The sequence below is a fragment of the Microbispora sp. H10670 genome (assembly GCF_014161385.1).
Classification (GTDB): domain Bacteria; phylum Actinomycetota; class Actinomycetes; order Streptosporangiales; family Streptosporangiaceae; genus Microbispora; species Microbispora triticiradicis.
This window is the reverse complement of sequence record NZ_JABBWW010000008.1, coordinates 230,686-328,786: the sequence shown is the minus strand read 5'-3', so window position 1 is coordinate 328,786 and position 98,101 is coordinate 230,686. Positions and strand designations below refer to the sequence as shown.

General features: G+C 72.1%; 97 protein-coding genes, 1 tRNA gene and 2 pseudogenes (1 of these 100 cut by a window edge). 56 read left to right on the top strand and 44 right to left on the bottom strand.

The window, feature by feature from the left end:
- Together HHX33_RS15120 and HHX33_RS15115 are read left to right on the top strand one after the other, a co-directional pair.
- On the top strand, window positions 1-2,036 hold a 2,036-nt coding region (locus HHX33_RS15120), incomplete at its 5' end, for an ATP-dependent Clp protease ATP-binding subunit (RefSeq protein WP_182875133.1).
- Window positions 2,037-2,450: 414 nt separating this feature from the next.
- Window positions 2,451-3,386 carry a TIM barrel protein gene (locus HHX33_RS15115; protein WP_111701156.1) on the top strand — a complete coding sequence of 312 codons (936 nt, stop codon included), beginning with the start codon at window positions 2,451-2,453 and terminating at the stop codon, window positions 3,384-3,386.
- Window positions 3,387-3,414: 28 nt separating this feature from the next.
- Here the strand turns inward: HHX33_RS15115 and HHX33_RS15110 are convergent, their stop codons facing one another.
- Entirely contained in the window at window positions 3,415-4,281 is an 867-nt protein-coding gene (locus HHX33_RS15110) for an A/G-specific adenine glycosylase (RefSeq protein WP_310741380.1), read from the bottom strand.
- A gap of 175 nt (window positions 4,282-4,456) precedes the next feature.
- On the opposite strand from HHX33_RS15110, the gene HHX33_RS15105 reads away from it, so the two are divergent.
- On the top strand, window positions 4,457-5,152 hold the full coding sequence (locus HHX33_RS15105) for a hypothetical protein (RefSeq protein WP_182875131.1): 696 nt from the start codon (window positions 4,457-4,459) through the stop codon (window positions 5,150-5,152).
- A gap of 17 nt (window positions 5,153-5,169) precedes the next feature.
- On the opposite strand, the gene disA is transcribed toward HHX33_RS15105, so the two are convergent.
- From disA to HHX33_RS15070, 7 genes are all read right to left on the bottom strand, one after another.
- The gene (disA, locus tag HHX33_RS15100) at window positions 5,170-6,258 is read right to left on the bottom strand and encodes a DNA integrity scanning diadenylate cyclase DisA (protein ID WP_182875130.1); all 1,089 of its coding nucleotides are present in this window, start codon (window positions 6,256-6,258) and stop codon (window positions 5,170-5,172) included.
- Between the two features lie 192 nt (window positions 6,259-6,450).
- Window positions 6,451-7,878, bottom strand: a complete 1,428-nt coding sequence (radA, locus tag HHX33_RS15095; protein ID WP_182875129.1) for a DNA repair protein RadA — start codon at window positions 7,876-7,878, stop codon at window positions 6,451-6,453.
- 95 nt (window positions 7,879-7,973) lie between these two features.
- Window positions 7,974-8,612 (bottom strand): SRPBCC family protein, encoded by a 639-nt coding sequence (locus tag HHX33_RS15090; RefSeq protein WP_182875128.1) that lies wholly within the window; start codon window positions 8,610-8,612, stop codon window positions 7,974-7,976.
- Complete coding sequence (locus HHX33_RS15085; protein ID WP_111701162.1) at window positions 8,609-9,013, bottom strand: ArsR/SmtB family transcription factor; 405 nt, start codon at window positions 9,011-9,013, stop codon at window positions 8,609-8,611. The genes HHX33_RS15090 and HHX33_RS15085 overlap by 4 nt, the downstream gene beginning before the upstream one ends.
- 60 nt (window positions 9,014-9,073) lie before the next feature.
- A complete protein-coding gene (gene trxA / locus HHX33_RS15080) occupies window positions 9,074-9,388 on the bottom strand; it encodes a thioredoxin (protein ID WP_182875127.1) in 315 nt (104 codons plus the stop codon).
- Window positions 9,385-9,765, bottom strand: a complete 381-nt coding sequence (locus HHX33_RS15075) for a MerR family transcriptional regulator (RefSeq protein WP_111701164.1) — start codon at window positions 9,763-9,765, stop codon at window positions 9,385-9,387. The genes trxA and HHX33_RS15075 overlap by 4 nt, the downstream gene beginning before the upstream one ends.
- Window positions 9,766-9,841: 76 nt before the next feature.
- Entirely contained in the window at window positions 9,842-10,540 is a 699-nt protein-coding gene (locus HHX33_RS15070) for a class I SAM-dependent methyltransferase (RefSeq protein ID WP_182875126.1), read from the bottom strand.
- Between the two features lie 163 nt (window positions 10,541-10,703).
- On the opposite strand from HHX33_RS15070, the gene HHX33_RS15065 reads away from it, so the two are divergent.
- From HHX33_RS15065 to HHX33_RS15040, 6 genes are all read left to right on the top strand, one after another.
- Window positions 10,704-11,519: a sugar phosphate isomerase/epimerase family protein gene (locus tag HHX33_RS15065; RefSeq protein ID WP_111701166.1), complete on the top strand. Its 816-nt coding sequence runs from the start codon at window positions 10,704-10,706 to the stop codon at window positions 11,517-11,519.
- Between the two features lie 11 nt (window positions 11,520-11,530).
- On the top strand, window positions 11,531-12,334 hold the full coding sequence (locus HHX33_RS15060; protein ID WP_182875125.1) for a class I SAM-dependent methyltransferase: 804 nt from the start codon (window positions 11,531-11,533) through the stop codon (window positions 12,332-12,334).
- A 2-nt stretch (window positions 12,335-12,336) separates the two neighbouring features.
- Complete coding sequence (locus HHX33_RS15055; protein ID WP_310738246.1) at window positions 12,337-12,951, top strand: TetR family transcriptional regulator; 615 nt, start codon at window positions 12,337-12,339, stop codon at window positions 12,949-12,951.
- A gap of 245 nt (window positions 12,952-13,196) precedes the next feature.
- Entirely contained in the window at window positions 13,197-15,305 is a 2,109-nt protein-coding gene (locus tag HHX33_RS15050) for a (Fe-S)-binding protein (protein WP_182875124.1), read from the top strand.
- Window positions 15,306-15,465: 160 nt separating this feature from the next.
- Window positions 15,466-16,260, top strand: a complete 795-nt coding sequence (locus tag HHX33_RS15045; RefSeq protein ID WP_182875123.1) for a hypothetical protein — start codon at window positions 15,466-15,468, stop codon at window positions 16,258-16,260.
- Window positions 16,257-17,333, top strand: coding sequence for a glycosyltransferase (locus tag HHX33_RS15040; protein WP_182875122.1), 1,077 nt, complete (start codon window positions 16,257-16,259; stop codon window positions 17,331-17,333). The genes HHX33_RS15045 and HHX33_RS15040 overlap by 4 nt, the downstream gene beginning before the upstream one ends.
- Before the next feature lie 17 nt (window positions 17,334-17,350).
- Here HHX33_RS15040 and HHX33_RS15035 read toward each other — a convergent pair whose 3' ends face one another.
- On the bottom strand, window positions 17,351-17,734 hold the full coding sequence (locus HHX33_RS15035) for an anti-sigma factor antagonist (protein ID WP_182875121.1): 384 nt from the start codon (window positions 17,732-17,734) through the stop codon (window positions 17,351-17,353).
- Between the two features lie 175 nt (window positions 17,735-17,909).
- Here HHX33_RS15035 and HHX33_RS15030 point away from each other — a divergent pair, with 175 nt between their 5' ends.
- Window positions 17,910-18,191 (top strand): metal-sensitive transcriptional regulator, encoded by a 282-nt coding sequence (locus tag HHX33_RS15030; protein ID WP_111701172.1) that lies wholly within the window; start codon window positions 17,910-17,912, stop codon window positions 18,189-18,191.
- 106 nt (window positions 18,192-18,297) lie between these two features.
- Here HHX33_RS15030 and HHX33_RS15025 read toward each other — a convergent pair whose 3' ends face one another.
- Both HHX33_RS15025 and HHX33_RS15020 read right to left on the bottom strand, forming a co-directional pair.
- A complete protein-coding gene (locus HHX33_RS15025) occupies window positions 18,298-18,459 on the bottom strand; it encodes a hypothetical protein (protein WP_165900712.1) in 162 nt (53 codons plus the stop codon).
- A 175-nt stretch (window positions 18,460-18,634) separates the two neighbouring features.
- Window positions 18,635-20,077 carry a hypothetical protein gene (locus HHX33_RS15020; protein WP_182875120.1) on the bottom strand — a complete coding sequence of 481 codons (1,443 nt, stop codon included), beginning with the start codon at window positions 20,075-20,077 and terminating at the stop codon, window positions 18,635-18,637.
- A gap of 184 nt (window positions 20,078-20,261) precedes the next feature.
- On the opposite strand from HHX33_RS15020, the gene HHX33_RS15015 reads away from it, so the two are divergent.
- Window positions 20,262-21,506, top strand: a complete 1,245-nt coding sequence (locus tag HHX33_RS15015; protein WP_182875119.1) for a mannosyltransferase family protein — start codon at window positions 20,262-20,264, stop codon at window positions 21,504-21,506.
- Window positions 21,507-21,531: 25 nt separating this feature from the next.
- Entirely contained in the window at window positions 21,532-22,509 is a 978-nt protein-coding gene (locus HHX33_RS15010) for an endonuclease/exonuclease/phosphatase family protein (RefSeq protein WP_182875118.1), read from the top strand.
- Here the strand turns inward: HHX33_RS15010 and HHX33_RS15005 are convergent.
- On the bottom strand, window positions 22,415-22,945 hold the full coding sequence (locus HHX33_RS15005; RefSeq protein ID WP_111701177.1) for a gamma carbonic anhydrase family protein: 531 nt from the start codon (window positions 22,943-22,945) through the stop codon (window positions 22,415-22,417). The two genes, HHX33_RS15010 and HHX33_RS15005, sit on opposite strands and share 95 nt — an antisense overlap.
- A gap of 157 nt (window positions 22,946-23,102) precedes the next feature.
- Between HHX33_RS15005 and HHX33_RS15000 the strand changes: the two genes are divergently transcribed.
- Window positions 23,103-24,218 carry a hypothetical protein gene (locus HHX33_RS15000; protein WP_182875117.1) on the top strand — a complete coding sequence of 372 codons (1,116 nt, stop codon included), beginning with the start codon at window positions 23,103-23,105 and terminating at the stop codon, window positions 24,216-24,218.
- Window positions 24,219-24,287: 69 nt separating this feature from the next.
- Here the strand turns inward: HHX33_RS15000 and HHX33_RS14995 are convergent, their stop codons facing one another.
- Both HHX33_RS14995 and HHX33_RS14990 read right to left on the bottom strand, forming a co-directional pair.
- The gene (locus tag HHX33_RS14995; RefSeq protein WP_111701178.1) at window positions 24,288-24,506 is read right to left on the bottom strand and encodes a hypothetical protein; all 219 of its coding nucleotides are present in this window, start codon (window positions 24,504-24,506) and stop codon (window positions 24,288-24,290) included.
- Window positions 24,507-24,633: 127 nt separating this feature from the next.
- Window positions 24,634-25,371 carry a GntR family transcriptional regulator gene (locus HHX33_RS14990; protein ID WP_310738245.1) on the bottom strand — a complete coding sequence of 246 codons (738 nt, stop codon included), beginning with the start codon at window positions 25,369-25,371 and terminating at the stop codon, window positions 24,634-24,636.
- 271 nt (window positions 25,372-25,642) lie between these two features.
- Between HHX33_RS14990 and kynU the strand changes: the two genes are divergently transcribed.
- Window positions 25,643-26,887, top strand: coding sequence for a kynureninase (kynU, locus tag HHX33_RS14985; RefSeq protein WP_111701180.1), 1,245 nt, complete (start codon window positions 25,643-25,645; stop codon window positions 26,885-26,887).
- A 92-nt stretch (window positions 26,888-26,979) separates the two neighbouring features.
- On the opposite strand, the gene HHX33_RS14980 is transcribed toward kynU, so the two are convergent.
- Window positions 26,980-27,384, bottom strand: a complete 405-nt coding sequence (locus tag HHX33_RS14980) for a ClpX C4-type zinc finger protein (protein ID WP_165900714.1) — start codon at window positions 27,382-27,384, stop codon at window positions 26,980-26,982.
- A 76-nt stretch (window positions 27,385-27,460) separates the two neighbouring features.
- On the opposite strand from HHX33_RS14980, the gene HHX33_RS14975 reads away from it, so the two are divergent.
- Entirely contained in the window at window positions 27,461-27,910 is a 450-nt protein-coding gene (locus HHX33_RS14975; protein ID WP_182875154.1) for a TIGR03668 family PPOX class F420-dependent oxidoreductase, read from the top strand.
- A gap of 28 nt (window positions 27,911-27,938) precedes the next feature.
- Here HHX33_RS14975 and HHX33_RS14970 read toward each other — a convergent pair whose 3' ends face one another.
- A complete protein-coding gene (locus HHX33_RS14970; RefSeq protein WP_182875116.1) occupies window positions 27,939-28,727 on the bottom strand; it encodes an isocitrate lyase/PEP mutase family protein in 789 nt (262 codons plus the stop codon).
- Between the two features lie 227 nt (window positions 28,728-28,954).
- Between HHX33_RS14970 and HHX33_RS14965 the strand changes: the two genes are divergently transcribed.
- From HHX33_RS14965 to HHX33_RS14955, 3 genes are all read left to right on the top strand, one after another.
- Entirely contained in the window at window positions 28,955-29,590 is a 636-nt protein-coding gene (locus tag HHX33_RS14965; protein ID WP_111701184.1) for a disulfide bond formation protein DsbA, read from the top strand.
- Window positions 29,591-29,807: 217 nt separating this feature from the next.
- Window positions 29,808-30,992 carry an ROK family protein gene (locus HHX33_RS14960; protein WP_138461521.1) on the top strand — a complete coding sequence of 395 codons (1,185 nt, stop codon included), beginning with the start codon at window positions 29,808-29,810 and terminating at the stop codon, window positions 30,990-30,992.
- A gap of 152 nt (window positions 30,993-31,144) precedes the next feature.
- Window positions 31,145-33,343 carry a discoidin domain-containing protein gene (locus tag HHX33_RS14955; RefSeq protein WP_182875115.1) on the top strand — a complete coding sequence of 733 codons (2,199 nt, stop codon included), beginning with the start codon at window positions 31,145-31,147 and terminating at the stop codon, window positions 33,341-33,343.
- 30 nt (window positions 33,344-33,373) lie between these two features.
- Here HHX33_RS14955 and HHX33_RS37705 read toward each other — a convergent pair.
- From HHX33_RS37705 to HHX33_RS14940, 4 genes and pseudogenes are all read right to left on the bottom strand, one after another.
- Window positions 33,374-34,267: pseudogene (locus tag HHX33_RS37705) on the bottom strand (tyrosine-type recombinase/integrase); the annotation flags it as partial.
- A gap of 147 nt (window positions 34,268-34,414) precedes the next feature.
- Window positions 34,415-35,677: pseudogene (locus HHX33_RS37700) on the bottom strand (RNA polymerase sigma factor); the annotation flags it as partial.
- 71 nt (window positions 35,678-35,748) lie between these two features.
- Entirely contained in the window at window positions 35,749-36,087 is a 339-nt protein-coding gene (locus HHX33_RS14945; RefSeq protein WP_111701188.1) for a YciI family protein, read from the bottom strand.
- Window positions 36,088-36,257: 170 nt separating this feature from the next.
- Complete coding sequence (locus HHX33_RS14940) at window positions 36,258-36,791, bottom strand: helix-turn-helix domain-containing protein (protein WP_182875114.1); 534 nt, start codon at window positions 36,789-36,791, stop codon at window positions 36,258-36,260.
- 85 nt (window positions 36,792-36,876) lie between these two features.
- Between HHX33_RS14940 and HHX33_RS14935 the strand changes: the two genes are divergently transcribed.
- On the top strand, window positions 36,877-37,233 hold the full coding sequence (locus HHX33_RS14935) for a hypothetical protein (RefSeq protein WP_182875113.1): 357 nt from the start codon (window positions 36,877-36,879) through the stop codon (window positions 37,231-37,233).
- 47 nt (window positions 37,234-37,280) lie between these two features.
- Window positions 37,281-38,285 carry an alpha/beta hydrolase family protein gene (locus tag HHX33_RS14930; protein ID WP_182875112.1) on the top strand — a complete coding sequence of 335 codons (1,005 nt, stop codon included), beginning with the start codon at window positions 37,281-37,283 and terminating at the stop codon, window positions 38,283-38,285.
- Between the two features lie 69 nt (window positions 38,286-38,354).
- On the opposite strand, the gene HHX33_RS14925 is transcribed toward HHX33_RS14930, so the two are convergent.
- Complete coding sequence (locus HHX33_RS14925) at window positions 38,355-38,657, bottom strand: hypothetical protein (RefSeq protein ID WP_182875111.1); 303 nt, start codon at window positions 38,655-38,657, stop codon at window positions 38,355-38,357.
- A gap of 175 nt (window positions 38,658-38,832) precedes the next feature.
- On the opposite strand from HHX33_RS14925, the gene fdh reads away from it, so the two are divergent.
- The 3 genes from fdh to nrfD are packed head-to-tail and all read left to right on the top strand — an operon-like array spanning window position 38,833 to window position 43,706.
- Window positions 38,833-42,006 carry a formate dehydrogenase gene (gene fdh / locus HHX33_RS14920; RefSeq protein ID WP_182875110.1) on the top strand — a complete coding sequence of 1,058 codons (3,174 nt, stop codon included), beginning with the start codon at window positions 38,833-38,835 and terminating at the stop codon, window positions 42,004-42,006.
- Window positions 41,999-42,748: a 4Fe-4S dicluster domain-containing protein gene (locus HHX33_RS14915; RefSeq protein WP_182875109.1), complete on the top strand. Its 750-nt coding sequence runs from the start codon at window positions 41,999-42,001 to the stop codon at window positions 42,746-42,748. Before fdh ends, HHX33_RS14915 begins: the two co-directional genes overlap by 8 nt.
- Window positions 42,749-42,770: 22 nt before the next feature.
- Window positions 42,771-43,706 (top strand): NrfD/PsrC family molybdoenzyme membrane anchor subunit, encoded by a 936-nt coding sequence (gene nrfD, locus HHX33_RS14910; RefSeq protein ID WP_182875108.1) that lies wholly within the window; start codon window positions 42,771-42,773, stop codon window positions 43,704-43,706.
- A gap of 164 nt (window positions 43,707-43,870) precedes the next feature.
- On the opposite strand, the gene HHX33_RS14905 is transcribed toward nrfD, so the two are convergent.
- On the bottom strand, window positions 43,871-44,482 hold the full coding sequence (locus HHX33_RS14905; protein WP_182875107.1) for a hypothetical protein: 612 nt from the start codon (window positions 44,480-44,482) through the stop codon (window positions 43,871-43,873).
- A gap of 109 nt (window positions 44,483-44,591) precedes the next feature.
- Between HHX33_RS14905 and HHX33_RS14900 the strand changes: the two genes are divergently transcribed.
- The 3 genes from HHX33_RS14900 to HHX33_RS14890 all read left to right on the top strand — a co-directional run bounded on the left by HHX33_RS14900 (window position 44,592) and on the right by HHX33_RS14890 (window position 47,232).
- On the top strand, window positions 44,592-45,305 hold the full coding sequence (locus tag HHX33_RS14900; protein WP_259402459.1) for a response regulator transcription factor: 714 nt from the start codon (window positions 44,592-44,594) through the stop codon (window positions 45,303-45,305).
- A gap of 1 nt (window position 45,306) precedes the next feature.
- Window positions 45,307-46,644 (top strand): sensor histidine kinase, encoded by a 1,338-nt coding sequence (locus HHX33_RS14895; RefSeq protein ID WP_182875106.1) that lies wholly within the window; start codon window positions 45,307-45,309, stop codon window positions 46,642-46,644.
- A gap of 387 nt (window positions 46,645-47,031) precedes the next feature.
- Window positions 47,032-47,232, top strand: a complete 201-nt coding sequence (locus HHX33_RS14890) for a hypothetical protein (protein WP_182875105.1) — start codon at window positions 47,032-47,034, stop codon at window positions 47,230-47,232.
- A gap of 486 nt (window positions 47,233-47,718) precedes the next feature.
- On the opposite strand, the gene HHX33_RS14885 is transcribed toward HHX33_RS14890, so the two are convergent.
- Window positions 47,719-48,312, bottom strand: coding sequence for a DUF6886 family protein (locus tag HHX33_RS14885; protein ID WP_182875104.1), 594 nt, complete (start codon window positions 48,310-48,312; stop codon window positions 47,719-47,721).
- A gap of 82 nt (window positions 48,313-48,394) precedes the next feature.
- Window positions 48,395-49,408 (bottom strand): selenide, water dikinase SelD, encoded by a 1,014-nt coding sequence (gene selD, locus HHX33_RS14880; protein WP_182875103.1) that lies wholly within the window; start codon window positions 49,406-49,408, stop codon window positions 48,395-48,397.
- 93 nt (window positions 49,409-49,501) lie between these two features.
- On the opposite strand from selD, the gene HHX33_RS14875 reads away from it, so the two are divergent.
- Window positions 49,502-49,594, top strand: a tRNA-Sec gene (locus tag HHX33_RS14875).
- Window positions 49,595-49,653: 59 nt separating this feature from the next.
- Window positions 49,654-50,532, top strand: a complete 879-nt coding sequence (locus tag HHX33_RS14870) for a hypothetical protein (protein ID WP_259402458.1) — start codon at window positions 49,654-49,656, stop codon at window positions 50,530-50,532.
- Between the two features lie 51 nt (window positions 50,533-50,583).
- On the opposite strand, the gene HHX33_RS14865 is transcribed toward HHX33_RS14870, so the two are convergent.
- Both HHX33_RS14865 and HHX33_RS14860 read right to left on the bottom strand, forming a co-directional pair.
- Window positions 50,584-53,265 carry a caspase family protein gene (locus HHX33_RS14865; protein WP_182875102.1) on the bottom strand — a complete coding sequence of 894 codons (2,682 nt, stop codon included), beginning with the start codon at window positions 53,263-53,265 and terminating at the stop codon, window positions 50,584-50,586.
- A 166-nt stretch (window positions 53,266-53,431) separates the two neighbouring features.
- Window positions 53,432-54,211: an IclR family transcriptional regulator gene (locus HHX33_RS14860; RefSeq protein WP_182875101.1), complete on the bottom strand. Its 780-nt coding sequence runs from the start codon at window positions 54,209-54,211 to the stop codon at window positions 53,432-53,434.
- Between the two features lie 128 nt (window positions 54,212-54,339).
- Here HHX33_RS14860 and selA point away from each other — a divergent pair, with 128 nt between their 5' ends.
- Together selA and HHX33_RS14850 are read left to right on the top strand one after the other, a co-directional pair.
- Window positions 54,340-55,641 carry an L-seryl-tRNA(Sec) selenium transferase gene (gene selA / locus HHX33_RS14855; RefSeq protein WP_182875100.1) on the top strand — a complete coding sequence of 434 codons (1,302 nt, stop codon included), beginning with the start codon at window positions 54,340-54,342 and terminating at the stop codon, window positions 55,639-55,641.
- 38 nt (window positions 55,642-55,679) lie between these two features.
- Window positions 55,680-57,461: a selenocysteine-specific translation elongation factor gene (locus HHX33_RS14850; RefSeq protein ID WP_182875099.1), complete on the top strand. Its 1,782-nt coding sequence runs from the start codon at window positions 55,680-55,682 to the stop codon at window positions 57,459-57,461.
- On the opposite strand, the gene HHX33_RS14845 is transcribed toward HHX33_RS14850, so the two are convergent.
- Window positions 57,453-57,860 carry a PPOX class F420-dependent oxidoreductase gene (locus HHX33_RS14845; protein WP_182875098.1) on the bottom strand — a complete coding sequence of 136 codons (408 nt, stop codon included), beginning with the start codon at window positions 57,858-57,860 and terminating at the stop codon, window positions 57,453-57,455. The two genes, HHX33_RS14850 and HHX33_RS14845, sit on opposite strands and share 9 nt — an antisense overlap.
- A gap of 68 nt (window positions 57,861-57,928) precedes the next feature.
- Between HHX33_RS14845 and HHX33_RS14840 the strand changes: the two genes are divergently transcribed.
- A complete protein-coding gene (locus tag HHX33_RS14840) occupies window positions 57,929-58,564 on the top strand; it encodes a TetR/AcrR family transcriptional regulator (RefSeq protein ID WP_259402457.1) in 636 nt (211 codons plus the stop codon).
- A complete protein-coding gene (locus tag HHX33_RS14835; protein WP_182875096.1) occupies window positions 58,561-59,475 on the top strand; it encodes an NADP-dependent oxidoreductase in 915 nt (304 codons plus the stop codon). Before HHX33_RS14840 ends, HHX33_RS14835 begins: the two co-directional genes overlap by 4 nt.
- Before the next feature lie 11 nt (window positions 59,476-59,486).
- On the opposite strand, the gene HHX33_RS14830 is transcribed toward HHX33_RS14835, so the two are convergent.
- Together HHX33_RS14830 and HHX33_RS14825 are read right to left on the bottom strand one after the other, a co-directional pair.
- The gene (locus HHX33_RS14830) at window positions 59,487-60,782 is read right to left on the bottom strand and encodes a cryptochrome/photolyase family protein (protein WP_182875095.1); all 1,296 of its coding nucleotides are present in this window, start codon (window positions 60,780-60,782) and stop codon (window positions 59,487-59,489) included.
- A 94-nt stretch (window positions 60,783-60,876) separates the two neighbouring features.
- Window positions 60,877-61,488 carry a DUF998 domain-containing protein gene (locus HHX33_RS14825; RefSeq protein ID WP_182875094.1) on the bottom strand — a complete coding sequence of 204 codons (612 nt, stop codon included), beginning with the start codon at window positions 61,486-61,488 and terminating at the stop codon, window positions 60,877-60,879.
- Between the two features lie 622 nt (window positions 61,489-62,110).
- Between HHX33_RS14825 and HHX33_RS14820 the strand changes: the two genes are divergently transcribed.
- From HHX33_RS14820 to HHX33_RS14800, 5 genes are all read left to right on the top strand, one after another.
- Window positions 62,111-64,450: a hypothetical protein gene (locus HHX33_RS14820; protein WP_182875093.1), complete on the top strand. Its 2,340-nt coding sequence runs from the start codon at window positions 62,111-62,113 to the stop codon at window positions 64,448-64,450.
- Window positions 64,451-64,517: 67 nt separating this feature from the next.
- Window positions 64,518-65,498 (top strand): MinD/ParA family ATP-binding protein, encoded by a 981-nt coding sequence (locus tag HHX33_RS14815; RefSeq protein ID WP_117409899.1) that lies wholly within the window; start codon window positions 64,518-64,520, stop codon window positions 65,496-65,498.
- Window positions 65,498-66,250, top strand: coding sequence for a hypothetical protein (locus HHX33_RS14810; RefSeq protein ID WP_117409900.1), 753 nt, complete (start codon window positions 65,498-65,500; stop codon window positions 66,248-66,250). Before HHX33_RS14815 ends, HHX33_RS14810 begins: the two co-directional genes overlap by 1 nt.
- A 1,027-nt stretch (window positions 66,251-67,277) precedes the next feature.
- A complete protein-coding gene (locus tag HHX33_RS14805; protein ID WP_182875092.1) occupies window positions 67,278-68,105 on the top strand; it encodes a hypothetical protein in 828 nt (275 codons plus the stop codon).
- A 55-nt stretch (window positions 68,106-68,160) separates the two neighbouring features.
- Window positions 68,161-68,403, top strand: a complete 243-nt coding sequence (locus tag HHX33_RS14800) for a CDGSH iron-sulfur domain-containing protein (RefSeq protein ID WP_182875091.1) — start codon at window positions 68,161-68,163, stop codon at window positions 68,401-68,403.
- Between the two features lie 93 nt (window positions 68,404-68,496).
- Here HHX33_RS14800 and HHX33_RS36025 read toward each other — a convergent pair whose 3' ends face one another.
- The 13 genes from HHX33_RS36025 to HHX33_RS14730 form a co-directional block, all read right to left on the bottom strand.
- The gene (locus HHX33_RS36025) at window positions 68,497-70,635 is read right to left on the bottom strand and encodes an iron-containing redox enzyme family protein (protein WP_259402456.1); all 2,139 of its coding nucleotides are present in this window, start codon (window positions 70,633-70,635) and stop codon (window positions 68,497-68,499) included.
- Window positions 70,636-71,376, bottom strand: a complete 741-nt coding sequence (locus HHX33_RS14785) for a class I SAM-dependent DNA methyltransferase (protein WP_182875090.1) — start codon at window positions 71,374-71,376, stop codon at window positions 70,636-70,638.
- Between the two features lie 79 nt (window positions 71,377-71,455).
- A complete protein-coding gene (locus HHX33_RS14780; protein ID WP_182875089.1) occupies window positions 71,456-71,692 on the bottom strand; it encodes a hypothetical protein in 237 nt (78 codons plus the stop codon).
- 67 nt (window positions 71,693-71,759) lie between these two features.
- Window positions 71,760-72,317: a gas vesicle protein K gene (locus HHX33_RS36020; RefSeq protein ID WP_259402455.1), complete on the bottom strand. Its 558-nt coding sequence runs from the start codon at window positions 72,315-72,317 to the stop codon at window positions 71,760-71,762.
- Window positions 72,298-72,618 (bottom strand): gas vesicle protein, encoded by a 321-nt coding sequence (locus tag HHX33_RS14770; protein WP_310741378.1) that lies wholly within the window; start codon window positions 72,616-72,618, stop codon window positions 72,298-72,300. The genes HHX33_RS36020 and HHX33_RS14770 overlap by 20 nt, the downstream gene beginning before the upstream one ends.
- Window positions 72,615-73,583 carry a GvpL/GvpF family gas vesicle protein gene (locus HHX33_RS14765; RefSeq protein WP_310741377.1) on the bottom strand — a complete coding sequence of 323 codons (969 nt, stop codon included), beginning with the start codon at window positions 73,581-73,583 and terminating at the stop codon, window positions 72,615-72,617. The genes HHX33_RS14770 and HHX33_RS14765 overlap by 4 nt, the downstream gene beginning before the upstream one ends.
- Window positions 73,576-74,085, bottom strand: coding sequence for a gas vesicle protein (locus HHX33_RS36015; protein WP_259402454.1), 510 nt, complete (start codon window positions 74,083-74,085; stop codon window positions 73,576-73,578). The genes HHX33_RS14765 and HHX33_RS36015 overlap by 8 nt, the downstream gene beginning before the upstream one ends.
- A complete protein-coding gene (gene gvpO / locus HHX33_RS14755; protein WP_117409906.1) occupies window positions 74,082-74,414 on the bottom strand; it encodes a gas vesicle protein GvpO in 333 nt (110 codons plus the stop codon). The genes HHX33_RS36015 and gvpO overlap by 4 nt, the downstream gene beginning before the upstream one ends.
- 6 nt (window positions 74,415-74,420) lie before the next feature.
- Window positions 74,421-74,654, bottom strand: coding sequence for a gas vesicle protein GvpG (locus tag HHX33_RS14750; protein WP_182875088.1), 234 nt, complete (start codon window positions 74,652-74,654; stop codon window positions 74,421-74,423).
- Window positions 74,655-74,681: 27 nt separating this feature from the next.
- Window positions 74,682-75,470 carry a GvpL/GvpF family gas vesicle protein gene (locus tag HHX33_RS14745; protein ID WP_182875087.1) on the bottom strand — a complete coding sequence of 263 codons (789 nt, stop codon included), beginning with the start codon at window positions 75,468-75,470 and terminating at the stop codon, window positions 74,682-74,684.
- Window position 75,471: 1 nt separating this feature from the next.
- Window positions 75,472-75,885 carry a gas vesicle protein GvpJ gene (gene gvpJ / locus HHX33_RS14740; RefSeq protein ID WP_117409909.1) on the bottom strand — a complete coding sequence of 138 codons (414 nt, stop codon included), beginning with the start codon at window positions 75,883-75,885 and terminating at the stop codon, window positions 75,472-75,474.
- Window positions 75,886-75,966: 81 nt separating this feature from the next.
- Window positions 75,967-77,472: an SRPBCC family protein gene (locus HHX33_RS14735; protein WP_182875086.1), complete on the bottom strand. Its 1,506-nt coding sequence runs from the start codon at window positions 77,470-77,472 to the stop codon at window positions 75,967-75,969.
- 4 nt (window positions 77,473-77,476) lie between these two features.
- A complete protein-coding gene (locus HHX33_RS14730; protein ID WP_182875085.1) occupies window positions 77,477-78,040 on the bottom strand; it encodes a hypothetical protein in 564 nt (187 codons plus the stop codon).
- 348 nt (window positions 78,041-78,388) lie between these two features.
- On the opposite strand from HHX33_RS14730, the gene HHX33_RS14725 reads away from it, so the two are divergent.
- The 12 genes from HHX33_RS14725 (at window position 78,389) to HHX33_RS14670 (ending at window position 87,312) form a co-directional block, all read left to right on the top strand.
- Entirely contained in the window at window positions 78,389-78,862 is a 474-nt protein-coding gene (locus HHX33_RS14725; RefSeq protein ID WP_182875084.1) for an Asp23/Gls24 family envelope stress response protein, read from the top strand.
- Window positions 78,859-79,191: an Asp23/Gls24 family envelope stress response protein gene (locus tag HHX33_RS14720; protein ID WP_182875083.1), complete on the top strand. Its 333-nt coding sequence runs from the start codon at window positions 78,859-78,861 to the stop codon at window positions 79,189-79,191. Before HHX33_RS14725 ends, HHX33_RS14720 begins: the two co-directional genes overlap by 4 nt.
- A 5-nt stretch (window positions 79,192-79,196) precedes the next feature.
- On the top strand, window positions 79,197-79,382 hold the full coding sequence (locus HHX33_RS14715; protein ID WP_117410211.1) for a hypothetical protein: 186 nt from the start codon (window positions 79,197-79,199) through the stop codon (window positions 79,380-79,382).
- Window positions 79,379-79,705, top strand: coding sequence for an Asp23/Gls24 family envelope stress response protein (locus tag HHX33_RS14710; protein WP_182875082.1), 327 nt, complete (start codon window positions 79,379-79,381; stop codon window positions 79,703-79,705). Before HHX33_RS14715 ends, HHX33_RS14710 begins: the two co-directional genes overlap by 4 nt.
- Complete coding sequence (locus tag HHX33_RS14705) at window positions 79,680-80,288, top strand: DUF6286 domain-containing protein (RefSeq protein WP_182875081.1); 609 nt, start codon at window positions 79,680-79,682, stop codon at window positions 80,286-80,288. Before HHX33_RS14710 ends, HHX33_RS14705 begins: the two co-directional genes overlap by 26 nt.
- A gap of 36 nt (window positions 80,289-80,324) precedes the next feature.
- Window positions 80,325-80,900 carry an alkaline shock response membrane anchor protein AmaP gene (locus tag HHX33_RS14700; RefSeq protein ID WP_117410198.1) on the top strand — a complete coding sequence of 192 codons (576 nt, stop codon included), beginning with the start codon at window positions 80,325-80,327 and terminating at the stop codon, window positions 80,898-80,900.
- Between the two features lie 134 nt (window positions 80,901-81,034).
- Window positions 81,035-82,153: a GH12 family glycosyl hydrolase domain-containing protein gene (locus HHX33_RS14695; RefSeq protein WP_208759068.1), complete on the top strand. Its 1,119-nt coding sequence runs from the start codon at window positions 81,035-81,037 to the stop codon at window positions 82,151-82,153.
- 263 nt (window positions 82,154-82,416) lie between these two features.
- Complete coding sequence (locus HHX33_RS14690) at window positions 82,417-83,367, top strand: GerMN domain-containing protein (RefSeq protein ID WP_182875080.1); 951 nt, start codon at window positions 82,417-82,419, stop codon at window positions 83,365-83,367.
- 285 nt (window positions 83,368-83,652) lie between these two features.
- Window positions 83,653-84,708: an endo-1,4-beta-xylanase gene (locus tag HHX33_RS14685; protein WP_182875079.1), complete on the top strand. Its 1,056-nt coding sequence runs from the start codon at window positions 83,653-83,655 to the stop codon at window positions 84,706-84,708.
- A gap of 235 nt (window positions 84,709-84,943) precedes the next feature.
- Window positions 84,944-85,312 (top strand): group I truncated hemoglobin, encoded by a 369-nt coding sequence (locus HHX33_RS14680; RefSeq protein ID WP_138461568.1) that lies wholly within the window; start codon window positions 84,944-84,946, stop codon window positions 85,310-85,312.
- A 57-nt stretch (window positions 85,313-85,369) separates the two neighbouring features.
- Window positions 85,370-85,885, top strand: a complete 516-nt coding sequence (locus tag HHX33_RS14675; RefSeq protein WP_138461570.1) for a PadR family transcriptional regulator — start codon at window positions 85,370-85,372, stop codon at window positions 85,883-85,885.
- Window positions 85,882-87,312, top strand: a complete 1,431-nt coding sequence (locus tag HHX33_RS14670; protein WP_182875078.1) for a DHA2 family efflux MFS transporter permease subunit — start codon at window positions 85,882-85,884, stop codon at window positions 87,310-87,312. The genes HHX33_RS14675 and HHX33_RS14670 overlap by 4 nt, the downstream gene beginning before the upstream one ends.
- Here HHX33_RS14670 and HHX33_RS14665 read toward each other — a convergent pair.
- Together HHX33_RS14665 and HHX33_RS14660 are read right to left on the bottom strand one after the other, a co-directional pair.
- Window positions 87,266-88,477 carry a helix-turn-helix domain-containing protein gene (locus HHX33_RS14665; protein ID WP_182875077.1) on the bottom strand — a complete coding sequence of 404 codons (1,212 nt, stop codon included), beginning with the start codon at window positions 88,475-88,477 and terminating at the stop codon, window positions 87,266-87,268. The two genes, HHX33_RS14670 and HHX33_RS14665, sit on opposite strands and share 47 nt — an antisense overlap.
- Before the next feature lie 46 nt (window positions 88,478-88,523).
- Window positions 88,524-89,327, bottom strand: a complete 804-nt coding sequence (locus tag HHX33_RS14660; protein WP_182875076.1) for a hypothetical protein — start codon at window positions 89,325-89,327, stop codon at window positions 88,524-88,526.
- Window positions 89,328-89,454: 127 nt separating this feature from the next.
- Here HHX33_RS14660 and HHX33_RS14655 point away from each other — a divergent pair, with 127 nt between their 5' ends.
- The 7 genes from HHX33_RS14655 to HHX33_RS14625 form a co-directional block, all read left to right on the top strand.
- A complete protein-coding gene (locus tag HHX33_RS14655; protein WP_182875075.1) occupies window positions 89,455-90,363 on the top strand; it encodes a DUF72 domain-containing protein in 909 nt (302 codons plus the stop codon).
- A gap of 186 nt (window positions 90,364-90,549) precedes the next feature.
- The gene (locus HHX33_RS14650) at window positions 90,550-92,256 is read left to right on the top strand and encodes a serine/threonine-protein kinase (RefSeq protein ID WP_182875074.1); all 1,707 of its coding nucleotides are present in this window, start codon (window positions 90,550-90,552) and stop codon (window positions 92,254-92,256) included.
- 10 nt (window positions 92,257-92,266) lie between these two features.
- Complete coding sequence (locus HHX33_RS14645; protein ID WP_182875073.1) at window positions 92,267-93,430, top strand: acyltransferase family protein; 1,164 nt, start codon at window positions 92,267-92,269, stop codon at window positions 93,428-93,430.
- On the top strand, window positions 93,415-94,332 hold the full coding sequence (locus HHX33_RS14640; RefSeq protein WP_182875072.1) for a DUF72 domain-containing protein: 918 nt from the start codon (window positions 93,415-93,417) through the stop codon (window positions 94,330-94,332). Before HHX33_RS14645 ends, HHX33_RS14640 begins: the two co-directional genes overlap by 16 nt.
- A 108-nt stretch (window positions 94,333-94,440) precedes the next feature.
- Entirely contained in the window at window positions 94,441-95,289 is an 849-nt protein-coding gene (locus HHX33_RS14635; protein ID WP_182875071.1) for an alpha/beta fold hydrolase, read from the top strand.
- A 478-nt stretch (window positions 95,290-95,767) separates the two neighbouring features.
- Entirely contained in the window at window positions 95,768-97,246 is a 1,479-nt protein-coding gene (locus HHX33_RS14630) for an arabinofuranosidase catalytic domain-containing protein (RefSeq protein WP_182875070.1), read from the top strand.
- 478 nt (window positions 97,247-97,724) lie between these two features.
- On the top strand, window positions 97,725-98,101 hold the 5' portion of the coding sequence (locus HHX33_RS14625) for an ABC transporter ATP-binding protein (RefSeq protein WP_259402453.1). 1,390 nt of this gene lie beyond the right edge of the window; 377 of the gene's 1,767 nt are visible here — the first part of the coding sequence; it begins with the start codon at window positions 97,725-97,727; its stop codon lies off the right edge, out of view.

Genomic DNA, 98,101 nt, shown 5'->3' with positions numbered 1-98,101 from the left:
AGGAGTCGGCGCCGTCGACGTCGCTGGTGCTGGACCAGTTCGGGCGGAACCTGACCCAGGCCGCGCGGGAGGGCAAGCTCGACCCGGTGATCGGCCGGGACAAGGAGATCGAGCGCGTCATGCAGGTCCTCTCCAGGAGGACCAAGAACAACCCGGTGCTGGTCGGCGAGCCCGGTGTGGGCAAGACCGCGGTGGTGGAGGGCCTGTCCCAGAAGATCGTCAAGGGTGAGGTGCCCGAGACGCTGAAGGACAAGCAGCTCTACACCCTCGACCTCGGCGCTCTGGTGGCCGGGTCGCGCTACCGCGGCGACTTCGAGGAACGCCTGAAGAAGGTCCTCAAGGAGATCCGCACCCGCGGCGACATCATCCTGTTCATCGACGAGCTGCACACGCTCGTCGGCGCGGGCGCCGCCGAGGGCGCCATCGACGCCGCCAGCATCCTCAAGCCGATGCTGGCCCGCGGTGAGCTGCAGACCATCGGCGCCACGACGCTGGACGAGTACCGCAAGCACCTGGAGAAGGACGCCGCGCTGGAGCGGCGGTTCCAGCCGATCCAGGTGGCCGAGCCGAGCCTGTCGCACACGATCGAGATCCTCAAGGGCCTGCGGGACCGTTACGAGGCGCACCACCGTGTGTCGATCACCGACAGCGCGCTGGTGGCCGCCGCGACGCTGGCCGACCGCTACATCAGCGACCGGTTCCTGCCGGACAAGGCGATCGACCTGATCGACGAGGCGGGCTCGCGGATGCGGATCCGCCGGATGACCGCGCCGCCGGACCTGCGCGAGTACGACGAGAAGATCGCGAACGTCCGGCGTGAGAAGGAGTCCGCGATCGACGCGCAGGACTTCGAGAAGGCCGCCGCGCTGCGCGACCAGGAGAAGCAGCTCCAGCTCAAGCGCGAGCGCCGGGAGAAGGAGTGGAAGGCCGGCGACATGGACGTCGTGGCCGAGGTCACCGAGGAGCTCATCGCCGAGGTCCTGGCCACCGCCACCGGCATCCCGGTCTTCAAGCTCACCGAGGAGGAGTCGCAGCGGCTGCTCCGCATGGAGGACGAGCTGCACAAGCGGATCATCGGCCAGGACGACGCCATCAAGGGCCTGTCGCGGTCGATCCGCCGCACCCGCGCCGGTCTGAAGGACCCGCGCCGTCCCGGTGGCTCGTTCATCTTCGCCGGCCCCTCCGGAGTCGGTAAGACCGAGCTGTCCAAGGCGCTGGCGGAGTTCCTGTTCGGGGACGAAGACGCGCTGATCATGCTGGACATGTCGGAGTTCATGGAGAAGCACACCGTCTCGCGGCTGTTCGGCTCCCCGCCCGGCTACGTCGGGTACGAGGAGGGCGGCCAGCTGACCGAGAAGGTGCGGCGCAAGCCGTTCTCGGTCGTCCTGTTCGACGAGATCGAGAAGGCCCACCCGGACATCTTCAACTCGCTGCTGCAGATCCTGGAGGACGGTCGCCTGACCGACGCCCAGGGCCGGGTGGTGGACTTCAAGAACACCGTCATCATCATGACGACCAACCTCGGCACCCGGGACATCTCCAAGGGCATCGGGGTCGGGTTCGCCCGGTCCGACGACACCGAGTCGAACTACGACCGGATGAAGGCGAAGGTGCAGGAGGAGCTCAAGCAGCACTTCCGGCCGGAGTTCCTCAACCGCGTCGACGACATCGTGGTCTTCCACCAGCTGACGCCCAAGGAGATCATCCAGATCGTGGACCTGATGCTCGCCCAGGTGGCCGAGCGTCTCAAGGACCGCGACATGGGCCTGGAGCTGACGTCGGCCGCCAAGCAGCTGCTGGCCGACCGGGGATACGACCCGGTGATGGGCGCCCGTCCGCTGCGCCGGACGATCCAGCGCGAGCTGGAGGACACCCTGTCGGAGAAGATCCTCTACGGCGAGCTGCGGCCGGGCCAGGTCGTGAAGATCGACATCGAGGGCGAGGGCGACAACGCCAAGTTCACCTTCACGGGCGAGGCCAAGAGCCCGTCCGTGCCGGACTCGGCGGCCTCGATCGCGGAGACGGTCCAGCGCTGACCGTCCTGCGACAGCCGGCACAGCCCGAACAACCTGTTCCACCTGAAGGGGCGCTCCGCGAGGGGCGCCCCTTCGGCGTTCCGGAGCACCACGGCCGCCGGGGCTCCGGCGATCCAGGTAACACGCGCGCAACATAGTGGACGAGAACCGGTATCACACCACCGAACGTAGTACTACACTTTGTAGAGTCAGACTGCGCCACCGGCATGCCGGAGGCGCATGACGGGCCACTCGTGTCATTCCCGCGACGTACCTGAGATCCGCTGCGGGAGGGACGCGGTGGGCCGGGCGTACGGGGGAGGCTCGGTCCGGCCGGGTGGATCCCGGTGATAGGAGGACCGGCGTCCCATGCGGTCGGGACACCCCTCGTGGGTGAAATGGCGGTCCGGAAGTGCACAAGCCTTGGAGGCACTGATGCGCCTGTTGCACGACGACGGGACGCTGGTTCACCTGGCCTACAACGCGGGCGTACATCCCGCGGAGGACCTGGAGAACCTGATCGCCCACCTCACGCGATACGCCGTGCCCGTGCGCAGGAGACTGGGCGTCGAGCGGCTGGGCATCGGCCTGTGGCTCGCCCCCGCCGTGGCCGACCACCTGGTCGCCGACCGCATCGAACTCGTGCGGCTGCGCCGCTCGCTGGAGGAGCGCGGCCTGGAGTGCGTCAGTCTGAACGGCACCGGCGGGCGCAACCAGGACGTGCCGGGGCCCGACTGGGCCAAGCCGGAGCGCTACCGCTACACGATGTCGCTGGCGAAGATCCTCGCGTTCCTGCTGCCCGACGACGTGCAGTCGGGTGGGATCTCGACGATTCCCATCGGCTGGCGCCGCGACTGGCCCGCCGACCTGCACTCCATCGCCTCCCGCCGCCTCGAACGGCTGTCGCGGGAGCTTCGCGGCCTCTACAGCGTCACCGGCAAGACGATCCGGGTGGGATTCGAGCCCTGGCCCGGTTGCGTGCTGGAGACCACGGAGCAGGCGCTGGCGCGCGTGTGCGACATCGACTCCGAGCACCTCGGCGTCTGCCTGGACGCCTGCCACCTGTCGTGCGGCGCGGAGGAGCCGGACGCGGCGCTGCGCGGGCTCGCCCTCGCGGGTGCGCCCGTGGTCAAGCTGAGCCACGTGCACGACCACGGCCAGGAGATTCCGAGCACGCAGCCGGTGATCGCCGACACGCTCACCGCGATCCTGTCGGGCGCGGTGAACGGCACCGCGCACGTGGAGGTGGAGGCCCACCACGGGACCACCCCCAAGGCGAAGGGCCCCGCCGCCCTCGTCGCGAAGCTCGCCGACGAGCTCGACTGGACCCGCCGCAACCTCACCGCCCTCGGCCTGAAGCTCGCCGCCTGAGGACCTGGTCAGGAGGGCGACCGGCCGGTCAGGAGGGCAACTGGTAGGTGCCGTCGGGCAGCGTCTCCGCCAGGCCGTCGTCGAGAAGGCCGTCCAGGGCGCGCTCCCGCTGCACGTGGTCGGCCCAGACGGCGTCCAGCGCCTGCTTCGGCACCGGGCCGTGCGCCTCCCTGAGCACGGCGAGCAGGCGTCCCCGGCACTGCCGGTCGGTGCCCGCGTACGTCTGGCCCTGACGCGCCGGGCCGTCGTGGGCGGGGCGGCCGGCCAGCCGCCAGGCGCACCGGGAGGTGACCGGGCAGCGCTCGCACCGCGGCGCCCGCGCCGTGCAGACCAGCGCGCCCAGTTCCATCACGGCGACGGCCCAGCGCGGTGCGCCGACCGGGGGCACCAAGGACTCCGCCAGGCGCCGCTCGGCCGCCGTGGGGGCCTTCGGCGGGTACTCCTCGCCCCGGACGGCCCGGGCCAGCACCCGCCGCACGTTGGTGTCCAGCACGGCGTGGCTGCCGCCGTACGCGAAACTGGCCACGGCGGCGGCCGTGTAGTCGCCGATCCCGGGGAGGGCCAGAAGCTCGTCGTACGTGGACGGCACCCGTCCTCCGTGGTCCGTCGTGATGGCGCGCGCGCAGGCGTGGAGCTTGAGCGCCCTGCGCGGGTAGCCGAGCCGTCCCCAGTGCCGCACGGCCTCGCCGGGGGACTCCTTCGCGAGCGCCTCCGGAGTGGGCCAGCGCTCCATCCACTCGGTCCACACGGGCAGCACCCGGGCGACGGGCGTCTGCTGGAGCATGATCTCGCTCACCAGGATGCCCCACGGCGTCGCCTCGGGGCGCCGCCAGGGCAGGTCGCGGTTGTGCTCGGCGTACCAGTCGAGGATGGGTTCACGCAGGGAGGCTGACACAGCCCCGACCCTACCGACCGGCCCCGCCGCGCGTGGCCGGGCAGCGTTCTCCGCCGGGCCAATGCCGCGCATCGCCGTCCAAGTCCGGAAAGGACCGGCAGGCCGATGACCTGGGAAAGCGCATGACACGGCGCGTTGTTTCCCCTGCCGCGCCACGTCTCCCCATACTGTCCGTATGGATCCGGACACTTTCCGTGGTGACGTGGGCGTCGAGGGGGCGGACGTCTACTGGCGCCGCCGGGTGTCGGTGCTCACGGGGATGCTCGTCGTGGTGGCGGTCGTGGCATGGGCGTGCAGCAGCGCCTCGGGACGATCGGACGACACCGCCGCCGTCGTCAGGACGACGCCCTCAGACCGGCTGGTGGTCTCGCTCCCCGCGGGCCTGCCCGCGAAGACGGCCGGCTCGGCCGCGATCCCGGGGCAACCGTCCCCGTCCGCATCGGGCTCGGCCTCGCCCACGCCCGGCAGGCCGCGCCGTCCCGGCGACCCCTGCGACGAGAAGGACCTCGTGCTCGCCCTGCAGAGCGGGCAGGACGTGTACGGCAAGGACACCGCGCCGACCTTCCTGCTGACGGTCGTGAGCACGGGCAGGGTCGAGTGCACGGTGGACGTGGGGCCGCGCACCCTGGAGATGCGGGTGCTGTCGGGCGGCGAGCGGGTGTGGTCGACCGCCGACTGCGTGGCGGGCGACGGCGTGGACCGGCAGGCGCTGGAGCGGGGGATCCCCTTCGTCCGCACGGTCCGGTGGGACCGCCACCGCTCGGGCACCACCTGCGCCGGCAAGCGGTCGTCCGCCGATCCCGGGACGTACGTCGCGACCGCGCACGCGGGCCGGCTCAAGAGCCCGAAGGTCGTCTTCCACCTGCGTTGACTCCGCCGTAACGCGGGTCAGAGATAGCGCTCCAGGATGGACGACTCGGCGAGGCGGGACAGGCCCTCGCGGACGCTGCGGGCCCGGGTCTCGCCCACGCCGCCGACGGCCTGGAGGTCGTCGGTGGTGGCCGCCAGCAGCTTCTGCAGGCCGCCGAAGTGGTCGACGAGCCGGTCGACGATCGCGCCGGGCAGCCGGGGGACCCGGGTCAGCAGGCGGAAGCCGCGGGGGCTGACCGGCGTGTCGAGGGCCTCGGTGCCGTGGTGGCCCAGGATCTGGGCGACCTTCGCCAGGTCGAGCAGGTCGCCGGAGGACAGCTCGTCGAGCTCGCGTATCGCGTCGCCGTCGCCGTACGGGCGCGCGCCGAGCGAGCCGGGGACGTAGTCGCGGATGATCTGCCGGTGGTCGGTCTCCACTCCGGCGAACAGTTCGTCGAGCTGGAGGGACAGCAGCCGCCCGTCGGTGCCGAGCTCGACGACGTACCCCTCGATCTCCCGGGCGATGCGGCGGACCATCTCCAGGCGCTGCACCACGACCGCCACGTCGCGGACCGTGACCAGATCCTCGATCTCCAGGGCCGACAACGCGCCGGAGACCTCGTCGAGCCGCATCTTGTAGCGTTCGAGCGTGGCGAGGGCCTGGTTGGCCTTGGACAGGATCGCGGCCGACTCCTCCAGCACGTAGCGGATGCCGTCGAGGTAGAGCGCGATGATCCGCATGGACTTGCTGATCGCGATGACCGGGAGCGACGTCTGCCTGGCCACCCGCTGGGCCGTACGGTGCCGGGTGCCGGATTCGTTGGTGGGGATCGCGGGGTCCGGCACGAGATGCACGGCCGCCCGCACGATCCTGAGCTGGGCCACGTCGAGCACGATCGCGCCGTCCATCTTGGCCAGCTCGCGGAGGCGGGTCGCGGAGAACTCGACGTCGAGGGTGAACCCGCCCGTGCAGATGTCCTCGACGGTGCGGTCGTAGCCGAGCACGATCAGGCCGCCGGTGTGACCGCGCAGGATGCGCTCCAGGCCGTCGCGCAGCGCCGTCCCCGGGGCGAGCGTGGCGAGCACGGCCCGTCTGCGCTCGTCGGCCGCCTTGTCGTTGTCCAGCACATGCACCTCGGTGGGCTCGCCCGATCGTCTCCGTGGGATCGTCTGTCTACCGGTCCTCGCCGCGCGAGGTCCGCGATACGCTCCGCGGCCGGCCGGTTGAAGCCCCTTTGGGGCTCGATGAAGGCCTCAGTTTACCCGCGTGACGTCATGCTCACCTGTGGCACAGCGCACCCCACCGCACCCTGTCCCGGCTCAGCTCATGTGGTTGATGGCGTCCCAGACGTTCTCGACCTCCGTCACCTCGAAGCCCGGCGCGAAGGAGGTGGTGCGGCCGACCGGCGAGCGCAGCGCCACGAGACGGCCGCGGCTCGCCGCGTTGTCCAGCCGGGGGGATTCCTCCTCCAGCGAGCCGGACGGCACCAGGGCCCGGGTGAAACCCAGCCGCGCCGCCTCGGCCAGCCGCCGCCGCACGTCCCGTACGGGCCGCAGCTCACCGGCGAGGCCGACCTCGCCGAGCACGACGAGCCCCGAGGGCAGCGCCTGGTCGCCGGCCGCGCTCACGACCGACAGCATCAGCGCGAGATCGACGGCCGGGTCGGTCAGCCGGATCCCGCCCACGGTCGCCGTGAAGACGTCACACTTGCCGATCTTCGCGCGCAGCCGCCGCTCGATTACGGCGAGCACCATCGCCACGCGGTAGGAGTCGAGGCCCGAGGAGGTGCGGCGGGGCTGCGGGGCCTCGGTGGGGCCGACCAGGGCCTGAAGCTCCGCCGGAAGCGGCCGGGTGCCCTCGATGGTGACGGTGACGCAGGTGCCCGGCACCGGCTCGGGATGGCGCGAGACGAACAGCCCGCTCGGGTCGGAGATCCCGGTGATCCCGCGCTCGTTCAGGTCGAAGCAGCCGACCTCGTCGATCGGGCCGAAGCGGTTCTTCACCGCGCGCACCAGCCGCAGCCGCGAGTTGCGGTCGCCCTCGAAGTGGAGGACGACGTCCACCAGGTGTTCCAGCACGCGGGGGCCGGCGATCGTGCCGTCCTTGGTGACGTGGCCGACGAGCACGGTCGTCATGGCCCGCTCCTTGGCGAGGCGGACCAGGTTGCCCGCGACCTCCCTGACCTGGGTCACGCCGCCGGGCACGCCCGAGACGTCGGCCGAGCCGATCGTCTGCACCGAGTCGACGATCAGCAGGCCGGGCCGCACCTTGTCCACGTGGGCCGCCAGCGCGGACAGGTCGGTCTCGGCCGCGAGATAGAGCCGGTCCTCGATCGCGCCGATGCGGTCGGCGCGCATGCGCACCTGGGCCGCGGACTCCTCGCCGGTCACGTAGAGGACGGTCTCGCCCTGCGCGGTGCGGGCGGCGGCCTCCAGGAGCAGCGTCGACTTGCCGATGCCGGGCTCCCCGGCGAGAAGCACGACCGCACCGGGGACCATGCCGCCGCCGAGCACGCGGTCGAGTTCGGGCACGCCCGTCGTCCGCGCGCTCACCACCTCGGCCTTGACCTGGCCGATGGGCACCGCCGGCGCGGTGACCGCACCCGGCTTGACCACGTGGACGCCCTGCCGGGCCCCGGCCTCCTCGACCGTGCCCCACGCCTGGCACTCCCCGCATCTGCCGACCCACTTGACCGTGGTCCAGCCGCACTCGCCGCACCGGTACGCCGGTTTCGCTGCCCTGCTCACGTGCGGGAGGCTACCGGTCGCCGCCGACAGTCCGCCCCCGAAGCCGCCCGAAGCCGATCCGAGGACGCCCCCGAAGCCGGCCCGGAGGACACGACTCAGCCCTCCGGCTTCTCCGGTACGTAGAAGGCGGTGGTGCCGGCGACCGCGGCGTTCACCACGTCCTCCGGCGCGCCGGAGGCCAGGTACGCCTCGCCCCACGCCGTGCTGCTGTGCGTCATGAGCGCGCGAGCCTCGTCCGACTGCTCCCACGCCGAGGGGTCGTCGATCATGTTGCCCCGCAGGTGCAGCCCGAGCCCGAGCAGCGCCAGGTCCCAGCCCACTCCGGTGGCCCCCGGGCCGAAACGGTCCCAGAACTCCGCCGGCACCACGGCGACGTGCTCCAGCTCGAACACGGTGCGCTCGCCGCCCTCCGGGGTGAGCCGCACCTCGACCTCGCTGAAGCCGGGGTTCTCGCCGAACAGCCAGCTCACCCGCAGCAGCCTCGGCGGCTCGCACCGCAGGATCTCCCCGCCCGCGTTGCCCTGGAGCTGGTAGTGCCCGCCGAGCTTCAGCTCGCCGGTCACCGGAAGGAACCAGCGGCCGATCCGCTCGGGGTCGGTGCAGGCGTCCCACACGTCCTCCACGGCGGCGTCGTAGGTGCGCCGCAGCAGCACCGTACGGGCCTCGCCCTCCGCCAGGTCGCGCGTGCCGACCGCGCGGTGAACCTCGTTGATCTCGTCGATGAAGTCGCTCATTGCCGCTCTTCCTCTACGTCGTGGACCTCGTGCTGGGACATGTGCCGGCCATCGGCGCCGCCGGGCTCCTGCCGGAGCCGCCGCTCCCGTTTCCCCCGTGCCAGTTCCGTGTCGAGCGCGTCGAGCCGCTGCTGCCAGAAGCCGCGGAACCGGTCGAGCCACGCGTCGATCTCCCGCAGCGGCGCCGTCTCGACGGCGTACAGCCGCCGCGTGCCCTCCGCCCGTACGGACGTCAGCCCCGACTCGCGGAGCACCCGCAGATGCTGGGAGACCGCGGGCTGCGAGATCCCGAACTCGGCGCGGACGGCGGCGGTGACGGCGCCCGACGTCTGCTCACCATCGCTGAGCAGCTCCAGGATCCGGCGCCGCACCGGATCCCCCAGCGCGTCGAATGCGTGCACGGGCCCACTATGCCGAGGGCGACTTATAAAAGTCAACGCTTATATAAGCCGCCCCTGGGATCACAGATGGTCCGCGAGGTCGGCGAGCAGCAGGCGCTTGGGCTTGGCACCTCTGATCTGCTGCACGACCTCGCCGTCCCGGTAGAGGTTCAGGGTGGGAAAGCCGAGGACGTTGTAACGTCGCGCGATCTCGGGGTGGTCGTCGGCGTTGAGCTTGGCCACCGTGAGCCGGTCGCCGAGCTCGGCGTCGATCTCCTCCAGGATCGGGGCGATCATCTTGCACGGCGGGCACCAGTCGGTCCAGAAGTCCACCAGCACCGGTGTGCCGCTGCGCAGCACCTGCTCGTCGAAGTTCTCCGTGGTCAACGTGATCATGATTCTCCTCGTCGTGTCACCAGGCAGCCGGGGCAGGCGTCGGTGAGCTGGGCGGCCACCTCGGCGCGGCGGGCCAGCAGGTCCCGGATCCGGTCGTCGATCTCGGCCAGCTTGCGCCGGTACACCGCGACCGACTCCGGGCAGGAGCCTCCCGACGGATGCCCCGACCTGAGGCAGTCCACGAACGGCCGGGCGTCCTCCAGGGTGAAGCCGACCGCCATCAGGGCGCGGATCTCGGTGACGAGCCGGACGTCCGACTCGTCGTACTCCCGATAGCCGTTCGCCGAGCGGCGCGACCGGATGAGGCCCTGCTGCTCGTAGTAGCGCAGCGCCCGGGTGCTCACACCCGCGCGCCGGGCCAGCTCGCCGATCCGCATCGGTCTCCTCCTCGGCCCGCCCGCCTCCGGGCACGACGGTAAAGGTTGACGCCGGTGACAAGGTCAAGGGCGGAGCTCAGAATTCCCGCCACCTGAGGACGTTCGGGTAGGCGATCTCCAGGCCCTCGCTCTCCCGCAGCGCGGCCTCGGCCACCTCGGGGGTGAACTCGATGCGCAGGACCGCCTCCAGGTCGGCCCGCGACTCGAAGGTCATGCGCAGGTCCAGTGGCTCGCGCCGCCAGCCCTGCCGCGACCAGAAGCGCTCCACGGCCTCGGGGGAGTACGACGGGAGCGACCGGCGGAACCAGCGGCCGAAGGCGTCGCGGGAGGCGTCCACGTCCACGACGAACGCCACGCCGCCCCGGCGCAGCACCCGTCCCAGCTCGCGCAGCCCGGGCTCGCACCCCGGGCCGAAGAAGTACGCCCAGCGCGCCATCGCGACGTCCGCCGACGAGTCGGGCACCGGCAGCGCCTGCGCGGTGCCGGTGCGCACCGCGACGTTGGGCAGCGACGCGCAGCGGGCGGCCGCCCTGGCGGCGAGGCCGCCGTGCGGCTCCACGCCCATCACCCTCGCCGCGGACGCGGCGAGGGCCGGCAGGTGGAAGCCCGTGCCGCAGCCGATGTCGAGCACCGTCGCGCCGTCCCACGGCCGTACGGCCCGCATCGCGGCCTCGACGGCGCCCGCCGGCCCGACGGCGCGGTTCTCCAGCTCGTAGACCTGGGGGGTGTTCCAGATGTTCGGGCTGGGTACGGCCCCGCTCACGATCCGTGCCATGCGCCCCACATTAGTTCGCGACCTTGGGTAGTTGATTGTGGCGAAGCGGCGCGCGGCGCGGGTGCGGCTTAGGCTGGATCCGTGAACGGGCGCAGGGAGCGAACGGACGGCCACGGCCACGGGACTGGATCGTGCCCGGGGGTCGCCAGGGGAGGCTGGCCTCATGAGTGACATCCGCGTGCCCAGCGGCGAGGTGGCGTTGTCGACCGCGTCGGTGTACCCGGAACGTACCCCGGACGCCTTCGAACTGGCCGCCAGGCTCGGGTACGACGGCGTAGAGATCATGGTGGGACAGGACCCGGTCAGTCAGGACGTCGAGGTCCTCCAGCGGCTGCGCGACCACTACCAGATCCCGGTCCTGGCCATACACGCGCCCTGTCTGCTGGTGACCCAGCGGGTGTGGGGGCGCGACCCCTGGGCGAAGCTGCGCAGGGCCCGCGAGGCGGCCGAACGGCTGGGCGCGCGGACGGTCGTCGTCCACCCGCCCTTCCGCTGGCAGCGCGACTACGCCAAGGAGTTCGAGAAGGGCCTGGCGAGGATGCGCGACGAGACCGACGTCGTCTTCGCGGTGGAGAACATGTTCCCGCTGCGGGCGAGGGGCAACGAGGTCGTGCCGTACGCGCCGGACTGGAACCCGGTCGACTACGACTTCCCCGACGTGACGCTCGACCTGTCCCACACGGCGGTGTCCGGCACGGACGCGATGGAGATGGCCACCAAGCTCGGCGACCGGCTGGCCCACCTGCATCTGGCCGACGGCCTGGGCACGACCAACAAGGACGAGCACCTGGTCCCGGGCCGGGGGACGCAGCCGTGCGCCCCGATGCTGGAGCGCCTGGCCGGGAGCGGATACCGCGGATTGATCGTCCTGGAGATCAACACACGCAGGGCGGCCAGCCGCACCGAGCGGATCGAGGACCTCACCGAGGCGCTCGCGTTCGCCAGGCACCACTTCGCCGCCTCCTCGACCGCCTCATGAACGACGGCCTCATGAACGAACGGCTGACCGGCAGCCACCGGGTGTTCGACCGCGTCTCGGAGGAGTACGACGCGGCCAGGCCGCACTATCCGGAGGCCCTCTACCTCGCTCTGGAGGAACTGTCGGGCATCCGGCTCGACGGCGCGACGGTGATCGACGTGGGGGCGGGCACCGGCATCTCGACCCGGGGGCTGCTCGACCGCGGCGCCCGGGTCGTCGCCGTCGACCGGGGCGAGCGGATGCTGGCCCGTCTCCGGGCCCGCACGACCTGCCCGGCGATCCTGGCGAACGGCGACGACCTGCCCTTTCGCTCGGGTGTCGCCGACCTCGTCACCTACGCCCAGTCGTGGCACTGGCTCGACCCCGCGCTGTCGGTCGCCGAGGCCGTACGGGTGACCCGGGCGGGCGGCGCGGTCGCGGGATGGTGGAACAGCGTGGACCCCGGCAAGGCCGACTGGCTGGCGGCCAACCAGGTGCGGCTCGCCGAGTCCTGCCCCGGGTACATCGGGCCGGTGCTGCCCGGGTGGAGCATGCCGCCCCTCGCCGCGGCCATGTCGCGCGGCGGTCTCGACGGCGGTCGCGGCGGTGCGGGCGCCGGCCTCGACGTGGCCGAGACCTGGGTCACCTGGACCAGGTCGGTGCTGCTGGAGGACTTCCTCACCGACCTGCGCACGCATTCCTACATGGCCAGCATGGACGGCGACGTCGTGGTGGACCTGATCGCCCGGGAGCGCGCCGAACTCGGCCGCGTGTTCCCCGGCGGCAGGCTCACCGTGCCCATGCGCGTGTACCTCGCGGTGGGACGCAGGGGCTGACCGTGACCACCGAGGTCCCGGAGGTGTCGGGAGGCGGCCGGCGGCCGCGGCGGCCGGGCCGGCGTCCCGGCTCGGCGGACACACGTGGGGAGATCCTGGCCGCGGCGCGCAGGGTCTTCGCGGAGAAGGGGTTCGACAAGGCCACGATCCGGGGCATCGCCCGCGAGGCCGGCGTCGACCCCGCCCTCCTCCACCACTATTTCGACAACAAGGAGGGCATGTTCGTCGCGGCCATGGAGCTCCCCGCGGACCCCTCGACGGTCGTCCCCATGCTTCTCGCGGGGCCGCGCGAGGAGATCGGGGAGCGGATCGTCCGCTTCATCCTCACGATGACGGCGGACCCCGCGGCGCGGGAGCGGGTGCTCGGGGTGATGCGGACGGCGATGGTGAACGAGCAGGCCGTCGGCATGATCCGGGAGTTCTTCGGCACCGCGATCCTGGGCCGGGTGGCCGAGGCGCTCGGCGTCCCGCCGCTGCGGGCCGAGGCCGCCTTCGCCCAGATGTTCGGCGTGGTGATGATCAGGTACATCCTCGGGATGGAGCCGATGGCGTCGGCGGACATCGAGGAACTCGTCGCGCTGCTGGCCCCGGTGGTGCAGCGTTACCTGGACGGATGAGCACCGGGACAGGCGTCACCGGTGCCGGCAGGTCAGGTGGGGCCCCGCATGCGTTCGGGTAGAGCTTCGTTCTAGTCTGGTGCCGCGGGAACGCTGTGACGCGCGCCACACCGATGGCGTGACAGGCATATGTTACTCGTCGGTACCATGCGGGAAGCGGGTTTTCCACAGGGCCGGCCCCCGGCCGTCCCGGTGAAGGCACCGCGTGCTTATGGTGGCAGCCGACGTTGAAAGCGGGAGGGCTCGTGCTCTGGGTAGCGATAGCGATAGCCGGCCTCGTCGCGACCGCCGCCGCGGTCGCGCTGGCGGGCCGGCGTGTGCTGTTCCTCTACCGGCTCGCGACCAGTGGTCAGCCGGCCCCGGAGCGGATCGAGTACGCCCGGCGGCACGCCGGCGCGGAGGTCAGAGCGCAGCTTGTGGAGGTGTTCGGCCAGCGCAAGCTGCTCAAGTGGACGCCGTCGGGCACCGCGCACTTCTTCGTGATGTGGGCGTTCTTCATCCTCGCCTCGGTCTACCTGGAGGCGTACGGCGCGCTCGTCCAGGGCGCGGTCACCGGCACGCCGGACTTCCACATCCCGTTGATCGGGACCTGGCCGGTGCTGGGCTTCCTGCAGGACTTCATCGCGGTCGCCGCGCTGATCGGGCTGATCGCCTTCGCGGTCATCCGCGTGAAGAACTCGCCGAAGAAGCTGGGCCGCGGCTCCCGGTTCTCCGGGTCGCATCTGGGCGGCGCCTGGCTCATCCTGTTCATGATCTTCAATGTGATCTGGACGATGTTCCTGTTCCGGGGGGCGGCCGTCGACACCGGCAACTTCCCCTACCGGTCGGGGGCCTTCGCCTCACAGGGGGTGGCGAAGATCCTGCCCGACAGCGAGGGGCTGGAGGCCACGGGCCTGCTGCTGCACATCGGCGTCATGCTGGTGTTCCTCGTCATCGTGGTGAACTCCAAGCACCTGCACATCTTCACCGCGCCGTTGAACGTGCTGTTCTCCCGCCGCCCGGACGGCCTCGGCCCGGCCCAGCCGATGCGCAGCGACGGCAAGGTGCTGGACTTCGAGGAGGCCGACCCCGAGACGGACGTGTTCGGCCGCGGCAAGATCGCCGACACGTCCTGGAAGGGGTTCCTGGACTTCTACACCTGCACCGAGTGCGGGCGCTGCCAGTCCCAGTGCCCGGCGTGGAACACCGGCAAGCCGCTGTCGCCCAAGATGCTCATCCTCGACCAGCGTGACCACGCCTTCGCGGTCGCGCCCTACCTGCTGGCGGGGGAGAAGGAGAAGGAGAGCCTGTCGCAGGACGTGCTGGCCCTGCTCGACAAGCCGCTGGTCGGCGAGGACGGGGTCATCCATCCCGACGTGCTGTGGTCCTGCACGAACTGCGGCGCCTGCGTCGAGCAGTGCCCGGTGGACATCGAGCACATCGACCACATCCTCGACATGCGCCGCTACCAGGTGATGATCGAGTCGTCGTTCCCGTCCGAGGCGGGGGTGATGCTCAAGAACCTGGAGAACAAGGGCAACCCGTGGGGCATGTCCGAGATGAAGCGCGCCGACTGGATCGAGGAGCTCGACTTCGAGGTCACCCTCGTCGACGAGAAGATGCCCGAGGACGTGGAGTACCTGTTCTGGGTCGGTTGCGCCGGGGCCCTGGAGGACCGGGCGAAGAAGACCACCAAGGCCGTCGCGGAGCTGCTGCACATCGCGGGTGTGAAGTTCGGCGTGCTCGGGCCGATGGAGGCGTGCTCGGGAGATCCCGCCCGGCGCCTGGGCATGGAGTTCCTGTTCAGCATGCTGGCGCAGCAGAACGTCGAGACGCTGAACGAGGCCGGCGTCAAGAAGATCGTCGCGACCTGCCCGCACTGCTTCAACACGCTGGCCAACGAATACCCGCAGCTCGGCGGGCACTACGAGGTGGTGCACCACACCCAGTTGCTGGCGCGCCTGGTCGAGGAGGGCCGGCTCACGCCGATCACCCCGATCGAGGAGAAGATCACCTACCACGACCCGTGTTTCCTCGGCCGGCACAACAAGGTGTACGCCCAGCCGCGCGACATCATGGCCAAGGTGCCGGGGGTCACGACCCAGGAGATGCACCGCTGCGGGGAACGCGGTTTCTGCTGCGGCGCCGGTGGCGCGCGTATGTGGATGGAAGAGCGCATCGGCAAGCGAATCAACACCGAACGGGTGGACGAGGCGCTGACCACCGATCCCGACACCGTCTCCACCGCATGCCCGTTCTGCCTCGTCATGCTCGGCGACGCGATCAACGAGAAGAAGAACGCCGGTCAGGCCAAGGAGTCGATCGAGGTCGTCGACGTCGCCCAGCTCCTCATCAAATCCGTCAAGCAGGGTTAACGAATTCTTTGCTGACGGACCGCACATTTTGTGGATTTTCTCCGTCAGAACGAGTGATTCATACATGTTTCAGTGAAGAGCCGGCAAACGCTTTCTCCACATAACAGGAGAATCACGGTAACCTCAACGTTGGCTCAATCGACGGGGAGGGGGCGGCACGGTGGGTGTTGTCGTCAGCGACGCGGAGGTCACCCTGGCCGACGTCCTCTCCCTGCGGCTGGCCATAGAACAGCCGCTCGTGGACGGCACCCGGCTCGTCCTGCGGCAGCGGGGCACCGGCGAGGAACGGCACGTCACGCTGGGTGCCTCCGGCAGGAGGACGAGGGACGCCAGCGTCGCGATCTCGCTCGCGCCACTGGATCTCGAACCGGGCCGCTGGGACGCCTACCTCGAACAGGACGGGCCCCGCACCCGGATCCAGAGCGTCGATCCCGGTTTCTCGCTCGACCGCCTCGACGCGTACGCGCTCGGGCGGCGCACCCTCGCGTACCGCGCCTATCGCACGCGTAACGGATATCTGGCGCTGAAGATAGACCAGGCGGAGCCGGCCGCGGACATCCGGGCGGTGTGGTTCCGTGAGGGGCGGTTCGAGGTGACGGGCCTGCTGGCCTACACGGGTTTCGACGACGACGACCAGCAACGGCGGGCCACGCTCACGCTGCGGCACGGCGACCCGGCCGCGGCCCTGCGGTCCTCCGCCACCGTCCAGGGCGTCCGCTTCCACGCCGCGCTCTCGCTGTGCGACGTGCTGGCCGCCACGCCCGGCTCGCAGGGCACGTGGCAGCCGTACCTGGAGGTGGACGGCCTGGAGCGCGTGCTGCCGCTGAGCGCCCGCCTGGACGACGTCGAGGGCAAGCGCCGCCGCGTCCACTATCCGCGCGCCCTCGTGGACGGCGTGCCGGTCAGGCCCAGCTTCACCTCCGGCGACGACCTGCTCCTGGAGGTGGGGGTGTGAGAGTCGCCTTCGTGCTCCCGTCGGCGTACGGCATGCGCGGCGACGTGCGGGCCGTCCTGAACCTCGCGGGAGGGCTGGCCGCACGGCACGAGGTGGAGGTGGTGAGCATCCGGCGCACCAGGGAGACGCCGTTCTTCCCGGTGGACCGCCGGGTGGCGCTGCGCTGGCTCGTGGACGCGCGGCCCGGCGTCCACCACCTGCTGCCGCGGGGCCAGGTGCGCACCGAGGTGGCACTGTGGCGGACGCTGCGCGGGCTGCGCGCCGACGTCCTGGTCACCACCCGGCCGTCGCTGGGCGTGCAGGCCGCCAGGCACGCGCCGCGCGGAGTCGTCCGCATCGCCCGGGAGTGGAACAGGCCCTCGGTTCCCGGCCCGATCCGCCGCTTCTATCCCCGTCTGGACGCGGTGGTCACCACCACCCCCGGCCGCCGGGACGAGTGGGCGCGCCTGCTCGACGACGACCTGTCGGTTCACGTCATCCCGGACGCCCTGCCGCAGGGGCCCTGGCCGCGGTCGCGCATGGACAACCGGATCGTCAGCGCGGGCGGCAGGCTCGTGCCCGGCAAGTCGTACGACCAGCTGGTGCGCGCCTTCGCGATCGTCGCGGACAAACGGCCCGACTGGCGGCTGCGGCTGTACGGCGGAGGTCCGGAGGAGCGGCGGCTGCGCGCCCTCGTCCGCGATCTCGCCCTGCACAACCACGTGTACTTCATGGGCGCGACCCCCGACCTGCCCGGAGAGTTCGCCAAGGCGTCGGTCGTGGTGGCGCCGTCCCGGCAGGAGGCCCAGGGCATGGCCGTGATCGAGGCGCTGAGCTGCGGGGTGCCGGTCGTCGGCTACGCCGGGCCGCGCGGCCCGGCCGAGTTCCTCCGCCCCGGGCTCGACAGCGTGCTGGTCGCCGAGGGGGAGGACGACGTCGAGTCGCTCGCCGGCGCGCTGCTCACCCTCGTCGACGACGAGCGCCGCCGGATGGCCCTCGCGGCGGGCGCGCTGGAGAGCGCCTCGGGCCACGCCGCGTCCGGCGTCGCCGCCCGCTGGGAGGACCTCATGTACGGCCTCCGCTCCCGCGACTGACGGGCACGGGGTCCGACCTAGGCTTCGGGGCCGGCGAGGAAGGCGGCGGCGGAGGCGACGGAGTCGTGGACCGGGAGTTCCGAGTCGAGGCCGGTGATCCTGAGCATCCGCGCGAAGCGTCCGTGCGCGTTGCTGAGCGCCAGGTCCCCGCCGACCGACCGGACGGCGGGCAGCGCCCCCATGAGGACGCTCAGCCCGGTGGAGTCGCAGAAGGTGAGGGCCTCCGCGTCGACCACGATGCGGGGCGGGTTGCGCAGCCCGACCGCCTCGGCGAGGCAGGCGCGCAGGGCGGGAGCCGCGATCAGATCGAGCTCGCCGTACATGTGGATGACGACGACGTGGTCCTGGAGGACGGTGAGCATCGAGAAGGTCTCGGGCTCTCCGTACCGTCCCCGTTCCACTCGCGCTCGCCTCTGTTCGCCTCGCCTCGTCCCGTCCTGGCGGATCCGGGAGCCGCCGGAACCCGTCCGTCAATGATTGCACATGACAAACGATGCCCCGGACAGGCGATCGTGCAGCTCCGGGCGCTCGCGGCGGAGCACACCGGTTGATACCCGCGCCGGGTATCGTTGAAGGATGCACGGGTACAGCGGGGACAAACAGGCCTACCTCACCCGCCTGCGCCGGATCGAGGGACAGATCCGGGGGCTGCAGCGGATGGTGGACGAAGAGGCCTACTGCATCGACATCCTCACCCAGGTCTCGGCGGCCACCCGCGCCCTTCAGGCGGTGGCCCTCGGCCTGCTGGAGGATCACATCGGCCACTGTGTGGCCGACGCCGTCAAGAGCGGCGGTCCGGAGGCCGACGAGAAGATCAGGGAGGCCTCGGCCGCCATCGCCCGCCTCGTACGGTCCTGAGCGGACCCGGCGGGATCATCAGCTCCTCGGCGGGCCGGCACGGGTCGACGGAGCAAGCCGCCCCGGGCGCATCAGGACGCCCGGGACGGACCATGCTCTCAGTTCTTCAGTGGCTCGCCGAAGTCCGCAACCCGAGCGCGTTGTCGAGCTCTTCCAAGGTCAGCCGGTTCTCCGTGATGTTCACGGCCTCCAGTACCTCGGCGTAGAGCGCGATCTCGTCCAACGCGACACGGTCGTGGACCCGGGAGTCCAGATCGTCGTGCCCCACCGCGTCGTCCTTCCTTCCGCAGCCCACACCCATCACGAGGTTACGTCCGGGTACTCCACCGCGACATGGCCCATCGTGACCATTCCCGACCCGCACCTCGTGTCCCTCGGTGACCATTTCCCCGATTCCGAGATCACGATTCGATGAAAAGGACGGTGATGGAGGGAAGGGATTGCTAAAGCGGAGGTAAGGATGAAATATCCGAATTTGACGTTTCGAACAGCCAGGCCCCGGACTCCTCCAGGTCAGCCCTGTGCTCCGCCCGCGGCTCCTGCGGGCGCGGGTCGTCCCGCTGGTGGATCAGGCACTGGACCACGGCGGCGGGCACCGCGAAGCCCTCGGGCGGCGCGGGCGTGCCGGTCAGCGCGCACCACGCCAGCCCCGTCGCGTACGCGGACCCGAGCAGGGCGGCGGCCGTCGTCCGGTCGGGCGGCAGCAGCGCGGCCGGCAGCACTCCGCCCGCCGGCCAGCACCCCCGCAGCGGGTGGGCGGGATCGGCGAGCGCGAGATAGAGAGCCTGCCGCTGTTCGTCGTCCATCCACGGATACAGGGCGGTGACCACACGCGCGGTGCCGGAGGCCCCGGGGGCCCAGGCGGGCTCCGAGACGCCGCAGACGCCCGCGACGTCCGCGGCGAGCAGCGCGGCCGCCACGGCCCGCGGGTCCATCCCGCGCGAGGCGGTGTAGGCGAGCGCCTCGACCAGGTCGTACAACGTGTGCCGGAAGTGCTCGCCGGGCGCCCACTCGGGGAGCGTCGCGGAGACGAGGTGCGGCGGGCAGCGCGCCAGCCAGGCCTGCCGTACGGCGCCGCCGGGGAGGGCGTGGTGGTCCAGCCAGGGGCTGGCGAGCAGGGGCTCGGCCATCGCGATCAGCGCCTCTGCGCGCGGGCGGAACCGGGCGTCGGCGCGCAGCACGGTGGCGGTCTCGGCCATCAGCCCGGCCAGTCGCAGACCCGCCTGCTGCGCGCCGGAGCGCATCCGCTCCGAGTAGAGGGCCACGAGCGCGTCGAGCGAGCCCAGAGGCAGCCAGCGCACCCAGTCGTCCCCCGGCAGCGGGCGGGCCAGGAACTCCCCGAACATCGAGAGCATGACCTCGTTGCCGTCGAACGCCGGGGCGTACGCGCACCACATGATCGTGCCCCACACGGCGGCCACCGTGCTCGCGACGTCGCGGGCGAAGATCTCCCGGTAGGCGCCGCTCAGCGGGAAGTCCTCCCGGCGCAGCCCACGGTGGGCGAGCAGCAGCGCCCGGAGCCGTTCGGTGATCTCGTGCGGCACGTCCGGGCCGACGAACGCCTGGGTGGACCCGCGGTCGTAGGCGAAGTCGGGCCCGGCCGGGACCAGGGCGGGCGGGATCGCCACGCCCGGCGGGTGCGGCCGGGCGTCGGACCGGATCGCGGGGTGCAGCGGGGGAGCCGAGAGGTGCCAGCGGCCGTCCACCCGGTCGAGCCGGTACCAGCGGGCATGCGCGCCGAAGAGCCACCGGGATCCGTCCGGGGTCAGCAGCGCGCGCTGGGCGAGCGTGTGCGCCCGCGTGAGCGGGGGAAGAAGCGTCCAGCGGGGATCGCCGACGACGGCGCGCACGTCCTGCTCCATCGCCGTGAACCCGTCCCAGTACACCCAGTCATGGTAAATCGCCGGTAAGGGCGCGTGCCGGTGGCAGGTGGCCGGGGGGCCCGCCGGTGAAAGTTTCACCGGCCGCGGCCGGTCGGACCCGGTCCGACGACTTTTTTGACCGTCTGACGACAAAACCCGGCATGCTTACCTTGGCAGGGACTGTCCATGACGTATTGCATAGGTGCTCGTGACTGAGATCCAGCAGGCCGGGGCCGACCGGGAGCAGGGCGTTGTCGAGGAATCGGCGAAGGGGACGCCCGTGGACGTTCCGGATGGCACCGCGACCGGTGAGCAGACGGAGGGACCGCGCTCGGAGCGGGAGAGCCGCGGATGGCGGTGGCCCGGCCGCCCCGGTGACGCCACGGCTCTGCTGATCTGGTTCTTCTGGCACATCGGGACCTACATCTACATGGTCCTCGCGGCCCCGGGACGCACCGAGGCGCCGCTGCTCGACCGGCTCACGCCCTGGGACGCCGAGAACTTCATCGCCATCGCGCAGTACGGCTACGACGGCACGCCGGGCATGCCGGACGCGCCGAAGCTGGTGGCGTTCTTCCCTGGCCTGCCGATGTTCCTGCGGTCGCTGCACCTGGTCATCCCGAACTGGGACCTGGCGATCGTGCTGGTGTCGTTCGTCGCGAGCGCCGTCGTCGCGGTGGCCCTGCACCGGCTGGGCGAGTCGTACCGCGAGGGCAGCGGCACCTGGGTGGTGCTGGCCTTCTTCCTCAGCCCGTTCGCCACGTTCCTGCTGGCCGGATACTCCGAGGCGCCCTTCCTCGCGCTGGCCGTCCCGGCCTGGCTGCTGGCCCGCAACGGCAGGTGGGAGTCGGCGGCCCTGTGCGCCGCCTTCGCCGCGTCGGTGCGCATCTCCGGTCTCTTCCTGGCCGCGGGCCTCGCGGTGATGTTCCTCTTCTCCGCGAACGGCCTGCGCTCGACCGGGTGGCGGACTGCTCCCTGGATGGTCGTCCCGGGCCTGCCGGTGCTGGCGTACATGCTCTATCTGTGGCACCGCACCGGCGACCTGATGGCCTGGAAGGCGGCGGAGGCGCAGTACTGGGGGCGTTACCCCGAGGCGCCCTGGACCGCGTTCATCAACACCTGGAACAGGTCGATCGACGAGCCCATCCTCACCACGGCGTACCGTGAGGACATCATCGCCGGGCTCGTGCTGGTCGTCCTGATCCTCTGGATGCTGGTCCGGCGGAACTGGGCCGACGTCGCCTATCTGGCGCCACAGGCGGTGGCGCTGCTCGCCATGTCGTCGTTCTACATGTCGATCGGGCGCGCCTCGCTGCTGTGGTGGCCGCTCTACGTCACGGTGGGCGTGGCCGGGAGCAGGAAGCCGTGGGTGATGATGGCCTACCTGGCGGTCGCTGCGCCAGTCATGGCAATCAATGTCGGAAATTTCACCACAGGTGCGTGGACGGGTTGATCGGCGCTAAGTAGCTTCCTCCCGTATGGGGGCGTTTGTGGCAGGAGTGGCGATTGCCGGGGTTGTGGTGGCCGGTCTTCCGGCGCCCGCCGACACCTACCGGGTGAACGTCCTCACCTACAACGTCTGCGCGGCCGGCAACCGGGCCGGCACCTGCGTACGCGACCTGACGCCGCGGCATCGACGGACCTGGGCCGGACAGGTCTCCGCACTGATCCGTTCGAGAGACGTGGATGTCGCCTCCTTCACCGAGATGTGCTACGCCCAGGTGGGTCTCCTGCGTCGTGAGCTGCCCGGATACCACCTCGTCTGGTACGGCTACGCCAGGGGCGGCGGGCCGGGCCGCGAGGACCGGTGCCGGACGCTCTGGCGCGACCTCACCCCGCACACGGCCCCGCCCGACGGCAGGACCTTCGGCGTGGCGCTGGCGCTGAAGAACGGCACGCAGGGCCAACCGCTGCGGCGGCTGCTGCGCGCCGACCACGCTCCGGCCGCCCCCGGCGAGACGGTCCACCCGCGCGGCCTGCTGTGCGCCAGGGGTGACGTCGGCCCGCGCCGTTCGGTCTGCTGCGTGACCCACATCTCGGGCACCGAGACGCCGCGGCAGGTCACCGGGCTGGTGGCGGGGTACGCCGGCGGCGCCCCGGTGATCCTCACCGGCGACTTCAACCGCGAGCCCGGCGACCCCCAGCTCACCGGCGTGTACGGCATGGGCCTGGGCGACGGCGGCTACACCGAGGCGGACGCCCCGGCCTGCGGGTCCGTACGCCGGGGCGGCGACCCCACGACCCGCGGCGGCCGGAAGATCGACTACATCTTCGCCAGCGAGGCCGACTACCGCCCGGGCGGCGCCAAGGTCGTCAGGACCGACCCCGAGCTCTCGGACCACCTGGCGCTGGCCGGCACGCTCATCGGGACCGAACCGAGGCCGCGGCGTGACGGCGGGCCTTGGCGAGGTAGTTGTCCGGCGTCCGCGCGAAGGAGGCGCGGTCGTCGTCGGTGAGCTCGCGGACCACCCGCCCCGGCACGCCCGCGACCAGCACGCCGGCCGGGATCCGCCGTCCGGGCGGCACCACGGTCCCCGCGGCGACGAGGGACCCGGCCCCGACGACCGCTCCGCCGAGCACGACCGCGCCGATGCCCACCAGCGCGCCCGCCTCCACGTGCGCGCCGTGCACCATCGCCCGATGGCCGAGGCTCACCCGGTCGTCCAGGATCACCGGCTCGCCGGGGTCGGCGTGCAGGCAGCACAGGTCCTGGACGTTGACCTCGTCGCCGACGTCGATCCGCTCGTCGTCGCCGCGCAGCACCGAGCCGTACCAGACGTTCGCGCCGCGTCCGAGCCGCACCCTCCCGACGACCACCGCCCCCGGGGCCACCCACGCCTCGGGATGGATGATCGGCGTCGCGTCGTCGTCCAGCTCGGCTATGTACGGCATGCCACGATGATCGCATGGGCTCTCCGGCGGGCTCGACGGGGCGCTCCGCGCTTTTCCCCGTCCGGCTGCCGCGTTCAGGTTGCGATGTGCGGCGGATAGCAGGAAAGTCGTGTCCTGGCGTGCGTTACCGTCGTTGTCTCCGACCCCAGGGCTTCTTATGACGAACCAGACCGACAACTTCCCCGACCTGATGAGCGACGACTCGTTCGAAGTCGTGATGCGTGGATACAGCCGCAGGCAGGTCCACGACTACATGGTCCGAACCCGCAACCAGATCCGGGACCTGGAGGAACGGCTCGCGCGTACGATCGACCAGGCCGAGCAGAGCCGCCTCGAACTGGCCGAGGCGCGGCGCAAGATGACCGAGTCGCCGCAGAACCCCGACGAGCTGGGCGAGCGGCTGAGCCAGATCCTCAAGCTGGCGCAGGAGGAGGCGGCGGCCAACAAGGAGGCCTCCGAGGCGGAGGCCAGGAGGCTGCGGGACGGCGCGGCGGCGGAGGCCGAGCGGCTGGTGACGTCCGCGCGTGAGCAGGCCGACGCGATCAGGTCCGCCGCCCAGGACGAGGCCGAGCGCCGGGTCGCCGACGCCACCGCCACGTCGGAGCGGCTGCTGGCGCAGGCAGGCGCGGACGCCGACGAGACGCTGACCACGGCCCGCGCCGAGGCCGAGGAGACCCTGCGCTCCGCCCGCGCCGAGTCGGAGGCCCAGCTCACGGCCGCCCGGACGGAGTCGGAGCGGCTGCTGGTCGAGGCGCGCGGGCAGGCCGAGGCCATGCTGGCGGCGGCGCAGCAGCGGGTGAACGCGCTGGACGAGCACACCGGCCGCCGGGTGGCCTACCTGACCGACACCCACACGGAGGTCGTCCGCCGGCTCAACGAGATCGGCTCGGTGCTCGGCGACCTGATGCACCGCGAGTCGATGGCCGGCCCGCTGGTGGACGAGGCCACCGTGCTGCCGCCCGGGCCGCAGGCCCAGGCTCTCGGCGCGGGCGACCTCACGTCGCAGCCCCGGGAGATCGCCGCGCCGGTCGGTGCGGAGCCGCCCGCCGCGTCCGGGGCCGGGATCCACGCGGCCGAGGGCGACGAGGAGGAGGCCGTCCTGGTCGTGGACGCCGGACGCGCCGAGCAGCAGGACCACGCCGACCACGGGCACGCCGAACCCGGTCACGCGGAGATGGGGCACGACCTCGCGGCGTCGCCGGAGGACACCGACGTCGACCTCGGTCGTGTCCGCCGCACCACCCCCGACGAGGAGCCGGTCGCCGGCAAGTGAGCCGCGGAACGCGCGCTGATCTTTGGTAGCGGAAGCCCCCGCCCCCGATCGGGTCGGGGGCTTCCGCGCTCATGGATCGGCGGCGGCGTCGCACTCCTCCTGCTCCCGCAACTGCTCGCGCAGCCCGTCGGGTTCGTCGGCGTCGACGGTCATCGCGCATCCGGCCGCCCGCTGGGCCGAAGTGAGCGGCCGGTGCCGGGTGGCCCACCACCGGCCGGCGTCACTCCGCCAGATCGTCCACTCCGGGAACTCCCGAGCGATCTCGGCAAGGCGTCGGTCAAAGGACACCCGTCCACCTTCCCTCGCCGTAGGCCCGGTGTTCTTGACGTCTCTTTCTTCAAGGTGCGGGACTTCTCTAGAGAAATCAATGATCGGGATGGACAGGTCAACCTATCTGCGGACTTGTCCGCTTGACCTATGCGTCGAAGTCGTACTGGAGTACATAAGACGCCGCGTCGAGCGTCATCTCGTTGACCTCCACCGCCACCCCTCCTTCCGCGAAGGCGACGCGGGTGACGGAGATGACCGGCGTGCCGGCCGGGAGGTTCAGCAGTTCGGTCTCCCCGGGCAGCGGCATCCGCGCCCGCACCTCCTCACTGAAGTGGACCGGGGCGTGGCCGAGGTCACCCAGGCGGGCGTACACCCCTCCGGGCCCGGTGTCGGGCAGGACGACCGCCGTGCCCTCCACGAGATCGGCGGGAAAACAGGACGCCGCGAGCTGCACCGGCCGGCCGTCCACCGAGTAACGGCGGCGGCGCACCCACACCTCTTCGACGCCGAGCACGCGGGCGACCTGCTCGCTCGCGGTCTCGCGCACGATCCGCAGCTCGTCCACCGTGTACGAACGGCCACGGGTGTCGGAGTCCCAGATGGCCAGGCCCTGGGCCCACTGCTCGCGCGAGAGCCGGCGGGACCCATGGCGGCGGATCGGACGGAACAGGCGCACGTACACGCCCGATCCTCGCTTCGGCACGGCGAGCCCTTCGTTGATCAGTACGGCGAGCGCCTGCCGCGCCGTGGCCCGTGCGATGCCGTACTCGTTCATGAGCGCGTTTTCGCCCGGTAGCCGGTCCCCATCACCGAGCGCGCCGGACAGGATCTGATCGCGCAGCCTGCCGGCGATGCGTCGATAGATCGGGGACTCATGATGCACCGGGGATTCCGTCACGTTTGATCACCCTCTGTCACCAACGGGGGATTGGCGTCTCCAGAGAACTTGCCCCGTCTTGTCCACGATCGCACAGAGTCTTGGGTGCGTCTTGTGCTTACTTTGCGCTGATAGTGCCGCTGTGGTGATCTCTGGGGTTTATAGCCGTCCGCATTCGGTGGAACGGTCCTCTCCGGTATGGCTCCGCTGTCCACGCTGTGTCATCACATGCTCTACAAGATCGGATATTTCGGGACATAATGCGGAGAAGGAGGAGATGCCGATGGGTGTCAGTCGTGCCGAATGCCAGGATCTCGACGCCAAGGACCCGCTGAGAGGTTTCCGGGAAGAGTTCTCGCTTCCTCCCGGGGTCGTCTACCTGCTGGGCAACTCGCTCGGCGCGCTGCCCCGGCACACGCCGGAGCGGGTGGCCCGCACCGTCGAGACCGAGTGGGGCAGGCATCTCGGGGCCAGCTGGAACACGGCCGGCTGGTGGGACATGCCGCAGAGCACCGGCGACCGGATCGCGCCCCTGATCGGCGCGGGTCCCGGCGAGGTGCTGGCGGGCGACTCCACCTCGGTGAACATCTTCAAGGTGGTCACGGCCGCCCTGCCGCTGCGCCCTGAGCGCCGCGTGATCGTCTCCGATCTCGACAACTTCCCCACCGACCGGTACGTCGTGGAGGGCGCCGCCCGGGCGCTCGGCTCGTACGAGATCCGTGACATCGGGGAGCGGGGCCGGTCGCTCGCGGACGCCCTCGACGACGGCGTCGCGCTCGTGCTGCTCTCGCAGGTCGACTACCGGACCGGCGCGGCCCGGGACATGGCGGCGGTGACGGAACAGGTCCAGGCGGCCGGCGCGCTGATGGTCTGGGACCTGTGCCACAGCGCCGGGGCGATGCCGGTGCGGGTGGGCGAGGCGGACTTCGCGGTCGGCTGCACCTACAAGTACCTCAACGGCGGTCCGGGCGCGCCCGCCTACCTGTACGTCGCGCCGCGCCACCAGGACGACGTCCGCAACCCGCTGTCGGGCTGGCACGGCCACGCCGCGCCGTTCGACTTCGAATCGCACTACCGTCCCGCCCCCGGCGTGCGCAGGTTCGCCACCGGCAGCCCGCCGATCCTCTCGTACGCCGCGCTGAACGCGTCGCTCGACATCTGGGAGCGGGTGGACCTGTCGGAGGTGAGGGCCAAGAGCCTGGCCCTCACCTCGCTGTTCATCGACCTGCTCGACGATCTGGTCGCCCCGGGGCTCGGGCTCGCCCTGGCCACTCCCCGCGACCCGGAGCGGCGGGGCAGCCAGGTCAGCTACCGCCATCCCCACGGCTATCCGGTGGTGCGGGCGCTCGCGGACCGGGGCGTGATCGGCGACTACCGCGAGCCCGACTTCGTCCGCTTCGGCTTCGCGCCGCTGTACCTGCGCCACGTGGACGTGTACGACGCCGCGACCGCGCTGGCCGAGGTGCTCGGCGAGGAACGGTGGCGGGACGAGCGCTACGCCCGGCGGCTCACCGTCACCTGACGGAACAGCTTGGCGGTGGGGCCGCCGGGCCGCGCTCGCGTGGTCACGCGTACGTGCACCGGCGCGTAAGGCGGGGTCGCCGGGCGGCGGCGTCAGCGGCGGCGGGCCAGCCCGGCGACGATGTCGCCCGCCAGCGCCACGCACTTGTCGCAGATGCGCCCGCCCTCGCCGTGCACCATGTGGACCCGTGGCCCCGGCGGCCTCCGGCAGAAGGAGCAGGCGGCCTCGCGCTTCTTGCGGCGGTTGACCAGGTGCCGGTGGGCGAAGGCGGGGGTGAAGCGCCTGCGCGCGGACCGGCGGACGTAGCCCAGCCGCTCGCCGATCGCGGTCCAGGACGCGCCGGCCTCCCGGGCGCGGCGTACGGCGAGGTCGAGCAGGGCGTCGGCCTCGCCGCCCGGTTCGCCGCACAGCACGATCGCGGCGGACAGCACTTCCAGGGGATCTTCGGGGTCGGTTGCGCGCGAGCGGGCCCGCTCGAGTAACTCAGATGCCTCCATGGCGCACACCATAAGCCGCCTCCTGGAGACGATCAACCGCGCCGGCGGAGCGACGCCGTAGCCTGGACGGGTGAGGATGCCCGAGAGCCGGGCCCGCGAGTTGTTCGCGGCGGCAAGGGTGGCCCGCCTCGCGACCGCCGGGGCGGAGGGGGCACCGCGGCTCGTCCCGGTGACGTTCGCCACGGCGTACGACGGCGGGCACGATCCCGAGGCGACCGGTTCCCGGGACCTGGTGGTGACGGCCGTGGACCACAAGCCGAAGAGCACCACGTTCCTGCGGCGCCTGCGCGACATCCGTGACGAGCCCCGCGTCTGCCTGCTCGCCGACCACTACGAGGAGGACTGGGAGCGGCTGTGGTGGGTGCGGGCCGACGGGCGGGCCCGCGTCGTCGAGGACGGACCCGAACGCGACCAGGCGGCGGCGTGGCTCGCCGCGAAGTACGCCCAGTATCGCGAACGTCCTCCGGCCGGGCCCGCGATCCTCGTCGAGATCGACCGCTGGTCGGGCTGGTCGTACGCCGGGTGAGCGGGACCGCCGGGTGAGATGAGCCGGATCAGCCGGACGGGAAGGGGTCGTCGCCCCGCGCGATCGCGCCGAGCATGCGGGCCGCGAACTCCTGGGCCGCGCTGTGGACGCCCGACCCGAAGCTGATCCGGGCCACGCCGAGGGCCGCGAGATCACGGATGGCGGGCATGCCCGGCCGGAAGAGCACGTTGACGGGCCCCCCGATCTCCCGCACCAGCGCGCGGATCACCTCGGGGTCGCCCGCGAGGATCGGGTAGACGCAGTCGGCGCCGGCCTCCAGGTAACGGCGGCCGCGGTCGATCGCCTCGGCCAGCCTCTCCTCCGGCGACCCGGAACCGTGGAGGAAGGTGTCGACCCGAGCGTTGATCACCAGGTCGACACCGGCCTCGGCGGCCGCCGCGCGTACGGCGGCCAGGAACCGGGCCTGCTCGGCCGCGCCGATCAGGGACCCGGTCGCGGGGTCGGAGTCCTCCAGGTTGCAGCCCACGGCGCCCGCCGCGGCCAGCCGCCGGACCAGCTGCGCCGGATCGAGGCCGTAACCGCGCTCGACGTCGGCGGTGACGGGGACGGACACGACGCGGGTGATGCGGGCCACGGCGGCGAGCATCTCGTCGACCGGGGTGTCCTGCCCGTCCTCGTAGCCCAGGGCCGCGGCGACCGCCGCGCTGCCGGTGGCGACGGCGGGGAACCCGGCCGCCACGACGGCCCGCGCCGACGCGGCGTCCCAGGCGTTGGGCAGTACGACGGGGTCGCCGGGCACGTGGAGCGCCCGCAGCGCCACCGCCTTGCGGTTGGTCGCCACGCTGTCGTGAGCCATGAGGACACCTTAGAGACCCCGGCCGACATTCCCCGGCGGCCCCCCGGACGTCCACGCCGGATCCGCTGGATCCGCCGGATCCGCCGGATCTCGGTAATGCCTGCCGGGAATGAGGGCGGACGCCCGGAGGTTTCAGGGGTCGGGGCGCGTGTCCGTGTCCGTCCCACCTGTGGATACGCTCGCGAAGCCCCCCGATCCTCCGTCAACCTCTTCAGGGGAGTCCGTCCATGAGTGCAACCGGCCAGGCAGGCACCGACAGCCGTCCCAAGGTGGATTTCTACTTCGACCCCATCTGCCCCTTCGCGTGGATCACGTCACGGTGGATCCTCGAGGTCGAGAAGCACCGGGACATCGACCTGCGGTTCCGGGTGATGAGCCTCTCCGTGCTGAACGAGGGCAGGGACGAGCTGCCCGAGACCTACCGCGAGCTGCTCGGCCGCGGGTGGGGCCCGGTGCGGGTGTGCATCGCCGCCGCCGAGCGGCACGGCGAGGGCGTGCTGCGCGACCTCTACACCGCGTTGGGCACCCGCATCCACAACCAGGGCAACGACGACTACGAGCTCGTCGTCAAGGAGGCGCTCGCCGAACTCGGGCTGCCCGCCGAGCTGGCCGAGGCCGCCGGCTCCGACGAGTACGACGAGGCCCTGCGGCGCAGCCACCACGAGGGCATGGACCCGGTCGGCGACGAGGTGGGCACGCCCACGATCCACATCGACGGCGTGGCGTTCTTCGGCCCGGTGATGACCCGCATCCCGCGCGGCGAGGAGGCCGTGCGCGTCTTCGACGGCGCCTACGACATGGCGCGGTTCCCGTACTTCTACGAGCTGAAGCGCAGCCGCACCACCAAGCCGCAGTTCGACTGACCCGGCGACGGGCTCCGGACGGTTCCACGGCGGCTCCCGGCGGGCCGCCGGGAGCCGTTCCGGTCTTCTTCGTTCAGGCCGTGAAAGAAGGCGATTGGCGACACGCCGTCGTAACGGCGGGGCAACCGGCGGCTGCGACAGTGAAGGGCGTAAGAGGGCGCGGCCGCTTGTTTTCGCACCTGAACTAAGATGACCCCTGACGACGGGGAGGTCGGTCATGGCGAGGCCCGAGCGCAGGACGGTGCGGGACATCCGCAGAGGCAACCGGGCCGTGCTGCTGCACACGCTCTACTTCTCCGGGCCTACCAGCCGCAACGACCTCACCGCGCGCACGGGTCTGAGCGCCGCGACGGTCAGCACGATGACCGCCGGCCTCCTGGCCGAGAACATCGTGGTCGAGGCGGGACAGGTGGAGTCCGACGGCGGCCGTCCCCGGGTCCTGCTGCGGGTCAACCCGGAGTACGGCTTCGCCGTGGGCGTCGACATGGCCGAGACGCACGTCAGGGTCGGGTTGTTCGACCTGGAGATGACCGAGCGGGCCAAGGTCGACTACGTGCTGCGGCCGGCCAGGCACGACCCCGAACTGGTCGCCCGGCACATCCTGTCGGGGGTCGAGGTCGTGCTCTCCGACGCGGGTGTCTCCCCCGAGCAGGTGCTCGGAATCGGCGTGGGCGTCCCCGGCATCGTGGAGCCCGGTCCCGACGGGGTCATCCACGCCAAGACCTTCGGCTGGGACGGCGTACCCCTCGGCGCGCTGCTGCGCCGCGGCACCTCGCTCCCGCTGTACGTGGACAACGGCGCCAAGACGCTGGGCCAGGCCGAGCTGTGGTTCGGCTCCGGCCGGGGAGCCTCCGAAGCGGTGATCGTGCTGCTCGGGGTGGGAGTGGGCGCGACGATCGTGGCCGACGGCACCACCTTCAGAGGGGTGAGCAGCAGCGCGGGGGAGTGGGGGCACACCAAGATCGTGGCCGACGGCCGGCCCTGCCGCTGCGGCGGGCGCGGGTGCCTTGAGGCGTACGTCGGGATCGAGGCGATCCTCGACCGGGCGGGTGTCGCCTCCCAGGGCGACTGGGAGGAGGACCTCGACCGCCTGCTCGCCTCGGAGTCCCCGGTGATCCAGGAGACCGTCTCCTATCTCGGCGTGGGCCTGGCCAACCTGGTCAACCTGATCAACCCCGAGAAGATCGTGATCGGCGGCTGGGTCGGCGCCCGCCTCGGCGAGCGCCTGCTGCCCGGCATCCGCCGCGCCACGGCCGCCAACTCGCTGGCCGAGCCGTACGCCGCGACGTCGATCGTCCTGGGCCGTCTCGGCCCCGACGCCGTCGCGCTGGGCGCCGCCACGCTCGTGCTGGAGGAGTTCCTCAACGCGCCCCAGGTGGCCAGGATCACCGCCGCGGGCTGACTCGCTGTGGAGGGTGACCGCTGATGAAGCAACGGCAGATATTTCTAGCTGTGAAATAAGTCTTGACATAAGCAGCGCGCGGACGGACGCTCAGGCCGCCGAACCTCTCCATCCCCCAGGTCCCCCGCCGGGGGGCTCCCGAAGGAGACCGCATGCCTCCCTCCTCCCGCCTTCGGCCGCGCACCCGGCGCCGGCGCGCCGGTCTCGTCACCGCCGGTCTCGCCGCGCTGTCCACGTTCGCCGCGGTGACCGGTGTCCTCCCCGCCTCCTACGGCGCCGCGGCGGCCGTGTGCGGCACGGCGAACGCGGCCCAGGGCCGGCCGTCCTCGGCCTCCTCGACGGAGAACGCGGGCACGCCGGCCTCGGCCGCCTTCGACGGCGCCACGGGCACCCGCTGGTCGAGCGCGTTCAGCGACCCCCAGTGGATCCAGGTCGACCTCGGCGACTCCCGGCAGATCTGCCGGGTGGCCCTGAACTGGGAGACCGCCCGTGCCCAGACGTTCAAGATCCAGGTCTCGGCCGACGGCTCGACCTGGACGGACGCCACCGCGACCGTCACCGGCGCGGCCGGCACGCAGACGCTCGACCTCGCGGCCACCGGCCGCTACGTGCGGATGTACGGCCTCACCCGCGCCACCCAGTACGGCTACTCGCTCTGGGAGTTCGGGGTCAACGTCGTCACCGACGGCGGCACCCTTCCCGGGGGCGGTGACCTCGGGCCGAACGTGCGGGTCTTCGACCCGTCGATGTCCGCCGCGAGCATCCAGAGCACGCTCGACACGATCTTCAGGCAGCAGGAGTCGAACCAGTTCGGCGGCCAGCGGTACGCCTTGCTGTTCAAGCCCGGCACCTACAGCGGCCTCAACGCCCAGATCGGCTTCTACACCTCCATCTCCGGTCTCGGCCAGTCGCCCGACAACGTCACGATCAACGGGGACATCACCGTCGACGCGGGCTGGTTCAACGGCAACGCCACCCAGAACTTCTGGCGCTCGGCCGAGAACCTCGCCGTCGTGCCGGTGAACGGCACCGACCGCTGGGCGGTGGCCCAGGCCGCGCCGTTCCGGCGGATCCACGTCCGCGGCGGGCTGAACCTCGCGCCCAACGGGTACGGCTGGGCCAGCGGCGGCTACATCGCCGACAGCAAGATCGACGGGACGGTCGGGCCGTACTCCCAGCAGCAGTGGTTCACCCGTGACAGCAGCATCGGCGGCTGGACCAACGGGGTCTGGAACATGGTGTTCTCCGGCGTCGTCGGCGCTCCCGCGCAGAGCTTCCCGAACCCGCCGTACACCACCCTGGCGCAGAGCCCCGTCACGCGCGAGAAGCCCTACCTGTACGTCGACCAGGGCGGCGCCTACCGGGTGTTCGTCCCGTCCCTGCGCACCAACTCCAGCGGCGCGAGCTGGGCGAACGGCGCGACCCCCGGCACGTCGATCCCGCTCACGCAGTTCTACGTCGCCAAGCCGTCCGACGGCGCGGCCACGCTCAACCAGGCGCTGGCCCAGGGCCTCAACCTGCTGTTCACGCCCGGTGTCTACCACCTCAGCCAGACGCTCAACGTGACCCGGCCGGACACGGTGGTGCTCGGGCTCGGCTACGCGACCCTGATCCCGGACGGCGGCGTCGTCGCGATGAACGTCGCGGACGTCGACGGCGTGAAGCTCGCCGGGCTGCTGTTCGACGCCGGCACGGTCAACTCGCCGGTGCTGCTGCGGGTCGGGCCCGACGGCGCCACGGCGAGTCACGCGGGCAACCCGATCTCGATCCAGGACGTGTTCTTCCGCATCGGTGGCGCGGGCCCCGGCTCGGCCACGACCAGCCTCGTCGTGAACAGCGACAACACGATCATCGACCACATCTGGGCGTGGCGGGCCGACCACGGCGCGGGCGTCGGCTGGAACACCAACCCGGCCGACACCGGCCTGATCGTCAACGGCGACAACGTCACGGCGTACGGCCTGTTCGTCGAGCACTACAAGAAGTACGAGGTGATCTGGAACGGCCAGGGCGGCTGGACCATCTTCTTCCAGAACGAACTGCCGTACGACCCGCCGAACCAGGCGTCCTGGATGAACGGTTCGACCCGTGGCTACGCCGCCTACAAGGTGGCCGACTCGGTGACCACCCACGAGGCCTGGGGCATGGGCAGCTACTGCAACTTCAGCACCGATCCCTCGGTCGTGGCCGAGCGCGGCTTCGAGGCCCCGACCCGGTCCACCGTGAAGTTCCACGACCTGCTCACCGTGTCGCTGGGCGGCGTCGGGACGATCGCCCACGTGATCAACAACACGGGCGGTGCGGCCCAGGGCACGGCCACCGTGCCGGTCAACGTGGTCAGCTACCCCTGATCACCGGCCGAGCGGGACGCGGCGGGGGGCTCACGGCCTCCCGCCGTCCACCTGCTGCCCGGCCCGGACGAACTCGCGTAGGGTGCGCGCGCCGGCGTGACCGGACAGGGACATCAGCATCGGCGCCGTCCAGCCGTCCTCCGCGAGGTGGGCCAGGCGCGAGTGCCGCAGGCGGTGCAGCGTGTATCCCTCGCCCTCGGGGTCGAGATCTCCGGTGGCCCGCTTGAACAGGTGCTCCGCCCGCTCGTACGACAGGCGGCTCCGGCCGGTGTGCGGGCACAGGTCGGCCGCCGCCGGTGCGCGGCCCGGGCCCGGCCGCCGGTCGGTGAGGAAGAGCGGGCCGCGACGGCGGTCTCGCACCAGCAGGGGCAGCAGCGCGGCCGTTCCCGCCTCCCAGCGGACCCGATGCCGCCTGCCGCGCACCACGGCGCTCATGCCGGGCAGGTCGAGGTCCTGCACGTCGAGCGAGAGTGCCCGTTCCGCCGGGGTCGCGCTCTCGTAGAGCAGCATCCACAGGGCGCGCTCGCGCGGTGCGACGTCCGGCCGCGCCCACAGGTCCTCCAGGTGCGACCGGGCGATGGGACGGACGCGCCCCCGGGGCTCGGGCCGCCGGTCGAGCGCGGCGGCCAGGTCAGCGGCACCGTCAGTGGTCCGATCGGCGGCCCGACCAGCGGCACCGTCAGAGGCCCCACCGGCGGCTGGGCCGGCGGCGAGGCTGGCGGACGTCCGTCCCTGCCCGGCGGCCCAGGCCGCGAACGACCGCAGCGCGGCGCGGTGCCGGTTCCAGGTCGCGCCCGCCGCCGTGCCCCACTCCGCCGCGAAGACCTCGGCCACCTGTTGGGGGGTCACCTCCGCCAGCGGAAGGTCCGCGCCGAGGCGCAGGCACAGCCGTGAGAGCGTCTGGTCGTACGACCGCAGGGTGCCGGCCGTCAGGCCGGGGCGGGCGAGGAAGGCCCGCACGGCCGCACCGAGCACGACGCCCCCATCACCCGTGGCGCCCCCGGCGTCCCCGGCGAGCACGCTGGCTCCGACGCCTCCGCTGAGCACGACACCCCCGACACCCCCGGCGTCCTCGGCGCAGTTCGCGGCGCGGCGGAGCAGAACCTCGCGTTCCGGGGCGTTGCGGGTGAGGGACGCCGCGCGCTCGAACTCCGCGCGGGCCTCTTCGCGCCGGCCGAGCCGGGCCAGCAGGTCGCCGCGTACGGCGGGCAGCAGGTGGTATCTCGCCAGGGCCGGTTCGCCGGTCAGCGTGTCGGCCAGCGCGAGACCGGCGCCCGGCCCGTGCGCCATGGCCAGCGCGACCGCGCGGTTGAGCTGGACGACCGGTGTGGGCAGCACCTGAACCAGCGCGTCGTAGAGTGCGGCGATCCGCGGCCAGTCCGTCTCCTCCGGGGTGGCCGCTCCCGCGTGGCAGGCCGCGATGGCCGCCTGCAGCACGTACGGGCCGAGCGGTCCGCCGGCCTGCCGCGCCCGCAGCAACGCGGCGAAGCCGCGCCGGATGAGCAACCGGTCCCAGCGTCCCCGGTTCTGCTCGTGCAGCACGATGGGTTCTCCGGACGGCCCGGTTCGTGCGGCGGAGCGCGACTGCTGGAGTTCCATCAACGCGACCAGGCCGTGCGCCTCGGCCTCGCCGGGCACGAGCCCGGCAAGGAGGCGGCCGAGACGCAGGGCCTCCAGGCAGAGGGACGGCCGCGTCAGGTCGTCGCCGGCCGTGGCCGAGTATCCCTCGTTGAACACGAGGTAGACGACCTCCAGCACCGACGCCAGCCGGGCCGTCCGATCCGGCCCCGACGGCACCTCGAAGGGCACCCCCGCGTCGGCGAGCGCGCGTTTGGCCCGGACGATCCGCTGGGCCACGGCGGCCTCGGTGACGAGGAAGGCACGCGCGATCTCGTCGGTGCGCAGGCCGCCGACGAGCCGCAGCGTGAGCGCCACCCGCGACTCGGCCGGCAGCACCGGATGGCAGGAGACGAACATCAGCCGGAGGACGTCGTCGCCCACCTCTCCGTCGACCGCGCCCAGCACGTCGTCCACCTCACGGGCGCCGTCGTCGGCCCGGGTCGCGAGATCGTGGGCGAGCCGCTCCTGCCCGCGGCCGTGCCGGTCCTCCCTGCGGAGGTGGTCGACGGCACGCCGCTTGGCGATGGCCATGAGCCAGGCGCCGGGGTTGTCCGGGGCGCCCGACTCGGGCCACTGCTCCAGCGCGGCGAGGACCGCCTCCTGCGCCAGTTCCTCCGCCAGGCCGACGTCGCCGACCAACCGCAGCAGACCGGCGACGATCCTCGCGGACTCGAGCTTCCACACCGCGTCGATCAGAGCGCCTTGGTCGCGCAGGGGGGCGTCGCGGGACGTCACCCGATCGATCAGAGCATCCGCGCCGCTCACCGCGCAACCCGGGCCCGGCGTCAGCGGGGCGCGTCCTCCGGGCCGAACACCTGCTGGACGGCGCCCTCGCCGTCACCCACGATCTTCCAGAAGCGGCGGGCCAGCTCGATCGCCTCCTCACGGGAACGGGCCTCGACCAGCGCGAAGCTGACGATGGCCTCCTTCGACTCGGCGAACGGTCCGTCGGTCACGGTGACCTCGCCCCCTCGGGAGGTCATCCGCACGCCGCCCGGCTCGAGCCCGCCCGTGGCCAGCAGCACGCCGGACCTGGTCATCTCCTCGATGAAGGCGCCCATCTCGGCCAGCATCGCCTCGTCGGGAGCGGGGGAGGTGCCCTTGGTGGTCATGAGGAACCGCATCGTGGTGTCTCCTTGCGTTCACTGTGCGACGTTCACTGTGCGGGCCGATCGCCGGTCCGCCCTGCTTCACCTACACGTCGCGCGGACGCGGACGAATTCGACACCACCATCATCATCCCTCTGACCAGGCCTTCTTCCATCGATGTGACAGGGAATGCGCATGTACGCGATCACACGGGGGGCCGGGCGGGCATGACGACGGTGGAGAGGAGCCTGCGGACGCGGCCGGGGGCGGGCCGGTTGACCAGCCGGGGGCGCAGGACCGCGGCCAGGTCCCCGAGGAACTCCCGGAACTCCTCGTCGCTCAGATACATCGCCGTCTGCCGGTAGCCCACCCCGTCCCGGCCGAGATCGAAGTCGCCGTGGTCGAGATACCGGTCGAAGTCGGCGAGCAGTGACGCGACGAACGTCATGAACGCCTGCCGGTGGTCGTCCGCGCCGAGCCCGGCCGCGTCCTCCGCGGTCACGATCGCGTTCGCCGCACGCAGCCGGTAGGACCGCTCGAACGTGCCCCTGACCTTGCGCTCCGCCACGATCTCGATGATCTCGCCCTCCACGAGGGCCGCGACCTGCCGATACAGCGTGGCCGTGGGCACGTCGGGCAGTTCCGCTCGCAGCTCTCCCGTCGTCAGGGTCCGGTCGCCCAGAAGGGCCTGGACGATGCGCAGCCGGACGGGGTGGAGGAGCAGTTCCGCTGTGGCCATGGCCCTATGTTCTCACGATTGACATCATTCTCATAGTTGATAACAATGGACTCGTACCCGACAGAAGCGACGAAGGAGCCGCCCCATGAGCACCGTGACCATCACCGCCGACGCCGTAGCCGTCCGCCTGAGCGCCGCGGAGAAGGCCGGCGCGTTGCGTGGCGACCTCCGCGTGCCCCGCTCGGCGGTCCGGTCCGTCGAGGTCGTCGAGGGCAGCCCGCTGCGGGCACCCCGCGGACTGCGCACCGGTCTCGCCATCCCGGGCGCGCGTAAGCTCGGCACCTGGCACCGGTCCGGCAGCAGGGAGTTCGTGGACGTGCGCGGCGGTCAGGCGGCGGTGCGCATCCACCTGGAGGGGCAGAGGTACGACTCGCTGCTGCTCGGCGTGGACGACCCCCGGGCCGTGGTCGCCGCGCTGGCCCCCACGCCGTCCGAAGCGTGAGGACCTCCGAGAGCCGCACCGGAGACACGGAAAGACGCGGTCAGGACATGCACGACATCGATCTCACCTTCGACTCGGCGGGCCACCGGTTCGCGGGCACGCTGACGCTGCCCGAGGGGGACGGTCCCTTCCCGGCCGCCCTGCTCCTGCCGGGCTCCGGACCGGTCGACCGCGACTCCGACCACCGGAGGCTTCCGCTGAAGGTGACCCGCGAACTGGCCGAGGCGCTGGCCGCCGCCGGGATCGCGACGTACCGCTACGACAAGCGGGGAGTCGGCGCCAGCACGGGCGAGTTCCTCGCGACCGGTTTCCTGGAGGGCATGACCGACGCCGCCGCGGCGCTCGCCGCGCTGCGTTCACGCCCTGAGATCGATCCTTCCCGGGTCGCGGTGGCCGGGCACAGCGAGGGCGCCCTGATCGCGGCGAACCTGGCCGCGACCGTCGAGCCGCCCCGCGAGCCCGGCAGCGGATCCGGGGCCGGGCCCGGGGCCGGGTTGGAGGCCGGAACCGCCGCCCGGCCGGTCGTGGCGGCGGTGGTGTTGCTGTCCCCCTCCGCGAAGCCGGGTGCGGAGACACTGCGGTGGCAGGCCGAGCGCCTGGCGCCCTCGATGCCGGCGGCCGTCCGGTGGCTGCTGCGGCTGACCCGCACCGATCTGGTCACGAAGGTGCTGAAGAACCACGAGCGGATCCGCCGTACGACCACGGACGTCGCCCGGATCGGCGGGGTGCGGATCAACGCGCGCTGGACCCGGGAATTCCTCGATCACGACCCCGCCGTCGACCTCAGCGGGATCCACGCTCCGGTCCTGGCCGTCACCGGGGAGAAGGACCTCCAGGTGGACCCCGCCGACCTGGCCCGGGTCGCCGAGTCGGTCCCGGGACCGGTGGAGACCCACGTGATCCCCGACCTCGATCACATCCTGCGCAGGCAGCCCGGTCCGCCGTCGCTGCGCGCCTACCGCCGTGAGGCGCGGGAGCCGGTCGACGCGCAGGTGAAGGCCATCGTGACGGGATGGCTCACCGAACGACTCTCCCCGGACGCCCGCTCCTGACCTCCGCACGCCGGGACCCCGACGCCCTCCCTCGCCCGTCCGCTTCGCCGCGACACCGGCGGGCGATCCTCAGTCGGGATCTTTCGGCGTCTGGGCCAGGACCTGGTCGGCGGTGGCCGCCACCACGGCCGCCGCCGCGGAGATCTCCCTGACCTGCTCGGGAGGCAGGGCGCGCAGCACCTTCTCCAGGGCTTCCAGGTCGGCCTGGTAGGCCGCCGCCATCGCCGCCTGCGCCCTGGCGGTCCGCCCCGCCTGATCGACCGCCCGGCCGATAGCCCGGCCGGCCCGCTCGACGGCGGCGCCGAACTCCCGCGCCGCCTCGACGGCCACTTTCTCGATGTTTCTCGCCCACTCGGGCGGTTGGTCGCTCATCGCCGTCCTCTGCGTGGAGGTCTTCCCGTGCGGTCTTCCCGTAGGCACGACTCGCCCCCGGAGTGCGCCGGATCAGGGCCTAATGCCCCCCGTACGCGCTCTACACCCGATCACCCCGGAACCTTTGGGAGTTCTTCGTGGTTGAACCTGGAGCAACTGGGGCAGTAGAGGCGTCATGGGTGCTGGATGGCTCTCCCGATGGCCGGTGATCCGGCAGCTCAAGGGAGAGGACGGCAGGGGGCGGGCGGCGCGCTCGCCGCGTACGGACGCCCTTCGCCCCAGGGTGGAGGACGCCGACACCGTGGCGCGCTCCGTCTGCCCCTACTGCGCCGTGGGCTGCGGCCAGCTCGTCTACGTCAAGGACGGGAAGGTCACCCAGATCGAGGGCGACCCGGCCTCGCCGATCTCGCGCGGGCGGCTGTGCCCGAAGGGGTCGGCCAGCAAGCAGCTCGTCACCCACCCCGGTCGTCAGACGAAGGTCCTCTACCGCAGGCCGTACGGCACCGAGTGGGAGCCGCTCGACCTCGAGACCGCCATGGACATGATCGCCGACCGGGTCGTGCGGACCCGGCGCGAGACCTGGCAGCAGACATACGAGGGGGAAGAGGTCAGGAGGACTCTGGGCATCGCCAGCCTGGGCGGGGCGACGCTCGACAACGAAGAGAACTATCTGATGAAGAAGCTGTACACCGCCCTCGGCGCGATCCAGGTGGAGAACCAGGCGCGCATTTGACACTCCTCCACCGTCCCCGGTCTGGGGACCAGCTTCGGGCGTGGCGGCGCGACGCAGTCCCAGCAGGACCTCGCGAACGCCGACTGCATCGTCATCCAGGGCTCCAACATGGCCGAATGCCATCCGGTGGGGTTCCAGTGGGTGATGGAGGCGCGTCAGCGCGGCACGAAGGTCTTCCACATCGACCCTCGGTTCAGCCGGACCAGCGCGTCGGTGGACCGGTATCTGCCGATCCGCGCCGGAAGCGACATCGCGCTGCTCGGGGCGCTGATCAACTACGTGCTGTCGAACGGGCTCGACTTCCGCGAGTACGTCCTCGCGTACACGAACGCGGCGACCCTGGTGAACCGGGAGTTCCGCGACACCGAGGACCTCGACGGCCTGTTCTCCGGCTATGACGAGGAGACCGGCAGGTACGACCCGTCCACCTGGGCGTACGAGGGCGACAGGCCCGAGGAGGAGGAGCTCACCGAGGGCGGCGTGCACCACGCCGAGGCGGCGGGGTCCGACTCCTACGGCGCGCGCGGCGCGGGATCGAGCGCGACGCCGCCGTCCGACCCGACGCTGACCGACCCGCGCTGCGTGTACCAGATCCTGAAGAGGCACTACTCCCGCTACACGCCGGAGATGGTCGAGGAGCTGTGCGGCATCCCGCCGGAGCGGTTCCGCGAGCTGGCCGAGGCGGTCACCGCCAACTCGGGCCGCGAGCGGACCACCGCCTGGGTCTACTCCGTGGGCTGGACGCAGCACTCGGTGGGCGTGCAGTACATCAGGGCCGCCTCGATCCTGCAGTTGCTGCTCGGCAACATGGGCCGTCCGGGCGGCGGGATCATGGCGCTGCGCGGCCACGCCAGCATCCAGGGCTCGACGGACATCCCGACGCTGTTCAACCTGCTGCCGGGATACATCGCGATGCCGCACGCCCACCGCCACGACGGCCTCGACGACTACCTGGAACGGGAGGGCTCCGACACCGGCTGGTGGGGCAACCGGCGGGCGTACGTCGTCAGCCTGCTCAAGGCGTGGTGGGGCGACGCGGCGACCGAGGAGAACGACTACCGCTTCGACTACCTGCCGCGGCTCACCGGCGACCACGGCCACTACTCGACGGTCATGGGCCAGATCGACGGGAAGGTCAAGGGCTACTTCGTCGTGGGGGAGAACCCCGCGGTCGGGTCCGCCAACGGCAAGGCGCAGCGGCTCGGCCTGGCCAACCTCGACTGGCTGGTCGTCCGCGACCTCGTGACGGTCGAGACCGCGACGTTCTGGAAGGACGCGCCCGAGATCGAGACCGGGGAGCTGCGGACGGAGGAGATCGGCACCGAGGTCTTCTTCATGCCGGCCGCGACCCACGTGGAGAAGGAAGGCACGTTCACCAACACCCAGCGCCTGCTGCAGTGGCGGGAGAAGGCGCTCGACCCGCCGGAGGACTGCCGCAGCGACCTGTGGTTCTACCACCACCTCGGCAAGCGGATCAGGCGGCTGCTCGGCGACGACGACATCGACCGGCCGGTGATGGAGCTGACCTGGGACTATCCCGAGATCGGCGAGCAGCGCGACCCGTCCGCCGAGGCCGTGCTGCGAGAGATCAACGGCGCGGACGCCGACGGCCGTCCGCTGGCGTCGCTGCGCGAGCTGAAGCCGGACGGCTCGACGAGCTGCGGCTGCTGGATCTACTGCGGGGTGTACGCCGACGGGGTCAACCAGGCGGCCCGGCGCAAGCCGCACACCGAGCAGGGTCCCGTCGCGCTCGAATGGGGCTGGGCGTGGCCGGCCAACCGGCGCATCCTCTACAACCGGGCCTCGGCCGACCCCGAGGGCCGCCCGTGGAGCGAGCGGAAGAAGTACGTCTACTGGGACGCCGGGCAGGGCCGGTGGGTCGGCCCCGACGTGCCGGACTTCGAGGAGGACAAGGCGCCCGGCTACGTGCCGCCGGAGGGGGCCAAGGCGCAGCACGCGCTGGCCGGCACCGATCCGTTCATCATGCAGTCGGACGGCAAGGGCTGGCTGTACGTGCCGTCGGGCCTGTCGGACGGTCCCCTGCCCACCCACTACGAGCCGCACGAGTCGGCGGTGCGCAACATGTTGTACGGGCAGCAGTCCAACCCGGCCCGCCGGACCGTCGACCGGCCGGAGAACCCGTACAACCCGGCGCTGTCGCCCCGGTTCCCGTACGTCTTCACCACCAGCCGGTTGACCGAGCACCACACGACCGGCGCGATGAGCCGGCCCCTGCCGTACCTGGCCGAGCTCCAGCCCGAGGGGTTCTGCGAGGTGTCCCGGGAGATGGCCGAGGAGCTCGGCCTGGAGAACGGCGGCTGGGCGACGATCGTCACCGCCCGCACCGCGATCGAGCTGCGCGTGCTGGTGACCGGCCGGGTACGGCCGCTGCGGATCAACCGCAGGACCGTCCACCAGGTGATCATGCCCTACCACTGGGGCTACGGCGGGGGCGGCGTGGTCACCGGGGACGTCGTCAACGACCTGGCGTCGGTCGTGCTCGACCCGAACGTCTACATCCAGGAGAGCAAGGCCGGCACCTGCGACGTCCTGCCGGGACGGCGCCCGCGCGGCCAGGCGCTGCTCGACCTGGTCGAGAGGTACCGCCATGGCTGAGCGGATGGGCTTTTTCACCGACACGACCGTCTGCATCGGCTGTAAGGCGTGCGAGGTGGCCTGCAAGGAGTGGAACGACGTGCCCGACGACGGGTTCGTGTTCCGCGCCACCTCCTACGACAACACCGGTTCGCTCGGCGCGAGCACCTGGCGGCACGTCGCGTTCGTCGAGCAGGACGGCCGCTGGCTGATGATGTCGGACGTGTGCAAGCACTGCACCCACGCCGCCTGCCTCGACGTCTGCCCCACCGGCGCGTTGTTCCGCACCGAGTTCGACACCGTCGTCGTCCAGTCCGACGTGTGCAACGGCTGCGGCTACTGCGTGCCCGCCTGCCCGTACGGGGTGATCGACCGCCGGGAGGACGACGGCCGGGCCTGGAAGTGCACGCTCTGCTACGACCGGCTGCGCGGCGGCATGGAACCGGCCTGCGCCAAGGCGTGCCCGACCAAGTCCATCCAGTTCGGGCCGCTCGACGAACTGCGGGAGCGGGCCCAGGAACGCGTCGAACGGCTGCACGCCGAGGGCGTGACCGACGCCCGGCTGTACGGCGAGAGCCCGGACGACGGCGTCGGCGGCACGGGCGCGTTCTTCCTCCTGCTGGACGAGCCGGAGACGTACGGCCTGCCGCCGGACCCGGTGGTGACCACCCGCGACCTGCCCGCGATGTGGCGCTGGGCCGGCGGCGCAGCACTCGCCCTCGCCGCCGGCGTGGCGGTGTGCTTCGCCGGGAGAAAGCCGTGATCGTTGCGGTGGGGAGGATCTGATGCCGAAAGGCCAGGGCGAGGTGGTGCCGGAGGCGCCGTTCCGGTCGTACTACGGCCAGCCGGTCGTCAAGCAGCCCATCTGGCACGAACCCCACATGCCGACGTACCTCTATCTGGGCGGGCTGTCCGGGGCCGCGGGCGCGATGGCGGCGGCCGCCCGCCTGGCCGGGCACGACCGGCTCGGGCTGGCCGCCCGGACCACCGCCTTCACCGCGGCGAGCGCCGGCACGGCCTTCCTCGTCGCCGAACTGGGCAGGCCCGCGCGCTTCCTGAACATGCTGCGGGTCTTCAAGCTCACCTCGCCGATGAGCGTCGGCTCCTGGACGCTGGCCGCCCACAGCGGGCTCACCGGCGTCGCGGCCGGATCGGCGGTGACCGGCCTGCTGACCCCGGTGGGCGACGCCGCGTCGGTGGCGAGCGGCCTGAGCGGCCTGGCGATGGCGACGTACACGGCCGTCCTCCTCGCCGACACCGCCGTGCCGTCGTGGCACGAGGGGATGCGGGAGCTTCCGTTCCTGTTCTCGGGGAGCGCGCTCGCCTCGGCGGGCGCGGCCCTGATGCTGACCACCCCCAGGGCGCAGGCGGGGCCCGCCCGCGCCGCGGCGGTCGCCGGCGCCGTGACGGAGGTCGTCGCCGGTGAGCTGATGGAGCGTCGTCTGGGCCTGCTCGGCGAGCCGTACCGGAACGGCAGGGCGGGCAGGCTCATGCGGGCCTCACGCGCGCTCACTCTCGGCGGCGGCCTGCTCGCCACGGTCGCCGGACGCAGCCGGACCCTCACCGCGCTGTCCGGGCTCGCGATCACCGCCGGTGCCCTCTGCACCCGGTTCGGCGTGCTGGAGGCGGGCCGGGCCTCGGCCAAGGACCCCAGGTACACCGTCGTCCCCCAGCGTGAGCGCCTCGACGCGGGCCACCCCGCCCCCGTCCCCGGCCGCTAGTGCTGTGACCGAAACGATCACCGGGTTCACGCGTAGGCCTTCGCTGTAGCTCAGTGCGGTACAGGCGGACGCTCGCACGCGGCTGACCGGCGGAGACGTCCCGCCGGCGAGGTGGCCGGCGGGACGTTCGCATGGAGTGGTCAGCGCCTGCGGCGAGTCGTGTGTCAGTTCGGCGTGACGGTCACCGGGGCGTCGTCCCCGGCGTGCACGTCGTCCATGCCCTCACCGGGCTTCCCGGGCGGGGGGCACTTGGCGTGCGCCTGCTTGCCGTCGACGTAGCTCTTCTCGGCGCTCGTGCCGAACTCGCCGCTCTCGTCGCCCTTGACGTGCACGATGCAGTCGGCGCCCTTGCCGGGCAGCGGGGGCTCCTTGCAGAGGATACGCAGCTTGCCCTTCGGGGCCTCCTTGCCGTCCACGAAGACCTTGCCGTCCCTGAACGTGTCCGTTCTGAACGTCTCCCCCCTGAACTTGCCGCCCTTGTCGGCCTTCTTCATGATGCAGACGACGCCCTTGCCGGGCAGCGGAGGCTGCTTGCAGAGGGTGCGCAGCTTGCCCTTCGGGACCTCCTCGCCGTCCACGAAGACCTTGCCGTCCTGGTCGACCCTGACGGTGGTCTTGCCCTCCCCCATGGCCGCCGGCCCGCCCTTCACGGCGCAGCCGAACACCGGCTTCGGGGCGCCGGTGGAGGTCGCCGACGCGGCGGTGGCGCCGCCGACGCCGACGCCGAGGCCCACCGTCATGACGACCGCCGTGAGGATCCTGCTCCTCTTCTTCATGCTCTGGACACTCCCTAGATCGGCTGCCCGTGAGGGCTGCCCGTGATCGGTGACGGAACGCTCAGCAGTTTGGGCCCCTACACCTGAAGCGATCCTGAAGAGGTAAACGATGATCTTCATGTTCGCCTTAGGTACGCACCTCCACCCTGTCGACGTGCGCCTACTTCTGGTGGAAGACGAACGCAGGCTGACCGAGCTGCTCAAAGACGGCCTGACCAAAGAGGGCTTCGCGGTCGATCTCGCCTACGACGGGTGCGAGGGCCTGTGGATGGCGACCGAGCATTCGTACGACGTGATCGTGCTGGATGTGATGCTGCCGTTGCTGCACGGCTATGGGGTCTGCGCGAAGCTGCGCGAGGCCGGGAACTGGACGCCGATCCTCATGCTGACCGCGAAGGACGGAGAGTACGACGAGGCGGAGGCGCTGGACACCGGCGCGGACGATTATCTGACCAAGCCGTTTTCGTACGTCGTACTGCTGGCTCGACTGAGAGCACTGGCTCGGCGCAAGGTGCGGGAGCGGCCGACGGTGCTGACCGCCGGGGATCTCCGGGTCGATCCCGCGGGGCTGAAGTGCAGTCGCGGGGACGTACAGATCGCGTTGACACCCAAGGAGTTCGCGATCCTGCACTGCCTGACGCGGCACGCGGGCGAGGTGGTGACCAAGGCCGAGCTGCTCGCCCAGGCCTGGGACTTCGCGTACGACGGCGATTCGAACGTCGTCGAGGTCTACATCAGCGCGCTGCGCCGCAAGATCGACAAACCGTTCGGACGGACGACGCTGAAGACCGTGCGGGGTGTGGGCTACCGGCTGGAGGGCTGACATGGGAGTACGTCTACGCACGACGCTGACGGCCACCGCCGCGGTGGCGGCGGCGCTCTGCCTGGCCTCCATCGCGCTTTTCGCCGCGCTGGACTCGAGCCTGACGGCCTCCACCAAGGAGTTGGCGGCGAACGACGCCAAGGAACAGATGCGAGTTCTGAAGGCGGAGTCGGGGCCGGGTCACGCGGGGGACGAAAAGGGAATGGTGCCACCGCTTGAAAAGGGAGCGGTGCCGCCGGACGGGAAGGGACCGCTGCCGGGCTCGGCCGCCCACGGCGAAGACGACGGCCTTCCGGTGCCCGATGAGGCCGTTCTCGTGGTCAGACGGACGTTCGAGACCGAGGACGGCCCGGTCACCGTCTTCGGAAAAGCTTCCAAGGCACCCGCGCTGGCGGCGATGACCACGCTGAGGAACCTGCTGATCCCGGGGGTTCCGGCGCTCCTCGCGGTGGTCGCGCTGTTCACCTGGCTGGCGGTCGGCCGAGTGCTACGCCCGGTCTCCTCGATCAGGGCGAAGGTCGCCGACATCACCGCGCACGGCCTGCACGAACGCGTGCCGGAGCCGGACACCCGAGACGAGATCGCGGCACTGGCCCGTACCGTCAACGCCACCCTCGACCGGCTGCAGACCTCCGTCGACGCGCAGCGGCAGTTCGTCGCCGACGCCGCACACGAACTCCGCAGCCCACTGGCGATCCTGCGGACCCGGCTGGAGCTGGCCCGGCCCGCCGAGAAGCCGCTGGCGACTGCGGCACTGGACGACGTCGCACGCCTCCAGTCCCTTTCCGCCGACCTCCTCCTGCTGGCCCGGCTCGACGCCGGCGAACCCCTGTCGCGGGCCGAGGAACTGGACCTGGCCCAGGTCGTCGCCGAGGAGGCCGTCCGCAAACGCCCTCGTCCGGACGTCCACGTGTACCTCGACCTCACCCCCGACCTGCTCCTCAACGGCTCCGCCGAGCAACTCCGCCGCCTCGTCGCGAACCTCGTCGACAACGCGGTCCGCCACGCCTCCACGTCAGTCCACGTCACCCTCACGGCTCCGGGCGACCACGCCGTCCTCGACGTCGTGGACGACGGCCCCGGTATCCCCCCGGAACACCGCGCCATCGTCTTCGACCGTTTCACCCGTCTGGACCACGCCCGCACCCGGGACACGGGAGGCTCAGGGTTGGGGCTGCCGATCGCCCGGGATATCGCGCGGGCTCACGGGGGGACCCTCCAGGTGGTCCCGCACAGCCCGGGCGCGAGGCTGCGTGCGGTCTTCCCGTTGTCCGGGAGGTCTGCGGCGTACCCGCTGGGTGATCTTGCGGTGCGCGCGCACCGTCGCGAACGCGCCTGACGACCACCCGGCCCGATGCCGGTCACAGCACCAGCCAGTGTCGGTCACCCTGCGCCGGTGGCGAGCGGCCTGAGCGGCCTGGAGATGGCGACGTACACGGCCGTCCTCCTCGCCGACACCGCCGTGCCGTCGTGGCACGAGGGGATGCGGGAGCTTCCGTTCCTATTCTCGGGGAGCGCGCTCGCCTCGGCCTCAAGCTCCCGAAGCTACGGCGAGCCGCATGGTAGGGACGGTCAGCCGGCAGGCGGTCCGGCTGGCCTCGCTGCAAGTCACCTCCAAGTCGATTACCAAAACTCGCTGCGAAGCTCCGGTATCGATAACGACACCGAAGAGGCGGCCGGGACAGCCTGCCATTCCGCCTCACGTTATGAGCTGGAAGGAGGACCCATGCTGAGACATTCGTTCCGCGCTCTCGGCGGCGTCGGGCTTGCCGCCGCGCTGCTGGTCGCCGTGTTCGGCGCGACCCGTGCCACCGATCTCGCCGACGGCCAGGCCTCGATCTCGAACAGCCGGCCCGTCGGCGTCTATGCCTACGGCTACCCCGCGGGCGCTCACCCGGACGGGTGCGATCCACCTAGGTGCAGGTGATTTCTCCGTTTCACATCGTCGCCTCGGCACAAGTGCTGGGGCGTGATTCGGAGTGGTCGTGCGGCAGGGTCCTGGAGCCTGTCTGACAGTTGATCACACCACTGTGGTTGGAACCTGCTGGTCGCGCCGGCGACCGGCAGGGCAACTCGTTGGCAGTCCCTCCAATAACGCGGTCTCACGGGACGCGTATGGGTCAGGCGGGCATGGTAGGTGCAACCTCCATCACATCGAGGGCGGCGAGGCCGATGAGGTGGCGTACCCGTCTGTTCGCAGGCATCGTTCGTCGCCGCCGCCCCTCGCACGCCCGAGGCCGCGACGGTCGTCTTCACCTCCGCCTTCCAGGCGACCTTCGCCTCGGCGCGTTCCTCGGCAGACGCGTCGTCGACGCTTTCTCGGTCTCCACCGTGGTGATCTGCGGCGGGCTGACCGCTCTCCTCATGGCGGCATCCCTGTGGTCACTTGGCAAACCCCGCTGACTCCGCGAGGTCACGCGCCGTGCGCCACGGAACCGCGATTCTCGTCGCCGTGATCGACGAATGGCTGTGAGCGCCGGCGGCGGGCGTTGCGGAGGCGGATGCCGCTCCAGCGCAGGGAACTCGCGGTCACAGCGTCCCAGAACGGCCAGAGGTCGTTCAGCAGCCTGAGCTGGATGCCGGCCTCCTCGTGCAGCCGCAGCAGGTCGCCGACGGGTTCGGGTGGCCCGAGGGGTTCGACGGGCTCGGTCGCCACCACCGCGTTCGGCACCGGCTCGCCGAACGGCACGAACTTCTCGGCTGGGAAGCGGTAGGCGTACAGGCGGACGGTCAGGAAGGCCTCCAGCCAGCCGTATTCGACGACATGGACCCGCTCGCCACAGCCCGGCCCGATGATCCGGTCGCGATCGGCGTCCGTGGAGTCGGGCGTCGTCCACGCCATGGCCCGCGGGCACTGGCGGGGGAACCAGTAGTCGGGGCAGCGCTCGGCCGTCACCGCCCAGACGTACGCCTCCGGCTGCCGCGCCGTGGCCGCCACGTGCGGGACGAACCGAGTGATCTCGGGGTCCTCGGAGAAATGCAGCACCTCACCCGGTTCAGGTCGCATGCCTGGTGTCTACCACCCGGGAGCGCGGCGGGCCCCGAAGCCCGGGCGTGTCCGGGTCAGGGATCACGGCAGCCGGTCGGGGTCAGGTGAGTCGCAGGACGGCGGCCTCGCGCGGGACGAGCTCGCCGATGACCGGCGCGCCGGGGACCTCGCCGGCGACCAGGAGGCCGCCCGAGGTCTGGGCGTCGGCGAGCAGGAGCAGGTCCTCCTCGCCGAGGCCGCCCGGGTCGAGATGCGGGCGCACCCAGTCGAGGTTGCGGCGGGTGCCGCCGCTGACGAACCCATCGCGTACGGCCTGCCGCGCGCCTTCCAGGTAGGGCACGGCCGCCACGTCGACCACCGCCGTGACGCCGCTCGCCCTGGCCAGCTTGTAGAGGTGGCCGAGCAGCCCGAAGCCGGTCACGTCGGTCGCGCAGCGGGCCCCGGCGGCCAGCGCCGCCCGTGAGGCGTCCCGGTTGAGCGTCGTCATCACCTCGATCGCCTGCGGGAGCACCTCGCCGGTCGCCTTGTGCCTGGTGTTGAGCACGCCCACGCCGAGCGGCTTGGTAAGGGAGATCGGGGTTCCCGCCCGGCCCGCGTCGATGCGCAGCAGCCGCTCGGGGTCGGCCAGGCCGGTGACCGCCATGCCGTACTTGGGCTCGGGGTCGTCCACGCTGTGCCCGCCCGCGACGTGACAGCCCGCCGCCCGCGCCACGTCGAGGCCGCCGCGCAGCACCTCCAGGGCGAGGTCCATGGAGAGGGTCTCTCTCGGCCAGCCCAGGAGGTTCACCGCCACGACCGGTTCGCCGCCCACGGCGTACACGTCGGAGAGCGCGTTGGTCGCCGCGATGCGCCCCCAGTCGTATGGATCGTCCACGACCGGGGTGAAGAAGTCGGCGGTGGCGACGACCGCCCTGCCCCCCTCGATCCTGACCACGGCCGCGTCGTCGCCGTCGTCCAGCCCGATCACCAACTCGTTGGCGTACGCCGACGGATCCGGGGCCACGAGCCCGGCCACGATGCTCTCCAGCTCACCCGGGGGGATCTTGCAGGCGCAGCCGCCTCCGTGCGCCTGCTGGGTCAGCCGCAACCCGGCCCGTTCCGTCGTCTCGGTCATGCCGCCCCCGTCCGGGTCGTCGTTCACGTACGCCGCGCCGCCGCCGTGGGGGCACCGCCGGGTCCCTACCCCGTTCCGGCTAGGTTTCTGCCTGGAGGTGTGTGGGTGCCTGGTGGCCCCCGCGGTCTTCAAAACCGACGAGGCCGAGGTCCTCGGCCTGGCGGGTTCGATTCCCGTCCACCTCCGCTCGCCTACGTGGCGAATCGTCAATCACCCAGGGTGATAGTGATGTAACGTTGAGTGCTATGCCGTCCCCCCAGCATGACACGCTCAATCTGCTGTTCCGCAACAGGCCACGATTCGCCCTGGAGATGTGCCAGGCTCTGCGCATCCCTGTGCCGGAAGACCTGCCGGTGCAGGTGGTGAGCAACGAGCTCAACGACCGCCCGTCCATCGATCTGCACCCGGACACCGTGGTAACGGTAGGTCCTCGGCATCACCCGGTGCATGCGATTGTCGTGGAGATCCAGCAGCGGCAGGACGCTGCCAAACGGGTGGCGCTGCCCCGGTACGCAGCCGCGTTGTGGCTACAGGTGAACTGCCCGGTCACGGTGCTGGTGATCTGCCCGGACAGACGGACGGCCGACTGGGCGGCGAAGCCCATCGACACCAGCCTGCCCGGTTTCCAGCTGAAGTGCGGGGTGATCGGCCCGGCCGAGATTCCGCCAGTCACCAAAGTCGCACAGGCGGCAGAGCATCCGGAGCTGGCCGCATTGTCAGTCATGAGCCATGGTGACGATATCTCCGTGGTCAGGGCATTCATCTCCGCGCTTGAGTACCTCCCGGACGATCACGCTCCGCAATACTATGAATACGCATACCGCTTGGCTTCCGAGGTTGCCCGACGTGTGATGGAGGAGATGATGGAGTCCACTACCTGGCCGGTCTACAGCCCTTTCGCCCGGCAACACTACGGCAGAGGCCGAGAGGAGGGCCTAGAGGAAGGCCGTGCGGAGGGCGAGGCAAGGGCGGTGCTGACCATCCTGGAAGTTCGAGACATCCCCGTATCCGAGGATGACCGCGCCTTCATCATGGAGTGCACGAATCTGGAGCGCCTTGACGAGTGGGCGCGGCGGGCCGTCACCGCGACCTCGGTCGCGGATCTGTTCGCCGAAGAATCCTGATCGCGCGGCATACGGGGGACGTGTTCGCCGTACCGCCGGCGCGGGGCGTCTTCAGTCGTGTGATGAGCGGGTTCTCCCCGCCGTGTAGGCGGCGATCGCGACCAGGAGGGCCGCGACGAGCTGGAGGATCAGATGACCCATCGTGTAGGGGATGACGAAGGGCGAGAAGTCGCGGTTCGCCATACCCCGGTCGGCGACTCCCTGGAGGACGCCCGCGACGAGGGAGAGCCTGGCGGCGGCGAGGAACTCCGGTCGCCTGCTCGCCGGGCGGATGCCGAGTAACAGCATGACGAGCAGAGTGGGCAGGTAGACGCGGAGCACCTCGGCCCTGCCGAGGTCCAGCACCACGAGCACGGTCGCGGCGGCGCCGAGGACGAATGCGATGAGGGCGCGGGTGTCGCGTCGCTGCTCGATCACGCGGACGACGAACAGGCAGAGGCAGACGGCCGACACCACCATCGCTCCCCACCACTGCGGCGTCTCTCCGGCGCCGCGAGTGATGCGTTCGGGAGAGACGAAGTGGGCCACGACCACCGCCACGGCGACCAGGCTGACGGCGCGGTCCCCTAACCATGACCACCGCGCCCTTTCCGGCGCGTCCTCCAGCATGACGACCACGAGAATGAGCAGGGTTCCCGCCGCCGCGATCCACATGCTCCAGCCGCTGCCGAACTCGGCCGCGAAGAACGCCAGCAGACCCAGCATGACCGCGCCGAGACCGGCGGCGAGCCCACGGGCGATCTCCCGGGCGGGTCCGTCCGAAGGAAGCAATCCCGTCCCGAGCGCGGCGGCCACCAGTAGCCATTGCCAGATCACGGCGACCGGGGTCAGCCAAGAGAGCGGCGCGCTCGCCAGCAGGAAGGCCGCGGGGAGGGCGAGCGTCCGAAGATCGAAGGCTCGGCCGTGCGGCCGGAAGGCTCGGAGGAGACGGTTTCCGGGGCCGGTCACACCGCCGGACGGGTTGGGCGGCTCCGGTGTCTCTGCCTCGGAGACAGATGACGCGGACGGGCCCGAGGACGGCGGCTTGACCACGGTCGCCGATGCCGGTGCGGATGGCGCCGACTGTGATGCCGATTTCGGTGCCGGGGGCGCGGGCTGTGCCTCAGATACCGGCGCGAGAGGTGCGGACGCCGCTACCGACGCCGACGCCGGGAACGCGGATCGTGCCGCCGAGGCCGGCGAGGAGGATACGAGGGTAGGACCTGCGGAGGCCGGTGCGGGAGGCGCGGACGCCGGTAGCGATGTCGGCGTGGACGCGGCGGACTGCGGTGCCGGTGCCGGTGCCGGTACCGGGGCGGCTACGGGTGCGGGGGATACGGATGCCGGTGCCGATCGGGGTTTCGTGGCGGTGGCGAGGGCTTCGGCGGCGGCCTTGGACACCATGCGGCTGTCGTCGTCGGCGAGTTCCTCCAGGGTCAGGCGTGCCGCGAGGGCGAGACCCTCGTGCCTGCTCCGCAGCAGGCGCCGCAACTCCTCGACGGCCCCGGCGCGGACTCTGGGGATGGAGTTGTCGATGACCGCCTGGAGCTCCACCGGCAGGGGAGAGGGCACGGTGACCGGGCGGGCGCGCCGCGCGACGTAGAGATCGCCCTGCAGGTCGAACGCCCACTTCCCCGGGGTCTGACCAGGTGTCGTCCTCCTGACCTTGTCGTAGACGTAGTCGTACAACTCGTCGATGCCGACGTAGCCGTCCTGGTCGTGGTCGGCGTCCCCCGACTCCAGCCCTTCCACGAGAGCGCGGGTGAACACCGACGGCGCCTGCTCCTGCGCGTCGGCGAGTTCGGTGCCGTCGAAGGCGTACTCCATCGCGTTCGACGCGGTGATCACCACGCGGCCGCGGCCGCCGAACTGCTCCTCCACGTGTACGCCCGTGCCGGCGCGGGGCAGCGCGCCCCGTGCCCACGCTCCCGCGTAACAGCAGTCGAGCAGCAGGATCATGCGCCTCGACCGGCTGCGGCTCATCCTGCGGTTGACGAACTCGGCCGAGACCGCGGTCGCCCCCAGGCGGTTCAGCTTTGTGCTGGGCGTGGCGAAGTACAGCTCTCCGTTGTCGTCCTTCACGCCGTGGCACGAGAAGTGCAGCAGCAGCACGTCGTCCGGGGCACGGTCGGCGAAGAACTCCTCGACCATCTCGCTGACCACGTGCGTGGGCTCGTTGAGCAGCGTCCTGACCTGGAAGCCGCCGATCGCGGGATCGCCGAGCACGCGGGCCAGCGCCTCGGCGTCGCGCGCCGGTGCGCGCAACCGGCGCAGCCCGGGATCGCGGTACTCGTCTCCGGCCACGATGAGGGCGGTCCGCCTGGCGGCGGGGGCTCCGGCGTCCCCCTGCCGTACGCCCGCGTGCCGCCGCACCCACAGATCGGTCAGCCGGCGTTGCTCGCCGGACGGCACACCGGTCAGCTCGATCGCGTCGCCGTCGATCGTCAGCTTCGCGGAACGGTGCTGGTTCCGGGTCAGCCAGGCCGTCACCGCGTTCACGACCGCGGCGAGCAGCTCGGTTCCCGCGAGGGAGACCACCAGGCCGCCGAGGGAGAACGACAGGACGGCCCTGGCTCCGGGTGGCGGCGGCGCCCCCGCCTCGCTCTCGGCCGCCAGCACGTCGATCTCCAGCAGCTCCGCCCGGAGCCGCGCCGTCAGGTCCTCCAGTTCGCGGGGGTCCGCGTTTCCCTGGGCGTCCCCCTGAGCGCCTGCCCCGGTGATCCGGATGGTCAGCCGGGTCGTCTCAGCGGCCATGTCGCGGATCCCCCTTACGGTTCCCGGCACGCGGACGTGTCCGTACGGGGGCCGGTGCGCCGGTTCGTCCCGGCACCCGCACCCCGGCCCCCGACCGGGCCGGCCGCACGTGGTGCCGGCTCGATGCAGTGTCGGCCGGGCGGCCCGGCGGAGGGAACAGCGCGGTTCACTCAGCGGACCGCGCGTCGATACGGCCGAGGTTGCGGGTGATCTCCCTGGACGCGCGCAGCACGAGTTCGGAGAGCCCCGCCGGCACCGCCGGCCGTATCGTGAGCGCGCTCACCGACGCGACGACCTCGCCGTCCGGCCGCCGCACCGGTACGGCAACGCAGCAGATCCCGGGAAGGACGTCCTGGTGGTCGACGGCGATGGCGCCGGACCGCCGGAAGGACGTCCGGGACCGCCGCCACTCGGCCGGAGTGAACCCCGCGGGCGCGTCGTCGTCGTCCGGCCTGTGCATGAGCAGCACCCGGCCCGCGGCGGTCGCCTCGGCCAGTTCGGAGCCCGGCAGGACCGGCGGCACCTCCGTGATGTCTCCCCGTGTCGCCGTGACGACCCTGACCCGGTCCTCTTCCAGCACGGTGAGGAACGCGACGGTCGTGGTCAGCGCGGACAGCAGGCGTACGGGTTCGCGGGCGGCGGCCTGCAGCCGCGGGTCGGGCTGCCAGGCGTCGGCCAGGCGGGCGAGCCGCCGGCCCACGAAGTAACGCTGCCCATGTCGTTGCACCGCGCCGAGGGCCGCGAGCTGCCGGAGCAGCCGGTAGGTGGTCGCCTTCGGCAGGCCGGCGTCGCGGGCGAGTTCCGAGAGACCGGCTCCCTCCTCGGCCGCCGCCAGCACGTCGAGCAGGTGGAACGCCCCTTCGAGCACGCCGCGTCCGGACGGCGCCCCGGCCAGGTCCGCCGGCTCCCGGCCGGATTCGGCGCCGGCGTGGTCCCGCATGCCCATGGGCCTCCCTCCCGAGTCGGTCAACAGGATCTCGCGGACGACGACTCCGCCGTTACCGTCCGTACGGGGAGAAGAGCGGGACCGGGGGTTCCAGCGAGCCCGTGCCGGTGGGAGCAGTAGGTTGAAGTGTGGATCCACGGAGGCGGGTGCCGCGTACGGACACCGTGCTGGCGGACCCCCGGCTGGCCGAGGCGGCCGGTCGGCTCGGCCGTCAGGTGGTCAAGGACGCGGTCGTACGGGCGCAGCAGCGGGTGCGGCAGGGCGAGATCGAGCCGGAGGACGTCGCCGGGGCGGCACTGGCGGCGCTGCCGAGGCACGCGACGAGCCTTCGCCCGGTCCTCAACATGACGGGCGTGCTGCTCCACACGAACCTGGGCCGGGCTCCGCTGTCGGCCGCGGCCGTCGAGGCGGTGACGGTGGCGGCGGGGGCGACCGACGTCGAGTTCGACCTCGTCACCGGAGCGCGGGCCCGCCGGGGACGCGGCGCGGCCGAGGCGCTCGCCCGTGCCGTGCCCGACGCCGAGCACGTGCACGTCGTCAACAACAACGCCGCGGCCCTGGTCCTGGCCGCGACCGCGCTCGCCGCCGGGCGGGAGATCGTGATCAGCCGCGGTGAGCTGGTGGAGATCGGCGACGGCTTCCGCATCCCCGACCTGCTCGTCTCCACCGGCGCGCGGCTGCGTGAGGTGGGCACGACCAATCGCACCGGCCTGGCCGACTACCGGGAGGCGGTCGGCCCGCAGACCGGGTTCGTGCTCAAGGTCCACCCGTCGAACTTCCGGGTCGAGGGCTTCACCGGCTCCGTGGAGGTGGAGGAGCTGACCGGGCTGGGCGTGCCGGTGGTCGTCGACATCGGCTCCGGCCTGCTGGAACGCGATCCGCTGCTGCCCGAGGAGCCCGACGCGGCGAGCGTGCTGCGGGCCGGCGCCGACCTGGTCACGGCGAGCGGCGACAAGCTGCTCGGCGGCCCGCAGGCGGGCCTGCTGCTCGGCCGCCGCGACCTCGTCGAACGGCTCAGGCGGCATCCGCTCGCCCGCGCGCTGCGGGTGGACAAGCTGACGCTGGCCGCGCTGGAGGCGACGTTGCGCGGGCCCGGGACACCCGTGCGGCAGGCCCTCCACGCCGATCCCCTCGTGCTGCGCGAGCGGGCCGAGGCGCTGGCGAAGGCGGTGTGCCAGGCGGGCGTGGACGCCGACGTGGTGCCGGCCGAGGCGACCGTGGGCGGGGGCGGCGCTCCCGGAGTGCGGCTGCCGAGCGTGGCGGTGAGCCTGCCGGAACGGCTCGCCGTGCCGCTGCGGCAGGGCGAGCCTCCGGTGGCGGGGCGGGTCGAAGGGGGGCGGCTGCTGCTCGATCCGCGCGCCGTGCCGCCGGAACGGGACGCCGAGGTGATCGACGCCGTGGTCGACGCCGTGCTCAGGGCGGCGCGCTGATGCGAGGACGGCCCGCCCGCCTGACGAAGGAGGGGTGAATGCACGTCGTGGCCACGGCGGGGCACGTCGACCACGGGAAGTCGACGCTGGTGCGGGCGCTGACCGGAATGGAGCCCGACCGTCTGGCCGAGGAGCGGCGGCGCGGGCTCACGATCGAGCTCGGGTACGCCTGGACGTCGCTGCCCTCGGGAGAGCGGGTCGCGTTCGTCGACGTGCCCGGCCACGAGAGGTTCCTCGGCACGATGCTCGCCGGGGTCGGCCCGGTGCCCGCCGTGATGTTCGTCGTCGCCGCCGACGAGGGGTGGATGCCCCAGTCGGAGGAGCACCTGGTCGCGCTGCGCACCCTCGGCGTACGGCACGGCCTGCTCGTCGTGACCCGCGCGGACCTCGCCGGCCCCGGCCCGGCGGCGAAGGACGCGGGCGACCGTCTCACCGAGGCCGGTCTCCGTACGGGACCGGCGGGCGGAGCGGTGGAGACGCTGGCGGTGAGCGGGCGCACCGGCGAGGGCCTGGACGCGCTGCGCGCCGCCCTCGACCGGCTGGTGGCGGCGCTGCCCGCGCCCGATCCGGAGGCGCCGGTGCGGCTGTGGATCGACCGCGCGTTCAGCGTGCGCGGCAGCGGCACCGTCGTGACCGGCACGCTGCCCGCCGGTCGCGTGGAGGTCGGCGACGAGCTGGAACTGGACGGCGAGCCGGTGCGGGTGCGCGGTCTGGAGTCGCTGAAGGAGCAGGCCGAGTCGGTCACCGGGGTGGCGAGGGTGGCGCTCAACGTGCGCGGGCGGGTCGCCGCGGAACGCGGGCACGCGCTCGTCACGCCCGGCGCCTGGACGGCGACCGGCCTGGCCGACGTGCGCGTGACGATGGCCGAGGGCGCGCGAGGGCCGCTGCCGGGCCAGCTCACCGTCCACATCGGGTCCGCGTCGGTGCCGTGCGAGGTCCGGCCGCTCGGCCCGGAGGCGGCGCGGCTGCGCCTGGCCCGGCCGCTTCCGCTGCACGTGGGAGACACGCTGCTGCTGCGCGACCCCGGCCGCGGACAGGGCGAGCTTCGCGTGCTGGCGCGGGCGACGGTCCTCGACGTACGGCCGCCGGAGCTGCGGCGGCGGGGTGCGGCCCGGGAGCGGGCGAAGGCGCTCGCGGAGGCCACCGCCGACGCCGCGTCCCTCCTGCGTACGCATCTGCTGCTGCGCGAGGGAGAACTGGTCGCGATGGGCGGCCCGCCACCGGGGCGGCCGGTGACCGGGGACTGGCACGCCGATCCCGGCCACTGGACCGGTCTGCTCGCCCGGCTGCCCGAGGTCGTGCGGCGCCACGCGGAGGCGCATCCGCTGGAGCCCGCGATGCCGCTGGAGGCCGCCCGCCACGAGCTGGGCCTGCCCGATCGCAGGCTCGTGACGGCCCTCGTACGGCCCCCGCTGACCGTGGCGGACGGCCGGATCACGACCGGCCGGACGGCGGCCGGGGAGGCGGGGCTACCGGCTGCCGTCGCCGGGGCGGTAAGGACCCTGCTGGCCGGCCTCTCCTCGACGCCCTTCCAGGCGCCGGAGGCCGGGCGGCTGGCCGAGCTGGGCCTGGGGCCGCGCGAGATCGCCGCCGCCGTACGCGCCGGGGCGCTGCTGCGGGTGGCCGACGGGGTGGTCCTCGCACCGGGCGCCGACGCCCGGGCGGCGGCGGTGCTGGCCCGGCTGCCGCAGCCGTTCACGGTCAGCCAGGCCAGAAGCGCGCTCGGCACCAGCCGCCGGGTGGCCGTGCCCCTGCTGGAGCACCTCGACCGCCGGGGGTTCACCGAGCGCGTGGACGACGTCCACCGCCGGTCAGTGTGAGGGGACGTCGCGAGTGCCGGACGCCGGGTTGCCGGGGTCGACGCCGAAGCTGATGACGCGCCGCGGGTGGACGCGGATGATCGGGCCGGGGAGGGGCGCCGCCGAGTCGGCCGGCTCGGCAAGGGCCTCGCCGTACCCGCGTATCTCCAGGCAGCGCACCCGCCAGGGGTCGACGGACGGGACGTCGTCCACGACGAACGCGACCCTGCCGTTGGCCAGGACGTTGCGGAACTTGCGGCTCGCCGCCATGTCGCGCCCGGCGATGTCGATGGTCCCGAGCCCGGGGTTGTAGCGGAACCCGACCGGGCTCACCTGGAGCGTCCCGTCTGGCTGGAGCGTGGCCAGCCGGCCGATCCGCTGACCGTGGAGGTACTCGATCTCGCGCTCTGTGAAGCTCATGCCGACATCTAATCATGTGTTTGATTGACATTTGTCACTCAATCGATTGAATGACTAGAGTGAGGTCCATGTCTTCAGCACGGCGCGCACCTCAGGAGCGCGGGCAGGCGGCCGAACGGACCCGGGAGCGCATCCTGCGGGCGGCGGTCGAGGAGTTCGGCGCGAAGGGGTACGCGGGGGCCCGCACGGCCTCCATAGCGGAGCGGGCCGGGGTCAACCAGCAGCTCATCTCGTACTACTTCGGCGGCAAGCAGGGGCTCGTCGAAGAGCTGCGCCGCAGGTGGGCGCGCGCCCAGGAGAGCGTGACGCCGCCGGGCGCGACGTACGCCGAGAGCGTGGCCGCCCATCTCACCGCGACCCTGGACAACCCGGACTGGTCGCGACTGATGATCTGGCAGGCCCTCGGCGACAGCCCGGCCGGCACGGAAGGCGGTCCGGCCGGGGAGAGCGACGACGAGTGGGCGGCGGCGCAGCGCGCCCGGCTGCGCGAGGCCGTCGAGCGGACCCGCGGGCGGCAGGAGGAGGGGGAGATCACCGATGAGCTGGACGCCGAGTTCGTCCTGCTGGTCGCCTACGCCCTGACCTTCGCGCCCATCGCGCTGCCGCGGGTGGTCGAGGGGATCGTCGGCGCCGATCCGCTGTCGAAGGAGTACCGCGAGTGGGTCGTCGGGCAGCTCGCGGCCATGACGAGGAGACGTTCATGAGCAGGACGGTCGTGTTCTCCGCCTACGGCGGCCCCGAGGTGCTGCGCGTCGCGGACGTGGAGCCGGGCGAGCCGGGACCGGGGGAGATCAGGGTCAACGTGCGGGCGGCCGGCGTGCAGCCCTTCGACGCGCTGTTCCGCGGCGGGCAGGCCCGCTCCTACATCCCCGCGACCTTCCCGCAGCGGCTGGGCAACGAGTTCGCGGGCGTGGTCGACGCCGTCGGCGAGGGCGTCGGCGGCATGGCCGCCGGTGACGAGGTGGTCGGCTGGGCCATGCTCGCGTCGTACGCCGAGCACGTCGTCGTCCCCGCGGACCAGGTGGCGGCGAAGCCGGCCGCCATGCCGTGGCCGGAGGCGGGCGTCCTGTCGGCGTCGGGGCAGACCGCCGCCACCGCGCTGGAGCGGCTGCGCGTCGGCGCGGGCGACACCCTGCTCGTGCACGCGGCGGCCGGCGGGGTCGGCACGTTCGCCGTGCAGCTCGCCAGGGCGGCCGGGGCGACGGTGGTCGGCACCGCGAGCGAGCGCAACCACGCCTACCTGCGGGAGCTCGGCGTGATCCCGGTGGCGTACGGGGACGGGCTGGCCGGAAGGGTGCGCGCCGCGGCCCCGGGCGGGGTGGACGCCGCGCTCGACGCGGCCGGGACCGTGGAGGCCCTGGAGGTCTCGGTGGAGCTCGTGGCCGACCGCGCACGAGTGGGCACGATCGCCTACCAGCCGGCCGCCGACCGGTTCGGCGTCCAGCGGCTGAGCACCGAGCGCTCCGCGGCGCGGCTCGCCGGGCTCGTCGCCCTGTGGGAGAAGGGTGAGCTGCGGGTGCGGATCCAGGAGGCCGTTCCGGTCGAGGAGGCGGCGCGGGCGCACCGGCTGATCGAGTCCGGTCACACCACCGGCAAGCTCGTCCTGGTCTTCTGAGCCGCCGCCGGTCAGGCCGTGAGCTCGCCGCCCAGGGGAGAGGCGGGGTAGCCCGGCACGCCGCCGCGGACCTTCCACGGCTCCTGGACCAGGTCGTCCGGAAGGGACGCCAGCTCGGGGACGTACCGCCGCACGTACTCGCCCTCGGGGTCGAACTTCTTCGCCTGCCGCAGGGGGTTGAGCGTGCGGTAGGGCCGGGTGTCGTTGCCCGTCCCCGCCACCCACTGCCAGTTGCCGGAGTTGTTCGCCATGTCGCCGTCCACGAGCCACTCGCCGAAGTGCGCCAGGCCCGCACGCCAGTCGATCCCGAGCCGTTTGGTGAGGTAGGAACCGGTGATGAGCCGCACCCGGTTGTGCATCCACCCCTCGGCGCGCAGCTGCCGCATCCCCGCGTCGACGATCGGGACGCCCGTCACGCCCTCCCGCCAGGCCGCCTCCGCGTCCTCGTCGCGCCGCCACTCCACGTCCCTGTCGCGGTAGTCGCGCCGGCCCATCTCCGGGAAGTCGTTGACGACCTGGTAGTGGAAGTCGCGCCAGCACAACTGCCGGACGTACTCCTCGCCGCCCGGCCGCTCGCACGCGCGCTCGACGACCTCCGAAGGCGACACGCAGCCGAAGTGGAGGTAGGCGCTGAGCATCGAGGTGCGGCCCGCCATCCGGTCGCGGTCCGCCGCGTAGGAGGCCAGCCCGTGGCGCACCCAGTGGTCGAGCCGCCGCCGTCCCTCGCTCTCCCCGCCCCGCACGATCCCGTACGGCTCGGGGGGCAGCGCGGGCAGCTCTCCGGGTTCGACGCCCGGCGGCAGCCGCAGCCGGTGGGGTGCGCCGAGCACCGGCCTGTGGGCCGTGCCCGACCAGGCCCGCCAGTACGGCGAGAACACCCGATAGTGGTTCGACCCGGACGAACCCGGGGTGAGCGCACCGGGAGGCACCACGGTCACTCCGGGGAAGAGCCGGAACTCCAGCCGGTGGGTCTCGCACTCCGCCGCCAGGCGCCGTTCGCGCCGCCGGGCCAGCGAACTGACGTCCTCACTCGCCCAGATCGCCGACGCGCCCGTCTCCTGGGCCAGCCGTACGGCCTGGGCGACCGGGTCGCCGTGGCGTACGACGAGGTTCCCGCCGAGCGCCCGGAGAGACGACCGCAGGTCGTGCAGGCAGGCGTGGAGGAAGTCGCGGCGGTGCCGGGCCTCGATCGCGGGGTCGAGCACGAAGAGCGGCACGACGTGCCCGGCAGACGCGCAGGCCTCCGCCAGCGCGGGGTGGTCGTGGACCCGCAGATCCCGGTTGAACAGCACGACGACGGCCTCCACGCTCCTCTCTTCGTGGTCCCCGGCGCCGGTGGTTGCGGCGCGCCGGCGGAAACCGCGGAGGCGGAGACCGCGGAGATCGTGAAGATCGCGACGATCAGCCGCCCAGCGTGCGTACGGCGAGAACCGCGAGCCAGGCCCAGCCGATGGTGACCGAGACGCGCTGGATCAGTCCGCCCAGGTCGACCAGGCTCTCCTTCTGGGCGAAAGCGGCGCTCGCCAGCACCATCGTCGCCGCGAAGAGCACACCGCTCGCGACCGAATAGATCGCCCACCCACGCGTGCCCGACCAGGCGAACACGAAGCAGGCCGCGGCCAGGGCCACGAACCCGGCCAGGGAGAAGAGATCGTGGAGGACTCCCTGCCGGGTGTTGGGCTGGGGCAGGTCGGGAGTTCCCGGAGGAAAGCCGCTCACCGGATCCGTACGGAAGAACCCCGCACAGAGCAGGCCGATCGCCCACACGCCGACCAGCAGCGCGCCCCAGTGCGAGGGGCCGGCACGCCAGAGGCCGACGGCGAAGGCCAGGCAGAGCAGGCCTCCGACGAAGAAATTGGTGGTCTGGGTCCATCCGCGATCGCCGATGGCGAGGGAGCTGACGGGATGGCGTAGCGACCTGTAGCCGGCGCGCGTGGCGCCTTCCACGAGGTACGTGACGGTGAAGAGGGGGCCCACGACCAGCCCGCAGCCGAGCAGCAGCCGATCAAGCATGGCGTCAACGTAGGCTGACGCGATGCGGCTGTCAACCTAGATTGACGCGCGCCGGGCGGCCTTGCGCCGGGAAATCGCGGAGATCGCGTTTCCATGGCCTTCGGGGGGCTGTTCCGGGCGACCGGGGCGGGCGGTGCCGGGTGGGGTCACTGTGGGCAAGCGCCGTAATACCGAGAAAGCATGAAAGGCAGGTTATTCCCCGGAAATATGAAGGTTATTCACATCGGATGTGGCGATCGGATGACGGATGGCGGACGGCGGCGGAAACCCGTCCCGGCACGTGCGTACGCGCGTGCAGAATGGGAAGGTACGTGCAGGTCATCCGGGTCTTGCTGAGGGGAAGGGGAGACGTGTCGCGACCTCTCCAGACAAGCCGGGAGTTGATAACGGGCGTCTCTTCTGGGCCCCTTTCGGATGGCCATATCAGTGTTATTTGCGGCTTATCCTCAACTGAGGATTTCTCGGGTTCTTTTCCTTCCCAACACATCCGAGTCAGTCTAAGATCTCGTTCTATGTATCGGTATGCATCGGATTTTCCCGCCGCGCAAGTGGGGCGCCTTGGCCGCGGTGATGCTCTGGCCGAACATGACGCAGTCGCCGTCCTCCACCTGAACCGGTGCGCATGAGCCCGCCCGCCGGGGATGTGACGCTCGACCCCGGCCGGGGGATGGCATGGGTGGACGAGCACGGCGCCCACCTCGTGGACTACGCGTCCTATCACCTTGAGTCCTCCGCCACGCTCACGGCGGTGACCGCCGCGTTGCGGTCGTGCGCCGCCCGCGAGCGGCCCGGGAACGTGACAGACCGCGCCTGGCTGCTGTCCGCGCTGCGCAGGGAGTGCGCCACCGGACCGGGGCGGGGGTTCCTGCCGGGTGCGGGCTCGGGAGGGCCGGACCTCCGCGCGGTGAGGCGCGCGTGGCGGCTGGCGGACCCTCTGGGCGCCGAGACGCTGCGCCTGCTCTACCGCCACGAACTCGGGTTACGCGATCTCGTGCACGTGCTCGCCCTGCCCTCGAAGGAGGCCGGCCGGCTCGTCGCGCGCACCCAGGACGTGGTGGAGATCCTGGTGAGCGGGCTGGACGGGCTGGCCAGGGGCCGTCCCATCTGCCCGGAGCTCGGTCCCCTGGCCGCCGCCGTCTTCCCGGACGAGAACAGCGAGGCGGCCGACTTCGGCGCCGCTCGCACGGCTCTGCTCACGCACATCGTGACCTGTGTGGTCTGCAAACGGCCCATCAACATCCGATACACCGTCCCGCAGGTGCTCTCCCGTCCGCCGATGGCCGACCTCACCTCCGAGACGCGGCAGCGGCTCCTCGACGCCCTGAACCGCCCCGCCCCCGCACCGATCACGCCGGCCCCGATCACGCCGGCCTCGATCACACCGGCCCCGATCGCCTCCGCCCCGGTCGTGCCCGTCCGGAGGTCGCCCGTCCCCGCCCTGCCCGCCCGGCCCGCGCCGGCTCGGCCGGCGCCCAGCGAGGACGTACCCGACCAGCCCGGGCCCGGCGACTCGGCGCCGGACCGGCCCGCGTCCGGCGAGGCGCCTTCGTCGGCGCGCCGTCCTCCCTTGTCCTTCGGGCTGCCGCTCACCGCGCCGGTGGGGACGGCCCCCGCCCCCGTCGCCCCCGCGGCGTCCCGGACGGTTCCGCCGCGGGCCCCCGCGTCCCCGGTCACCCCGGACGGCGGGTCAGAGCGCGGCCGTGACTCCCGGCCCGACCCGAAGCGCGGCTCCCAGGGCGACCCGAAGCCCGGCTCGCGGCGTGACCCGAAGCGTGACCCGAAGCCCGGCACCCGGCGTGACTCCCGGCCGGAGCGGGGCGCCGAGGCGGCGCCGGAGCGACCGGTGCGGCCCTTCTCGCAGGAGGACACACAGCCGAGCCTCGTGCGGCCCCGAGGCACGTCACGGTCATCCCGGCCGCCGGGTGCGGGACGGCCGCCGGGCGGTTCACGGTCCGGGACGTCCGAGCACGCCGGCCCTCCTGGAACCACCGCGCCGCCGGGCTCGCGGGGTGGGCCCGGCGCACCACCGGGCCAGGACACCCCCCTGTACGACGCCCTGCTTTCGCAGATCAGGGCCAGGGAGGCACACGCCAACACGCCCGAGACCGAGGCCCTCGTCCCGGCTCTGGATCGGGCCCTGGACCCGGCTCCGGCGGAAGACCTGGAGCGCTCCGCGCGCCCGTCGCCCGGCGTCCAGATCAGGATCGTCGCGATGCTGGCGCGGGTCGTCACGCTGCTGCGCGCGACCGCCGTACGGATCATCATCGTCATGGTCGCGGGAGCGGCCGGGACGGTGGCCGGAATCAACCTCTTCGCCCCGGCTCCACAGCCCAGGAGCGCGGGGATCACACAGACGACGGCCGGTCCCGGCGCGGCCGGAGCGGGCGCCCCGCTCGGCGCGGCGACGGCGAGCGCCCCCGCGAGTATTCCGGTGGACACCCCGGCTGCCGGAACGGGCGCGGGCGGCGCCGGCGCCTCGACGGACGGGGCGGCGGGAACGGACGGCACGGAAACCAACGGCACCACGAACGACGGCACCACCAATGGCGCGACGGGCGGAGCCTCCGGCGGACCGGAGGCGACCACGACCGCCTCGCCCGGGGACGCCTCGCAGGCGGGTGGGCAGCACGCGCCCGCGGACACCCCGGCCTCACCGGCCGCCGTGCTGATGGGTGCGTGGGGCATCCAGGCGCCGAACGTCATCACGCTCGACGCCTTCGGCAGAGGCACGATCTCTCTCTCGACGACCGCCGGTAAATCGGTGAAATGGCGGATAACGGCTCCCGGCCTGTCGGTCGTGCCGTCCAGTGGAACGCTCAAGCCCCGGCACACCGCCGTGCTCACCCTTCGCGCGCAGCGAGTCCGCTACTGGTGCGGGGTCCCCGCGCCGACGACGACGCCGCTCGTTCTGCACGGGCCGAAGGGCGAACGCACCGCCACAGTGCAATGGAGCACCTGTTGACAAGTGCGATGGAGCATCCGCTGACCGCCTCCCCGTTCCCCCACGTCCTCGGTGAAAGGACCCGACCATGACCGAGATCCGCACCTCGGCGCCGACATCCGCCGAGCAGTTTCCGGACAGCGTGCCCCTCACGGCCGAACACCTGCTGATCAACCGCCGTGTCGAACCCACCGGCGGCTGGCGGCGGCTCGTCTACCAGCTCTCGGGCGGGAAGATCAACCCGTCGGAGTCGGCGGCGGAGCTGGAGCGCCGCACGCTGATCGCGCAGGCGCAGACTCCCGTGGCCAGCGGGCACCACCGGATCGCGGTGATGAGTCTCAAGGGCGGCGTGGGGAAGACCACGACCACGGCGGCGCTGGGCAACACGCTCGCCTCCCTGCGCGGCGACCGGGTGATCGCGATCGACGCCAACCCGGACCGGGGCACGCTCGGCATCAAGGTCAAGTCGGAGACCGCGGCGACGATAAGGACACTGCTGGCCGAGGCGCCGCACATCGTCCGGTACGCCGACGCCCGCGCGTTCACCTCCCAGTCGTCCGCCCGCCTGGAGGTCCTCGCCTCCGACACCGACCCGGCGGTGAGCGAGGCGTTCAACGCGGAGGACTACCGCACGGTCGCCAACCTGATCGAGCGCTACTACTCGATCTGCATCACCGACTGCGGCACCGGGCTCCTGCACGGCGCGATGGGGGCGACGCTGGAGCTCGCCGACCAGATCGTGCTGGTCACCATGGTGGCGGTGGACGGAGCGAGCTCTGCGGCGGCGACCCTCGACTGGCTCACCGCCCACGGCCACGGGCACCTGGTCAAGAACGCCATCGTGGTGCTGAACGCGGTCGAACCCAAGTCGCACGTCGACGTGGACCTCCTCGAACGCCACTTCTCCGGCCGGTGCCGCACGGTGGTGCGGGTGCCGTTCGACCCGCACCTCAAGGAGGGCGCGGAGGTCGACCTGACCCGGCTGCGGCCCACCACCCGCGGCGCGTACCTGCGGCTGGCCGCCGCGGCGGGGCAGGCGTTCGGGCAGCGGCCGGACCGGGGCCACTAGTGGGACAGATCTTCCCCGAGCCGGAGCTCGACTGGGATCTCGGACCACCGCGACGGTGGGACCCCCGGCATCTGATCGTCGTGATCGCGGGGGTCGTCACCGTCGTCGCCGTGGCGGTGATCGTGCTGCAGACCCGGGACTCCGAACCGCCCGCTCCGCCGGTCCGGGCGGTCGCCCCGGCCGTCGCCCTGGCGATGCCCAGCGATCACGAGGGCGACGGAGGCTATCCGGTCGGCTTCCCCCGGACCGAGCTCGGCGCGGCGTCCGCCGCGGCGGCCGCTCTGGAGGCCGCCTGGACGCTCGACGTCGGCCAGGCCGAGCAGGCCGCCGCGCTGTACGCGCCGCCGGACCAGCAGAAGGCGGCGCGCGACGGCGCGCGCGAGGCCGTACGCGGGTGGCGCGAGACCCTCGGCCTTCCCGTCGAGGGCGACCTCCCCGCAGGGGCGGCCCTGCGAACCCAGACGATCGGCGTGCAGTGGAACGTCCGCTCCGACGACCAGGTGCAGGTGTCGGTCCTGGTCAAGGTGACGGCGACCACGGGCGCCGGCGGCAACGGCCCCGTCTACTCCAGCCCGTACGCGATGAGCCTGCTCATGGCGTGGGCGCCCGACATGCGTGGCACGAACAAGGGCGACTGGGTGAACATCCCCGACCCCACGCCTCCGTCCGTGCCCGCAGCAGCTCTCCCGGGGACGCCCGAGTTCGCCGCGGCGGGCTGGAAGTCCCTCGTCGATCCCCGGCCCACCCCCTAGATCGAGGTTGAGCCTCATGCCCCCCCGAATTTCTCCTCGACGCGCCAAACTGGTCTCCGGCCTGCTCCTGGCCGCGGTCTCCGCCACGGCCGGCGCCGTCGCCGCGCAACCCTGGACAGCCGTGGCGGAACCCGGCCACGGCTCCTCGTCGGACGGATCCGTCCCTCTCGACCTCGCCGACGCCGGACAGGTGGACGACTCCGCCGACCGGAGCGACGACGGCGCGTCCGGCGCCCGCGCAGCCTCCGCGGCCGATGCGGGCGGCGGTTCGCGTGACAGGGCGTCCGCGAGTGGATCGGACGGCGGTTCGCGTGAGGCGGCGCCGCGCGCCGATTCCGCCCCCCGCGCCGGTCGCGAAGCCGAGCCCGCACAGCCGCGGGCTCGGATGGCACGCAACGCGGACTCCGGGAGCGACTCCGGTTCTGGAGGCTCCCGCCCCTCCGCCGGCTCGTCCGGTGGGGACGGCGCGTCCAGCCATTCCTCCGGTGGCTCCGACCGGTCGTCGGACCGGTCCGACGACGGCACGCGTGAGGCCGCCGACACTTCCACGCACACGTCGGGCCGTGGGTCCGGCGGAGACCCCGCCGGCCGCGCTTCCACGCACGGCGGATCCGGCGGGGACCGTACGTCCGGCCACCGCGCGTCCGGCGGGCACAGCTCTTCCGGTGGACACAGTGCCTCGGGCGGACACAGTGCTTCCGGTGGGCACGGGTCCTCGGGGCGTTCGGCGGGTGGAAGCGGCACCAGCCGGAAGGAGCACGGGCGCAGGGGTGATTCCGGGGCGACCGGCACCACCCATCGGAAGCGACCGGCGCCCGAGGCGACCGGCCGGCACAAGTCCCAGCCGGACCCCGGTGCGACGTCCTCACCTGGGCCGGCGGCGCCCTCGCCCTCGCCGTCCGGATCCGGGCAGCCCGCGCCCACCGCGAGCGGCGCTCCCACAGCGACGGCGTCGCCCGTTCCGACCGGTCAGGACACCGCGGCTCCGCACACCGAGACGACGGCGACTCCGGCTCCGGACACCACCGTGAGTGCTACGCCTGCCCCGTCCTCCGAAGCGAGCACGGCACCGAGCGCCACGCCGAGCACCACACCGAGTGCGGAGGCGTCGCCCACGCCGGCGCCGAAGGACAAGGACGCGCCGAAGGACAAAGACAAAGACAAGGACAAGGACAAGGACAAGGACAAGGACAAGTCCGACGAGAAGTCGAAATCTGACGACAAGTCCGACGACAAATCCAAAGGCAAGCCGGCCAAGCCGCCCAAGGCGGCACACCCCCCGAAGGCCGGCGGCAAGTCCGAGAGCAAGCCGGCGAAGCCGCCCAAGGGGTCGCAACCGCTGCCAAAGCCGAGCGTGACCACCGCCTCGCCGGCGCTTCCCACGGCCGAACCGGCGCTGCCCCCGGACACTCCGACGGGAACGATTCCACTGCCGGTGGGCGGGTCCGCGGCGGTGCCGCCGCAGGCGGGCGGCGCGCGACAGCCGCAGGCGCCGTTGGCGATCCCCGGCTACCTGCCGCTGCCGCCGCTCGCCTCCCACTCGCGGGAGGACGGGTGTGGTCACGGCCACGCCGCCGGCTGCTGGAGCCTGGCGCCCTGGCGGAGCCGTACGTCCGGGTTCCCCCTGGGGACCGCACCGGGCGGACAGGCGGACAGCCCGGCGATGCCGCAGTGGGCGTTCGCCCCGCCGGGTGGGAAGAACTCGGTTGCCAGTCCCTCCGGCGTGCCCGGCGTGTTCACCGCTCCCCGGGCCGCGTTCGACGGGGCGCCCGCGTTCGTCCAGGCCGGTTCGGTCGACGAACGGTCCGGGTGCTGGGCCTTCAGCCCTTCGGTGGTGTGCGCGCGAGCCGACTGACCGGACCGGGAGCGCCCGTGTGTTACGCCGTCGCCGTGCCGGGCACGCTGCCCCTATGGAGCATCGGGTAGACGAGCAGGTCACGGCGGCGGTGGTCACGGTGACGCCGTGCGAGGACGGCCCGCTGCTGGTCCGCGGGCCGTTCACGCTCACCACGCAGGACGGGCGGCGCATCGATCCGGGCAGGGCGACGGTGGCGTTGTGCCGCTGTGGCCGTTCCTCGGCCAAGCCGTTCTGCGACGGCTCGCACAAGGCGGTCGGGTTCCGCGCGTCGAGCGAGCCCGACCCGCCCGCCTGACCGGCCTGCCTGCTCCGCATCGCGTCGCGCGAAGGGTGAGCGCGTCTTCGTCTGGATACGGGCGGGTGCCCGATCCGCCGTGCGTCCCGGTCTTCACGGGGACGCGTGTGGAGTGCCCGGCCCGGTCGCCCGGCGACGCAGCCGCCGGGTCGAGTGCGCGGCGACCCGCAGGCGCCGCCCGGCATAGGGGACGCCGCCGAAAAGGACCCTGGCCGTGAGCGCCGCCCAACTGCAGGTGGCACGTTCGAGCACCCACACCGGAGCGAACAGGGGGGTCGTGGCGGGGAAGACGCGGCGGCCCCCGGCCCGGCGGCGTCCGATCTCCGCCAGGCCGGCGACCGCCGCCGCACCCGCCGCCACCAGTGCCGGGCGCCGTCGCCACAACGCCGCGCCCACCGCGGGCAGCACGGCCAGGAAGACCGCCATCCGCGCGGGCTGCGCGAGGTCGTCGTACGCCTGCCGGACGCGCTGTGACCAGAACCGCCGGGCGCCGGGCGGCAGGCGCCGGACGTACAGGTCGAGCGGGCACGCCTCCCTGCCGCCATGGGCGCGGACGGTTCGGATGAGCTCCAGATTCTCGAACAGCACGTCCCCGTCGTAGCCGCCCATCCGGGCGAAGAACGAACGGCGTACGCCGAAGGTCCCGGGATAGTCGGCGCCGAGGCCGCGGTTGAGCAGGGTGCGGGCGCTGTCCCAGCGGGCGTGCCAGGGGAGCGGGTGGAAGTGGTTCTGCGGGCGGACCAGGTCGGCGTTCTTCAGCAGGGCGCTGACCCGGCCGAGCGCGGCGATCTCGTAGCGCACGTCGTCGTCGGCGATGATCACGTGATCATTCCGGGCCCTGCGCATGCCGGTGAGCACTCCCGCCACCTTGCCGTTGGCCACGTCGACGTCCTCGTCGGGCCGCAGGTGCTCGGCGATCTCCCGCCACAGCCGGGCGTGCCGTTCGAACAACGGCGACGGTGAGCCGTCGACGACGACGATCCGCGCGTGCCGGGACAACCGGCGGAGATAGCCGGTCAGTTCCGCCAGGTCGCTGTCGTCCTGCCAGCGGAGCGGCAGCACGTAGTCGATCGGGGGCGCCGGTACCGGCTCGGATTCGGCCTCGGGCTCGGGCGGCTGCGGCGCCGGGCGCTCGGCCTGTGGCTGTGACTGTGACTGTGCGAGCCGCTGCGGGGGCGGGCTCCGCAGCGGGGTCCCGAGCGGGCTTCCGAGGAGGTCCTGCGGCGGCCTTCCGGGCCGGGCCCCGGGCAGGCTCGCGAGTGGCCGCAGGAGGGAGGACCGCCCGGCCCGCCACCGGCCCAGCAGACGCTCGGCGAAGATCCGGTCGAGGGCGAGCGCGCAGGCGGCGCCGTACAGGATGTCCCCGGCCAGGCCGGGATGCTCGGCGGCGAACGCGCCGCACATGTCGTGCGCGGCGAGCTGCTCGTGCACGGCGTCGGCCTGCACGTGCTCCTCGAAGTAGCGGCGCGCCGCGGCGTCGCCGCCCAGCCGCCGCAGGCCCTGGCTGTAGCGGCGGTTCGGGGTCGACGAGGTCATCTCGAACGCCGCGAGGTGCCCGAGGAGCGCGCCCCGGTGGCGGCGGTGCAACCCGAACAGCGACATGACGTTGCTGACCGCGAGCGTCGCGCCGGGAACGCTGTCCAGGTAGGCGCCGTAGGAGTCGTCGAGCCCGAGCGCCCGCATGGTCGCGCGGAACATCTCGGCGTGCATGCGCTCCGGGACGCCCCCGCCGTACTCGTCGGCCTGGATCTCGACCAGTGCCGCCTTCGACCGGCCGAGCAGCCGCGGGATGCCCCACGTGTGCGGGTCGGCCTCCTTGAGCTGGTAGACGGACCGGTGGACGACGAACTCGGCGAACCGGCCGAGATCGGCCCGGGTCCGCAGGTACGCCGAAAGGGAGGGACCCTGGTCGGCGGCGACCAGGGCCGCCAGGGCCCGGGGCACCTCCTCCGGCGTGGGCGCGGGCGGGCGGGGCACGAGCCGGGCCAGCTCGGCCTCGAAGCACCTCTCCAGGCGTTCCCGCAGCGCCAGCACCGACGGGTGCCACTCCCAGCGGTCGTCGACGCCGTCGAAGCCCTGGTAGTGCAGCTCGTAACACACGAACAGCGCGAGGTGGAGGTCCTCCTCGTCGCCGTACGCCTCGTCGGGCGGCGGGTCGAACAGGTGGGGCGGGCGGGCCAGTTCGCCGCGGAGTCGGTCGGTGATCGGGCCTCGTGGCGCGGGCAGGAGCATTCAGCCCTCCAGGACGCGGTAGACGGACACGTGGGCGCGGCTGTCGTCGGTGAACGGCGTGCCCGACCAGTCGGCCCAGCGCCGCTCGCGCTCCATCCCGGCCAGCCGGGCCATGAGATCCAGCTCGCACGGCCAGGCGTAGCGGTGGTTGGCGGGCAGCAGCCGCAGGCCGTCGGCGGTCATCCGCAGCTTCGTGGTGTGCATGAGCTGCTCGGCCGGGCAGAGGCGGGCGGCCTCGACGACCACCTCCTCCTCGGCGACCGACAGCAGGCGCAGCGACGTCCGGTCGCGGAACGCCGCCGGGTCGGGCACCCACGCCTCGACCACGAACCGGCCGCCGGGCCGCAGATGGGCCGCCGCGTTGCGGAAGCACCGCACCTGCGCGTCCTGGGAGGGCAGCGCGAAGACGGTGTTGACGGCCAGCAGGACGAGCGAGAAGACGCCCTCGACCCGTGCCTCGGAGAAATCGCCCACGGTCACCGGGACGTGGTCGCCACCGGGCTTGGCCCGCAGGATCTTCACCATCTCGGGGGAGCCGTCGACGCCCGCCACGGGGATGCCCCGGGCGGCGAGGGGGAGCGCCAGCCTGCCGGTGCCGATGCCGAACTCCAGCACCGGACCTCGCCCGGCCAGCCGGGAGATCGTCTCGATCACGGGCTCGACGGGCAGCCGCCGCGCCGTTTCGTCGTAGATGTCCGCGATCGCCCGCCCGTACGCGGACGCGTCAAACCACTCCCCCACGTGCTTCCCCCCACGTGCTTTCCGCCCACGTGTTTCCGCAGGTGCTCCCCTCGGGCATGCCGGTCGCCCCGGCGGGCCGTCAGCCCCCCAGTTCGCGGGCCAGCGTGTCGAGGCGGTCGGCCAGCTCGTCGACACGCCGGTCGTCGACCGGGCCGTCCCCCGTCTGGATGCGGAGGTCGCGACTGCTGACGATCACCAGGCCCTCGGCCCGCGCCTCGGGCACGATCTCGCACCGTCCGCCGACCAGCACCAGCGTCGCGTCGGGCGACGGCGACTCCAGCAGGGCCCTGACCTCGTCCCGGCCGACGATCCTCATGACGGCTCCCTCCGACCCCCGGTCTCGTCCGCGTACCCCTTCGACCTGGTCATACACGTACGCGTGCTCACGGGGTGTCCGTGGGCAGCAGCGTGCCGAGGGGACCGAGATCGAGGTTGAGGTCGGAGGGGGACAGGCCGAACCGCTCGCACAGCTCGGTCATCGCCTCCTCCAGGCGCATCAGGGTCAGGCCCAGCGTCTCGACCTGCTCGTCGGACAGGTCGCCCTGGTCCATCCGCCGCACGCACTGCCGTTCCACGAGCTGGCGGATCAGCTCGACGAGCGTCAGTACGAGCCGGCTCAGGTCACGCCGCACCGCCTCGGGATCGGTGTTGAGGCGCCAGGTGTCCGGCCCGGCACGCGGGTTCCGGCTCCACTCCCCGGCGGCCGTCCCGGGCACGGCGCCCATCCGCCACGGGCCCACGGCGTCCGCCGGATCGTCCGCCGGATCGTCCGCCGGGTCGTCCGACGGGTCTCGCGACGGACTCCGCGCCGGGCCGTTCCCCAGGCCGTCTGCCGGGCCGATCGACGGGCCCCGGGACGGGCTCTGCGCCGGGCCGTTCGCCGGGCTGTCGGCGAAGGCGTCCCACGGGCTCTCCCCGGCCTCACCACCCGTAGCGGTCATCTTCTCCCTCCCGTCTCTCCGTCCCGAGGCGGCCGGCCTCCCGCTCCGCGTACGGCTGACCGAGTGGATCGAAGGGTTCGGTGCCGCGCACGGAGCCGAGCAGGGCCCGCAGGGAGATGCGGACGAGGTCGATGTCGGCGATCGACAGCACGATGTCACCGGCGATCACCACGCCGCCGGCGAGGAGCCGGTCGAGGATGTCGACGAGCGCCACCCGCTCGGGCGGCAGGCGGCCCTCGGCGGCGAGAACCCTGCCCGGCGACCGCTCCGGCGCGAACCGCGGCAGGCCGTCCGGGGTCACCGGACGCCGCCGTCCTGATCCGGCCCAAGGTCGATCATGGTGAAGGAGTACGGCGCCCACGGGCCGGTGATCTCGGCGTCCAGGAACCTGTCGCTGTGGGCGGCGACCACGGCGGCGAACTCCTCCTCGCGTGCCGGGTCCACGAGATAGGCGCCGTTCAGCAGCATGGACTCGCTCCTTCCGGACAGCCGGGGATCCTGCGGCCGGTGGCGGCGGCTCGCCACGGCGAGCCGCCCCAGCGCGGCGTGCAGCTCTTCGGCCCGTTCGGCGGCCGCGCGCCACAGGTCCTCCCGGCCCCGCAGGCTCTCCTTGCGGCGGCGGAGGTACGCCGCGCCGGGACCGCCTCCCTCGGGTTCGGCCGGGGCGCGGGCCGGAGACGGCGCGGACCGCTCCTCCGGGGGAGTGGCCGCGGGCCGGGCCGTCTCGCGGCGCAGGTACGCCTTGACGCCCCACTCCCGGCGGCCCGCCACGCGGGCGAGGATCTCGGCGAAGTCGTCGTGCCGCCGGTCGAGCAGGTCACGCACCTGGTCGTCGCCGGTGTAGACGGTCACGAGGCGCACGGGAGCGGTCGGCCCGGCCGCGGCCAGGGTCTCGACGACCGCGTGATGGGCGCGGGCGACCCCCTCGACCCAGTCGAGATCCTCCAGGTGCCGCCGCAGCGGCTCCTCGCCGAACTGGTCGAGCGGCACGTCGCTGACACAGGCCACGAGACCGCCCCGGGCGACCGGCCGCACCGCACCGCCCCCCACACCCCGCAGGTCACCGCCTTCCACGCCGCCGCGCAGGTCACCGCGTGTGCCGCCGGGGAGACCGCCGTGCGGTTCGCCCGCGTACGGCGCCTCGCCGGGCGTCACCGCGTACAGGTAGACGCCCTGTCCGGGCCTGGACCCGCTGCCGGCGCGCGGTGCGTCGGCCGGGCTGGGCGGTGGCGGCCGGGTCGCGCCGGCGGGAGCGTGGTCAGTCACGGTCGCGCTCCGTGTCGCGCGGGCGCGCGGGCCGGCGGGCGGTGCCCGCAGCGGGTCCGGGTGCCCTGTGAGTTCCGGGTCCACCGCGGGTTCCGGCGGACGCGGCGTCCGCCTGGGCGCCGGAGCGCTCGTACCGGCTCTCGCCCGGTTCCAGCTCCACCCGGTCCTCCCAGGCGAGCAGGCGCTCCTCGACCGCGTTGAGGCGTTCGCGGAGGCGGCGGTTCTCCTCGACCAGTTCCCGGTCCTTGCCGCTGAGCCACGGGTCGCGTTCCCACCAGTCGATGCCGATCTCCCGGGCGGTGTCCACCGAGGCGATGACCAGCCGCAGCTTGATCGTCAGCAGCTCGATGTCCAGCAGGTTCACCCGGATGTCACCCGCGATCACGATGCCCCGGTCGAGCACCCGCTCCAGGATGTCGCCCAGGTTGGTCGACTCCCGGGGCATGGCGGACGGCGGCGCGTACGACTCCCGCAGCACGGGACGCGAGCGGGGATCGGTCATACGCCACCGCCGAACGCGCCCGTGCCGCGCCGGTAGGTCCGGGTGCGGCGGTAGGACAGGAGGTCGCCGTCGTCGTCGACCTGCACCTCGTAGGTCGACAGCATGTCGCTCGATGACGGGATTCTGCGGTCCTCGACGACTTCGACGTCGACCACCCAGCCGTCCTCCAGGGGTTCCACCAGCGTGATCCCCTCGGTGTCCTTGGAAGTCAGGTCGGCGATGTACCGCAGGCCGAGCCGACCGGCCGAGGCCGCGTTCAAGGGGCGCCGCCGGCGCGGCTCCTCCTCGCCGGCGTCCTCGTCGAAGCGGTCTCTGCGCCGCGGAGTCACGGGACGTCACCCTCCCCGCGTCCCGCTCATGAGGCGCAGGATCTCCTCCACGGCCTGGGCCTCCTCCTCTTCGGAGATCTGTCCCGAGCGCCTGGCCTCCTCGACGGCCTCCAGCCGCCGCCGAACCGCCGCCGGGTCCTTCAGTTCGTGCTCGACCTGCTGCTGGATCAGCTCGCCCAGCCGGATGACTCCGTGCACCGGGGCGAGCGGCCAGGTGAACAGCAGACTGATCAGTCCCACGGCGGCCTCCCTTCTAATGGTGACGAATCAGCTGACGACGAAGTCGTACGGCGCCATCGGCCCGAGCAGGCGGACCTCCACCCGGGCATCCCAGTCGGCGCGCAACTCCTCGACGGCCCGCTCGAAGTCGTTCCGGCGGTCGTTCTCCACGAGGAACGCCACGTGCGCGGCGTCGCGTTCGTGACTGGGTTCCCGTACGACCGCTCCGGCGGTGACGGGTTCGAACCGCTCGACGACCGCCTGGGTGTCGGCCTCCCGCTTGGCGGCGATGATGTGCGTGATCAGCTCGCCGAGCCGCATCCGTTCGCTCCGCGTCACCTCTTCCGGCAGCTGCCTGATCCGGTCACGCAACTGTCTGGCCTCGGCGTTCTCCGACAGCACCTCGATCAGCACCGGCTGCTCGGCGTACCGCGCCTTGAGGACGAACTGCGCGCGGCCCTCGATCTGCTTGAGCGCCGCCGCGAACGAGTCGTGGTGCGGGCCCAGCAGTTCCTCTACGACCGCCTCCGGTGTCGTCATCACGGCGCCGAACCGCAGGGGGAGCACGGGGACCTCGGCGGCGGCGGCGTCGAGGAGTTGCTCGTGGGCCACGAGGTCGTGCGCCCGGCCGAGCGGGCGGTCCACGGCGACGTCGCTGACCAGCGCGGCGATCTCGCCGTGCCGGATGATCCCGACCTTGGCCGGGGGATCGCCGATTCCGATGGCGTCCTCGCTGATCTCGACGTCCTCGGGGAGGATGCCGTAGACGTAGCACGCGACGTCCGGACGGGTCTCGGCGTGGTCGCTTGCTCCGGGTTCCCTGATGGAGCGGGACATCTCAGTCCTCCTCCCGTCGCCGGCGGCGGGCATGCGGAGCGGGTTCCTCCCCGCGGCTCGCCATGAGGTCCTGCAGCTTCTCCCCGGCCGCCTCCAGCACGCCCTGCGTGATGCCCTTGGACTTGCCGCGGGCGATGCTCCGCGGCGCCTCCGACAGGAGGTCGGGCAGTCCCTTCTGCTGTGACGCGATGTCGAGCCGGTTGACCGCCTCCGCGAAGCGGAGATAGGTGTCGACGCTCGCGACCACGACCCGCACGTCGATCGTCAGGATCTCGATCCCGACCAGCGACACTCGCACGTAGGCGTCGATCACGAGGCCCTTGTCCAGGATCGTGTCGATGACGTCCGCCAGGCCGGATCCCGACGACCGGCCCGGCAACCCGCCGCCACCCGATGGTGGAACGGCTATCGTCATGGGCGTTCCCTCCTTTCCTTGTGTCCTGCCGTGGTCACGGTGTCCCGCGCGTCACCGACCCGCGTGACCCTCCCGCGTCGCTCATTCGGGGGGCCGGCGGCGCCGGACCGGGCGCCGCGCCGGCTGCTCGGGCTCGCCGGCCTCCTCGCCCCCGCGCGTCTGCTCGCCTTCGCCGCGCTCGGCCGTCCCGGCGCCCTCCGCCCGCCGCCGTGCGGGTGTCCGGGCGCCACGCCGCTCGGGTTCGGCGGTCCGGGCGCCGCGTGTCCGGGTGGCGGTCCGCCGTTCCTCGGGTTCCCGTTCCTCCGGTTCCCGCTCCGGCGCGCGCCTCCGTGCGACCACCCGGGCCCTGGCCCTTCCGCCCGCCTCGGCGCGGGCCGGTGCGCGTTCGCGCTCCTCCTCGGCCTCTTCGGGTTCCTCGGGCTCCTCCTCCTCGCCTTCCTCCTCGTACGGCTCCTCCTCCTCTTCGAGCTCCTCAGGGGCCTCCTCTTCCGGCTCCTCCTCGGCGCCCTCTTCCGCCGCCTCTTCCGCGCCTTCTTCGGGGGCCTCCTCCGCCGCCTCGCCGGCCGCTTCGGAAGCCTCCTCGCGGGCCTCCTCGCCCTCCTCCTGCTCGCGCTCCTCGCGGAGAGCCGTCTCGTGGTCCTTGACGACCTGGCTGTCGCGGATCTCGCCCCGCCAGCCCTCGATCTCGTCGGGGCGCAGCAGGGAGTTGGTCATGACGTGCCGTCTGAAGTGCTTGAACTCCAGCCGCACCCGGCGGCCCTGGGCCCGCCACAGGTTGCCGATGCGCTCGAACAGGCCCTGCGGGTTGTATTCGATCACCAGCAGCACCCTGGTCATCTCGGGCGTGACCTCGTGGAAGGTGACCGAGCCGTCCGGCCAGCCCTTGGGTCCCTGCGACCGCCAGACGATCCTGCTGTCGGGGACCTGCTCGACGATGGTCGACTCCCACGTACGGTGGGACCACCAGATCTGGGCCTTCCACCCGAGCTTCTCGTCGGACTTCTGCTCGACCGTCTCGACCTTCTTCATGAAGCTCGGCCAATCCTCGAACTGCGTCCACTGGTTGTAGACCACGCGAAGCGGCGCGCCGATGTCGAGTGACTCGACGATGTTGGTGAGCTTCAGCTTCTTGCCCTTGCCTTTGCCCTTGCCTCCGCCGAACAGGCCCTTGATCTTCTCCTTGCCGTAGGCGAACAGGGCCGCGCGCACGGGATGGCCGCCACCGCCACCGCCGCCCTCGGTCAGTGCCTCGGAGAGGGTGCCGAGCAGGCCGCCTCCACCCGTCGCGCCGAGCCGGCCGACGAGCGATCGCAACATCCCCTTGCCGCCCTGCCCGCCGGTCAGCCTGCCGATCACCCCCGGACCGCCGTTCGCCTGCCTGCCGGTGACCGCGCCGAGCAGGCCGGAACCGCCGTGCTCCACGTAGTCGGTGAGGCGGCCGGCCAGCCGGTCGACCCTCCCGGCCACGCCGGACAGCGCGCGTTCCGCCGCGGCCGTCAGCAGGTTCTGAACCTCCTGGCCCAGGCGCTGGGTGGGGAGCGCGGTCTCCTCCGATTCCCGTGCCCGTTCCCGTGTCTCCTCGGTCATGGGCTCACCTCCGGGTTCGCGTCACAGGCCGGGCAGACCGGGCTCGGGGCCTGGGCCGCTCCTCAGGCTCGGGCTCGGGCTCGGGCTCCTCTTCCTCTTCCTCGTACGGCTCCTCCTCGTACTCCTCTTCCTCCTCGTAGGCCTCTTCGGGCTCGGGCTCGGCCCGGCGCGCCCGCCCGCGCCCCGGCCTGCGGCGAGGCTCCTCAGGGCGCTCCTCTTCCTCCTCCGCCGCGGCCCGGCCGCGCCCCCGGGGCTGCCGGAGCGCCTCCGCGCGTTCGTGCAGCTTGTCGCTCAGCGTGTCGATCTGCCGGCTGGTGGCGCGCCTGGCCGCGGCCTTGCCGATGTCCAGCACGTCGCCGCGGACCCGTTCGGTGATCTTGCTGAGATCGGGGGCGGCCCCGCCGAGGATCTTGGGGACCTGCTCCAGGAGGGCGCCGGCGGCTCCCTCTCCGCGCAGGCGGGCGGCGAGGATGGCCAGCGCGAGCACCAGCGCGAGGCGCAGTTTGTGATGCCGCCCCAGGTAGTAACCCGCGATGACGGCCAGCGCCACCTTCAGTCCGTCTTTCATGATCGCGCCTCCTACTGGCCGGCCCGGAGCGCCGATGCCGGTCGTGTCGCCCGTCTCGCCGTGTGGCGTTGCGATCCGATCGAACAATATGAATGCCCTATAAGGTGACATAAAAACTCAATTGGGGACATAGCGGACAGAATTGGGATGCCATAACCCCTCTCTTAGGGCATAGGCCCCGGCCCTGCCCGGAGCTGGGACCGGCTCCGTGGTCTTGGTGTGTTCGAGACTTTCCGATGACTTAACCTCGCCTCACCTCGCACGATTACTGTGTGCAAATCGGGTATTACGGCCGTGAATGGGCGGGAAGCGGCCCGATCTGCCGCGCGTGCGAAGCGGGGGAGCCACATGACTGAAACCAGAACGTCGTCCGCGACCGCGGAGCAGGCACCCGTCCGACCACACGGAGGCCAGGGCGGCACCAGCCTGATGACCGAGCGCGGGCGCACCACGATCGCGGACGAGGTGGTCGCCAAGATCGCCGGGATGGCCGCCCGTGAGATCGAAGGCGTCCACGAGTTCGGCTCCGCCGGGGCCCGTGCGTTCGGGGCCATCAAGGGCGTGCTCGGCGCGGAGGACGCCGTCACCAAAGGAGTGGCGGTCGAGGTGGGAGAGCGGCAGGCGGCCGTCGACATCCATCTCGTCGTCGAGTACGGCGTCGCGATCCCCGACCTCGCGCAGGCGGTGCGTGGCAACGTGATCCGCGCGGTGGAGCGCATGTGCGGGCTGGAGGTCACCGAGGTGAACGTCGCCGTCGACGACGTCCATCTCCCTCGGCAGGAGTCGTCGGCGCCCGCCGACGGGGAACCGCGGGTCCAGTGAACGCCGGTCCGGGTGACGCGGTCGCGAGCCGGGAGGCCGCCGGACCCACGGCGCCGGCCCGGCGGATCGCCGAACGCGTGCTGTCCTGCCCCGACGTCGCCGGCCTGTCGAGGGGGCCGTTCGGCGCGGTGGCGACCTATCTCCCCGGCGACCTCGTCCCGGGCGTCGCCATACGGGACGACGTGATCGAGGTGCACGTCGTCGCCCGGTACGGCAGGCCGCTCCCCGAGGTCGCCGAACTGATCCGCGACGCCATCGGCGACCTCGCGGCGGGCCGCAGGATGGACGTCGCGATCGCCGACCTGGTCACATCCGACGGAAGGAAATAATGATCATGGAAGGGTATCCGGTCTGGGCCCTCGCGGGGCTGCTGTTCGGCACGGTGCTGGGGGTGGTCGGGGCCTTCGGCGGCCTCAACGCGTTCCTCATCGTCCTGGTCCTCGGCATCGTCGGGTTCTTCGTCGGCATGGTGCTCGAAGGCGGCGTACGCATGCCTCAGATGCACCCGAGACGGCAGTGAGCCTCCCGGCCGAGCGCGGCACGACGACGATCTCGGAGCGCGCGCTCACGAAGATCGTCGAGCAGGTGGTGGGCGAGGAGGAGCACGTGACGGAGCCGCCGCACGTGTCGGCGTCCCTGAGCGGGATGGTCGCGGCGGTCCGCTGCGACGTCACCGTCCGCTACCCGTCGCCGGTGCCGCGGGTGGCCGGCGAGATCCGCGAGCGGGTCCGGCGGCGCGTCCGCGAGCTCACCGGCGTCACCGTGGAGAACGTGGACATCGAGGTCGTCGGGCTCGTGCCCGAGCAGAGGAGTGGGGATGAACGAAGGCGGAGGCCGGTCTGAGAAGACCCCGCTCTTCGTGCCGGTGCGGGGGTTCGACGGCGCGGGAGCCGAACGGGCCTTCCGGCCCGGCCGGGGCCTGCCCGCCGCGGTCGCCGCGCTCGCACTGCTCGCGATCGGCGTGCTGACCGCCGTCGAGGTGATCTCCGCGTCGCTCGGGCGTCCCGTCAGGGTCGTGCCGTACGAGCAGGTGGCCGGGTGGGCGAGGACCACGGCGTGGAACGACGACCGGGCGCTCGCGGTGGCCGCCGCGCTGGCCCTGATCGGGCTGGTGCTGGTGCTGATCGCGGCCGTACCCGGGCGGGGACGGCTGGTCGCGCTGCGCACGGCCGACCCCGACCTGGTGGTCGGCGTGCCGCGCCGCGCGCTCGCGCGGGTGCTCGGCGGGGCGGCCGGCCGTGTGGACGGCGTGCGGGCGGCGGGCGCACGGGTGCGCGGATGGCACGCGGACGTGACCGTCCGGACCGACCTGCGCGACACCGCCATCCTCCGGGAGCGTGTCCGCGCGGCGGCGGAGCAGGAGATCGCCCGGCTCGCCCCCGCTCACCCGGTGTCCCTGCGGGTCCGGGTCCATGGCCCCACGTAGGCCACCGGAACCAAAGGACGAAGAGGAGGCGGGGCAGTGACGACGAAACCCTCCAAGGGCAACAGGACGGGTCTCACGCTGTTCGGGCTGGTCCTGCTGGCCGCGGGCGGCCTGGCGCTGGCGCGGGCGCTCGGGGCCTTCGGCGGCGACGCCGCGCGGCGGCCCGTGCTCGACGCGGGGACCACGTCCTTCGCGGCGACCACCCCCTGGTTCTGGCCGGTGGTGGCGGCAGTAGGTGTGGTGCTCGCGCTCGTCGGGCTGGCCTGGCTGCTCGCGCTGCTCCGGGTCGACCGGCCGAGGCGGCTGCGACTGGAGTCGGGCGCCTCCGGCGTGACGGAGGTCGACGCCTACCCGGCGAGCGCGGCCCTGGCCGAGCAGGTCAGCGCGTACCCGGACGTGCGCAGGGCGCACGCCGTGCTGCGCGGCCCCTCCGACGACCCGCACCTCGATCTCGGGGTCTCCGCCGTCGCACCGGCCGACCTCGGGGCGCTGGTCACCCGGCTGCACGAGGAGGCCGTCCCCGGCCTGCGCACCACCCTCGGGCTGCGCCGTCTCCCGACGCTGGTGCGGCTGCGCCTCGCCTCGGGCCGCCGTACGCGGGTGGTGCATTGACGGACAAAGTGGCAGAGGTGTAGGTGAAAGTTTCACCTACCGTCACGGCGTTGTGGCTGGTTGCGGTTTCGTCCAGTTTGTCGACCAAATCAACTCATGTTGCGGTCCATGGTCAGGTGTCTATGGTCCGGGTCATGAAGATGCGAATGATCACGGCGAGCCTCGCCATGCTCGGCTCCGTCGCCGCGTCGCTCGTCGTCGGTCAGGCGGCGCACGCAGACACGGTGATCTGCGACAAGTACGGCAGTACGACCGTCCAGAACGGGAAGTACGTCGTCATCAACAACGTGTGGGGCAGCAGCGCCACGCAATGCATCAACGTCACGAACAACGGCTTCACGGTGACGCAGGCGCAGCACAACAACACGGGCGGCACCCCGGCCGCCTATCCGGCCATCTACGCCGGCTGCCACTACGCCAACTGCTCCACGAACAGCGGCCTGCCTCTCCAGGCGAGCAACAGCCAGTTCAACACGGTGCAGACCAGCGTCAGCATGAGCTACCCGGGCTCCGGGATCTACGACGCGGCGTACGACATCTGGTTCGACCCCACGCCCCGCCGGGACGGCCAGAACACCGGCGCCGAGATCATGGTGTGGCTCAACCACACCGGGTCGGTGCAGCCCGTCGGATCCCGCGTCGGCACCGCCAACATCGCCGGCGCCACCTGGGACGTCTGGTTCGGCAACATCGGCTGGAACGTCATCTCCTACGTGCGGACCTCGCCGACGAACTCGATCAGCTTCGCGGTGCGCAACTTCTACGACGACACCGTGAACCGGGGCTACGGCCAGCGGTCGTGGTACCTCACCAGCGTCCAGGCCGGATTCGAGCCCTGGGTGGGCGGCGCCGGCCTCGCCGTCAACAACTTCTCCTACAGCATCGGCGGCTCCGTCCCGAGCTCCACGCCGACGACGTCGCCGAGCAACCCGGGCAACGGCGGCGGCTGCAAGGTGAAGTACACGAAGAACGAGTGGCAGGGCGGCTTCACCGCCGACGTCACCGTCACCCCCTCCAGCGCGGTGAACAACTGGACCGTGGGCTTCAACTTCCCGAACGGCCAGAAGATCACCAGTGGCTGGAACGCCACCGTGACCCAGAACGGGTCCTCGGTCACCGCGAAGAACCTGTCGTACAACGGCTCGGTCGGCGCGGGCGGCAGCATCTCGTTCGGCTTCCAGGGCACCTGGAGCGGCTCGAACGGCAACCCGACCGGCTTCACGCTGAACGGCACCGCCTGCACCAACGCCTGACGACACCACCACGCCTGACACCCCCCGAATAAGGAGCGCCGCCGGAGAGACGTCCCTCCGGCGGCGCTCCCTTTTCCGCGTACGCAGGACCGGCGCCCGCCTTCTCGTCGACCGGGTAGAAAAGTGCGGCCGAAAGTGACACGTCTGTCACGCCGAAGGCCGTGGCGATATGGAGATACTCCAGTTAGGAGCCGGGCCGTTGGAACGGTCCGGCCCGTGCGGGTCCCCCACTCCCGCGAAAGGAACCCGGCAGAGGAGCCCTCATGTTTCTGCCTCCCATGCGCTCGCTCGCGGCCTCGGCCACGTCGCTGGTGAGCGCGCTCACACTGGCGGTCCTGCCGGCGGTCCCGGCGGCCGCCGCGCCGGCCTCCGTGCCAGTCTCCGCGGCCCCGGCCTCCGCGCTACGGGCCGCCGCGCCCGTCGCGACCCTGGTCGGCGTGCGCGCCTCGCACCACCCCGGCCTGGACCGGGTCGTCTTCGAGTTCCGCGGCCCGCTCCCGGCACGGCGGAGCGCCGGCTACGTGTCCCGGCTGATCGCCGACGGATCGGGCGCCACCATCCCGGTGGCCGGCGACGCGATCCTCGCCCTGCGCTTCGAGCGCGCGATCGGCCACGACGGGAGCGGCGCCTCCACCCACGGTCCCGCCCGTGAGACCTTCGCGCTGCCCGGGGTTCTCCAGGTCGTCAGAGCGGGCGACTTCGAGGCGGTGCTCTCGTTCGGCATCGGCCTGGCGCGTAAGGCCCCCTACCGCGTCTACACGCTCACCCGTCCGAGCCGGGTGGTCGTGGACATCAGGACGCCGCACCGCACCGTGCCGGTCGGCGTCCACTTCCTCGACTCCCGCCGCTACCACGCGGGGCGGGAGCCGTACACCAGGGCGGTGCGGCGGCCGGTGGTTGCGCCCGCCACCGCGCGCGGCGCGCTCCAGCGGCTGTTCGCCGGGCCGACCCGGGCGGAGTACGCCGCCGGGCTGCGCTTCGTCGCCTCGGGGGCCACCGGCTTCCGGTCCGTGGTCGTCCGCGGCGGGGTCGCCCACGTACGGCTCACCGGCGCCGTCGGCAGCGGCGGGTCGGCGTTCACCGTCGCCGACGAGATCATGCCCACGCTCAAGCGGCTGCCCGGCGTCCACTGGGTGAAGATCTACGACGCCCGGGGCCGCACCGAGCACCCGGCGGGCCGCTCCGACTCCATCCCGGAGAGCCTGGAACCCTGACCGGGTCGTACGAAGGGGAGGGCCGGGACGACCCGGCCCTCCCCTTCCCTTTCCGCACCCTTACCCCTGAAAAGGGCGCGGAGCTGAAACTTTCGGACGTCTGTCAAGTCGTCCAACGTCATTCTCGCTGTTCGAAACGGGATTTGTCACTTCGTATTGACCGACGAGTGAAGGATTCGTAGGGTACGTCACCAGAAAGTTAGGGAAACATTCCGAAACGTTTCGGACGGCCTCGCTCGTGGATCTGGACGTCCGGCCACGTACCCCCACCGGAGGACCTTCCTCATGTCGCACAGACTCGCCGCCGCACTGGCCGCCGCCGGGCTCGTCACCGCGATCGCGGCGACGCCGGCCTCCGCCGCACCCGACCGGCACGGCGACAAGACGCTGGGCCGGCTGGCCGCGGACACCCACCGCTACTTCGGCTCGGCGACCGACAACCCCGAGTTCTCCGACACGGCGTACCTCGGCATCCTCGGCAGCGAGTTCAACTCCACGACGGCGGGCAACGCGCTGAAGTGGTACGCCACCGAGCCGCAGCAGGGCGTGTTCGACTTCACCCAGGGCGACCAGGTGCTCGACTTCGCCCGCAGGCACCACATGTCGTTCCGGGCGCACACCCTGGTCTGGCACAACCAGCTGCCCGACTGGCTGAACAACGGCACCTTCACCGCCGACCAGCTCCGGGCGATCCTCAAGAAGCACATCACGACCGTGGCCGGCTACTACAAGGGCAAGGTCTACTCGTGGGACGTCGTCAACGAGGCGTTCAACGAGGACGGCACCTACCGCGACACGATCTTCTACCGGACGCTCGGTCCCGGGTACATCGCCGACGCGCTGCGCTGGGCGCACCAGGCCGACCCGCACGCGAAGCTCTACCTGAACGACTACAACATCGAGGCGATCGGGCCGAAGAGCGACGCCTACTACAACCTCGTGAAGTCGCTCAAGGCCCAGCACGTGCCGATCGACGGCGTCGGCTTCCAGGGACACCTCGCGCTGCAGTACGGCTATCCGGAGACGCTCCAGCAGAACCTGCGGCGCTTCGCGGACCTCGGCCTGGACGTGGCCGTCACCGAACTGGACATCCGCATGTACCTGCCGGCCGACGAGACCAAACTCGCCACCCAGGCCGACTGGTACGCCAGGGTCACCAAGGCCTGCCTCGCCGTCCGCCGCTGCGTCGGCATCACCGTCTGGGACTACACCGACAAGTACTCCTGGATCCCCGCCGTCTTCCAGGGCGAGGGTGCGGCGTTGCCGTACGACGAGAACCTCCAGCCGAAGCCCGCCTACGCCGCGATCCGTGACGCGCTGCGGAGCGCGGGAGGGCGCTGACCCTTCCGGGCGGCACCGGCTCTTCCGGACGGCACCCGGTCCTTCGGGGTGCCGTCCTTCTGCCGGCCTTCCGGGACGACGGTGCCCGCACTCGGGGGTGCGGGCACCGTTCCGGGTCGAACGTGTCGACCGCGTGAGCGGGCCGCTACGCACGTATTTCCGGTTGGTAATCGCGCTGTAACCTTCCGTGTCGATCCTCGGCGAGGAGGTCACACAGACGCGGGAGGAATTCGGTATGCCGTCCATCTTCGATCAGATCGGCGGGTCGGCCGCGGTCTCGGCCGTGGTCGACGAGTTCTACCAGCGGGTCGTCGCCGATCCGATGCTGCGGGGATACTTCGCGGACGTCGACATGGACAAGCTGAAGGCGCACCAGCGCAGCTTCGTCGCCGCGGCGCTCGGCGGTCCGCAGGAGTACCGGGGCAAGTCGATGGACGTGGCGCACGCCGGGCTCGGCATCACCGCCGAGGAGTTCGACCAGGTGGTCGTCCACCTGGCCGGCGCGCTGGAGTCGTGCGGGGTGGACGGGGAGACGATCGGCGCCATCGCCGGCGCCCTCGCCCCGCTGAAGGACCAGGTGGTGCAGAGCCAGGCCGTCGCCTGACCCGCTGCCCGGCACGAAGGAGTGGTGGGTTAACTTAACCTAGGTTATGTTGGACGGGTGTACTCTGACATAATGATCCTGCGCGGCCTGCTCACCGCGCCGAAGCACGGCTACGAGATCAAGAAGTACATGGAGCGCCTGACCGGCGGTCTTCTCAACAACAACACGCTCTATCCAGCGCTGCGCCGCTTCGAGCAGCGCGGGGAGATCGAGAAGATCGCCGAGGAGGTGGCGCCCGGCCGTCCGCAGCGGACCGTCTACCGGATCACCGGCAAGGGGCGTGAACGTCTGCTGGCGCTGCTGCGCACGGCCGATCCCCAGGTGCTGACGAAGGACGAGGAGTTCCAGGTCAGGGTCGGGCTGTTCGACCTGCTGCCCGCCGCCGACCGGCGCAGGATCGTCGAGGTCAGGCGGGAGCGCGTCGAGCACGAGCTGGCCCTGCAGGAGGAACTGGCCGCCGCCGCCGGGCACGCGCCCTGGGGTGAGCGCGTCCTCGCCTTCACCGTCGAACGGCTCCGGCTGGAACTGCTCTGGCTGACCGAGCTGGAGGCGGTGCTGGAGGAGACGGGGTGACGGACGCCGAGGGCGCGACGCCCTCCCGCCTCATGTCGGCCGGCCTCGTCGCGGGGCCGGTGCTCTCGATGATCGACTCGTCGGTGGTCAACCTCGCGGTGCCGGATCTCGTCCGCGAGCTGGGCCGCCCGCTGGAGGTCGTCCAGTGGGCGGTGAGCGGCTACCTGCTCGCCCTGGCGATCGGCCTGGCCGCCACGTCGTACCTGGCCAGGCGCTTCGGCCTGGTGCCGACGTACGCCGGGAGCCTGGCCCTGTTCACGGTCTCCTCCGCCGCGTGCGCGCTCAGCGCCGACGCCGGCATGCTGATCTGCTTCCGGGTCGTGCAGGGCCTCGCCGGGGCGCCCCTCATTCCGCTGGCGATCGGTCTGCTGATCGGCAGGGGAGGCGCCGCCGAGGGGGCGGGCGGCAAGGTGCCGCTCGCCGCCGGACTCGCGTTCTTCGCCGCGCCCGCACTGGGCGTCTCCCTGGGTGGCCTGCTGATCGGCGCGTACGGCTGGCGCTCCATCTTCCTGGTCAACCTGCCGGTCGGGCTGCTCGCCCTGCCCGGCGCGCTGGCGGCCCGCCGGGCCGGCCTCGGCACGAGGGGCGACCGCGCCGTACGGCCGGACCTGCCCGGGCTGGTCCTGCTGGCGGCCGGGCTCGGCCTGACCACCTACGGAGTGGAGCGGGCGGCGGCGCACGGGTGGGCCACCCCCTCCTGGCCGGCCGGCCTGGCGCTCCTGGCCGCCTACGTGCTGTGGGCGCGCCACCGGCCGCAGGCCGCCCTGGCGCTCGACCTGGCCCGGGATCCCGTACGGGCGCTCACGCTCGCCCTCTGCGCGGTGTCGAGCGTCGTGCTGTTCGCCGTGCTGTTCCTCGCGCCGCTCTATCTCCAGACGATCCAGCACCACAGCGGCCTCGTCACCGGGCTCGCGCTCCTGCCGCAGGGGCTGGCGATGGGAGTGTCGGCCGCGGCGGGCACCAGGATGGCCGAGCGCTTCTCGGTGCGGTTCGTGGTCGTGGCCGGCATGCTGTTCCTCGCGGTCACGACCGGTCTCATGGCGCTGCTGTCGGCGGGCACGCCGGTCTGGCTGACCACGCTCCTGCTGTGCGGGCGCGGCCTGGCGATCGGGTTCACGAGCCAGCCCCTGGTCGTCTCGCTGCTGGGCGGGCTGCCGCCCGAGCGCGTCCCGGACGCGAACACGCTGTTCAGCGTCGTGCAGCGGCTGGCCGGATCGTTCGGGATCGCGCTGCTGGTGACGCTCCTCACCACCCGTGGCGCGGCCACCGGATCCGCGCTCACGGGTTTCCGGGAGACCATGCTGGTCCTCGCCGCGACGGCGCTGCTCGGCGCTCTCGGGGCGGCGTCGTTGCGGCGGCCGGCGGAGCGGTCGCCCCTGATCAGAAGACCAGTTTCAGCTCCGGACGGTGACCGGGGAGGCCGATGAGCTCACGCACCCGCGCCGGCGGCCAGGCGAGCTCCCGCGCCAGCGCGGGCACGGTCAGCCGGGTCTCGGCCGCCGCCATCTCGAAGGCCCGGGCGAGCAGCACGGGCTGCTCGCCGGGGTAGCCCGACACCGGCTCCGCCGCGAAGCCGGGCTGGTCGCGCAGCGCGGCCAGCCGCTGCCAGGCCCGCCCGGCCGCCGAGTCGGACAGCAGGCCGACCTCCCGGCACCGGTACAGCAGCGAGTCGACCGACACGCCCCAGACGCGGCGCAACTCGGCCAGCCGCCGCAGGTCGGCGCGGGCGGGCAGGCCCGGCCCGACGCTGTCGCGCGGCGTGAGGAACTCGGCGGCGAAGGAGTCGGCCTCGCGTTCCTGCTGGCTGTCCCCGGCCGCCGCGTCGCCGTGCAGGACCAGGTGGCCCAGTTCGTGGGCGGCGGTGAAGCGGTGCCGGTAGACGTCGTCGAAGCGGTTGGGCGTCAGGACGACGATGGGCCGGGGCAGGCTGGAGGTGGAGAAGGCGTCGACCGTGACCGCGTCCTCGTCGGCCCGGGGGAAGACGACGACGATCCCCCGCGACTCCATGTGCCGCACCAGGTGACTGACCGGCCCGGCGCCGAGGCCCCAGTGGGCCCGCAGCGCGCGGGCCGCGCCCACGGGATCGCGGGGCAGGGCGGTGCCGGAGTCGACCTCGCCCCCGGCGAAGCCCGGCAGGTCGACGAAGGGGAGCCGCACCCGCTTCTCCAGCGCGTACGTCAGCTCCCAGACCTGCTCGACGAAGGCGACGGCCTTGGCCCGCTGGTAGGCCCGGGTGGAGCGCAGGCTGCGGAAGTGCGCCATCGAGCCGTCGAGCTTGCCGTGCGGGCGGCCCGGCAGGAAGAACGCCGAGGGGACCGCGAGCACCTCGGCGAGGAGCGGCACCAGGTCGGGCCGCGGCCGGGTGACCCCGGCCTCGTACTGGCCGACCGCGGCGGGCGACACGCCGACGCGCTCGGCGACCTCTTTCTTGGTCAGCGCGGCGAGCCGTCTGGCCTGCGTGAGCCGGGTCCCGTCGAAGGCGTCCGCCACCGCCTGCGGGCTGGGTTCGCGGGAGGTCGCGTCATCGCCCGGCTCCCCGTCCGGCCGCACGTCCGGTCCCTCGGTCGATCCCTCGAGCGGCCCCTCGGCCATCCTTCGGGCCTGCCCCTCGACCGGACTTCCGACCAGCCGGAGTGGCCTATCGTCCTTCATTGGCGACGTCCGGCGCCTCCGCCGGCGCCTCGCTGACCGGCGGCAGGGCCGCCGCGCGCTCGTACGGCGACCGGGGGTTCATCTCGGGAGCGGGCATCGCGCCCCCGGAGAAGACGGACGCCTCGATCGGCAGGGTCTCGATCGGCAGGGCCTGTGCGGGCAGGGTTCCCACGAGGGCGGCTCCGGCGAGCGGGATCGCCTCGTAGTGGTGCCAGCGCAGGTTGCCGGTGCGGTCGAGCAGCTCGGCCTCGCCCCACCACGCGTCGAGCAGCCCGGCCCTGGCGTTGCACGCGTACGCGATGAGCACCAGACGGGTGCCCTCGGGCAGCTGCGTCAGCGCCCGGGCGGCCGGGGTGACCGGCTCGGGCATGCCGGTCTCGGCGCCGCCCAGTGTCAGCTGCTCGGTCCAGGGCCGCGGGCCGAACCGGGTGAACAACGCCTGGACCAGCCCCGACGGCCTGCCGTCGCCGATCCGGGCGTTGACGACGCTGACCGACCGGTCCTTCGCGTAGCGGAAGGGGAAGAGCAGGTTGCCGCCGAGGACGACGAGCTCGTGCTGGGAGCCCTGCGGCTTGACGATATCGACGTCCGCCATGTCCGCGAACGCGCGGGCGAGCGCCTCGAACTTGCGCGACATCAGCGTGAAGCCGAACGGATGCAGATGCCGGGTCCGCGCCGTCTGCTGGGCGTCCCGGGCGTTCTCCAGGGCGACCGCCAGCGCCTCGGCCACGCCGCGGCGGATCTGCTCGGCGCGCGGGCCGAACGTCTCCAGGGCCCAGGTCGACAGCATCGGCCACCTCCGGTGAGCTTCGGCCGGCGACCACCGAACGCCGGGGCCGCTTTATTTTCCAACATCATAGACCCACGCACGCTTCACGCGTCACAAGCGACACACCTCTCCTGACTTATCGTGAGATATGGGAGAGATCCTGGTCGGCACGGCGTCGTGGACGGACAGGACGCTGCTGGAGTCCGGGTGGTACCCGCCCGGCGTCACCACACCCGAGGAGCGCCTGCGCCACTACGCGGGCGAGTTCCCGCTGGTGGAGGTCGACTCGACCTACTACGCGCCGCCCGCCGAGGCCACCGTCCGGCTGTGGGCCGAGCGAACGCCCCCGGGGTTCGTCTTCGACGTCAAGGCGTTCTCCCTGCTCACGCGGCATCCGACCCGGCCGGGCGCGCTGCCGAAGGACCTGCGGCCGAGCGGCGCCGGCAAGAACCTGTACGCCCGCGACCTCGATCCCCGGATCGTCGAGCAGGTCTGGGAACGGTTCCGCGCTGCCCTGCTGCCGCTGCTGGAGGCGGGCAAGCTCGGGGCGGTGCTCTTCCAGTTCCCCCGGTGGTTCCCGGTCGGCCGGGCGAACAAGCACTACATCCTGGAGTGCAGGCGGCGCTGCGAACCGCTGCGGATCTCCGTCGAGTTCCGCAACCACACCTGGATGAGCGAGGAGAACCGGGCCGAGACCCTCGACTTCCTCCGGTCGTACGGGCTGCCGTACGTGTGCGTGGACATGCCGCAGGGCTACCCGGACTCGGTCCCGCCGGTCGTCGCGGCCACCTCCGACCTGGAGGTCGTGCGCTTCCACGGGCACAGCGACAGGTGGACCAGCCACGACATCCATGAGCGCTTCGGCTACCACTACTCGCTGGAGGAGTTGCGGCGGTGGGCGCCGAGGCTGCGCGATCTGGGCGCGGAGGCGACCACCACGCACGTGCTCATGAACAACTGCTACCGCGACTACGCGCAGACCAACGCCCGGCAACTGGCCGCCGTGCTGGCGGGCCTGCCGGACTGCGAGGTCCGCCCCCGTCCGGCTCGTCCGTGACCTGCCGGGGCCCGTCGCGGCACAGGCACATTCCCTGCCGTCCGTACGCCGGGGGGCGTGATTTCGCTGCCGGGTCACCTCCGGATATGACAGGATCCGGCCTGTTCCATCGACATATCGACGGCATCGCGAGGGAGCGGGACGAATGCGGGAACGGCCGGAACGGACCACCTGCGACCGCCGGTCGTGACGGGTCCCGCCGGGCCGCGACGCCCCCTCGACCCCGGTGATCCCGAGCGGATCGGCGACCACCGCCTCGTCGGCGTGCTCGGCGAGGGCGGCCAGGGCGCGGTCTACCTCGCGCGGGACGCCTCGGGCGGCCAGGTCGCGATCAAGCTGCTGCACGCCAGGGAGGCCGCGGACGCCACGAGCCGCCGCCGCTTCCTCCGGGAGGCGGAGACGGCGCGCGGGCTCGCCCTCTTCTGCACGGCCCGCGTGCTCGACGCCGGGTCCCACCACGGGCGGCCGTACATCGTCACCGAGTACATTCCCGGGCCCTCGCTGGCGACGGCGGTCGCCGAGGACGGCCCGCGTACGGGCAGCGGGCTGCACCGCCTCGCCGTCGCCACGCTGACATCCCTCGCCGCGATCCACCGGGCCGGGATCGTGCACCGCGACTTCAAGCCCGGCAACGTGATCCTCGGCCCGGAGGGGCCCGTGGTCATCGACTTCGGCATCGCGAGCGCCGCCGACCACACCGTCACCGGCGGCGGCATGGCGGGCACGCCCGCCTTCATCGCCCCCGAGCAGCTCGCCGGGCAGCGGCCCGGTCCCGCCTCCGACGTCTTCAGCTGGGCCGTGACGATCGCGTACGCCGCGACCGGGCGCCTGCCCTTCGCCGGGCCGACCGTCCCGGCCATCCTGATGGCCATCTCGGCCCGCGAGCCCGACCTGTCCGGCGTGCCCGCCGACCTCCGCCCGCTGCTGGAGGCGTGCCTGGCGAAGGATCCCGCCGCCCGGCCCGCCGCCTCCGCCCTGCTGCGCGCCCTCACCGGCGACGACGCCGCCACGGGGGCCACGGCACCTGCCACCACGTCACCTTCCACCACGGCACCGTTCACCTCGGCACCCTCCACCACGGCACCGTTCACCACGGCAGCGGACGACCCGGCCCGTACGGTCGTCTCCGGCGGCGCCGGGATCCCGGCGGGCGCGGACACCGGGAATCCGCCGTCGCGGCGGCGGTGGCTCCTCGGCCTCGCGGCGGGGGTGACGGCCGTGCTCGTCGCGGGCGGGGTCCTCCTGTACGCGTCCCGCGGCGGCGAGGCGGGTCCCCTGGGCGGGAGCCTGCTCTACGGCGACGACTTCGGCGATCGGGGCAACTGGGACGGCTACACCTTCGACCCCGACGCGGCGGGCGACCAGCGCACGACGCGCGGCTACGAGATCGAGCGCGGCGTCTACACGGTCCGCGCCGACAGCACCGATCCCCACAACGTCGCGCTGTCGCCCGTGCCCGCCAAGACCGACGCGGCGGCCGGACGCGACGTGCTGGTCGGCGTGACGGCCGAACCGCGGGAGGACTCCGGGCAGGGCGGCCTCGGGCTCGTGTGCCGATGGGACGAGGACGTTCCCAGCGGCTACGCGTTCCTGCTCGGCCTCGACGGCACCGCCCGCGTCGTGCGGCGGTCCGAGGGCACGAGCCTCGACGTCGTGCCGCCGGTGAAGGCGGCCCCGCCGAGCGCCGGGCGCGCGGTGCGCCTCCAGGCCTCCTGCCGGGGCTCCCGCCTGACGTTCTGGATCGACGGCACCCGCGTTCTCGACGCCGAGGACGCCGATCCGCTGCCGCCGGGCCCGCACAGCCAGGCGGGGGTCCTCGCTCGCGTCCCCGAGGCCGGAGGCGGCGTGGTCACCGTCTCGTTCGACGACTTCAGCGTGAGCAAGGCGGGATAAAGTCACCTGAATGGCGGCGAATCCCTCCCGGCTGGCCTGGCTGGACGCGCTGCGCGGGGTCGCCGCGCTGGGCGTGGCCCTGCACCACGGTGCCTGGACCTTCGTCCCGGAGTTCTGGGCGGGAGTGGACGGGAAGGTCGACGTCGGCACCTGGGGCGTCTTCGCTTTCTTCCTGGTCAGCGGATACATCATCCCGGCATCCCTGGAACGGCGCGGTGACCTGCGGGCCTTCTGGACCGGCCGGGCCTTCCGGCTGCTGCCCCTGCTGCTCGCCGCGCTCGCCCTCGCGCTGCTCCTCGCGTACGCCGGCGCGTTCGTGCCGTCGCCCGGCCTGGACCGGCGTCCGCTCGCGCTCGTCGCCCTCGGCAACCTCACGATGCTGCAGGAACTGCTCGGCCTGCCCGCCGTGATCGGCGTGATGTGGACGCTCTCCTACGAGATGGCGTTCTATCTCATGGTCGCCGGGCTGTTCGCCGTACGGCAGGCGCACCGGCCGGCGCCGATCGCCGTCGTCCTGGCGCTCGCGGCGGTGCCCCTCGGCCTGCTGCTGCCGCGCGCGACGATCAACGGCCGCGCGGGCGCCGCCGCTCTGGTCCTCGCCGTCGCCGTCGTGCTCGCCGTCGTGGCGTCCGCGGGCCCGTACGGCGTCGTGCGCAGGGCGGCGGCGGTGATCGGGGGCCTCCTCGGTCTGGCGCTGGTCGTGCTGGGCAGCCGGGGCGGCGCCGGGCAGGGGCTGGTCATCGCGGCGATGATGTTCGCCGGGACGGCGGTGTACCGGGCCGAGCGCGGGGCGATCCGGTGGCGTACGGCCGCGGCGGCCCTGTCGGCCGTCCTGGCCTGCGCGGTGATCGCCGAGGACGACTCCACGCACACGGTGGCGATCGTGCTCGCGGCGGCCTGTTTCCTGGCCGCCTTCGCACTGCGGGGCCGGGCGTTCCCCCGGTGGCTCACCCACCTCGGGGTGATCAGCTTCTCCCTCTACCTGCTGCACCCGCTGCTGCTGCGGATCGCGCCGAACCTGCCGCTGTTCTTCCTCGCCACGGTGGCGCTCGGCCACGTGACGTACCGCCTCGTGGAGGCCCCGGGCCAGCGCCTCGGCAGACGCCTGTCCGGCCGGAGCGGCGCCCACGACGGCGCGCGGGGGCCTACGGTCGGGGGATGGGCAAGATCCTGATCGGTACGGCCTCCTGGACGGACAAGTCGCTGCTCGCGTCCGGCTGGTATCCCCCCGAGGCGTCCACGCCTGAGACCCGGCTCGGTTACTACGCCGGACGATTCCCCCTGGTCGAGGTGGACGCCACCTACTACAACCCGCCGGCCCGGCGTACGGCCGAGCTGTGGCGGGACCGCACGCCGAAGGACTTCACCTTCAACGTCAAGGCGTTCTCGCTGCTCACCGGGCATCCGACCCGGCCCTCGGCGCTGTACAAGGACCTGCGGGCCGCGCTGGGGGAGCCCAAGGGCACGCTCTACGCGCGTGACCTGCCCACCGAGGCCGTCGAGGAGGTGTGGCGGCGCTTCCTCTCCGCGCTGGAGCCGTTGCACGAGGCGGGAAAGCTGGGCGCGGTGCTGTTCCAGTTCCCCCAGTGGTTCCCGCCCGGCAGCGCCAACCGCCGCTACATCCTCGAATGCCGGGACCGCTGCCTGCCGATGCGGGTGTGCGTCGAGTTCCGCAACAGGGCGTGGATGGACCCCGCCGCCCAGGACGAGACCCTCGGCTTCCTGGCGGACAACGACCTGCCGTACGTCGGGGTGGACATGCCGCAGGGGCATCCGTCGTCGATCCCGCCCGTGCTCGCGGCCACCTCCGACCTCGCCGTCGTCCGCCTGCACGGTCGCTCGGACAAGTGGACGAGCCGCGTCATCGAGGAGCGGTTCGGCTACTTCTACTCGGAGGAGGAACTCCGGAGCTGGGCGGACCGGATCGCGGGTCTGGCCGGCCAGGCGGTGACCACGCACGTGCTGCACAACAACTGCTGCGCCGACAACGCCCAGCGCAACGCCGAGCGGCTCACCGAACTGCTGGGGCGGCGAGGCGCCGACGTCGTCACCCCGGGCGAGAACCGCCGGCCGTGACCGCGTAAGCGACGTCCCCGGGAGGGCTCGTGCCGGGATGCGGGGTCGCGCACCCGCCGGCGGTTAATCCGTTGCCCGCGCCGAAACGCCGCTGACAGGCTTCCGGGCATGCTTCAGACGTACTCCGCCCATGACGGAACGACCTTGGCCTGTCACGTGTCCGGAGCGGGCGATCCCGTGATCTGCCTGCCCGGCGGCCCGATGCAGAGCGCGGACTACCTCGGCGACCTCGGCGGCCTGCCGGCGCACCGGCGGCTGCTCATGCTCGATCCCCGGGGCGCCGGCCGGTCCGCGATACCCGAGGACGTGTCCTCCTACCGCTGCGACCGGCTCGTCGGCGACGTCGAGGCGCTGCGCGAACATCTCGGCCTCGACCGGATCGACCTGCTCGCGCACTGCGCCGGCGCGAACCTCGCGACGCTGTACGCCGCCCGGCACCCCGGCCGGGTACGCAGGCTCGCCCTGATCACTCCGAGCACCAGGGCGGTCGGCATCGAGGCCACGGGGGAGTCACGCCTCGCGACCGCCCGGTTGCGCCGGGACGAGCCGTGGTTCGCTGCCGCGTTCGCGGCTCTCGAGGCGATCGTCGCCGGCGACGCCGCCGACGACGACTGGAAGCGCATCGACCCCTTCTTCTACGGACGCTGGGACGCCGCCGCCCGGGACCATCAGGCGGCCCAGGAGGGCGGGCGGAACGAGGAGGCCGCGGCGGCCTTCGGCGCCCCGGGCGCGTTCGACCCACCGGCCACCCGCGCCGCGCTGGGCGCGTTCACCGCGCCGGTCCTGCTGCTCGCCGGAGAGGTCGACCTGAACACGCCGCCGGACGTCGTCGCCGAGTTCGCGGCGCTGTTCCCGCACGCCGAGTTCGTCGTGCAGCCGGGAGCGGGACACTTCCCCTGGCTCGACGACGCCCACCGGTTCACGACGACGACGGCGGAGTTCCTCGCTCGGCCCTGACAATTCGCGCCGGTTCGGAGGGTCAGGCCCGATCTCGATTGCGCCAGTGGCGGCCGGCCGTGCTCGCGACCCTGTATCGCGATCTACCGCGACCCGGCGGTTGCGAAAGGTCCGATAACCGGTCATCATTGTTATGACCTTTTTGACTCAAGGCACTTCTAAGCCCGTGAATGGTCGGAGGACTGAAACTTTCAGCGTGGATGTGAACCGCCGGTCTTCACCGCGGTTCATCGTTCCACTTCAAAAGGGTCGGCGGCCGCGCGGGGGGCGCGGCCGGGTTCCGCCTGATTGACTGATGCCCCGCGCCGGGATTGGCTCAGCAGCACACCACCACCACGAACGGAGCCGCATCCGTGATCGGCCGAAAAATGTTAGCGCTAACAGAAAATCGGATATGGACTGACTCCCAACAGGTGGGTTGATCGTCCGCGGCAATGACGCCGCGGAGAACGCACATCTCGGAGAATGGGAAACATCTGTGCGAAACGTCAGCTCATTACGTCGGCGCCTGAAACTCTCGGCCGCCGCCGTCGCCGCCCTTCTGGTGGCCGGCGCCGGTATGGCGGGGACCAACGCGGCCTCGGCGGCCGCGGCCGGATGTCAGGTCACCTACACGGTGGCCAGCGAATGGCCGGGCGGCTTCAACGCAAGTGTTAACGTTAACAATCTCGGCGATCCGATCGACGGATGGAGGCTGACCTGGGCGTTCCCCGCCGGGCAGACCATCACCCAGCTGTGGAACGGCAGCTACACCCAGTCGGGCTCCCAGGTCACGGTCACCAACGTCTCGTACAACGGCGCCATCCCCAGCGGCGGGAGCACCGAGTTCGGGTTCAACGGAAGCTTCAGCGGCTCGAACCCGAAGCCGGCGAGCTTCGCCCTCAACGGCGTGACCTGCACCGGCGGCGTCACCTCCCCGTCCCCCGGCGGCTCGCCCTCGGCGTCCCCTTCGGCGTCTCCTTCGCGGACGCCCTCGTCCACCCCCTCGCCGCCACCGGGTGGCACGCGGCCGTGTGACATCTACGCCGCCGGCGGCACGCCCTGCGTCGCGGCGCACAGCACGACCCGCGCCCTGTACGGCAGTTACAACGGCCCGCTCTACCAGGTGCGCCGCTCCTCGGACAACACCACCCGGGACATCGGCGTGCTGAGTGCGGGCGGCGCCGCGAACGCCGCCGCACAGGACTCGTTCTGCGCGAACACGACCTGCCTCATCACGATCATCTACGACCAGTCCGGGCGCAACAACCGCCTCACCCAGGCGCCTCCCGGCGGCTTCTCGGGCCCGGCTCCCGGCGGGTACGACAACCTCGCGACCGCGACCAAGGCGCCGACCACGGTCTACGGCAGCAAGGCGTACGGCGTCTACGTGGATCCCGGTGTGGGTTACCGCAACAACAACACCAACGGCGTCGCCAAGGGCGACCAGCCGGAGGGCATGTACGCCATCTTCGACGGCACCCACTACAACGGCGGCTGCTGCTTCGACTACGGCAACGCCGAGACCAACAGCCGTGACAACGGCAACGGCACGATGGAGGCCATCTACTTCGGCAACATCAAGGTCTGGGGCTACGGCGCCGGCAACGGCCCGTGGATCATGGCCGACCTGGAGAACGGCCTGTTCTCCGGCGTCAACCAGAAGTACAACGCGGGCGACCCCACCATCAGCCACCGCTACCTGACCGCCATCATCAAGGGCGAGCCGAACCACTGGGCCATCCGCGGCGGCAACGCGCAGTCGGGCGGCCTCGGCACCTTCTACGACGGCAAGCGTCCCAACGTCTCGGGCTACAACCCGATGAAGAAGGAAGGGGCCATCATCCTCGGCATCGGGGGTGACAACAGCCACGGCGCCGCCGGCACCTTCTACGAGGGCGTGATGACCTCCGGATACCCGACGAACGCCACCGAGGACGCGGTGCAGGCGAACATCGTCGCCGCCGGATACCGGTAAGTCAGGCAGAGGCAGACCGGCCACAGCGGATCCGGAAGCCGGAAGACCGAGCCGCCCCTTGCACCACCGGGGGCGGCTCTCCGCTGTTCCGGCCCACGGTTCGGGGTGCTCGGGAACCGGCCACCGGCATGGCCCGATGCCGGCAGGCATCGGACCACGCCGGGCGTGACCGGATCCGGGATCAGCGAGCAGAGCGCAGGACCATGTGGCGGCCGAGGCTGATCTCGTGTCGTCCGCGCACGCCTCCGGCCGCCGTAAGGAAAGGTCGCAGCTGATAACTCCCTTTATGAATATTTCGGTCATCTGCGTGGGGTTCATCCCTCGGTCCTATTCGCCGGGCGGCGAAAAATCGTTCGCTCCTCCCGTACGGGCTGCGGGAGCATGGCCAGGGCGATATCGGCATTCGGGAGGGCTGATGGCTGTGCTCGGGACGGTGGACGAGGCCGAAAATGATAAATCCGCGCGGAGATCGGCGCTTTTGCTGGCATTGCGGTACTACTGCGGCGAGCTGAAGCGGCAGTGGCCGATCGCGGCTCCCGCGCTGGTGCTGCCGGCGATCGGGAACATCTGCCTGTTCTATCTGGCGCCGCTGGCGGTGGCGGGCCTTGTGGGGCACCTCTCCGGCGGCCGGGACGGCTCCTTCGACGCGCTGCTGCCCTACGTGCTCGGCTTCGCCGCGTTGCTTCTGACGGGTGAGGCGTTCTGGCGGGCGGGGATGCACTTCCTGAACCGCGCCGACGGCCGGGGCATCGAGCGGCTCGGCGTGCTGGGCATGGACGAGCTGCTGGCCAAGGACGTCGCGTTCTTCCACGACAACTTCGCCGGTTCGCTGACCAAGAGGGTGCTCGGATTCTC

What these genes read in the sequence shown, in the direction of transcription:
- HHX33_RS15115 (WP_111701156.1), top strand. Translation starts at nt 2,451, where the DNA reads ATGCGCCTGTTGCACGACGACGGGACGCTGGTTCACCTGGCCTACAAC.
- HHX33_RS15105 (WP_182875131.1), top strand. Translation starts at nt 4,457, where the DNA reads ATGGATCCGGACACTTTCCGTGGTGACGTGGGCGTCGAGGGGGCGGAC.
- HHX33_RS15090 (WP_182875128.1), bottom strand. Translation starts at nt 8,612, where the DNA reads ATGAGCGACTTCATCGACGAGATCAACGAGGTTCACCGCGCGGTCGGC.
- trxA (WP_182875127.1), bottom strand. Translation starts at nt 9,388, where the DNA reads ATGATCACGTTGACCACGGAGAACTTCGACGAGCAGGTGCTGCGCAGC.
- HHX33_RS15075 (WP_111701164.1), bottom strand. Translation starts at nt 9,765, where the DNA reads ATGCGGATCGGCGAGCTGGCCCGGCGCGCGGGTGTGAGCACCCGGGCG.
- HHX33_RS15070 (WP_182875126.1), bottom strand. Translation starts at nt 10,540, where the DNA reads ATGGCACGGATCGTGAGCGGGGCCGTACCCAGCCCGAACATCTGGAAC.
- HHX33_RS15065 (WP_111701166.1), top strand. Translation starts at nt 10,704, where the DNA reads ATGAGTGACATCCGCGTGCCCAGCGGCGAGGTGGCGTTGTCGACCGCG.
- HHX33_RS15060 (WP_182875125.1), top strand. Translation starts at nt 11,531, where the DNA reads ATGAACGAACGGCTGACCGGCAGCCACCGGGTGTTCGACCGCGTCTCG.
- HHX33_RS15030 (WP_111701172.1), top strand. Translation starts at nt 17,910, where the DNA reads ATGCACGGGTACAGCGGGGACAAACAGGCCTACCTCACCCGCCTGCGC.
- HHX33_RS15010 (WP_182875118.1), top strand. Translation starts at nt 21,532, where the DNA reads ATGGGGGCGTTTGTGGCAGGAGTGGCGATTGCCGGGGTTGTGGTGGCC.
- HHX33_RS15005 (WP_111701177.1), bottom strand. Translation starts at nt 22,945, where the DNA reads ATGCCGTACATAGCCGAGCTGGACGACGACGCGACGCCGATCATCCAT.
- HHX33_RS15000 (WP_182875117.1), top strand. Translation starts at nt 23,103, where the DNA reads ATGACGAACCAGACCGACAACTTCCCCGACCTGATGAGCGACGACTCG.
- kynU (WP_111701180.1), top strand. Translation starts at nt 25,643, where the DNA reads ATGCCGATGGGTGTCAGTCGTGCCGAATGCCAGGATCTCGACGCCAAG.
- HHX33_RS14980 (WP_165900714.1), bottom strand. Translation starts at nt 27,384, where the DNA reads ATGGAGGCATCTGAGTTACTCGAGCGGGCCCGCTCGCGCGCAACCGAC.
- HHX33_RS14975 (WP_182875154.1), top strand. Translation starts at nt 27,461, where the DNA reads ATGCCCGAGAGCCGGGCCCGCGAGTTGTTCGCGGCGGCAAGGGTGGCC.
- HHX33_RS14970 (WP_182875116.1), bottom strand. Translation starts at nt 28,727, where the DNA reads ATGGCTCACGACAGCGTGGCGACCAACCGCAAGGCGGTGGCGCTGCGG.
- HHX33_RS14965 (WP_111701184.1), top strand. Translation starts at nt 28,955, where the DNA reads ATGAGTGCAACCGGCCAGGCAGGCACCGACAGCCGTCCCAAGGTGGAT.
- HHX33_RS14960 (WP_138461521.1), top strand. Translation starts at nt 29,808, where the DNA reads ATGGCGAGGCCCGAGCGCAGGACGGTGCGGGACATCCGCAGAGGCAAC.
- HHX33_RS14955 (WP_182875115.1), top strand. Translation starts at nt 31,145, where the DNA reads ATGCCTCCCTCCTCCCGCCTTCGGCCGCGCACCCGGCGCCGGCGCGCC.
- HHX33_RS14945 (WP_111701188.1), bottom strand. Translation starts at nt 36,087, where the DNA reads ATGCGGTTCCTCATGACCACCAAGGGCACCTCCCCCGCTCCCGACGAG.
- HHX33_RS14940 (WP_182875114.1), bottom strand. Translation starts at nt 36,791, where the DNA reads ATGGCCACAGCGGAACTGCTCCTCCACCCCGTCCGGCTGCGCATCGTC.
- HHX33_RS14935 (WP_182875113.1), top strand. Translation starts at nt 36,877, where the DNA reads ATGAGCACCGTGACCATCACCGCCGACGCCGTAGCCGTCCGCCTGAGC.
- HHX33_RS14930 (WP_182875112.1), top strand. Translation starts at nt 37,281, where the DNA reads ATGCACGACATCGATCTCACCTTCGACTCGGCGGGCCACCGGTTCGCG.
- HHX33_RS14925 (WP_182875111.1), bottom strand. Translation starts at nt 38,657, where the DNA reads ATGAGCGACCAACCGCCCGAGTGGGCGAGAAACATCGAGAAAGTGGCC.
- HHX33_RS14915 (WP_182875109.1), top strand. Translation starts at nt 41,999, where the DNA reads ATGGCTGAGCGGATGGGCTTTTTCACCGACACGACCGTCTGCATCGGC.
- nrfD (WP_182875108.1), top strand. Translation starts at nt 42,771, where the DNA reads ATGCCGAAAGGCCAGGGCGAGGTGGTGCCGGAGGCGCCGTTCCGGTCG.
- HHX33_RS14905 (WP_182875107.1), bottom strand. Translation starts at nt 44,482, where the DNA reads ATGAAGAAGAGGAGCAGGATCCTCACGGCGGTCGTCATGACGGTGGGC.
- HHX33_RS14900 (WP_259402459.1), top strand. Translation starts at nt 44,592, where the DNA reads ATGATCTTCATGTTCGCCTTAGGTACGCACCTCCACCCTGTCGACGTG.
- HHX33_RS14895 (WP_182875106.1), top strand. Translation starts at nt 45,307, where the DNA reads ATGGGAGTACGTCTACGCACGACGCTGACGGCCACCGCCGCGGTGGCG.
- HHX33_RS14890 (WP_182875105.1), top strand. Translation starts at nt 47,032, where the DNA reads ATGCTGAGACATTCGTTCCGCGCTCTCGGCGGCGTCGGGCTTGCCGCC.
- HHX33_RS14885 (WP_182875104.1), bottom strand. Translation starts at nt 48,312, where the DNA reads ATGCGACCTGAACCGGGTGAGGTGCTGCATTTCTCCGAGGACCCCGAG.
- selD (WP_182875103.1), bottom strand. Translation starts at nt 49,408, where the DNA reads ATGACCGAGACGACGGAACGGGCCGGGTTGCGGCTGACCCAGCAGGCG.
- HHX33_RS14870 (WP_259402458.1), top strand. Translation starts at nt 49,654, where the DNA reads ATGCCGTCCCCCCAGCATGACACGCTCAATCTGCTGTTCCGCAACAGG.
- HHX33_RS14865 (WP_182875102.1), bottom strand. Translation starts at nt 53,265, where the DNA reads ATGGCCGCTGAGACGACCCGGCTGACCATCCGGATCACCGGGGCAGGC.
- HHX33_RS14860 (WP_182875101.1), bottom strand. Translation starts at nt 54,211, where the DNA reads ATGGGCATGCGGGACCACGCCGGCGCCGAATCCGGCCGGGAGCCGGCG.
- HHX33_RS14850 (WP_182875099.1), top strand. Translation starts at nt 55,680, where the DNA reads ATGCACGTCGTGGCCACGGCGGGGCACGTCGACCACGGGAAGTCGACG.
- HHX33_RS14845 (WP_182875098.1), bottom strand. Translation starts at nt 57,860, where the DNA reads ATGAGCTTCACAGAGCGCGAGATCGAGTACCTCCACGGTCAGCGGATC.
- HHX33_RS14840 (WP_259402457.1), top strand. Translation starts at nt 57,929, where the DNA reads ATGTCTTCAGCACGGCGCGCACCTCAGGAGCGCGGGCAGGCGGCCGAA.
- HHX33_RS14835 (WP_182875096.1), top strand. Translation starts at nt 58,561, where the DNA reads ATGAGCAGGACGGTCGTGTTCTCCGCCTACGGCGGCCCCGAGGTGCTG.
- HHX33_RS14825 (WP_182875094.1), bottom strand. Translation starts at nt 61,488, where the DNA reads ATGCTTGATCGGCTGCTGCTCGGCTGCGGGCTGGTCGTGGGCCCCCTC.
- HHX33_RS14820 (WP_182875093.1), top strand. Translation starts at nt 62,111, where the DNA reads ATGAGCCCGCCCGCCGGGGATGTGACGCTCGACCCCGGCCGGGGGATG.
- HHX33_RS14815 (WP_117409899.1), top strand. Translation starts at nt 64,518, where the DNA reads ATGACCGAGATCCGCACCTCGGCGCCGACATCCGCCGAGCAGTTTCCG.
- HHX33_RS14800 (WP_182875091.1), top strand. Translation starts at nt 68,161, where the DNA reads ATGGAGCATCGGGTAGACGAGCAGGTCACGGCGGCGGTGGTCACGGTG.
- HHX33_RS36025 (WP_259402456.1), bottom strand. Translation starts at nt 70,635, where the DNA reads ATGCTCCTGCCCGCGCCACGAGGCCCGATCACCGACCGACTCCGCGGC.
- HHX33_RS14780 (WP_182875089.1), bottom strand. Translation starts at nt 71,692, where the DNA reads ATGAGGATCGTCGGCCGGGACGAGGTCAGGGCCCTGCTGGAGTCGCCG.
- HHX33_RS36020 (WP_259402455.1), bottom strand. Translation starts at nt 72,317, where the DNA reads ATGACCGCTACGGGTGGTGAGGCCGGGGAGAGCCCGTGGGACGCCTTC.
- HHX33_RS36015 (WP_259402454.1), bottom strand. Translation starts at nt 74,085, where the DNA reads ATGACCGATCCCCGCTCGCGTCCCGTGCTGCGGGAGTCGTACGCGCCG.
- HHX33_RS14745 (WP_182875087.1), bottom strand. Translation starts at nt 75,470, where the DNA reads ATGTCCCGCTCCATCAGGGAACCCGGAGCAAGCGACCACGCCGAGACC.
- gvpJ (WP_117409909.1), bottom strand. Translation starts at nt 75,885, where the DNA reads ATGACGATAGCCGTTCCACCATCGGGTGGCGGCGGGTTGCCGGGCCGG.
- HHX33_RS14735 (WP_182875086.1), bottom strand. Translation starts at nt 77,472, where the DNA reads ATGACCGAGGAGACACGGGAACGGGCACGGGAATCGGAGGAGACCGCG.
- HHX33_RS14730 (WP_182875085.1), bottom strand. Translation starts at nt 78,040, where the DNA reads ATGAAAGACGGACTGAAGGTGGCGCTGGCCGTCATCGCGGGTTACTAC.
- HHX33_RS14725 (WP_182875084.1), top strand. Translation starts at nt 78,389, where the DNA reads ATGACTGAAACCAGAACGTCGTCCGCGACCGCGGAGCAGGCACCCGTC.
- HHX33_RS14715 (WP_117410211.1), top strand. Translation starts at nt 79,197, where the DNA reads ATGGAAGGGTATCCGGTCTGGGCCCTCGCGGGGCTGCTGTTCGGCACG.
- HHX33_RS14705 (WP_182875081.1), top strand. Translation starts at nt 79,680, where the DNA reads ATGAACGAAGGCGGAGGCCGGTCTGAGAAGACCCCGCTCTTCGTGCCG.
- HHX33_RS14695 (WP_208759068.1), top strand. Translation starts at nt 81,035, where the DNA reads ATGAAGATGCGAATGATCACGGCGAGCCTCGCCATGCTCGGCTCCGTC.
- HHX33_RS14690 (WP_182875080.1), top strand. Translation starts at nt 82,417, where the DNA reads ATGTTTCTGCCTCCCATGCGCTCGCTCGCGGCCTCGGCCACGTCGCTG.
- HHX33_RS14685 (WP_182875079.1), top strand. Translation starts at nt 83,653, where the DNA reads ATGTCGCACAGACTCGCCGCCGCACTGGCCGCCGCCGGGCTCGTCACC.
- HHX33_RS14680 (WP_138461568.1), top strand. Translation starts at nt 84,944, where the DNA reads ATGCCGTCCATCTTCGATCAGATCGGCGGGTCGGCCGCGGTCTCGGCC.
- HHX33_RS14665 (WP_182875077.1), bottom strand. Translation starts at nt 88,477, where the DNA reads ATGGCCGAGGGGCCGCTCGAGGGATCGACCGAGGGACCGGACGTGCGG.
- HHX33_RS14660 (WP_182875076.1), bottom strand. Translation starts at nt 89,327, where the DNA reads ATGCTGTCGACCTGGGCCCTGGAGACGTTCGGCCCGCGCGCCGAGCAG.
- HHX33_RS14655 (WP_182875075.1), top strand. Translation starts at nt 89,455, where the DNA reads ATGGGAGAGATCCTGGTCGGCACGGCGTCGTGGACGGACAGGACGCTG.
- HHX33_RS14645 (WP_182875073.1), top strand. Translation starts at nt 92,267, where the DNA reads ATGGCGGCGAATCCCTCCCGGCTGGCCTGGCTGGACGCGCTGCGCGGG.
- HHX33_RS14640 (WP_182875072.1), top strand. Translation starts at nt 93,415, where the DNA reads ATGGGCAAGATCCTGATCGGTACGGCCTCCTGGACGGACAAGTCGCTG.
- HHX33_RS14635 (WP_182875071.1), top strand. Translation starts at nt 94,441, where the DNA reads ATGCTTCAGACGTACTCCGCCCATGACGGAACGACCTTGGCCTGTCAC.